A 115,343-nucleotide genomic window follows, 5' to 3' on the forward strand; every position below is an offset into this window, starting at 1 on the left:
GAGGGCCTACGGCATCGCGGTGGACCTGCTGGACGCCGTGCGCGCGGCAAACATCCGCGACCGAAAGCTGCGAGATGAAGCGCTGCGGGCCGCGAAGTCCACGTGCCTGAACGTGGCCGAAGGCGCCGGGCGCTTCACGCGAGCAGACAAGGCGCGGGCGTACACCGTTGCCCGGGGCGAGCTGGTGGAGGCGGTCGCCGCGGTGGAGATTGCGGCGCGCGTTGGGGAAGCGCGGGCCGAGGGCGTGGCGCCCGTCGTGAAGCTGGGCAATCTGCTGTACGCCATGCTCACCCGGCTCATCGTGTGAGCCGTTCCGCTCATCGTGTGAGCCGTTCCGCTCATCGTGTGAGCCGTCGAGCGCGGCCAACGGGCACGGGCAAGGGCAGGGGCAGGGGCAGGGGAAAGGGCAGGCGCACGAGCCGCGGACACGGGCAAGCGCACGAGCCGCGGGCACGAGCCACGCGCACGAGCCGCGGGCACGAGCCACGCGCACGAGCCGCGGGCAAGGGCAAGCGCACGAGCGACGCGCGCGAGCAGGAGCACGCGGGCGAGCTCAGGTTGGAGAGCGGGGCGCGCGAGCTCGCAGTTGGAGGGACGTCAAGCGCTCAGCTTGGAGAAGGGACCCTGGATGGCGACGGTGAGGCCATCGTGCTGGATGTTGGCGAACAGCGTGTGGGCGTCGGGGGAGAGACACACGCCGGCGAACTCGGTGCTGCTCATGGCGTTGCGCGCGATGTCGTACACCTTGCCGGCGGGGGTGATGCCGCGCAGGAACTGATCGCCGCTGCCGTCTTCTGCCAGGAGCACGTCGCCCCAGGGGGCGACGGTGATGTTGTCGGGGCAGTCGAGGCGGCTCGTGTCCGTGGCTTCGGCCAGGAGCGAGAGGGTGGCGGCGGCGGGATCGAGCACGAAGATCTGGCCGGCGTGCTTCCGACCGCCGGTGGTGGAGCACACGAACACGCGCCCCTTGTGAAAGGCGATGCCCTCGCCGCGGCGGATGCGGGCGGCGCCGTGCTCTCGGGCTTGGGCCCGGACGGAGTCCTTCTTAGGCGTGGCTTCCGGCACGTCGACCCAGCCGATCTTCACCGGTTTGCCGATCTTCATCTCGCTCGCGGTGTCGAAGCGCGGGCTGCCCGGTACCTTCAGCGCCTGCAGCTTGCCCTCGAAGGGGTTCCTCGGATCCTTCGGCACGAAGCGGTACAGGCAGGAGTCCCCCCGGTCTTCCGTGAGGTAGGCCACGTGGGACTTGGGATCGATGGCGACGGCTTCGTGATTGAAGCGGCCATAGCCATCGATGCGCTTCGGAGCGCGCACGCTGGTGGCGTCCTTGGGACACAGGAACACGAAACCGTGGCCGTCCTCCACGGTCTCCTCGCACGAGAGCCAACCCCAAGGGCTCGGGCCACCGGCGCAGTTGCGGATGGTGCCCGTGAGCACGAGGTTCTGCGAGAGGACGTCGAGGCTCTTGGCGCTGAGCACGATGCGGGTGACGCCGCCGTGGGCGCTCGCGTCGTACGCTTCTTTGGGTGGAGCCTGGCCTTCGTGCAGGGCGCCCAGGCGCCGCACGTGGCCGATCTCGTGGTTGCGCATCAACACCAGCGTGCCCTTGGGGCCGGTGAAGCACGCCATGCCGTCCGCCAGCGCGGGCACGCGGTAGCCGTCGCTCATGGCATCTCCCGCGCGGCTCAGCACGCGGTAGGAAAAGCCGGGCGGCAAGTCGAGGATGCCTCTCGGATCCGCGCGCAACGAGGGCGGCAGCTTGCCCCGTGGGCGAAACAGCCACGGCATCGGCAGCGCCAGGGCCGCGGCCGTCGCGCCGCCCACCTTGAGCACGGTCCGGCGATCCACGGCGCGCAGTTTGGCGCGCGAAGCGGTCTCGGTCAAAGCCCGACCAGGCTCAACGAGGTCACCACGCCGCCCATCACGCGACTATCGCCACACAGGAGCGCGGCGGAGCGCGTCGGAGCGTCGCCCACTGCGAGCAGGTGTCCCGGTGTCGAGGGGAAGAAGCTGAGCGTCTTCGCTTGGAAGCCAGGACAGGCCGCGCCATCGAGTTGCCACACACGAAGCGTGCGGCGCGCGTCGGCGCTGAGCTCGAACAGGGAAGTGGTGCCTTCCGCGGCCGCCGGCACCACGGCTCCGTCGACCATCAGCGGGGTGGCGTGACGAACCGCGAGCAACCATCCACCGTCGCTGGTCGTCGACACGCCGAGGACCTGCGTTTGCTGCGTCGCGAAGCCGGGCTCCATCAGCGGCCGAGAGAGCGTGACACGTCCGGCGGCATCGAGCGCCACGACCTGAATCTCGAATCGATAGCCACCGGCGATGATCTGATCGCCCGTCACCACGGCCACCACACCGCCGCTGTCGAGCACGCGCAGGGCGCCCCACTGGGGATAGCTAGCCGGCATCAGCGGCAGCGCGGTGTCTCGGCACGGGCTGTTCGCGGCACAACGGCGGAGCCGGGGCGTTCCATCCTTGCTCTTCCACAGCCGGAAAAGCTCGCCCTTCGCGTCGACGCTGGTCACTCGACCGAGCAGGATCCCGGGCGTCGTCAGATCCACGACGTAGGACTCCCGAGCGGCACCGTCGGCGGTCACGTGCACGACGTGAGTCTGGGCATCGCGGATCGTGAGCCAAGCGCCGTTCCCTCCGTCCGCATGGATGCTGCATCCGAACATGGAGCCTCCGGCATGGACGCCTGGACGATTCGAATCGTCCAACAGCCGTGAGAGGTTCTTGGCCCATAGCGCCTTGCCGTCGAGGTCGTAGGCTGCGACAAAACCTGTCTCGGATTCGAAGCCGGTGTCTTGGCCTGGCACCTTGGGAGGGGGGATGTTCGGCAACCGTACGCCACCGGCGTCGAAGCCGTTGGCGTGCGTACCCACGACGAAGAGACGATCGCCGATCACGCGCACGTCGTGGACCAGGTTGTGCCACTGGCTGCCGAAGGCGTGGGACCAGCGTGGAGCGCCGTTCGCGTCGAAGGAGGCGAGCACCATCTGCTCGAACCCGCGGGCAGGGTGCTTTTCGCCCGCGAGCTCGAAGGCCATGTAGGAGCCTCCGCCCACGTACACGTTGCCCGCGTCGTCGGCCGCGGCGGCGGACAGCTCGCAGGGGCGAACGCGCGAGGTCGTCGCCACGCAGGCGCGCGTCCACGCGCTCCGCCAGCTGCCGAGGGCGGGCGCGGGGGTGGGCGGCGCGCTGGCGGGCACTTCCGCCAACACCGCGGGCGCCTGGGCGGGTGGGGGCCGCGCCGCGTGCTGTGTCGTGCAGCCTGCGGCGAGCCCCGCGCAAATCATTGACGCTCCTCGCATCTCCGGTTTCCTACGCTCTGCCCCGCGCGGCTCTCCCCCGGCGCTTCCGCGGCGGACCGACAAACCCAATCAGCTGGGCAGGGGCTTGTCGCGCAGGTGCCAGGCGGTGCGCATGGCCATGGTCATGATGGAGAGCTGCGGGTTCACGCCGAGGCTCGTGGGCAGCACGCTGCCGTCGGCTACGTAGAGCTCTTTCAGATCCCAGCTCTCGCCGTGAGGATCCACGACGGAGCTCTTGGGTGACGTTCCCATGCGACAGGTGCCGAGGGGATGCTGGGAGCTGGCTTCGAGCTGGCTACCTTTCACGTGATCGAGATCCAGACCGGCGAGCTGATCCGCCTGGATGCCGCCGAGCCCCAAGATGGGGAGGAACACCTCGCGGGCGCCGGCGGCGAAGTAGATCTCCGCCATGCGTCGCATCAAGGTCGGCACCACGGCGCGATCGCGCGCCGACATGCGGTAGGTCATCACCGGCTTGCCCAGCACGCGGCTGATGCGCCCGCCCGCGTCGTCGTGGATCATACCGCCGAAAATGGCCAGATTCGGCACCGTTGCCGCGCGCGCAGCATGGGCGCGGCCGACGCCCGGCATGGTGGCGGCGAGCACGCCGGGCGGCACGAACAGCCCGACCATGGTGATGCGATCGCGCTCGAAGGCGTCGCTGTAGGCGCTCTGTAGCGAGCCCTTCCAACCTTCCACCGGCTCGTCGAAGCGCGCCATCACGCGGAAGCCCGGATGCAACGTGAGGTTCTTGCCGACCTGACCCGAACGCACGCCGATGCCGTTGTCCATCAACAGCAAGGCGGAAGCGTAGGAGCCCGCCGCCACGACCACTCGCCGCGCGTGCACCACGACCCGCCCGGCGGGTTTGCGACGCGGCCCTTGCAAGAAGCGCCCGGCGACACCGACGGCGCGGCCGCCCTTGTGCAGGATTCGCTCGACGCGGCAGTCCGACACCAGCTCCGCTCCCGCTGCCAGGGCACGGGGCAGGTAGGTGATGTCCACGCTCATCTTGGCACCGTGGGGGCAGCCGAAATTGCAGCGCCCGCAGCCGTTGCAGCCCTTGGTGTTGCGGCGCAGCGGTTTGGTCTCGACTCCGAGGCGATCGGCGCCTTCCAGAAACAGCTGCGTGGAGCGCGACCGCATGTGGGCCGGGACCTCTTCCACGTGCACGTCTCGCTCCACCGCCCGGTGGCAGGCCTCCATCTTCTCTTCCGTGAGGTCCGTGAGGCCGTGATCTTTCGCCCACTCCTCGAGCACCGGGCCCGGAATGCGGAAGCACACGCCGCCCGTGAGCACCGACGAACCGCCCACGCACTGGCCCATCATCACGTTGATCATGGGCGTGTCGCCTTGGCCGATCGCGAACGTCAGCCCGCCGTCGCGCCACAGGTGGCGCATGCTCTCGGAGGGTCGCATCTTGCCGTAGCGCTCGGGCGGGTAGTGGCCGCCTTCTTCCAGCACCACCACGCGCTGCCCGGCTTCAGCCAGCTGACAGGCGACCACGGCGCCGCCGGCACCGGAGCCAATCACCACCACGTCGGTGTCGAGGGTCAGATCCCCGTCGTGGTCGCGTCCATGCAAGATGCTCATGAGCGCTCTCCGCCGGCGAGCAAGCATTGCCCGTCGAAGCCGATCTGCGCAGCGGCGTCGGGGTGCTCGTAGTAGATGACGCACAAGAACGCCTTCACCGCGACCACCGGCGCGCCCAAGCTCCCGTGCTCCAGCTGCGCCAGCGCCCGCACGCGCTCGGAAACCGGCAGCTTGCCGAGGCTCGTGAAGCGGAGAATGGACAGCGGCGCCAGCACGCCGAGGGCGAACAGCGCGAGGCGCAGCACCCACAGCGTGCGCGCTCCGGAGCGCGCCAAGAAGTCCTCACACTCGAGCGCGAGCCAGTCGAGACGTTCCTTCGGTGGCGGACCCTCGTCCGTGACGAAGATCGCTTCTGCCACGTTGCGAAGTGCGACGACCATCTTGGGCGGAACGATGGGCGTACCGCCTTCGTCCCGAAGCGGTACTACGCTGCTTCGATCGCTGTCGTTCATGCGGCGGGCCGAAGCCTCTCACAGCGCGCATCTCTGCCACAAGCGCCGTGCGGGGGTGGCGGTTGCTCGGCCTCGGGCCTACGCATATACTGCGCGCCCCCTGAGGGGTCCCACGTCAGGTTGGGGATTTTTTTCGCGCGTTCGAGGGGTGGAAGCTCACCACACGAAAGGACAAGAACGAGATGGACTTCGTCGTACCGCCGCTACCGTATTCCAAGGATGCTCTCGAGCCCGTGATGAAGCAGGAGACGCTCGAGTTTCACTACGAGAAGCATCACAAGGGCTACATGAACAAGCTGAAGGCCGCCCTCGAGGGCAAGCCGGAAGCGCAGAAGAGCTTGGAAGAGGTGATCAAGAGCTCCTCCGGTGGCGTGTTCAACAACGCCGCGCAGGTTTGGAACCACAGCTTCTTCTGGGACGGCATGAAGCCGGGCGGCGGTGGTGCTCCTCCCGCGGGGGACGTGGCGGATCTCATCACGCGCGACTTCGGCGGCTGGGACAAGTTCCGCGAAGAGTGGATCAAGGTCGGCGCCGGGCGTTTCGGCTCCGGCTACGTCTGGCTCGTCCTCGACGGCGGCAAGGCCAAGGTGATGGACACGCCGAACGCGGAGACGCCGCTGACCACGCCGATGAAGCCGCTGCTCACCACCGACGTGTGGGAGCACGCCTACTACTTGGACCACCGCAACAACCGCAACGCGTTCCTCGAGATCTACTGTGACAAGCTCATCAACTGGGAGTTCGTCGCCAAGAACCTCAAGGGCTGAGCCCCGAGCGCAACAAGCGAAAACGCCCCTACCGAGGAATCGGCGGGGGCGTTTCTTCATTTGGGTTTCTCGCGGCGCGATACCCGTCAGTTTCCGTCCGTGCTCACCGGCAGAATGGGCGCCCAGATCAGTCGATCCAGCATGGCGTCGTCGACCATCATGCCGCGGTCGCTGAAGAACAGCGCGTTGTGATCGTCCCCTTCGCGCTGCTCCGCGACGAAGATGATGCCTTGGCCCTGCTCGTTGTAGCCGAGCTGCACGATGGCGTTCTTCAACCAGCGACCGCCGCCGTCGAACTCGATGGCGTCGGGAAGGGTGTAGAAACCTTCCGGCGGAAGCGACTTGAGCGTCTTGGCCCAGGTGGGCGAGCGCAGCGGGGTCGTGGGCTCCCCCCAGAACCAACGGTTGTTGCGGTTCTGACCGGGGCGCACGACGAACTTCACGCCGCCGTTCTGCGGTTGCCCCAGGTACACGAGCACTCCCGCGGGGAACGCTTCCTCGTGGCCCGGATAGGGTTGGGTAGTGCGATACAGTCCCGGATCGGGAAGGTCGATCATCTCGGCTCCAAAAAAGGGTTGATAGGCGAGGCGCGCAATCTAACGCATCATCGGTCCAAGACAACCCGAGATCTTCCCAAGAGCGCGGACCTAACGTAGACAGTCAACGTGCGCCCTCGAACGTCGATCGCCGTTTCCATCGTGATGCTGTGCGCCGGCTGTAACGCACCAGGCCATTCCGGGGGAGGCAAGCTGCCGCCGGTGGAGCGCCCCACGGGGCCCATGCCGCTGGATGCGGCGCAAAGCTACGTGTTGGCGTTGGTGAACCACGATCGCGCCGAGCAGGGCCTCGAGCCGGTGGAGCTGGACGACGTCGCGTCCAAGACCGCGGAGCGGCACGTGCGCGACATGGTCGCCCACGGCTTCACCGCCCACTGGGGCACGGACGGCTCCGTCCCGGAGCAGCGCTACACCGAAGCGGGCGGCACGGACTTCGTGCAGGAGAACGCCGCCTGCTTCTTCGACGGCGAGACGCGCCAGGTGGAGCCCAATCCCACCTTCGAAGCAGTGCAGCTCGAGCAGATCGAAGCCGCCTTCATGGCGGAGGTGCCGCCCAACGACGGTCACCGCAAGAACATCCTGAAGCCCGTCCACAAGCTGCTCGGCGTCGGTCTCGCCAAGCCGGTGGGCGTGAGCCAGCCGTGCATGTCCCAGGAGTTCGTGGACGACTACGGCGACTACGAGGCGCTGCCGGCGACGGCGAAGCCCGGGCAGAAGATCACCGTCGCCGGAGCCGTGCAGGATCCAGTGGAGTTTGGCGGCGTGGGCCTCTCCAAGATCGATCCGCAGGCGCCCATCAGCGCGGCCAAGCTCAACAGCACCAACGTGTACAACGTCCCCGAGCCCTACGTGATGTTCTTTCCGGCGGGCTACAAGACGCCCAAGCCCGTCACGGTGAACGGCAAGGACTTCTCCATCACCGTGCCCCTCGATCGAGGGCCGGGTCGCTACGGCGTGAGCGTGTGGGGCCGCTACCCCGGCAGCGACCCGTTGGTGATGATCAGCCTTCGCATCATCACCGTGAAATGACCTGAAAACCCGGGGCTCGGGGCCATGTCTTGACGCCAGCTTCTAAAAGTAGGAAGTGCCACTTACTACTTCCATGAATGCGGGGCCCGAATTGGTGAAGATGGCGGTGCTGGCGAAGCGCAGCGGCGTTCCGGCGGCCACCATCAAGCACTACCTGCGGGAAGGCCTGATCCCGGGGCCTGTACGTCGCACTGCGCGCAACATGGCCTACTACGACGCGGGGGTGGTCGAGCGCATCGTGACCATCAAGCGACTGCAGCGTGATCACTTCCTACCCCTGAACGTGATCCGCGAGGTGCTCGACGGAACCCGCGCTGTCTCCAGTGACGGCGCGGCGGCCCTCGCCATTGCTCGCGTGCTGCGGAAGAAGTCGAACGGCGAGGACACGCGAACGCGCGCGGAGCTGCTCGCCGCGGGCGTGCGCGCGGAAGATCTGTCGTGGCTCGAGGGCATCGGCCTGGTCAACGCCGAGGGTGAGGGGGACGAGGCACGCTACGGCGGAGACGATCTCGCGATCCTTCGGGTGCTGGGCGCCGCGCGGCGTGCCGGCATCGCCGCGGAGATGCTGCCGGTGGAGGTGCTCGAGCCCTACGCTCGCGCGATCCGAGAGTTGGTGCGCGCGGAGCTGGCACTGTTTCGCGACGGCGTGCTGCCGCGGGCGGGACAGAACGTGGAAGAGCTGACGGAAGTGGCGACGCTCTTGAGTGAGCAGCTGGTGGTGCTGTTGCGCCGAAAGCTGCTGCTCCCGACCTTGGCCGAGCTCGCCGCGGCGTCCCCGCGCCGAGCCAACAAACGATCGAACTCCAGGAGCAAGAAATGAAGCAGTGGGTGGGCATTTTCCCGGTGATCCTCGCGGTGGCCTGTGGCGGATCCTCGGACGACGCGAGCCCCGGCGGCGGAGGGACGTCGAGCGGAGGCGCGGCGGGCAATGCGAGCGGCGGCGCGGCGGGCAATGCGAGCGGCGGCGCAGCGGGGGGAGGAGGCGCAGCCGGCAACGCGAGCGGCGGCGCGGCGGGGGGTGGAGGCGCGGCGGGGAGCGCGAGCGGCGGAGCGGCGGGCAGTGGAGGTGCGGCGTCGGATCCCACGACGCCGGGTCCCCTCGCCATCAAGAGCTACGACGGCACGGCCAGCGTGAGCACGACGGGGCACAGCTTTGCCGTGCGCTGCTACTACCCGACGAGCGGCGGACCGTACCCTGTGGTGTTGGTCGCTCACGGCTTCCAGCTGCCCCCAGCGCAGTACGCCAAGACAACTGAGCACCTCGCCGGCTACGGCCACGTGGCGTGCACGGTGGACTACCCCGCAGGCTTCACTGCGGACCATTTGGCGGGCGCACAGGATCTCTCGGGCGCGCTGGACTTCGTGCTCGCTGCTTCTGCGGCCAGCGGCAATCCGCTCTCGGGCCTGGTGGACCCCAGCGAGGTCGGCATGATGGGGCATTCCCTGGGCGGGAAGCTGAGCGTGCTTGCGGCCAGCTTGGACTCCCGCGTGGGCGCCGTGCTGGGGCTCGATCCGGTGGACACTTCTACTCTGTGCAGCCCGGCGAAATGTCCGGATGCGAGCGACAAGCTGCCGCTGCCGATCCCCACGGCGTTTCTCGGGGAGACCTTGGACGCGACGGCGGGCCTCGGCGGCCAGGCCTGCGCGCCCAAGGCCGACAATTTCGAGACCTTCTACGCCAAGGCCAGCTCCCCGAGCATCCAGGTGACCCTGGAGGGCGCGAACCACATGAGCTTCTTGGACGATCCTTCGAGCTGCGGGCTGACCTGCAGCTTCTGCAAGCAAGCGACCATGGCGCAGGCCACCGCGCTCGGCATCACCCGCGGCTATGCCGTGAGCTTCTTCGAGCGGTACCTGAAAGGCCGCGTCGAGTACGACACTTGGCTCACGGGCGCGGAGGCCCAGAAGAAGTGGGTGGCCACGAGCCAGATCCAGCTCGTGAGCAAGTGACGGTCACCAGCGCCCCTGCACTTGCTTCATGAAGTCGTAGGGGTAACCGAGCTCGAAGTCGCTCGCCTCTTCCAGATTCTTCAGCTGGGCCTGGGACAAGCTCACCTCCGCCGCGCGCAAGTTCTCCTGCACCTGGCGCACGGAGCGCGCGCCGAAGATCACGCTCGTGACCTGGGGCTGGTGCAAGAGCCACGCGAGCGCTACCGCGGCCGGCGGGGCGTCGAGCTCCTGGGCCACGCTCTCGACCGCGGACAGGATCTGCCAGTTTCGCGGCTTGTCGAAGCGCTGGTAGCGCTCCTTCCATTTGGCCAGGCGCGTGCCTTCCGGCGCCTTTTGGTCCTTTTGGTACTTGCCCGTGAGGAATCCGCCGGCGAGCGGGGACCACGGCAAGATACCGAGACCGTACTCGCGACAGGTGGGTACCAGCTCGCGCTCGAGATCGCGGACCACCAAGCTGTACTGCGCCTGGAGCGAGACGAAGCGTTCCAGGTGCTGGGTCTTGCTGATCCACTGCGATGCGGTGAGGCGATAGGCGGCGTAGTTGCTGGCGCCCACGTAGAGCACCTTGCCCTGGCGCACCAGATCGTCCAGCGCTCTCAGCGTCTCTTCTTCGGGCGTGTCCATGTCTTGCATGTGGATTTGATACAGGTCGATGCGGTCCGTCTGGAGTCGCTTCAGGCTGGCTTCGGCCGCGCGCAGGATGCGATGGCGCGCGGCTCCGGTGCCGTTGGGCCCCTCTGCCATGCGAAAGCGGAACTTGGTGGCGAGCACCGTTTCGTCCCGACGGCCGTGCTTGTCGAACCAGGCCCCGACGATGCGCTCGCTGAGGCCTTCTTGGCCGTACACGTCCGCGGTGTCGATGAAGTTGATTCCAGCGTCCAACGCGGCGTTCATGATGTCGAAGGACGTCTGATCGTCACAGCCGACCTCGTGCATGAACGAGCTCTCGTCGGCGCGGCCGAAGGTCATCGCGCCCAAACACAGCTTGGAAACCTTGAGGCCGCTCGCGCCCAATGAACGATATTCCATCGTCTTCTCCTCGCTCCTACCCCTCGGCGCCTATGTCTTGGGGGCGAGGGCGCCGGCGTCAAGGCGGTGAAGGTTGATTCCTCGCCCCACCCGGGCTTGCCTCCGGGGCTCGCGCTCGAAGATGTCGTCGGCGATTGGTCAGGTGGTAGCGGAGCGATGGGAGCTCCTGGAGGTGATCGGCCGCGGCGGCCACTCGCGCATCTTCCGTGCGCGCGATCTCAGCGGTGGCCCCGAGGTCGCCGTGAAGATGCTGCACGAGAGCGTGGCCGGTAATCAGGAGCTCACCGTGCGCATGGTGCGGGAGTACCGCGCAATGGAGACCCTGGCGGGAACCGCCGCGGTGCGCGTGATGGGTCTGACCACCAGCTCGGAAGGCGCCATGTGCCTGGTGATGGAGCTCTTGCGCGGTGCGGACTTGGACGATCATCTCGCTTCCCTGGAGGCTCAGAACGCGCGCTTGGAGCTGTCTCGCCTGATCGAGCTGCTGGACCCCATCGTTGCGACGCTGGAGCTGGCGCACCAGCACGAGATCGTCCATCGCGATCTGAAGCCCGGGAACATCTTCGTGGTGGGCGCGGCGCAGGGTGGGGGAGTACGCCTGCTCGACTTCGGCCTCGCCAAGGTGAAGTCGGAGAAGCCCCTCACTCGGGAAGACATGATCATCGGCTCCCCGAGCTACATCGCGCCCGAGGTGTGGAAGGGCAACGCTTCGGCCTTGGATCACCGCATGGACGTGTACTCCTTGGGCGCCATCGTGTTCCGCGCCCTTGCCGGCCGCGTCCCCTTCGAGGCCGACACCATCCGCGCCAAGATCGAGCTGTGTACCACCGCGGAGCGGCCGAGCTTGCTCGCCCTGCGGCCGGAGCTGCCCCCGGAAGTGGACCGTTGGGTGGCGCAGGCGCTGGCCGTGGAGCCCGAGCGCCGTTTCTTTCGCATCCGCGGCATGTGGAACGCGTTCCGCCATGCCGTGGGCAGACCCGACTAAAGGAGCAAGAAATGGCCGTGAAGAAGAAGAAGGCGCCCGCGAAGCCCGCAAAGAAGAAGGCGCCGGCAAAGAAGAAAGCCCCCGCGAAGAAGAAGGCTCCCGCCAAGACGAAGGCTCCCGCCAAGACGGCGGCGCCCGCGAGGAAGGGCGCCGCCGCGGCGGGTAGCAAGGCGCCGGCCTTTCGCTTGATGGACCAGCACGGCGCCACGGTCACCTCTGCGGAGCTTTCGGGCAAACCCTACGTGCTTTACTTCTACCCCAAGGACGACACCCCCGGCTGTACCAAGGAGGCGTGTGATTTTCGCGACTCCGAGAAAGCCATTGCCCGAGCAGGAGTGCGCGTCCTTGGCGTGAGCCCGGATTCCGTCGCCAGTCACGACAAGTTTGCCAAGAAGTACAAGATCCCCTTCACGCTGCTCAGCGATTCATCCCGGGATCTGGCGAAGGCCTACGGTAGTTGGATCAAGAAGCGGCTCTACGGTCGCGAGTACATGGGTATCGAGCGCAGCACTTTCCTGGTGGGCAAGCAGGGCAAGATCCTGCGCGCTTGGCGTGGGGTGAAGGTGCCGGGCCACGTCGCCTCCGTGCTCGAGGCGATCGCCGAAGAGAAGTGACGGCGCCGCTGGTCTCGGTGCTGCTGCCGGCCTTCGACGCCGGCGCCACCATCGAGCTGTCTCTGCGCAGCATCCAGCGCCAAACCCACGCATCCTGGGAGTGCATCGTCGTCGACGATGGCTCCCGGGATGGGACGGCGGCCATCGCGCGGGGCCTCGGGGACCCGCGCATCCGAGTGCTTTCGCTGCCCCACGGCGGCATCGTCCGCGCCCTCACCGCCGGGCTCGCCGAGTGCCGCGGGGCGTTCGTGGCGCGCATGGATGCCGACGACGTCGCGCACCGCATGCGCCTCGAGCTCTCGCTTCGCGCGCTGGATCAGCATCCGAGCTGGGTGGCGGTGGGCAGCCACGTGCGCATGTTTCCGCGCGGCAGCTTGAAGGGCGGACTCTACGCGTACGAAGCGTGGCTGAACTCCATGCAAGACGCGAGCGACGTGCGCCGCGAGCGATTTGTCGAGTGTCCCATCGCGCACCCCACGCTCGTGATCCGCCGCGACGTGCTCGGGCGCTACGGCTACCGCAGCGCGGGGTGGGCGGAGGACTACGATCTGTTCCTGCGCCTCTTGGAGGACGGCCACTCCCTCGGAGTGGTGCCCCGCCGGCTCCTTGGCTGGCGCGATGGGCTCACGCGCCTCAGTCGCACCAGCGTCGAGTGCAGCATGGACCGCATGGTGGCTTGCAAGGCGGCTTTCCTTGCCGCGGGGTTTCTTCAGAACAGCGAACGCTACGTGCTGTGGGGCTACGGCGACACGGGCAAGAAGCTCGCGCGAGCCCTCACCGAGCACGACCGGCGCCCCGTCGCCATCGTGGAGCTCCACCCGGGCCGTATCGGCCAGCGCATCGCGGGGGCGCCGGTGATCCCGCCCTCCGAGCTGCCAAAGATCGGCCGCCATCCGATCTTGGCCAGTGTTGCCGGCCCCGGACCGCGAAGCGAGATCCGTGCCGCCCTCCGTGAGATGGGTTTCCAGGAGGATCGCGACTTCCTGTGCTGCGCCTGATTTTTTTTTGAACCCCGCAGCGGTAGAGAGGTCAAATGTTCCGCATGCGACCCGCCTTGATCCTGCTGTTGCTCGCGTCGCTCACGCTCTTCGGTTGTGACAAGAGCAAGGAAATCAGCCTCGCCAAGGCGAAAGAGCACGTGGAGGCGCTGGCCAAAGCCGCGACTCAAGACGTGGCGGAGGTGAAGAACGGCTTGCCCGCCGGCGCGAAGTACTTGGTTCCGCTGTACCAGAAGGAGCAGAAACCGGCGGACGACCTCAGCGCCGTGCGCGAGGCGCTCGATCGCGCGCGCGGCAAGGTGCAAGACCTGCGGGTGGCCAAGAGCACGTTCTTCGCCCTGGTCGCCGACGACGGCACCGTGCTTCGGAACGACCAAGAGCAAGATCGCATGGCCGGGAAGAACGCCTTCAAGGCTTTCCCGGAGCTGAAGCAAGCCCTGTCGGGGAAGTACCTGGAGACGCGGGGATCCATGCTGGAGGCGGCAGGCGTGAACGGACCGGATGGGCAGTGGATCGCGGCGGCGCCGGTGGTGGTCGACGGCAAGACGCGGGGGCTCTACGTCAGCGGCTGGTCCTGGTCGTCCTACGCCTATCGCCTGGAGACCGCCGCCCGAGGCCAAGCCAAGAGCGAGGTCATGAACGCCGGCAGCAAGAAGGAGCCGCTGCTCTACGTGTACGTGGTGGTGGACGACGCCGCCTACGGCGCGCCGGTTTCGCCGGAGGTCAACGCCAAGGCGATCCTCGCGGAAAAGCCGCTGGAGCATGCCCAGGGCGATGCAGTGTTCGCCAAGACGGTGGACATCACCGGTCGCGATTTCGGCTTGGCGGTGAAGCGCGTCCCCGCTCTCGGCAAGGACGTGGCCATTGCCGTCCTGCGCAGCGAAACCTGACTCACTCTTCTTCTTCCGCCGAACGCCGCTTCTTCTTTTTCTTTTGTTTGCGCGGCGCGAAAGGGAGCGGTTCGTCGGCGCCCGTCCGCCCGAAGCGGTGCAGCCCGTAGATCACCATCACCAGCCCGACGAGCGTCACCCACGCTCCAACGGAGGCATTGCCCGAGGCGGACAGCGCAATGCCGATCAACGTGAGGGTCGCCGCCAGGGCAATGGTGTTGCGCGGCCGTCGCTCCGTGGCGGCGCTCACGGCCATTGCTCGGCGTGCGCGCGGACCAAGAAGTCTCGCACGTCGCGCGCCAGCTTGCGCTCCGCCGTGATGGTCGTGGCTTCGTGCTCGGTGCCCACCTGGTCGTCGTAGGTGTACTCGGTGTCGTGCAGCACCAGGATCTTGGCGTCGGTGTCGTCGCCCGTTCCGCTCACCAGTTGCAGCGCGTCACCCATGGACGGGTCTCGTCGTGGCAGCGCGCTGCCGAGGGTCTGGCGCTCGTTCGCCGTGATGTAGGCGACGCCGTACTTGTGGTTCGCCGAGCCCACGTCCAGCTCCAGCGTCTTGCCCGCCTCGAGCTCGACGCTGCGGCCCGGGACGGGCTGGTCGTGCTCGTCGTGAAAGGCGCGGATGATGATCTGCACGGCACGCCGCTCGTCCAGCGGGCGGGTGGGATTCGCGGTCTTGGGCGGAGGGCCGCCGCAGCCGGCGACCAGCAGCAGAAGCGGAGCGAAAAGCCAGGCGCGGCGCGGCATTCCATCGAACTTGCGGCTCATTGGTCGCAAAAGGTAGCCAACTGCCCGCGGTTTCGCTAGCTCTCCGGTGCGATGCCGGCTTTCGAGCCCCGAGCCCTGCCTCTGACGCTGTGCCTGTTGGCACTGGCGAGCGGTTGCGCCGGCTCCAGGATGCCGGATCCCCGCGCCGCCGCGGAGCGCTGGAACGAAGCCGCGCAGCGCGGAGACGCGGACGCGATGTACGCAATGCTCAGTGAGGAAGCCCAGCGAACCTACGGCAAGAAGGGCACCGCCGCGCTGGTGAAGGACTCCAAGAAGGAGATCGCCGACAGCGCCGAGGCCGTGGCCAACGAGCGCGCCAGTGTCCGGGCCGTCGCCATGCTGCGCTTTGCAGACGGCGAAATCGCCGAGCTCGAGCTCTCGGACGGCCGCTTTCGGGTGAGCGCCGCCGGCACCTTGCCCACCGGGGCACGCACGCCCACGGAAGCGCTGGCGGAGCTCCGGCGCGCCCTCGCCCGGCGCAGCTACTCCGGGTTGATGCGAGTGCTCAGCGAGGAGACCAAGAGCTCTCTCGAGAACGACATGAGCTCGCTGGTGGACGGCTTGGAAGAGCCGGAGACTCTCGACGTCAAGGTCACTGGGGACCGCGCCGTGGTGACGGTTCCGGGCGGGCACGCCGTACGCCTCAAGCGCGAGGCGGGCGTGTGGCGCGTCGAGGATTTCGACTGATCGGAGCGGCTGCGTGAGCCTCAGTCGTCGTCATGCGCTCGCCTTGCTCGCCACCTCGCTGGTGACCGCAAGGAAGGCGAGCGCGTTCGGACAAGCGGGGGCGTTCTCGCCCCGGCTGCTCACCACCGGAGCCAAGGCGCTCACCGCCCCGCGCGACACCGCGCCGGAGCGGTGGGCTTGGGAGCTCGTGCGGCGCACCAGCGCGCCCGCGCGGCTGAACGACAAGTCCGTCGCGGCCGACAGTCCGGAGCTGTTCCGCGAGCCCTTCGTGCTGTGGGCCGGCAGCGGAGATTTCCCGTCCCTCAGCGCTCCGGAGAAGCGCGGCCTCGAGCGCTTCATCAAGCTGGGGGGCGTGATCGTGGTGGACGACTCCGACCCTGGCGGCGGGGCGTTCGGCAAGGCGGCGAAGCGGGAGCTCGCCCGGGTGCTACCCGCGACGCCGCCCATCAAGCTCGACGCCTCCCACGTCATCTACAAGACCTACTACATCATTGACCGGCCCGTGGGGCGCGTCCTCGGCCCGCCCGCGCTCTCGGCCATCGTGCGGGGCAACACCGCGCAGGTGATCTTCTTGCAGCACGATCTGCTCGGCGCCTTGGCGCGCACTCGTGGCGGTTCCTGGTCCCTCGCGGTGGAGCCCGGCGGCAACGTGCAGCGCGAGCATGCCGTGCGCCTCGCGGTGAACCTCGCGATGTACGTGCTGTGCTCCGACTACAAGGACGACCAGGTGCACGCGCCTTGGCTCATGCGCCGTCGCGCGCGCCGCCGCCCATGAGCACGCGCTCCTGGGCCCTGAGCGACGATCTCTCGACCCCGTGGCTCGCGGTCGTCGCCGTCGCGGTGCTGCTCTCCATCGCGCTCTTGCTGCTCGAGCTTCGCAGCCGTGAGCGCTGGGGCGCGGCCATCGCGGCGACGGGCATCCTGGGCGCTCTGCTCTTGGCTCTCGCGGTGACTCGTCCGGTGAGAGTCGCGATGCGCGGCAGCATGGTCGGCCCACGGGTGGTGGTGCTGGTGGATCAATCCCGGCGTCTGCTCTTGCCCGGGTCCGGGGGCACCCGCCGGCAGGTCGCGCTCAAAGCCGTGGAGAGCATGAAGCAGCACTTCGAAGGCGCTCGCCTCGGGGTACTGGGTTTCGGCGAAGGTGAGCCCACGGTGCTGAGCGACGATCCCAAGGCTCCGTCGGCGCGGCTCACCACCGACAGCGACCTTTCCGGAGCCATTTCGAGCTTTCTCGAGTCGGGGGCGGAGCGGCCACAGGCGGTGGTGGTGGTCAGCGACGGTCGCCTGACGCGGCCGGGAGCGGGGGGCGATTTGCGGGCGGTGCAACGCGCCGTGGGCGCCCTCGGCGTGCCGCTCAACACCGTGCGCGTCAGCGAGCAGAGCCCGGAGGACGCCAGCATCCGCGCCGTGCGCGCCGCCGGTGCCGCGGTTGCCCACCAACCCTTGAGTCTGACCATCGAGGTCGGCTGCGCCGGTGGGCTCGAGTGTGGTCGCATCCCGGTGCGCGTGCGCGAGCTGCGTCACGGCTCCGAGCCCGCGCTGCTCGCCAGCGGCGTGGCCGAGGTGAAGGACGGCAGCGCCACGGTAGAGCTCTCGATCACCCTCGAGCGCGCCGGGTCCCGCGTGGTGGAAGTCGAAATCGACGCGCCGAACGGTGACACCATCCCGGAGAATGGCCGCCGCATCCTCACCTTTTCGGTGGCGCGAGAGCGTTTGCGCTTGCTCCACGTCGCCGGGCGCCCCACCTACGACGTGCGTGCGCTTCGCATGTGGCTCAAGAGCGACGAGTCCGTGGATTTGGTCGCGTTCTTCATCTTGCGGACCAACAGCGACGACCCCGGAACCGACGACGACTCCGAGCTGGCGCTGATCCCGTTCCCGGTGGACGAGCTGTTCACCGAGCACTTGCCCAGCTTCGATGCCGTGGTGTTGCAGGACATCGACGCCATCACCTACAAGCTGGCGCAGCACCTGCCGGCCCTGGCGCGCTACGTGGAGAGCGGAGGCGGCCTGATCATGGTGGGCGGGCCGTCGTCCTTCGCCGGCGGCAACTACGCTGGCACCGCCCTCGACCGCGTGTTGCCGGTGGAGATGCCGGACAGCGAGCGGCCCTTCGATACCGCGGAGTTCGTCCCGAGCTACACGGACGCGGGACGCGTGGCCCCCGTGCTCGGGCCGCTCCGGGATTTGTTCGGCGACGAGCTGCCGAGCTTTCCCGGATCCAACACCTTGGGCAAGCCACGTCCGGGCGCGCTCACCTTGTGGCAGCACCCCACCCGGCGGGCCGACGGGCAACCGATGCCGCTCCTGGCTTTGGGAGAAGCGGGGGACGGTCGCACCATAGCCCTGGGTGTCGACGGCACCTTTCGTCTCACTTGGAGCGAGCTCGGCGCCAAGGCTGCAGGCCGCGGCTACGGAGCGCTGTGGGATGGGCTCCTCGGTTGGCTGATGCGCGATCCGCGCTACGAAGCCGCGCGCGTGGAGCTCACCCACGAGTGCATCTCGGGCGAGCCGACCACGTTGCGGGTCACTCCGCTGCCGGGCACCGAAGGCAAGGTGAAGGTCGTCCTGGAGAAGCTCGGGGAGACGGATCCGAAGCCCGTCGAGAAGACGGTCGACAAATCCAGCGATGGTCCCGTGCAGGTACCGCTCGGGGATCTCGCGCCCGGAGGCTACAGCGCGAAGGTCACGGTGGGCGCTTCACCCCCCGCACGGCACGACTTCGCCTGCGAGAAGGGCGGGGAAGCGTGGGCCGACTCGCGTCCGGATCCCGAGCGTCTGAAGCAAATCGCCGAGGCCACTGGCGGCAAGAGCGTGACGGCGGACGACGTGGCGGGATTGCCGCTGCCGGAGTCGACGCGCATCGCCGCCGAACGCCACGTGACGCCGGTGCTCCCGCCCTGGGTATGGACGCTGCTCGCCGCCCTCGCCCTGGGCGCGCACTGGTTCACCCGCCGCCGCGGAGGTCTCGCCTAGCTCGCACCGCCGCGCGCGAGCTCGCACCGGCACCGTCGTCCGGGTCCGTTCTCATGTCGGTCCGCCGCGGAACCACGCTCCACGCCCTTTCCGCGCCGGACCAACAAAATAAAGACACGGGCCGACGCCTTCAGCCAGAACGCGAACGAAATCGGAGCGCGAACGGTCGGCGACGCGAAGAGGGAGCGGACCAGCGAACAGGAGGCTCCGGCGTCTCAGAAGCGAACAGCGATTCAGAAGCGAACGGGTAGGGACCCGTTCACTGAGACATGAGGGAGAACCCGGCGAGGCCGGGCGCGTGCTTGATTGGGGATGGAAGAGTCGCGAGGCGTTGAAGGTCAGAGCGGTGTAGAAAAATCCCCGAGGGGATTCGCCGAAGGCGAATCGCCGAGCGCTCAATCGTAATACTCGTTGCCCAAGTGCGTGATCAGATCCTCGCCCATCATCCAACGCAGCGTGTTCTTGAGCTTCATGCTCTGGATGAATAGGTCGTGCTCCGGGTACAGCCTCTCGGCGACCATCGGGCTCTTGAAGTAGAACGAGAGCCACTCTTGCACGCCGCGGAAGCCCGCGCGCTTGGCGAGATCCATGAACAGCGCGAGGTCCAGCACGATGGGCGCGGCGAGGATCGAGTCGCGGCACAAGAAGTCGACCTTGATCTGCATCGGGTAACCGAGCCAACCGAAGATGTCGAGGTTGTCCCAGCCTTCCTTCGCGTCGCCGCGGGGCGGGTAATAGTTGATGCGAACCTTGTGGTACACGTTGCCGTAGAGGTCGGGGTACACGTCCGGTTGCAGCACGTGCTCGAGCACGCCGAGCTTGCTCACTTCCTTGGTCTTGAAGTTCTCCGGATCGTCGAGCACCTCGCCGTCCCGGTTGCCCAAGATGTTGGTGGAAAACCAGCCGGAAAGACCGATCATGCGCGCCTTGAGGCCGGGCGCGAGGATCGTCTTCATCAGCGTTTGCCCGGTCTTGAAGTCCTTGCCTGCGATGGGCGTGTTGGTCTCCCGCGCCAGCTGCTGCGCGGCGGGGAAATCGAGGCTCAAGTTGGGAGCGCCGTTGGCGTAGGGCACGCCTTCTTTGAGGCAGGCCCAGGCGTAGAGCATCGAGCTCGAGATCTGCGAGTGGTTTTCGAGTAGGCCCTTCTCGAAGCTCGCGATGGTCTGGTGCACCTCGCTGGGCTCCACGTAGATCTCGGTGGAACCACACCACACGGCGACGGCGCGGCTGCAGCCCTTCTCCTTGATGGTATTGCGGATGTCCTCTCGGAGCGCTTCCACCATGTCGGCCTTGGTCTTACCGGTCTTGAGGTGGGTCCCGTGCAGACGCTTGACGTACTCCGGATAGAACACGGCCTTCATCGGACGCAGCTGACTGAGCTCGTCCTTGATGGCGTCGAGGTGGCGCGCCTCGAGCACCTTCGCGGTGCTGGCGGCCTCGTAAGCGTCGTCCGGAAACAGATCCCAACCGGCGAACTCGAGCTGGTCGAGCTCCGCCAGGGGAGCGAAGTCCTTGATCTTGGGGGCGCGGTTGTCCGTGCGCTTGCCCAAACGAATGGTGCCCATTTGCGTGAGTGAGCCGACGGGCTCACCCAGGCCTTTGCGCGCCAGCATGCAGCCCGCGACGAAGGTCGTGGCGACGGCGCCCAGTCCGGGCAACAAGACGGCGAGCTTGCCGTCGGTCTTTTGAAGTTGTTGGGGCTGCTTCATGGCGGCGGTGAGTAGCAAGGCGCGTGCCCGTATGCAATCGTCCGCCGTCATGAAAGCGACGACCCTCGCGGTGATCCTGGTTGCCGGTATCGGCTCACGGCTGCGGCCGCTCACGGACGATCGGCCCAAGGCGCTGGTGCCCGTCGGCCCGGAAACGATCCTGGGACGCGCGCTGCGCCTGCTCGCGGAGCATGGTGTCGAGAGCGTGGTGTTGGCTACGGGCTACCGTGAAGACGCAGTAAAGTCAGCGCTAGAAGGCGCACCCGTGTCCGCGGTCTACTGTTTGAACGAACGCTACGACAGCACGCAAAACGCGGTGTCCCTCGCGCTGTGTCGTGATGCCATCGGCGGGCGCGCGTTCTTCAAGCTCGACGGCGACGTGATCTTCCGAAAAAGCGTGCTCGATCGCCTCGAAGCGTCGACGGCGGACATCGCCGTCGCGGTGGATCGGCAACGTCCGTTGGACGCCGAGGCAATGAAGGTCGCGCTCGCGGATGACGAACGCATCGCACGCTTCGGCAAGGGCATTGCCATCTCCGAGTCGGCGGGGGAAACCATCGGAATCGAACGCATTGCCGAGGCCGCCGTGACGCCTTTGTTCGACGCTCTCGTCGCGGCGATGAACGCCGGGCGAACCGATCTGTATTACGAGGACGTGTATGGGGAGTTGCTCGGAACGCTGTCCGCCGAAGCGGTCGACGTGGGCGACCTGCCCTGGACGGAAGTGGATGACGCGGCGGATCTCGAGCGCGCGAAAGCGATGGTCAGCGCCGAGCGCTGAGCGGCGCTTGCCACGATCCAAAGGTCACGGTGTTGCTCGTCCGCACGCCTGGGTCCTTTCGTTTACGCAGGCCGCGAACTGCCAAGTCCGAGCAACCTCGGGCAGACACTCGAGAGGTGCGAACGCACTGACGCACCTCGGCGCTGGCACCCGGCTTGCTCTTCTGGAGGCCGCAGAGGTCGATCAGTAGGAGAGAGCAATCGGGTAGAGCTCGTAAGACGGCGTGACGGCTCGGGTTCCCGGGCATCCGGGAGCACTGGTAGGCACTTCGGCCTTTCGGCCGGCGGTCGTCTCACGACTGTTGCTCCATCGCCACAGTGTGGTGTAGGAGCGACACCCACCAATCGCGTAACCATTCAAAAGAAAAAAGAATTTGTTGGGTTAACGCGATGCGTGGTATCCACGCGCCCTCTTCGAAGCTTGGGATGAAAGCGAGACGAGATGAAGGCTGAACGACGAGTCACCCGCGCCGTGGTGTTGGCTGCGGGCACCGGATCCCGATTGGGCAACGGAGCTGCGCCCACGCCGAAGCCGCTCCGCCCGGTTTTCGGTGTGCCGCTTCTCGTCCGGGTGCTGCGAACGCTGCAGGAAGCCGGCATCCAGCAGGCCGTGGTCGTGGTGGGACACCGCGGGGACGAGATCCGACGGGTGCTGACCAGTGAGCCCAGCCTGGGACTCGAGATCGCGTTCGTGGACAACGACCGTTACCTCGACAAGAACGGCGTGTCGCTCTTGGCCGCGGCGCAGTGGGTGGATCGCGAATGCATCCTCACCATGGCGGATCACCTGTACTCGCCCGAGCTGGTGCGGCGGCTGCTGTCGGCGGATCTGACCGCCGGCACCTGCGCCCTGGGCGTCGACTTCGACATCGAGCGGTGCTTCGACATCGACGACGCCACCAAGGTGCGTTTGTCGCAAGGTCGCATCACGGACATCGAAAAGGAGCTCTCGGAGTACGACGCCATCGACACCGGCGTGTTCCGCATCGGCCCGGAGCTGATTCGCGAGCTGGCCGTGCTCGATGCACGAGACGGGGACTGCTCGCTGTCGGACGGTGTGCGGGCGTTGGCGGCGCGCGGCAAGTTCGTCGGCGTGGACGTGGGGGACGTGCGTTGGATCGACGTGGACACTCCGGCGGCGCTCGAGCGTGCGGAGGCCATGCTTCGGGTGTTCGGGGATGCCCTGGGCGACGAGCCCGGCGCGGGCGTGCCCCAGGTGGTGGATCCCGAGGCCATGGAGATGTTCGCGCCCAGCTGGGTGCGCGCGGTAAAGCCCTACAACGAGGACCATTTCGCCATCGCGGACCGCGGGGACGTGGTGCGGATGATGAGCAACGAGAGCCCCTTCGCGCCGAGCGAGCGGGTTCTCGCGGCCATCCTGGACGCCGCGCGGAACGGCCACCTGTACCCCAGCGGCGGGCCCGCGCTGCGCAAGAAGCTGGCGGACCGTGAGGGCTTCAGCGACGAGAACGTGATCCTCGGCGCGGGCTCGACGGAGCTCATCGACGTCGTCATCCGTACCTTCGTGGGTGCTGGCGAAGAGGTGCTGCTGTCGGTTCCCACCTTCAGCATGTACGAGGCGCGCACGCGCACCGTGGGCGGCATTCCGGTCCTGGTTCCCATGACCGAAGACCACGACCACGACATGTTGGGCCTGCTGCGCGCCGTGACGGAGCGCACCAAGGTCATCTTCCTGTGCACGCCGAACAACCCCACCGGCAATCGAGTGCCGGAAGCGGATCTCCGCCGCATCCTGCGCCTGGGCCTGCCCACGGTGATCGACGAGGCGTACTTCGAGCTCGGGTCGAGTGAGTCCTACGCGTACCTGCTCAAGGAGTTCCCCAACGCGATCGTGCTGCGGACCTTCTCCAAGGCCTTTGGGCTCGCGGGGCTGCGGCTCGGTTACGCCTTCGCGCACGCCGCGCTCATCCGCCTGCTGTCCCGCGTGAAGGTGCCGTGGAACGTGCCGGCCATCACGCTGGCCGCCGCGAGCGCTGCGCTGGACGACGTGGCCGAGCAGGAGTCTCGGCTCTCCGAGCTGCGCACGGCGCGGGCCGAGCTGGCCATCGGCTTGTCCCGGATCCCCGGCGTCGTGGCGCTGCCGAGCGACGGAAACTTCATCCTGGTGGACGTGTCGGGCACTCGCATGAGCGCCGACGACATCGTGCGGCTGATCTTGGCCCAGGGGATCCTGATTCGGTCCCTGGCCTCCCACCACGCGAACAAGACCTACGTGCGCGTGACGGTGGGAACACGCGAGCAGAACCGTCGCTGCGTGGCTGCCTTCGAACGCGCCGTCAGCCGTGTTCCTGCGCGCGAGGTGGGCGTGCCCGCCTACGCCATGGGCAGCGACGCGGAGTGAGCTGAGAAATGGCGTCGACCCTGGCCTCCGGTAGCGAAACCGACGGTGCCCGGGCTAGGGTCTCGGACGTGGGTTTCTGGGCTGGGTACTGGAAGAGCCTCAAGCCTCTCGCGGTCGAGGAGCCCATCGACGTGTGGGTGCACCGGCCCCTGGCCTACCTGCTGGCCCGCGCCCTGCTGCCCACGCCCGTATCGCCGAACCTGGTCACGATGATCTCCATCGTGTTCGGGCTCGTCGGCGGCGTGTCCCTGTTCTCGAGCTTCGCGTGGCACATGCAGGTGGGCGGCGCCGCGATCTTCCTGTCCGCCATCTTCGACTGCGCGGACGGCCAGCTGGCTCGCATGCGCGGCACGTCCAGCGTGTTCGGTCGCATGCTCGACGGCGCAGCGGATCTGGTCGTGAGCGTGGCCGCCGTGGGCGGGGGCATCTGGGTGATCTGGTCGAAGTTCCACGAGCCCCTGTGGCTCGGAGTAGCGGTGTTGGGGGTGTGCGCGGCGACCGCCGTCACCGGCTCGTTCCACACCGGGATGTACGACCACTACAAGAACGTGTACCTGCGCTTCACGAGCCCTACGTTCAAAGAGGGCGAAGACTACGAGGCTGCCCTCGAGCGCTATCGCGCGAACAAGGAGAAGCGCGGAGTCTTCGCCAAGCTGGCTTGGCCGATCTACCTCTTCTACGTGAAGAGCCAGGCGGACTACGTTCACGGCTTCGATCCCAATACCAGCGCGCGCCTGAATCTGTTTCCGGCCTACTCCGAGGAGAATGCCGCCATCTACGAGAAGCACGCGGGTCGACTCATGCGTGTGTGGCGCAGCTGGTTCGGCTTCGGCTCGTTGGTGTTCGGCATCGCGCTGTTCTCCGCGCTGAATCTGCTGGAGTGGTACATGGTGGTGCGGCTGGTGGTCTTGAACGGTGTGTTCTACGGCTACCTCCGCCCCCGCCAGCGTCGCGCTTCCGCGGCGGCTTTCGGCGAAATGGGCCTACGGCTGCCGGATCAGGGCTGACGCTTTCGTCGTGCTAGGCTCGGAGCCGTGCGCGTTCGACTAGCGGTCACCCTCGGCTTTCTGCTCGCGTCCACCAGCGCGAGTGCTTTCGTCTGGCCCAACGCCGCCGAGCGCGTCGAGAAGCAGCTCAAGGCGAGCGACGTCGGTGCCCGCCGCAAGGCCGCGCAGCGCCTCGGCCAGTTGCCGGAGTCCGTGGCCCGACGGCTGGTGCTGGTGGCGCTCGAGGATCCCGACGCCGAGGTTCGCCTGGCCGCGGCGGGCGTCGCGTTGGAGCTCGGGGTCGCCGGAGCGGGGGAGCGAGTGATCTCCTGGCTCAGTGATCCTGACCGCCGCGTGAGGCTGTCGGCGGCGGAGCTCTTGATCCGCGCTCCGGAGAAGCGCGCCGTAGGCGCGCTCGGACGCGCGCTGTCGGATCCCGACGGCGGCGTGCGCGCTGCGGCCGCGGAGGCGCTCGGCGCATCGCAAGAAGCGGGCGCGACGATGCCCCTGCTCGGGCACTTGGACGACACCTCGCCGGCGGTGCGGCGCGCAGTGGTGAGCGCTTTGGCGCGCCTGGGGGACGCCCGCGCGGTGGTGCCGCTGATCGGGAAGATCCAAGACAGCCGACCGAACGTGCGGCGCGCCGTGGCGGTGGCGCTGGGCGAGCTCGGAGATCGCCGAGCCAGCAGCGCGCTGCTGTTGGCCCTGCGGGACCCCGACGAAATCGTGCGCGTGGGGGCGCTCGAGGCTTTGGGGCGTCTCGCGGATCCCCAGGCGACGCTGGCCGTCAGCGCATTGGTCGAGGACGACCCGCGTTCCCCGGTGCGCGCCGCTGCGCTGGATGCGCTCGCGCGCATCGCCACGCCGGAAGCCCTGGACGTGGTGATCGCAGCGCTGGCGTCGGACGACGACGGCAGTGGCAAGGGAGCAGCGCGCCGCGCACTGTCGGGCATGGGAGCGAAGGCCGTACCTCGTCTGGAGAAGTGCCTCGCGGGGCAGCCCGCGCCCGCCGTGGCGGACGGTTGCGCCTTGGCCCTTGGCGACATCGGCGACCGCGTGGCGGTGACGGCCCTGGTGGGGGCGCTGCGCCGCGGCGTGGTGCGTCCCCGCGCAGCGCTCGCTGCCCTGGGCTCCATCGGCGATCCCGCGAGCTTGCCAACGGTGCTCGAGCACCTCGAGGATCCGGACCCGCTCGTGCGCGTGGACGCCATCGACGCGAGCGCTGCGCTGTTGGATCCTCAGAAACCCGACGGACGCGCCGTCGAGCCGATAGCTCGCGCTCTAGACAAGGCGCGCAGGCACGCCGGCGAGAGCGTCGCACTGATCCGACTCTTGGGGCAGACGGGCTCGACGCGAGCCGCGAAGGTGCTCGCGCCGCTGGCGGAAGCGGCGGACGCAGAACGACTGCGCGTCGCCGCGCTGGAAGCCTTGGGCGAAATCCAGGGCGCGAAGATGGACGCGGTGATGCTCGAGGCACTGGACGCGGACGAGCCACAGGTGCGCCTCGCGGCGGCCGTGGCGCTCCGGCGTACCGCTTCGGGCAAGAGCTCGCGAGCGATCTTGGATCGACTGGAGGAAGCCGCGGAGCAGGACCGCGGGGCTCTGGCGCTGGCGCTCTCCGGCGCCATGGCCCACGACGAGATCCCCGCAGACGTGGAGCGCGTGCAGAAGCTGGTGCTCGCGAGTCGCGGCGGGCAGCGCGACGCGCTGCTGGAGGCGTTCGCTCGCGCGCCCGGCGAAAAGACTTTCGCGCGTCTCGTTCGCTTCGCGAAGGAAGAGGCCGGCGTGGAAGATCGCGCCAAGCTCGCCGAGGCCGTGGCCGGCCGGAAGGACGCGCGCCCGCTTCTCGCCAGCCTCGCCAAGGACGTGGATGGGGCCGTGCGGGCCAACGCCATCTGGTCGCTGGGCGTGGTCGGGCAGGGGAGCGACGAAGCGCTCTTGGTTCACGCCCTCGGCGACCGGGACGTCGCGGTGGCTGCCAACGCCGCCGCGGCCCTGGGTCGCGTCGCGCGTCGCTCCAAGCTTCACGCGGAAAAGGCGCTGTGCCCGCGGCTCACCGATCCGCGCGCCGCGGTGCGTGCCAGTGCGCTGGACGGCCTCGCGCTGGCCAAGGTGCGCTGCGCAAAGGCACCAGAGCGAGGTCTGCTGGAGGCCGATCGCTCCGAGCTGGTGCGTGCCCGGGCGGCACGCTTGGTGGCACGGGTGCCAAGTGGTCAGCCCGAGAAGGACCACGCTTTGCTCGAGCGCTGCGCGGCGGAGGACCATTCCGGTGTCGTCGCTGCAGCTTGCGCTCGGGAAGTGGAGCCATTGCCGAAAGGTAGCGAGCCGATCAGCGTCGTCGTCGTTCCGCTGGGCGAGGCTGACGCAGTACCGCGTGCGCCCTTTGCTCTGGTGCTGTCGGACGGCAGCACGCGCTACGGTTTGACCGACCGCCGCGGTCAGGTGTTCGAGATCGCGGCGCCGCGCGGTGAGGTTTCCCTCTCCGTCCCGGCGCCGCTCCTGCGTTGACTCAGCCTCCTGCGGCGCAGCGCATGGCGCACTGCAGATCGCCGGGCGCGCACCCGCACCCGCCGCTCTTCGGCTTGGTGGCGGGCTTGGTCGCAGGCTTGCTGGTGCCGCCGCTCGGCTTGCTGGTGCCGCCGCTCGGCTTGCTGGTGCCGCCGCTCGGCTTGCGCACCGCCGCAGCCGTCGCCTTGGGCTTGCCGCTCTCCGGTGCCTTGTCGGGCTCTTCTTCCGCGGTGCCGGTAGCGGGCGGCTTGGCCGCGACCGTCGCTTCCGGGGTGGGCGTCGGAGCGGGAGTGGGCGCAGGCGCGGCGGTCGGGGCGGCCGCGGTCGGTGCGGGGGGGGGTTCCTTGCCGCTGCTGGTGATGATGATCGCGGCCGCAATCACCACCGCCGCGAAGGCGATGCCGGCGAACACGAACATGCCCGTCTTGCTCTTCTGCTGCGGCATCGGCATGGCCGCGGCAGCGGCATCTGCTGCTGGGCTACCCAGCGGCGCGACGCCCAAAGGAGAAGCGATTCCGAGCGGAGAAGGCGCCAAAGGCGCGGCGGCAGGAGCCTCCGACGCGGCCGTCAGGGCCTTCAAGTCGATCAGGCCGGAGTCGTCCTTGGTTGCCGAACCGGATGATGACGACGACGCGGAAGGCGAGGCCGAAGGCATCGCCGCAGGCTTGGATGCCGTGGCGGGAGCGGAAGCCGTGAGCGCGCTGAGGGAGAACAGCACCGATGACTCGTTCCGGGCGCCGGTAGCGGCCGCAGCGGGCGCTGGGGCGGCTTCTTGTGGCGCGCTGGTCGTGACGTCCGACTCACTGCCGGCGGTGTCGAAGCCGCCGAACAGATCTGCCGTCGAGCCGCGACCACCACCAGGTGCAGTCGCTGCGCGTACGCCAGCCGCGGACGCTTCCCACGGCGAGCTCGCTTGTGGTGCGAAAGGCTGAGAGCCACCCGCGGCGAGAGCAGCAGCTGCCGCAGCGCTCACCGGCTCCTGCGGCTCTGGCGCGGGCGCTGGCTCCGATGGTGCTGGCGCCGGTGCCATGCTTCCAGACGCTGCGGCATGCAGCGCGTCCACGATCTCCGGCACCTCTCCAAGAGGCTGCCAGTCTGGCATTCCGTCGGCCCACACGAAGGTCTCGGCGGTCACCTGTCCGGCGTTGTACGCCTCGACCAGAGCAGCGAGCGGCATGGCGCGCTGATCGTTGTCGCCGAAGTCCACCGAGTACTCACCACCTGCTGCGGCGGGCGCGGCAGCACTTGCCGCGGCTGCGCTCGGATCGCTCGTGGCTGGAGCGTCGGCTTGCGAAGGCATGGACGCGTCCGCCGCGTACACGTTCGGCGGGTCGACCTTGCCGTCGATGACGATCGTCGTGCTGCACTTGCGGCAGCGGATCTTCGCGAGGCGGTTCTGAACCTTTTCGTCGGCAATCGAGTACTTAGCCGCACACGAAGGGCAGGAGATCTTCACAGTTCGGCCTTCCTGGTCGGCCCCCAAGCAGTTGCTCCGGGGCAGTCACGAGAGTGATTTTTCATATATTACCAAGAGATACGCTTGCGTTCACATTTCGGTCTAAGAGTCGAGCAAGTCCGGGGGTTTTATCATCCCCCGGGCCGGTCCACCACGCTCCAAACTCGGCGACGGAAAGGTGAGCGAGGTGCTGCTCGAAGTCCGACCCGCCCACCACGGTGGACCTTGGGATCGAAAGGCCTGGGTCCGGATCCTCCTGTCGGTCCGCCGCGGAACCTCGCGGCCGTTTCGCCCTCTCCGGCCTCGACGAAAAATTCCTCCGACAGCAGCCGACGCGGGTGCACTTCCGGCAACGCTTGCGTGAAAGGACCGTGCACTCAGAGAAATTCCGGGTAAAGTGCCGCATCTCGACGGCCGGGCCCGCCGGCCGAGCCGCAAGCATCAAAAGGGAGCTGCCATGGTCGACCTTCAGTCCGCCCCGTCCCACGACAAGCCGTCCCTCGACGACGCGCTCTTCCCCGAGCTCACGAAGAAGAAGCAGTCCGCGGACAGTCCGTTTCGGCCACCCGCATCGGGTCCCGTTTCGACACGCAGGGTCGCACCACCTCCTTCGCGCCGCGCAGCGCCGCCCGCTCCTCCCAGTGTGCAGCGTCCGCCCGTGCTGAAAAGCGCACCGCCGCCTCCGCCCAGCTTGCCGCGTCCGTCCGGACTGAAAAGCGCGCCGCCACCTCCGCCCAGCTTGCGGGGACCGGTGTCCACCGTGAAGGTGAAGGCGCCGCCCGAGCCCGAGCTGCTCGACGCGGCCATCGTAGAAGACGACGAAGCGGAGACCATCGACGCCCGCGAGGTCAGCGACGACGCGGAGACGCTCGACGCGCGCGAGGTGAGCGACGAGGCCGAGACCCTCGACGCGCGCGAGGTGAGCGACGACGCCGAGACGATCGACGACACGGAAGTCGCCGACGCGCTGCCGAGCGCGATCGACAACGCGAAAGTCTCCGAAGACGACAAGACGCCGACCGGTAGCTCCCTCGACGCCCTCGTCAAAGAGAAGAAGCCGATCGTGCCCATGTACGACGAGGATCTGGACGACAGCCCGACGGTCGCGCTCTCGTCGCCGATGTCCTCGCCCGTGCCGTCCCTCGGCGCGCTGTCGAGCCGTGTGCCCGCGCCGCCGCCGGCCAGCCGCTCCGTGGCACCGCCGAGCCGCGCGCCGATGAGCCGTCCCTTGGCGCCGCCGCCGAGCCGCGTGCCCGCGCCGCCGCCGAGCGCCGTGCGCTTGCCGCCCATCGCTTCGCCGCCGCCCTCGCGGACGTCGTCGCCGAGTCTTTCGGCACCCGCGTTGAGCGTGCCGGTCCCGCCCAAGCCGATGGTGCTGAACGCCGATGCGTCGTCGAGCGCGCGACTGAGCAGCATCCCTCCCGTGGCGGAATCCGTGCTGCCGCCGCCCCCGCGGCGTTCGAAGCTCCCGATGTTCGCAGTGGCGGCCGCCGCGCTGGCGTTCATCGGTGCCGGCGTGGTGGTCGGCGGCAAGGCCCTCGGCTTCGGTGGCGCCAACACCGGCACCGTCGTGGTCACCGCGGCCGGACCCGGGGGCAAGGCCGTAGATGGAGTGAAGGTGTTCGCGGACGGCGCGGTCAAGTGCTCGACGTCGCCGTGTCGCATCGAGGGGCTCACCGCGGGTGCACACTTCATCCACGCCGAGGCGCCGGGCTACGAGGCGACGGCCGCTCGCGCGGTGTCGGTTGAGCGCGGTAACGAAGCCGTGCTCAACATCGACTTGGCCCCCAAGGCATCGGCGCCGAGCGCGGCCGAGGCGTCGAGCGACAAGGCCGCCCCCGAGAAGGCCGCCCCGGAAAAGGCTGCCGACGACGAGGTCTCCACCACCAGCTTGGACAAGCTGGCGCCTGCGGAGAAGAAGACCGCTCAGGCGCCTGCGGCCAAGGCGGCCGTGCAGAAGCCGGGCGCGGTGAAGGCGAGCGCGGCGGACAAGAGCGATGCGACCAAGCCCGAGCCCGCGGCTCAGGCGAAGCTCAACATCAACTCCATTCCGCGCGCCAACGTCGTGCTCGATGGTCGTCCGTTGGGCATGACCCCGCAGATGGGCGTGTCCGTCAGCCCAGGCAGCCACACGGTGGTGTTCGTCCACCCCGAGCTCGGTCGCAAGGTGGCCTCCACCAGCGTCAAGGCCGGCGGCACCAGCAGCGTGGGCGTTCGCTTCGAGTAGAAGCGCGCAAAGTTTGTGTGCCCTTTGGAGCCCCCGCCCTTCGGGACGGGGGCTCAGTACATTTTTGCGCCGTCTGGTGGTTGCGCTCGCCCGCGTGACGGGACACCAATGGGGGCATGAAGAGCGCGCGAGACTTTTTCAAGCCGATGGCCGTGGGCGCCCCGAAACCGCTGACGGAGATCCCGTTTCGGCCGTCGCGCATGATCCACTTCTTCGATCCGAGCAACGCGAAGATGGTCGCGAAGGTGCCGGACATCGCCAAGAAGGTCGACGTCTTGCTCGGCAATCTCGAGGACGGCGTTCAGAGCGACAAGAAGATCGACGCGCGGGAAGGTTTGTCCAAGCTCGGCCGCGAGATCGACTTCGGCGAGACGCAGCTGTGGACGCGGGTGAACGCCCTCAACAGCCCCTGGTTCCTCGACGACGTGGTGCGCTTGGTGGCCGAGATCGGCGACAAGCTGGACGTGGTGATGGTGCCGAAGGTGGAAGGCCCTTGGGACATCCACTTCGTGGATCAGTTGCTGGCGCAGCTGGAGGCCAAGCACGGGTTGAAGAAGCCGCTGCTGGTGCACGCGATCCTGGAGACGGCCAGTGGCGTGAATCACGTGGAAGAGATCGCCGCAGCCAGCCCACGCATGCAGGGGCTGAGCTTGGGACCAGCGGACCTGGCGGCCTCGCGGCGCATGAAGACGACGCGCGTGGGCGGCGGGCACCCGGGTTACCTGGTCCGCGCGGATCCGGACGCCGGCGCGCCGGACGCGCCGCGGGCCACCGCACAGCAAGACCTCTGGCACTACACGCTGGCGCGCATGGTGGACGCGTGCACCGCGAACGGCATCTTGCCCTACTACGGCCCGTTCGGTGACATCGCTGACACCGTGGCGTGCGAGGATCAGTTCCGTAATGCGTTCCTGATGGGCTGCGTGGGCGCGTGGTCGCTCCACCCGGTGCAGATCGAGATCGCCAAGCGCGTGTACAGCCCGCCTCCGGACGAGGTGAAGTGGGCCCAGCGCGTGGTCGAGGCCATGGGAGACGGCAGCGGTGCGGTGATGGTCGACGGCAAGATGCAGGACGACGCCACCTACAAGCAGTGCAAGGTGATGCTCGAAATGGCCGCGCTGATCGCACAGCGAGACCCCGAGATGCGACAGAAGTACGGAATGTGACGCACGCTTCCGTGCGTGCACGCGCGGCGTCGACGCGGAGTTCGCGCCGGGGTTCGCGCCGGACCAACAAAGGAAGGCAGGCGGAGGGTCTTGGAGCGCTCGCCAGGGTGGGCGCGAGCGTTCAGTCGCCTTGGGCGTAGAGCGCGATGCTGAGCGCGTCCAGGCGCTCCGCCAAGGCGTCGTTGCTGCCGCCGTCGCATGTCATGGCGGTTTCGAGCTCGCGTTTCGCGTCCGCCAGCGCGCCGCGAGCGAGGAGCTTGTCGGCGCGCTGGGCGGCGAGCTTCGCGCCGGCAGAGCGGCATAGCTCATGGAGCGGCGCGACCCGCTCCACGCTACCCGGAGGCGGCGTGCTCTTCCGCAGCATGAGGCGTAGCTCGCCGCGGCGGAGGCCCATGTCGTAGCGTATCCTGAGCTCGGGATCCGTGAGCACGCGCACGGCTTCTGCGCCTCGCTGAAAGATGCGCGTCACGCGCGCGAGGGTCTCGCGGTCGGAGTCGAGGTGGCGATCCGGATGAAACGCGAGGGAGAAGCGATGGAAGGCCTGGCGGACGGCGTCGTTGTCCGCGAGCTCCAAGACGCCTAGGAGCTCGTAGTAGCTCGAGTCGTCGAGCACGTCCTCCCACTCCGCGATCCGCGCGCGGTCGTCGTCCCCCGCCACGGACGTCAGCCTCCCATGGCGAAGAGCGCGACCTCGAGGGCGTCCAGGCGTTCGCGAAGCTCCTGGGTGGCGAAGCCGTCGAACTCGATGGCGCGCTCGATCTCGAGCTTGGCTCCGGCCAGGTCGCCTTCGTCGATCAGCAGCGTGGCCTTCTTGGCGCACGCCTTGGCCCCCGCGCTCTTGCACAGCTCCACCAGCGGGCGCACCGGTGCCGGGATCGAGGCATGACGTGGGATCTCCGCTTGCGGCATTCGGAGCTGGCCCTTCTCGAGACCCATGTCGTAGCGGAGGCGCAGGTCTGCATTGCTGAGCACGCGATACGCCTCCGCGCCGCGCTGAAACACCCGGTGAAGTCGCGGCTCGACGTCTTGGTCGAGGCCTTGGTGCATGTCCGGGTGGAAGGCGAGGGCGAACTGGCGGAACGCCACGCGGATCGTTTCACCGTCGGCGATGGGCAAGAGCCCGAGGATCTCGTAGTAGCTCGAGTCGTCGAGGACGTCATCCCACTCGACGATGCGATCGATGTCCGAAGCGTCGGTCATCCGACCACGTTGTGGCCGGCGTGTCGCGCGGCCATCGCCGCCACGTCGCTCGCTTGCGGTACCGCGACCAGGCGCACGCGGGTGACGGCTTGCTGACCGGTCATGGTGTCGCGGGCGCGGACGTTGAGGATCCCGTCGGTGTCGAGGGCGAAGGTCACGGCGATGTTGACCTGCCCTCGGGGAGCCGGGCGCAAGCCGCCGAGCTCGACCTCGCCCAACAGGGTGTTCTGCGAGAAGTGGTTGCTCTCCCCTTGGCTGACGCGAACCCGGACGGCGGTCTGGTTGTCCGCGGCAGTGACGAAGGAGCGCGTTTCCTCGCAGGGCACCGGGGTGTTGCGCACGATGATCGCGTCGCAATAGCCGCCCACGGTCTCCACCACCAGCGACAGCGGCGTCACGTCCACGAGCAGCGGTGCTTGTGGGCCGGGCGCCGCGGCGGGATGGGGTGCTGCGGCGGGCTCGGCCGTTTCCCAAGGGGCGGGACCCAGGTCGGGGAGCAGCGGTGCCGGGGCAGGCACCGGGACCGGCACCGCAGGCGCTTGTGGCGCGGCGGCGGCGGCCATGGGCGAGGGCGGCAGGGGCGCGGCGGGCTCCGGCACGGCCGGCATCGGCGCCGTGCCGAAACCACCGAGCTGCATGGTGCCGAACTTCGGCGCGGGCGCAGCGCCGGGGGACTGCGCGGTGTTGTCTTCCATCTCCGGCACGTCGGGGATCGGCAACATGTGCTCGTCCACGACGGAACCGGTGCGGCGCTTGTTGCCTCCGGTGACTTGCGTGACTTCGTCCGTGGACGCCGGGGAAGCGAGCGAGCGGATTTGCGCCGTGCTCGGTCCGCGGGCGACCACGCTGCCGTCGTCCAGGAGCTCGCTCTCGTCGAGCTCGTACACGGCGACGCTGTCGTCGGTCGTCTGCTTCGCCTTCTCGGCGGCCGCGCGCGCGCTGGTCAGCGTGCTCATCACCGGTCGATCGCCCTCGACCTGTGGATGACGGCTGCTGAAGCGCGCCAGCGACTCGGCGACGTCGTGGCGCTCCGCCGTGGCGTCGTCGATCGACGGCGTGCTGGCGAAGTTGTTGGGCTTGGTGAACTCATCGGCGTCGGCGCTGTCGTCGCTGCCCACGATGGGCAACGGCACGCCGGCGTCCGCCACGCTCGGGAGCCGTTGGCGGACGGAGGGCGCGCTCTTGCGCGCGGCCTCGCGCTGGGCGCGCGCCGCGGCTTCCGAGGCGCTGGTCAGAGTGGTGTCCGGCGCGGATGCCATCCTCCGGCGCGCTTCCTGGGCCGCGGGACCGAGGCCTGGCCCGGTGGGGATGCGGCCGCGGGCACCGAGCCCGGCGACGGTTTCTGGCGCCCCCGGAATGCCCGGCGAAGTGCGGGGTCGCGAAGAGCGGTCCTGCGTGTGCGGCGATGGCTGGCTCACCGCGCCCCCCGGGGGCTGCACCACGAGGGGGCGCCGCGGCGCCGCCAGGGTCGCTTCTTCCGGAGAGATGCCCGGAGACGTGGGGATGCGAGGACGACCGCCGTAGGGCTCGGTGTTCGGCTCCCACGGGCGGCTGGGACGCTCGCCCGGAGGAAGCGTACGCGGTCGTCCCGGCGGGCGTGATCCGCGGGACGCGGGCTTCGGCGGCGCCGGGATGTCGCCGCGCCGTCGTTCTGCGCCGGTCAGCGCCGCGGCCTGGATCGCGGCGCCGATGGCCACGACCTCGTCGGGGCTGATGTGACCGAGCACCGGGCGCCGGAAGAAGTCCTCCACGCGATCGCGCACCAGCGGGATGCGCGTGGAGCCGCCCACCAGCAGCACCTGGTCGAAGTCGTCGGGCTTGAGCCGCGCGATGCCGAGCGCCTCGCGACACACGTCGAAGGTCTGCTCCGCGATGGGCCCTGCCAGGGCCTCGAGCTCGCCTCGGGACATGGAAAACTCGAGGTTCAGCGGCTGCCCACCCTTGCCGTGGGCGACCTCGGGAACCGTGATGGTGACCGTGGGCTCCGCCGACAGGCGCATCTTCACGACTTCCGCCGAAGCGCGGAGGCGCTCGAAGGCTTGCTTGTCGGTGCGCGGATCGTAGCGGTGGGTCGCCAGGAAGGCATCCGCCATGCGCTCGGCGACGGCGAGATCGATGTCGTCGCCACCGAGGAAGGTGTTGCCGGCAGTGGCGAGCACCTCGAAGACGTTCTCCGACAGATCGAGCAGCGTGATGTCGAAGGTGCCGCCGCCGAAGTCGTAGACCGCGATGCGTTCGTTGGCCGCCTTGCCGTAGCCATACGCCAGCGCCGCCGCCGTCGGCTCGTTCAAGATGCGCAGCACCTCGAGCCCCGCGACGCGTCCCGCGACCTTGGTGGCGGCGCGCTGCAGGTCGTTGAAGTTCGCCGGCACGGTGATCACCGCGCGCTCCACGCTTTCGCCCAAGGCCGCTTCCGCGATGGCCTTGGCGCGGCGGAGCACGAAGGCGCTGATCTCGGGCAGCGTATAGGTCTCGTTGCGCGCCACCACCAGCGTTGCCTGGCCGGGCCCTTCGCGCATCTCGAACGGGAAGCGCTCGCGGGCGCGGCGCACTTCTTCGGAATCCCAGCTACGACCGATGAGTCGCTTGATGGAGTAGATGGTGTTGCTGGCGTCCACCATGCGGCGCTCCTTCGCCGCGCGGCCCACCAACACGTTGCCGCTCGGGTGGAAGGAGACGACCGACGGCAACAGGCGCTCGCCGCCGTCGTCGGCAAGGGCCGCCGCTTGACCGTCCTTGACCACCGCCACGACCGTGTTGGTCGTGCCCAGGTCGATACCGACTACCGCTCCCATTGCGATTCGCCCCTCATGCCGAGCTCTCGATGGCGATGCTGCCGCCGCTGTCGTTCGAAGTCATGCTGTGCTCGATGTCCTCGATGGCCCGATCGTACCAGTGGCCGACCTGTGACTCGAAGGGCCACATCCAGCCGTAGTCCGCGCTGGTGAAGCGTCGCAGGATTTCCCTCCGCAACTGCGGGCTCCTGGCGGCGTCCAGACCCTTGAGCTCCGCCGTGGCCCGCAGGGTTTCGGTGTACGCTTCCCACTCGATGCGTGCTCGACCATAGGCGAGCCCGAGGGGGAAGTAGGGGATGAGATACAAGAACGTCATCAGCGGGAGGCCCCAGCGCCGCCGCTGACGCAGATGCACCCGCTCGTGTCGCAGAGTGATGACTCGCTCGAGGTCCGGTGTCTCGTCCCAGCCCTCGGGCACGTACAGGGTGGTGCCGATGACCGTGTGGTAGTGGCTGACGTACTCCCGCATTCGCCCCAGCGTCAGCACGCGTAGCGCGACGTCGATCGCCCGGCTGAGGCTGTCGCCGCTCTTGTGCACGATGCGAAAGGTGGGAAATTCTTCCCGTATTTCCTGGATGAGGGGCTCCAGCACCGGCGCTCATCTTAGCACCCACGCCCTTGGCTTCAGATTCCATACCCGCTGGTAGGTCCGAGTTCATTCGAGACCCAGCTGGTCACCCTCCTCCAAGGCGCGGCCGTTGGCCAAGTCCCGAGCATCGAGCTCCCGGCGACCCTCGAGCTGAGCGCGCTGGATCTCGAGGGTGCCGTCGCCACAGGCCACCAGGATCCGCTCCTTGCCCCAGATGGTGATGCGGCCCGGCGGGCCCGCTGCGGGCAGGTCCGAGACCTCGGTCCGGGTCAGGCGCAAGCGCTTGCCGCGCACGAAGCAGAAGGCCCCGGGCCGGGGACAGAGACCCCGCACCCGGTTCTTGAGGGCCGCGGCTCTGCCATCGAAGTCCAGAAGGCAGTGTTCTCGGGTGAGCGGCGGGGCGTGGGTGGCGCGGGCGGCGTCCTGGGGGACTGGCTGGAGCTCGCCGCTCACCGCGCGGGGGAGATCCTCGCGCACGACCACCGCCGCCAGCTCGGCGATGCGCTCGCTGAGCTCCCCGGCGGTCTCGTCTGCTCCGATGCTCAAGGAACGACTGAAAAAGACGGGCCCGGTATCGAGCCCTACGTCCATTTGCATCAGCGAGATGCCGGTCTCGCTCTCGCCCTCCATGATCGCCCAGTTGATGGGGGCTGCGCCGCGGTAGCGGGGCAAGAGTGAAGCGTGGAGGTTGATGCAGCCGTGTTTCGGGGCTTCGAGCACGGCCTCCGGCAAGATCCGGCCGTAGGCGAGCACCACCGCGACGTCCACGCGCCGCTCCAACAACCATTCGTGGAGGTTGCCGGTCTTGACCTTGACCGGTTGGTGGACCTCCACACCCAGCTCGAGGGCTACGGACTTGACCGGCGGGGGGGTGAGCACCAAGCCTCTCCCGCTCCGCCGATCGGGTTGGCAAACCACCCCCACCAGCTCGCTGCTGTCCGCCAAGGCGCGGAGCGCTGGGACCGAAAGGGCCGGCGTCCCAAAGAAAACGGTACGCATGAGGCCAGGCTTGTACTTCGGCTGGGTCCCCGCGCAAAGGTCGTGCCAGGGGAGTGGACGAATCCGGGGGCGGTGCTTAGCTTGACCCGCGTGCCCGTTCGTCGGAAAAGCCGAGGGCCGGTTTCCCCCGGGTTTTTCGCGTCGGCGAAGAGGAAAAAAGAATGAGTGAAAAGAAGAAGTCGCAGCCTGCCACCCAGACGCCCTCGAGTGAGGACGACATCAAGTTCGGGGACGAGCTGGCCGTCTTGCCGATTCGCAACGCCGTGCTGTTCCCGGGGGCAGTGGCTCCCTTCGACGTGGGGCGCGAGAAGTCGGTGGCTCTGGTGGAGGACGTCCACAACCTGCCATCGCCCGTCATCGCGATTTTCGCCCAGCGAGACCCCTCGACCGACGACCCGGGGCCGGATGACCTCTACCCCGTGGGCTGCGCGGCGCGGGTGCTGAAGGCACTCAAGCACAGCTCGGGCAACTACTCGCTGATCCTCCAAGGCCTGACTCGCATTCGCATGGACGAGATGACGTCCAGCGCGCCCTACCTCAAGGCGAAGGTGACGCGCGTGGAGGGCGCACCGGTGGAGGACGTGGAGGCCGAGGCCTTGGCCATGAGCCTTCGGGACGTCGCCAAGCAGGTCATCCAGCTGATGCCCGAGCTGCCTCGGGAGGCCGGTTCGCTGATCGACTCGATCCAAGCGCCGGGCGCGCTGGCGGATCTGGTGGCTGCCAACCTGGACGCCCCCGTGGAGGAAAAGGCCCAGCTGATCGAGACGGTGGATGTGAAGGAGCGCATTCGCAAGGTGCTCCGCCTGCTCACCCGCCAGCTGGAGATCCTCAAGATGCGTGAGCGCATCAACTCCCAGATCAAGGAGGAGATGGGCAAGAACCAGCGCGAGTACGTGCTGCGGCAGCAGCTCAAGGCGATCAAGGAAGAGCTGGGCGAGGACGAAGGCGACCAGGGCGACCTCGATGGTCTCGAGGAGCGCTTGGCCAAGGCCAACCTGCCGAGCGAGGCAGACAGCGTCGCGAAGAAGCAGCTCAAGCGCCTGCGCTCCATGCAGGTGGGCAGCGCGGAGTACACCGTGGTGCGCACCTACCTGGACTGGATCCTCGATCTTCCGTGGACGAACTCCACGGAGGACAACATGGACATCGCCGAGGTGCGGCGCGTGCTCGACGAGGACCACTACGGCCTCGACAAGGTCAAGAAGCGCATCGTCGAGTACCTCGCCGTCCGCAAGCTGAAGAAGGACAAGAAGGGTCCGATCCTGTGTCTGCTCGGGCCGCCCGGCGTGGGCAAGACCAGCCTGGGGCGCAGCATCGCGCGGTCCCTGGGGCGTAAGTTCGTGCGCATCAGCCTTGGTGGCGTGCACGACGAGGCGGCCATCCGTGGCCACCGCCGCACTTACGTGGGCGCGCTGCCGGGTCAGATCATCCAAGGCATGAAGAAGGCGGGCACCATCAACCCGGTCTTCATGATGGACGAGGTCGACAAGATCGGTCACGACTTCCGCGGCGATCCGAGCGCTGCGCTCCTGGAGGTGTTGGACCCGGAGCAGAACAACACGTTCGCCGACCACTACCTGGAGATCCCCTACGATCTGTCCAACGTGATGTTCGTGGCGACCGCCAACATCGCCGATCCGATCCCGCCGCCACTTCGGGACCGCATGGAGATCCTCGAAATCCCCGGCTACACCCGGCGTGAGAAGCTCGCCATCGCGCGCCAGCATCTGATCCCGAAGCAGCTGGAAGAGCACGGGCTCACGGAGGAGCAGCTCGCAATCACCGACGAGGCCGTGGAAGAGATCATCGAGCATTACACGCGCGAAGCCGGCGTGCGCTCTCTGGAGCGGCAGATCGCCAGCGTGATTCGCGGTGTGGCGGTGAAGGTCGCCGAAGGCGACAACACCCCGCGCAAGGTGAAGACCGAGGACGACCTGCGCGAGTTCCTCGGCGCCACCAAGTACACCAGCGAGGTGGCGGAGCGTACGGAGGAGACGGGTGTGGCCACCGGCCTGGCGTGGACCAGCGTGGGTGGAGAGATCCTGTTCATCGAAGCCACGCGCATGTTCGGCACCGGCAAGCTGCAGCTCACCGGACAGCTGGGCGACGTCATGAAGGAGAGCGCCCATGCGGCGCTGTCCTACGTGCGGACCAACGCCGAGAAGTACGGCATCCCCAAGGACTTCCTGGAGAAGAGCGACATCCACATCCACATTCCTGCGGGCGCCATGCCCAAGGACGGTCCCAGCGCCGGTATCACCATGTTCACGGCGCTGGTTTCGCTGCTCACCGGGATCCGCGTGCGGCACGACGTCGCCATGACCGGCGAGATTTCGCTCCGTGGTCGCGTGCTTCCCATCGGCGGGCTGAAGGAGAAGACCCTCGCGGCCCATCGGGCGGGCATCAAGCGCGTGATCATTCCGGATCGGAACAAGGCCGACCTGGAAGAGGTGCCCAAGGAAGTGACGAACGAGCTCGAGTTCGTCCACGTCAGCAAGCTCGACGAGGTGCTGGAAGCGGCCCTCGAGAGCGTTCCGCAGCCGTCGCAGGCGTACCTTGCGGCTCAGCAAGAAGCCGCGGCGGCGGGGGCGACGACCAGCAGCAACTGAGTCGCCGTCTTCTCAACGAGGCGACCGTGGTTCACGGTCGCCTCGTGACATTTTGTGCGCAAGGCTTGCCGCCGTCGCGGCAGCGTGCGCGTGAATCGCGAAGGAAAGACTTGTCGCCACGGAGATTCGCCCTGTGGCACGGAGGTTGCTCCCGCGCGTCGCTTACGTACTTTCGAACGAGGAGGACGCCATGCGTGTGCGGACTTTGATCGCAGCTTCGGTCGTGATCGTCGCCGTTTTGGGTTGCAGCTCGGGAGGAAGCTCCGGAGGCAACAACGGCAGCTGCCCGAACGTCGCAGGTGAGTGGAGCATCTCGGGAAACTGCTCGGATACATCGTGTTCCATCTCCCAGAGCGGCTGCAACATCACGGTGACCTGCTCACCCAGCGGAGACACGAACTCCGGGTCCGTGACCAGCAGCTCCATTTCGTTCGGTGCTTGCAGCGGTTCTCTGACCTCAAGCGGAGCGACGGGCACGTGCTCCGATACCTCCGGGACCTGCAACTGGTCGGCGTCGTGCAGCAGCGGGTCGTGCCTCAACTCCGGCACCGGTGGCGGTGGAGGCGGTGGCGGCGGTGGCGGCATCGACTGCAACACGGCGTGCAATCAGATCCTGCAGTGCTGTAGCCTGGACATGAGCAGCTGCTTGCAGGGGTGCCAGCAGCAGGGAGGCAGCGCAGCGTGCCAAGCCTGTTTCTCGTCTTCGGGCTGCGGAACCCTCGCACCGTGTCTGGTGCAGAACTGCGGTATACCCGCGTCCTACTGCGGCGCCTAACGGCGGAGCGCTGCCTCCCAGTCCCCGAGGCTTCGAAGCAGCGGCTCCTTGTCGAGCCCCATCATCTGTTGGTAGCGACCCAGCGCGTCGTCGGAAAGGCGCCACGGAGCTGCGAGCTCGAAGACGTAGCTCGGCATGCGACACATCATGCAAGGGCGCTCCACCCACAGGGCGCCCTGCACCCGATAAGCAGAGAACTCGAAGCCGATGCGGTTTCCCGAGCCGAGATCTTGGGCTCCGTGCTGAGCGGCGAACGCGGCGAGCGCGGGATCCCTCTGCGGTCCGGAGTGCCAGCGCAGCACTGCGAGCTCGCCGCTTGCGCCGCACTCCCCTTGCCCACGCTCGGGGATCCCGCGCGCCACGATGTCATGGAGCTCCTGGGCTACCCCCTGGCAATTGCCCGGGAGATCCGGGAGGGGCGCGGCCGGCGGAGCTTTTGGGAGCTGGGCTTCCGCCGTGGTGGGCGCGCTCCGGGGCGGCGGGGCGACGGTCACGGGAGCGACAGGGGGCGGCGGGGCGGGGGAGCAAGCCGCCAAGCACAGCGCCCCGAGCAAGCGCCGCATCAGCCCCCCGCCTCCCACAAGCGAATGCCCCCCATCATGCCCTTGACGTTGTCGAAGCGGATCACGTTGTCGGGCAGCTTTTCGGTGAGCTTCTTCACGTTGCCGCCGCCGAGATGCAGCCGGTCGTAATTGAAGATGGGTTCTAGCTGCGCGAGCATGCGCATCACGCGCTTGGTCCACTTCTTCTTGCCGATGCGATCGAGCTGGGCCTCGCCCACGCGTTCTTCGTAGGTGTCGCCCTTGCGGAAGGGGTGGTGGCCGAGCTCCAGGTTGGGAACCAGCCGGCCGTCCACGTACAGGCCGGATCCGAGCCCGGTGCCCAGGGTGAGCACGAGCTCGACGCCCGTGCCCTGGATCACGCCGTAGCCCTGGAGGTCCGCGTCGTTGATCACGCGCGTGGGCCGCCCCGTGAGCTCGGCGATCTCGGTCTGCAGGGATTGGCCTTCCCAGAGCTCGGTCCCCAGGTTCGGTGCCGTGCGCACCACGCCGTGCGCGACCACCCCTGGGAAGCCCACCGACACGCGGTCGAACGGCTTGTGTGCCGCGATCATCACGGAAAGCGTGTGCAATAGCGCCTTCGGTGTCGTCGGGTGCGGAGTCTTCTCCCGCATGCGCTCGGTGACGGGTTGTCCATCTGCGTCGAGCACCAGCATCTTGGTTCCCGTACCGCCGATGTCGATGGAAAGAGTGCGGAGTCCCATGGCTCTATCTTCTACCAGGCCGACAATTGCCGGGGTACCATGCTTCGCTATGCAAAATGCGTGGTGGTGGGTCGGATTGCTTTGTCTGGCGTGTTCCAAGAGAGAGAGCCCTGCGACGACGGCGAGCGCTGAGCCCATCCAAAGCGCGGCCCCCAAGCTCGCGCCCAGTGCCCGGGTTGAAAGGCCGCCGTCGCCGTTTCGGCTGGTCAAGGAGTTCCCGAGCGGAAAGTTCTTTCCCGTGGGCAGTGCCGCGATCCTGTGTGAGACGCCTTGCGTCTTCAAGAAGGGACCGCCCCCGAAGGTGTGGCTCATCGAGGGTGACAAGGTCGAAGAGAAGCCCGAGCTCTGGCCCGGGCACGCCTACCAGCAGTACCTCCCGACCCTGAAGGAGGAAGGCGAGGGGAGCGCTCCGGTGCTCTACGACGGAGAGTACCCGGACAAGCTCTACGCCGTCGGCGTGTCCGGCTCTCGTGTGTGGGGCGGCTTGCCGACCGTGAAGTTCGTGAAGAAGTACTGGGCGGAGTCGCGGAACGGGGTCGTGCGGGGTTCGCACAGCACCGACCGAGGCTTGCCGCCAAGAGAGTACGACGATGCTTTGGTCACGGCGCCGGTCACATACACGCCGGAGGTGCGGTTCTTCTTCGGCGCCGGCGGGCCGACGATCGTGCTCGACAGCCACGCCTTTCACGAGTGGGACGGCAAGGCATGGACGAAGAAGACCGCGCCTTGGAACGAAACTCCCGAAGGCGCGCGGCTTGCCGATGGTCGTACCCTGGTGACGACGGAGGCCGCGGCGTACCTGGTCGATAAGCAGGGGGAAGTAGCGCCGGTCGAGCTGCCGAAGGGAGCGTCCGAGCTTCGTCGGTACGAGATCGGTGGCAAGCTGTGGCTCACGTCGGAGGAAAAGGGCGTGTCGGTGTATCGAAGCGAGCTACGCACCTTCGACGAGCCCAAGCGCAAGGCCGCGGCGTCCAAGCCCAAGGAGCCGGTGGAGGGTGGCGCGAACCAACCTTCACAAGCTCCTTTTACCGACGCGTGTCCCACGCCCTTCGTGGTTCTGGCGACGCCGCCGAGCATCGATAGTCCGGTGCCGACGCTGGCCAAGGGCCTCCAGGGTCACACCGAGCTGTCCGCAGCGCTCTCCTTCGTGGCCTACAAGTTGGGTGCGCAGCCCTACTTCGGCGCGCAGGCCAAGGACGAGGCGTCCGCGAGGAAGCTGATTGATGTGATCAAGTCGGCGATCCCCGGGATCCGACCGCAGCTGGTGTGTATGGATGCCCTGTCGCACATCCCGGATCCCTACGATCCGCCAGCGGGGATTCGCCGCGTTTGGTTGCACCTGGGCTCCGGAGTCGAGCTGCGGCTCAGATGAAGCGGGTGGGTCTGCTGTTGATCGCGGTGACCGGCGCGGCACTGGGCAAGAGCCCGGTGCCGCTCCCCCGGCCGGCGCCCCAGCTCCGCGCGGACACCCCGGCGGCGGCAGCTCGCCGCAACAAGGCCTGCGAGACGTGCCACCCGGACATCGCCAAGGAGTGGCGCTCGTCGCGTCATCGGGCCGCACGAAACAACGCCGAGTACCGAGCGGCCCTCGCCCGCGAGCCGGGTTCGGCGCGCGGTTTCTGCAACGCGTGCCACGCACCGGAAGGCGCTGCGGACCTCGGAGTCGGATGCGTCACGTGTCATGTGCCGTTGGGCCCCGTGCTGGCGGCCCCAGGCACCGGCCGTGCGCCCCACGCTCTGCTGCGGACCGCCCAGATGCAAGACGGTGACGCCTGCGCGTCCTGTCACGAGTTCTCCTTCCCTGCGCCCAACGGCGGATCGCAAATGCAGCGCACCATGACCGAGCACCGCGTGGCGGCGGGCGCGAAGCTCGGCTGCAACGGTTGCCACATGCCGCTCGTGGGCAGCGGCAAGGCTCGCCATAGGAGCCACGTGTTTGCGGGCGGCCATGACCCGGCGCTGGTGCGGAGCGCGCTTTCCGTCAAGGCGACGCGGCCGAGCGCCGGGCGCGTCGAGATCCGCTTGACGCCGAAGAACGTGACCCACGCAGTGCCCACGGGGGACCTGTTCCGTCGCATCGCCGTCAAGGTCACGCTGCCCGACGGTCGGGTGCGGGCGCGCTATTTCTCACGGCGTTTTCGCGATGCTCTGCCGCTACGCCAAGAGGTGAGCGACGACAGGCCTTACCGCGGGACGACGCTGGTCGCGCTGGAAGTTCCGGAGACGGCCCCGGCCGTGCGCTACAGCGTGGTCTACGAGCGGGTCGCCCATCCCCGCGGCGCCGAAGAGGACGCCGCCATCGACGGCGCGATCACCATTGCCGCGGGACGCTTGCCCAGACCCTGAATCAGCTGCTCCGCACGTCGCGACCTACCGCGTGGCGCAGGCGCACCTCGGCGACCCGAAGGCCGACGTTGGCGCTCAGCACACCGAGACGCGCCTGGAGCAGGTCGCTCTCGGCGTCGATCAGCTCCGTCGTGGTCGCACGGCCCACGCGGTAGAGATCCGTCGCTACCCGGTATGCTTCTTCCGCGGCCTTCACCGCGCGCGCCGACGTTTGCACCGCGACGCGGGACTTCTCTCGGTCGAGATAGGCGGCGATCACCTCTTGGCGGATGCCGTCGGACAGGGCGGAGCGCTGCGCCTCCACGCTGCGGGCGTTGGCCTCCAGCTCCTTCGTGCTGGCGGCGCCGCCGAACACCTCGTTCAGGGTCCAGGTGGCCGAGAGGCCGGCGGACCAGGTGGAGTCCCAGCGGTTGGTCGGCGGGAAGTAGCGCTGGTTCGGGTTGGCGTAAGTGATTTCGGCGAACGCGTCCAAGCGGGGCCATTTCCCCGCCGACGCTGCCGACGCACCGTGGTGCAGCGCGGAGCTCGACGCCTGCAGCGCCTTGAGCTCGAGGCGGCGACTGAGGGCCTCGTTCACCAGCTGGTCCACGTTGCCTTGAACGCCGCTCCGCGCGGGCGCCAGCACGTCCTCTCCGATCTGATGCTGCTGGGGCGTCTTTTCGCCCATCACGATGCCCAGGCGATCCTTCGATAGCTTCTCGAAGGTCTGCGCTTCCTTCACCGACAGTTCGGTGTTCGCCACCAGCGCTTCGAGACGCATCAAGTCCGCCTTGGAGATCGTACCCAGCGAGTACGCGGCTTCCGCGTCCTTCTTGCGCGCGCGAACCCGTTCGAGCGACTTCTCGGCCACCGACACCTGACCCTTGGCCAACACCCAGGTGTAGAACAGCGTCCGGGCGTCCGACTGCACCTTGAGGCGCTCCGCCTTGTGGGCGAGCTGGGCCGAGCGCTTGCCGGCCTTGGAGCCCGCGATGGCGCTGCTCAAGCGCGTGACGTAGTCCGAGATGGGGACGGCGAGCTGTGCGCTCAGGGCGTAGTTGTTCTGCAGGCTTTCGATGGAGAACGCCGCTGCGCCGACAGGCTGCCCCTGGGAATCCAGGACGCATTGTCCCACTCCGCCGGGACAAGCACCCACCGTCAGGAGCCCCGGGTTGCCCGCCCCCACCAGGGCGCCGCTGCCGAAGCCACTGCTCACCGGCGACAGCCGCGTGTAGGTGGCCTTGAGCGTGACCCGGGGGAAGAACTGCACCGCCGTCTGCGTGACCTTGGCCTCGGCGGCTTCCACTTCTGCCAGCTTGGCCCGCACCGTCGCGCTCGACGCCACCGTGCGGCGCGCCACCTGGTCGGCCGTGAGCCCGCCAGCAACGGGGGTCAGCACCTTCTCTGTTTCGTTGGTCTGGCTCGGAAGCTCGCGGACGACCGGCGGCGCGGTGGGCTCGGTCTGTTCGGCGGGCGCCTCAGGGGCCGGCTGAGCGGCGGCGAGGGCCGCCGTCGCGACGACCGATAGCGAAAGAAAAACGGATGATAGTCGGCGGAACGAGCTCATGCGTCATGGCTCCCGGTGGCAGGGGACGGGGACGGCGCTTGGGCACCGTCCACCAAAAGTCGGCTCGACACCCAGCGCACCAAGCGGCTGTGGGCGAGCCCGTCCATGTAGGTGTAGACGACCGGCACCACCACCAGCGTCAGCAAGGTGCTGGTGATCAGGCCGCCAATCACGCACACCGCCATCGGTGCGCGCGTTTCGCCACCCTCGCTCAAGGCCAACGCCACGGGCAGCATGCCGAAGATCATCGCGGCGGTGGTCATGGTGATGGGGCGAAGCCGAATGACGCCGGCGCGAGCCAGCGCCTCATTGCGCTCCACGCCTTCGGCGCGCAGCTGGTTTGCAAAGTCGACGAGAAGAATCGCGTTCTTGGTGACCAAGCCCATCAACATGATGATTCCGATCATCGAGAAGATGTTCAGGGTCATCCCGGAGATGAACAGCGCACCGAACGCGCCCACGACGGAAAGGGGCAGCGACAGCATGATGGTGATGGGCTGCACGAAGCTGTCGAACTGAGCGGCGAGGATCATGTACACGAGCACGATCGCCAAGATCAGCGCCAGGCCCATGTAGCCGAAGGACTCGATCATCACGTCCGCCATGCCCGCGTAGTCGTGGGTCAAATCCGACGGAATGACCTCGGCGGCCTTCTTGTCGACGATCTTGGTGGCCTCGCCCAAGGGCATGCCCTCGAGACCGGCCAACACGGTGATCTGGCGCTGGCGCGCCTGGCGCTCGATTTGGCTCGGTCCCTCGCCGTGATTCACCTTCACCACGCTGGCGAGGTCGACCATGGTTCCGGACACGGACCGCACTTGGATGTTGCTGAGAGAATCGACGTTCTCGCGCTGCGCCTCGGGGAGCTGAACGACGATGTCGTACACGTCCAAGCCGTCTTTCAGCTCACTCACGGCGTCGTCCGCCACCAGTGCGCGGATGGTCGACCCGACGGTGGCCACGGGCACGCCGAGGTCCGCCGCGCGCTCGCGGTCGATGCTGATGTCGACCTCGGGCTTTCCGCCGCGGTATGTGGTGTCGAGGTCCACGAAGCCGGGCACCTTCGCCAGCTCGTTCTTGAGCTTGTTCGACACCTTGACGAGCTCATCCATGTCGTCGCCACGAATGTTGAGCTGAATGGGTTGCTGCCGGAAACCGCTGTCACCACCCACGGCGCTGATCGCCGCGGCGGTGATGTTGGCGTTCTTCACCTTCGCGTAGCGAGCGCGCGCCCAGGCCATCAGGTCCTCCTGGCTGAAGCTGCGTTCGCTCGAGGGCGTCATCACCACCTGGATCTTGCCCTGGTTCACCTGACCCTGAGCGCCACCACCGATGGTGGTGAAGGTCAGGCGGACGCCGGGTGCGTGAGTGCGGATGTCCGCGGCGACCGCTTCGACCACCTTCTTGCTGGCTTCCAGCGAGGTGCCGGTCGGTAGCTCGACATTGAGGGAGAACTCCGCCCGGTCTTCCGGCGGCAAAAACTCGGACTTCACCTGGCTGACCAGCACGAAGGACGCGAACAGCGCGGCAGTAGCGGTGAGGATCACGATCCAACGGCGCTCGAGCGAGCCTCGAAGCAGGCGCCCATAGATGTCGTCGATGGACGTCAGCACCCGCTCCACGCCCCGGGCCAGAAAGTTCTTGGCTTCGTGGCTCGGCTTCAGAAAGCGAGACGCGAGCATGGGGGTAAGGGTGAAGGAGACCAGCATGCTCACGGCCACCGCGAAGCTGACGGTGAGGCCGAACTGATAGAAGAAGCGGCCGATGATGCCCTTCATGAAGGCCACCGGCACGAACACCGCCATGATGGAGGAGGTGGTCGCGAGCACGGCCAGGAAGATCTCCGCCGTCGCGTTGGAGGCCGCCGTCATGGGTGGCTCCCCAAGCTCGAGATGCCGGTGGATGTTCTCGATCACGACGATGGCATCGTCGATCAAGATGCCGATGGATAAGGACAACCCCAACATCGTCATGTTGTTGAAGGTGAAGCCCATCCAATCGATGAATGCGATGGTGGCGACCACGCTGGTGGGCAACGCGATCGCGCTGATCAACGTGGCGCGGAAGTCGTGGAGGAAGAACAGGATGATCGCGACGGCGAGGAACGCGCCGAACGCCAGGTCGAACTGCACGTCCGCGATGGAATGCTCGATGTAGACGGAGTTGTCCGTCGGAACCGAGAGCGAAGCTCCAGCCTTGTCCAGGCGCGGTCTCAGCTTCTCGAGCTCTTCGCGCACTCGTTTGGCGACCTCCACGGTGTTCGCGCCGCTCTGCTTGCGGATCACCAAGCTCACGGCGCTGGTGCCGTTGAGAAACGAAGCGGAGCTCGCGTCTTCGACGGTGTCCCGGACTTGGGCCACGTCGTGTAGGCGGATCAGCGTTCCGCCTGGGCTCGGGATGAGTAAATCCGAGATTTCCTTGACGTTCTTGACCTCGCCCTTGGTCTTCACGCTCAGCTCGCGGGCGCCGCGATCCACGCTGCCGCCGGGAATGTCGAGGTTCTGTGCGCGGATGGCGTTCGCCACGTCTTCCACCGTGAGCCCCAGCCCGCTGAGCTTGGCGGGATCCACCAGCACCTTGATCTGGCGCTCACGTCCACCCACCAAGTCCACGCCGCCAACGCCCGGCACGCGTTGCACGCGTTCCTTGACGACCTTGTCGGCCAAGTTGGTGAGCTCTCGCGGGCCGAGCTTCCCCGAAAGGGCGATGCCCATCACCGGGGCGGCCCCCACGTCGAACTTCTGGATCAGTGGCGGTTCCACCTGCTCCGGCAGCGTGGATTGGACCTCGCTCATCTTGTCGCGAATGTCCTGCATCGCCTGGTCGACGTTCACGGACAGCTCGAACTCGACGATGACCTGAGTGACGCTTTCCAGATTCACCGAGCGCAACGTCTTGATGCCGCTCAGCGTGTTGACCTTCTCTTCGATGGGGTCCGCGACCTTGCTCTCCATCGTTTCCGGATCGCCGCCCGGATAGACGACGGTCACCGTGACGATGGGGAACTCGACGTTCGGAAACAGATCGACGCCTACCTTGGGGTAGGACAGAATGCCGAACACGACGAGCGCCGCGATCAGCATCGCGGCGAACACGGGGCGGCGAATCGAGACGTCTGCGAGTCTCATGGCGAACCTTGTGCCGTCTTCGCGGACTCTGCCGGCGGGGCCTTGCCCTTGGGCTCGATCGTGATCTCCGCCAGCATGCCCGGCTTGAGCTTGCCGCTCGCGTTATCGAGCATCGCGACGACTTCCACCGTGCGCGTGCGCGGATCGACCGTGGGGTTGATGCGACGAATCGGCACCGAGAGGTCCAGGTCCACGGCCGGGAATCGAACGTGAACGTTCGTGCCTACGTTCAAGAACGACAGTGCACGCTCCGGGAGCTTGGCGCGAAGCTCGAGCTCGCTGACGTCCTGAACGATCAACACGATCGTCGGGGGCATCATCGTGACCGTCTCCCCGACGTTCTTCAGCTTGGCCGTGACCACGCCGCTGATGGGGGAGCGCACGCTCATGTCACCCGCCATCTTCTTGGACAGGTCGAGGGCGACTTCGGCCTGCTTTACCGAAGTCTTGGCGCCGTCGTAGCGCGACTTCGAAGCATCGTAGATGGCGGGCGCGACGGAGCCGCGGTCGTACAGCTCCTTGGTGCGCTTGAAGTCGAGCTCGGCGGCGCTGAGGTTGACTTTTGCCGCGGTGACCTGCGCCTTGGCCTGCTCCACGGCCAGGGATGCCTGCCGCGAGTCCAGGCGGAACAGGAACTGCCCCTTCTTCACGGCGTCGCCTTCGTCCACCGAAATGGCCGTGAGCACGCCGCTGGCCTTGGGTCCGAGCTGCGCCTCGTCCTTCGGCTGCAGCGTGCCGGTGCCGCGGAAGCCGTCGTCCTTGGCGCTCGGGCTGCCACTTGCCGCCGGCTCGCCGGTGGCTACCTCCGGGATGTCCGGCGTGGGCAGCGCGGAGCTGGTCGGGCTTGGCAGGCCGCCTTCCGCTTTGCTCTGCTTGCAGGCGGGAACGGCGAACAGCATCACGGTCGCGATGCACAGTGCTCGGGTCTTCATGAGTGCTGGGCTCCTCGGAGGAAGAGATCGAGAGCGATTTCGCAATCGTCCATCAGGCGGGTGCTGCGATCGGAACGCATCCAGCGAAACACCACGGCGTTGACGTTCCCCGCGAGCGACCCCGCCAAGATGGCAGCGGGTACGTCGCCGCGAAGCATGGATTGAGTCTGGGCTTCAGCCAGAGCGCTCTCCAGAATCTGCAGGTACTGCATGTACGCCGTTTCGTGGTGCTCACCGAGCACGCGGCCGATGTCCCCTTCGCTGACCACCCCCGCCTGAACGTACATCGCGAACAGCTCGCCGCGCTCCTCGATGTGGTCCATCGCGGAGCGGACGATCGCGAAGGCACGCTCCAGAGGACTGACGCTGGGGTCCACGACGTCGAGGGCGGCGAGGAATTCTGCGCGCCCGGCCTCCACCAACGAGGAGAAGACCTGCTCCTTGCTGTCGAAGTAGTTGTACAGCGTGCCGATGGAGACCCCCGCCTCGCGAGCGACATCGCTCATTTTGGCCTGGTGGTAGCCCGCACCCAGAAACGCACGTTCAGCGGCCTCCAAGATGGCCTCCCGGTAGGTCTCCGTGGCGAGCTGTCCGACCCGCTTCTTGACGCGGGCTCTTGCGGTCATGGTCCGTGTTTCCTGCGGTGAACCGTGGTTCACTTTATAGACTGACGGTTCATAGCTCGCCAAGCCCGTGCCCGTCAAGTCGCCGCGACGGAAAGTTTGGGCCGACCCCAAAGTCCGTCAACGCGCCGCACGTCCGTGGGAGAGTGCCGGCCGTCCCCGATTCCAACACCAGAATCCGTTGCCCTGAATTAGCGTTGTCTCGTCGTGAAGTGGACGCACGCAGCAGTGGTCGTCGTGGGGCTGCTCGGAGCGTGCTCGGAGCCGAGCCCAGCCCCTGCTCCTGCCCCGCCCGTCGCGCCCGCTCCAGCGGTGACCGTGGATGCAGCGACGGCCTGTCGCGGCCGCATTCAGGCTGCGCTGAAGGAGGCATCGCTGCCCGGCATCTCCGAGCTCGACGAGCATCGCGCCGAGGTGCTTGCCCGGTCGAAGGCCGAGCCCGTGGTGTTCACCCGCGAGCCCAGAGCGGACCAAGACGTCTCCCGCGAAGTGCAGATGTACCGGGACCAGTTGGCGAAGAGCCCGTCTCCCGGTTGGACGTTGCACCTGCTCTACAAGTACCTCCACAATCGCCCCGAGATCGCCCGAGCCGTGCTCTTGCGCGAGGGCTACCTCTACTCGGCCAATCCCGACCTTGCTGCCGCGATGGTGGACGCCGTGGAGCTCCACGATCTGTATCGGGAGCCGGAGCTGCGTATCCAGCGCGGCAGTGCGGTGCTCACGGCCAAGAAGGGCAAGGGGATCTACTACGACTACGTGGACGGCCCGGAGCGCGGCCGCCGCGCGCACATCCTGCTTTTCGACCGCGTGTGGCCGGCGGGTACGGATCCCGGGGCGCCGCTGCACGTGGATCTTCGGCCCTTGTCGCACGAGCGCGGATTCCAGCGCATGCGCATCAAGCACCTGTCCGCCGAGCACATGGTGGCGGATCTCCGCTACGGCGGCACTTGGGTCCCGTCGCTCTTGGACGTGAAAGGAACGCGGGTGTCCTTCGCCTGCGAGGCGCTGCCGGAAGGCGCTCGGGAGCGGGTCACTCAGGCGCGCGCCCTGGCCACCCGGCGCCAGCGCGCGGTCGCGAAGCAGCGTGCGGCGATGGTCACCATGGTGGAGGAAGCGCTCCCCTTCGACGAGCCCATCACCGAGGAAGGTCAGCAGGACGGCAACCTGAGGCCGGCGTGGAAGTGGGCGTACAGCCACGGGTGGGATGGCTACACCTTCAACGACGACTACTACCGCGTGTTCGATCTCCAGGGGCGACCCAAGGTGCCCCAGGTGTGCATCGACTTCATCACCGACACCTTGGAGCGCGCCAGCGGAACTTGGTGGGAGCCTCAGGACCGCGCCCGGGAGCGCAAGCTCGGCGGCGTCGATTTCGACAACATGGACATCGAAAACCGCCGCAGCGTGGACGTGTTCATTCGCTACGCGAAGGAGCACCCGGCGTGGTTCGACGTCTACGAGCTCGCGGACGAGGAACGCGTGCGTTTCTTCAATCGCCACGACTTCTTCGCCCACCTGGCCGCCAACGCGGACCGATACGCGCCGGGAGACATCGTCGCCATTCACGGGCCGCGCAGTGACGGCGAGATGCACTGGCATTCGTTCTACATCTACGATTCGGATCCGGTGACCGGCATGCCGCTGCTCACGGCGAGCAACGCGGGGCGCCCGCGCATCCGCTCTTGGGAAGGCGAGATGCGGGCGGCACCGCTCCGCAGCATTCGCGCCCGCATTCGCCTTCGGCTGGACTGGCTGGAGTCGATCCTGGGGCGGGACGACGTGGTGACCCAGGCCGGGCCCGCGCCGCTGATCTCCGCGCCGATCTGAGGGATTTCGGCTAATCTCGCCAACCGTGAAGCGTGCGGTCGTAGCGCTGGCGGCGGCAGTGGTGGCGTGTGCCCCGAGCGGGCGGGCGCCGGGGCGCTTCATGCCCTCGCCTCCGCCCGCGTCTCCCGAGCCGGATCCGGCGCCGCCTCCCCGTGCGGATGGGCGCTTGCCGGCCGGGGTGACACCCACGGCCTACGAGCTCGATCTGACCATCGATCCGAGTCAACCGACCTACATGGGGCGAGTGCGCATCGACGTACGCGTGGACGCGCCCACGCGGGCCATCGTGCTGCATGCCCGGGGGCCGCGGGTGCTGACGGCATCCGTCGATGACGGCGAGCGACAGTGGGTGACGGCTCGAACGCGCCCGCCCGCCCACGGCAAGGGTGACGACGAAGAGCTGGTGCTGGTGGCGAAGCGCGCCGTCCGGCGCGGCGCCGCCCGCATCGACATCCAGTTCGAAGCGCCGTTCTCCGAGGGTCTGAGCGGGATCTACAGAGTGAGCGAAGGCGGACGGGCGTACGCGTTTTCGCAAATGGAGCCCACGGACGCGCGTCGGGCATTTCCTTGTTTCGACGAGCCGGGATTCAAGACGCCGTTTGCCGTGAGCATCACCGTTCCGAGCGAAGACGTCGCCGTGTTCAATACGCCGGAGACGTCGCATCGCGAGAACACGACGAGCCAGCTCCAAACCTCCGTGTTCGCGGCGACCCGACCCCTCCCTACCTACCTGATTGCACTGGCCGTTGGCCCCTTGGAGGTGACCGAGGGCGCGCGCGAGCCGACGCCCGTGCGCGCCATCACCGCCGTCGGCAAGCAGAAGCTCGCCGGGCTCGCGCTGTCCACGGCCTCGGCGCAAGTGCAAGAGCTGTCGCGCTACTTCGGCGAGCCGTACCCGTATCCCAAGCTGGACTTGGTGGCGGTGCCGGAGTTCGGTGCCGGCGCCATGGAGAACGCAGGTCTCATCACCTTCCGCGAGGAGATCCTGCTCGTCGATCCCCAGCATGCGTCGGCGCACGCGCGGCGGCGCCTTGCCGGCGTGATGGCCCACGAGCTGTCGCATCAGTGGTTCGGTGATCTGGTCACCATGAAATGGTGGAACGACGTGTGGCTCAACGAAGGGCTCGCCACCTGGATGGAAGCCAAGGTGGTGGACGCGCTCTCCCCCGAGCTCGGCATCGCCCGCGAGGACGTCGTCGAAAAGAGCGAGGTGATGTCTCTCGACTCTCTGGCGTCCGCTCGGAAGATCCGTCAACCGGTGAAGAGCTCGAGCGACGCCCTGGAGGCTTTCGACGGCATCACCTACGACAAGGCCGCCGCCGTGCTGAAGATGGTGGAAGGTTGGGTGGGGAACGACGTGGTGCAACGCGGCATGCGGCGCTACGTGGCGGCTCATCGGGACGGGAATGCCTCGGCGGCGGATCTGTTTTCCGCCCTCGACGAAGCCAGCGGCCAGAACGTGGCGCAGGTGATGCAGAGCTTCGTGGATCAGACCGGCGTGCCCCTGGTTCGCATCGAGACACGCTGCGAGCAAGGCGCGCGGGTGGAGCTCGAGCAATCGGAGTACCGGCGCCCGGAGTCGGCGAAGCGCTGGACGTTGCCGGTGTGCGTGCGCCCCGACGGCGGTGCAGCCGTGTGCACCGTGATGAGCGACCGGCGCGCGACCCTGAGCCTGCCACGCTGTCCGCGCTTCCTGGTTCCGAACGCGGAGGCTCTGGGCTACTACCGGCCGCGCCTCTCGGCCGCGCTGCAAGGGGCGCTCCTCAAGCACCTGGCGCGGTTGTCCGAGCGGGAACGGATCGCGCTCTCGGGTGACAGCTGGGCGCTGGTGGAGAGCGGGCAGTCCGAGGTCAAGGACTACCTGGCGGTGGTGGCGGCGCTCGCCCCCGCGGCGGGGCGGCTGGAGTGGCAGGAGCTTTCGCGGACCCTCACGGAGCTCGACGGTCTCCTCGAAAGTCCGGAGCGGCGCGCTCGGCTCGGCGCGGCGGTGCGAAAATGGGCGGCGCCGGCGCTGCGGCGCGTGACCCTGCATGCCTCCGACAAGGACACGGACGAAACACGCACGCTGCGCGCGTTGCTCCTGGGGGTGCTCGTGGATCTGGCGCACGACCCCGCTGCAGAGCAGACCGTGGCGGCCCTCACCACGCGCTGGCTCGCGGATCCGAGCTCGGTCGAGCCCAGCCTGGCGGCGGCCGCGATCCCCCTCGCGGCGCGGCGCGGTGACGACAAGCTCTACGCCGCACTGCTCGCTCACATGAAGAGCGCTGGGACCCCGGAGCAGCGGTTGATGGCGCTGTCCGGGCTCACTGGCTTCTCCGAGCCCAGGCTGCTCGAGCGCACGCTCGGGATGACGCTGGATGGAACGCTGAAGCGCCAAGACCTGCGCTACGTGTTCCGGCCGCTGTTCGAGCGCCGGGGCGCGCGCGAGGTCGCCTACGGCTGGCTTCGCGCTCACTTCGACGAGCTGAAGAAGCGGCTTCCGGGTTTCATCCTCGGGCGCCTGGTGTGGGTGGTGGCAGGCCTGTGCGACGAGCAGCAGGTGCTGGACGGCGAAGCCTTCTTCCGACCGCGCCTCGCGCGCTTGGAGGGCGCCGACAAGCACCTGAGCCAGGCCGTGGAGCGCGGCCGCGTTTGCGCTGCATTTCGCGCCGAACGCCGCCAGAGCGCTCGCGACGCCCTCGATTCATCGTTGCCGTAGTCCGAACGCATTGTTGCGTTCCGGTGGGGTTTTACGCGCACGGCGGCGAGCGCAGGTTTGTCCTGCACTCAGGAGTGCAGAAAGGAACGATCATGGCGTGGGAACTGGACACTGCACACTCGGAGGTCGCCTTCGCGGTCAAGCACATGATGATCAGCACGGTGAAGGGAAAGTTCACCAGCTTTGCTGCGAGCGTCTCGTTGGATCCGAAGAACGTGACGGCCGCTTCCGTGGAAGCCTCGGTGGACATCGCGAGCATTCACACCGGTGAGGAGCAACGCGACGGGCACCTCAAGTCGGGAGATTTCTTCGACGCCGAGCAGCACCCGAAGATGACGTTCAAGAGCACCTCCGTGAAGCAGTCCGGCACGGACGTGACCATCGCGGGAGACCTCACCATCAAGGGCAGCACCAAGCCCGTGACGTTGAAGGGAACCATGGAGGGACCCGCCAAGGATCCCTGGGGCAACCAGCGGGTGGGCTTCAGCCTGGCGACGGAAATCGACCGCGAGGACTTTGGGCTGACTTGGAACCAGGTTCTCGAGACCGGCGGCGTGCTGGTGGGCAAGAAGGTGAAGATCTCCGTGGAGGCCGAGCTCATCGCCAAGTGACCGGCAACGGATGTAAGCTCCCGACCGTGGAAAAAGAACGAGTGAAGTTCCCCGTGCGCGTGGGCCTGCTCGGCTGCGGCACGGTCGGGGGCGGCGTCATCCGTCTGATCCAGGAGAACAGCGAGTACCTCGCATCCCGCGTGGGTGCGCCGTTGTCCATCACCCACGTCTTGGTCCGCGACGCGGTCAAGGATCGCGTGGCCGAGTGTCGGCGGGAGTGGATCACGACCGACCCCGAAGCCGTGCTGGGACAGGACGTCGACCTGGTGGTCGAGGTCATGGGCGGGGAGGAGCCGGCGCGGGGCTATCTGGAGCGTGCCATCAAGAGCGGCAAGAGCGTCGTCACCGCCAACAAGCTGCTCATCGCCAAGCACGGCCCCGAGCTGGTGGAGCACGCCATTTCCGCGGGCGTGGATCTGGCCTTCGAAGCCTCCGTGGGCGGTGGCATTCCCGTCATTCGCACGCTGCGCGAGGCGCTCACCAGCGATTGGGTGCAGAGCGTTCACGCCATCCTCAATGGCACCTGCAACTACATCCTGACGCGCATGCGCGACGGCGGCGTGAGCTTCGACGCGGCGCTGTCGGAAGCGCAGGAAAAAGGCTACGCCGAGGCCGACCCCACGCTGGACGTGGACGGTCACGACGCCGCGCAGAAGCTGGTGGTGACGAGCATGCTGGCCTTCGGCGCCAAGGTGGATGCCGCCGAGGTGCCCACGGAGGGCATCCGCGCCATCGATCAGCTCGATTTCCAGTTCGCCGAGCGCTTCGGCTACACCATCAAGCACCTGGCCATCGGGCGCGATCTGGGGGAGCGGGTCGAGCTCCGAGTGCACCCGACCTTGGTGCCCAAGACCAGTGTGCTGGCGAACATCGATGGCGTGCTGAACGGAGTGTTCATCGTCGGCCGCGCTCTCGGGCCCTGCCTATTGGTGGGGCGCGGGGCAGGGGACATGCCCACGGCGGTCAGCGTGGTCGCGGATCTGGTGGACGTCGCCCGCTCCAAGATCGAGGGCGAGCCGGGGCTCGCCACCCGCGGCATCCAACTGAAGGAGCGGCCGCTGCTGCCCCTCGAGGAGGTCGAGTCGCGCTACTACCTGCGCTTCGACGTAGAAGATACTCCCGGCGTGCTCGGCCACATCGCGACCGAGCTCGGCAAGGAAGGCATCAGCATCGAGCACATGGTGCAGGAGGGCCGCGCGGCCACCAGCAACAACGCCGTGCCGGTGCTGCTCGTCACCCACGCCTCCACGGAGGGCGCCGTGCGGCGAGCCGCGGCCGTGATCGGCGCCTCGTCGTTCATGCGCGGCCACCCGCGCTTGATCCGCATCGAGGACGTCTGAATGCCGGACCCCGCGCTGCCCCTCGGCGTGTTCGATTCCGGGCTGGGCGGCTTGACCGTGGTGCACGCGCTGCTCGAGGCACTGCCCGAAGAGCGCATCGTGTACCTGGGAGACACCGCGCGAGTGCCCTACGGCACGCGCTCGGCCGAGACCGTGATCCGCTACGCCAAGAGCTGCGCTCGCGTGCTCACGGATCGTGGCATCAAGGCGCTGGTGGTCGCCTGCAACACGGTGAGCGCCGTGGCTCTCGACGTTCTGCGAGCAGAGCTGGATTTGCCCGTGGTGGGTGTGGTCGTGCCCGGCGCCAGCGCGGCGGTCACCGCGGCCGAAGCCGCCGCACGTGAAAGCGCGGCTCCCGTGAAGGTCGGCGTGCTCGGCACCCAGGGCACCATCGGGTCCGGCGCCTATCCCCGCGCCGTGAGCCAGATCTCCACGCGTCTCGAGGTCGTCGGGCAGCCTGCGCCGTTGCTCGTCCCCTTGGTGGAAGAAGGCTGGCTCGAAGGTCAGGTTCCAGAGCTCGCCGTGGAGCGCTACGTCGCTCCGTTGATCGACGCCGGCGCCGGCGTCATCGTCCTCGGTTGCACGCACTACCCGCTGCTCAAAGCCACCATCGAGCGCGTCGCCGAGCGCGTCGCCGGCCACGCGGTGCCCGTGGTGGACAGCGCTCTGGCGACGGCCCACGCCGTGCTCGAGCTGGTGAACGAACGACGCATAGTGCCCGCGCCGCCGGGCCCCGAGCGAAGCCATGCCCAGCGCCTCGAGCTGCTGGTCACGGATCTCCCCAAGAGCTTCGCGACGGTCGCCTCCCGTTTCTTGGGCGAGGCGGTGGTCGACGTGCAGCAGATCGATCTGGGCTGACCTGACGAGGGTCATGTCGGTCCGCCGCGGTACCGCGCCGGGGCGGTCTCACGGTTCGGAGTTTGGGCCTGCAGGCTGTCGGGGATCAGTCAGAGGCCTGCCCTTGCCCACGAAGAGCTGCGCCCTCGGGCTATAACGCGGACGTTCGTTCGGGGCTCGCCCTGTGCCCATCAGGACCGCTCCGGCGCAAAGGACGGTGGGAGATGGCGCGAGAGAGACCCGAAGTGATGTTGACCCCCGAGCTTTGCAAGGGCTGCGGGCGCTGCGTGGAGGCGTGTCCGAAGCACGCCATCGCCCTCGGCAGCGAGATCAACCAAACCTCCGGATTGATCCCGGTCCACATCGATTACGAGACCTGCAACCACTGCGGGCTGTGCATCTCCGCGTGTCCCGAACCGTACGGTCTCGGTAACGAGGTCTACGAGCTCGAGGATCCAGAGAAGCTCTATGGCTCGATCAAGGAGCCGGCGCCGGAACCGACGGACATCCCCGGCGAGGCCATCGCGCTGCCCAAGGTGGAGCCGCTGCTGTTGAAGGGCAACTACGCCGCGGCCCTGGGCGCGATTCTCGCTGGCTGTCGTCACGTGTTCGGCTATCCGATCACGCCCAGTACCGAAGGTGCGGAGCTGATGGCGAAGCTCTTGCCCAAGCTCGGCGGCGTGTTCCTGCAAGCCGTCAGCGAGGTAGCGACGGTGAATCACATGTACGGCTGCGGCGGTGCCGGCTTGCCGACCATGACCTTCACCAGCTCGCCGGGCTTCTCCCTGATGTTGGAGGGGATTTCCTACATGATCGGCGCGGAGCTGCCCGGCGTGTTCGTGAACGTGATGCGCCCGGGTCCCGGCCTCGGGTACATCGGCCCCGAACAGTCCGACGTGAAGCTCGCCTGCCGCGGCCTGGGTCACGGCAACACCCACGCCATCGTGCTGGCGCCGACGTCCCCGCAGGAGATGCTCGATCTGACGATGCTGGCCTTCGAGCTCACCTTCAAATACCGAAACCCGGTGGTGGTCGCCGCAGACGGCTACCTCGGCCAGATCACGGGTCGCGTGCAGCTCCCCGACACCATGTACAAGCCCGGCTTGCCGAAGTGGGCGGTGTGGGGCGACGCCGCGCACAAGCGCAACCTGAACTCGTCGATCTTCCAGGACTGGGTGGATCTCGAGAAGCACAATGAGCACATCAGCGCGAAGTATCGTGAGATGCAGAAGCACGAGCAACGCGCCCTGACCTTCAAGGCGGAGGGCGCGAAGACCTTGGTGCTGGCCGCCAACACGCCGGCGCGCATGGCCAAGGCGGCGGTGGAGCAGCTGCGCCGCGACGGCCTGTCGGTGGGCTTGTTCCAGCCGGTGACGCTGTGGCCGTTTCCCATCGATGCGCTCCTGCCGTTGCTCGAGAACGCGGAGCAGCTCTTGGTGGTGGAGGCCAGCGACGGTCAGCTCGAAGACGAGCTGCGCTTGGCCCTGCACCACGCCGGGGTCCTGGGCGTGCCCATCCACCACTTGCGGCACATGGGCGGCATCTTGCCGGTCGACGAGGAAATCGAGCGGGAAGCCCGCAGCATCACGGAGGCGGCGTCATGACCACCGCGGCATTCTTCCAGCACTTCGATCGCCACGCCCATGGCAAGGGCCTCAAGGGTGCGACCACGCACTACTGCCCCGGCTGCGGGCACGGCTTGGCCCACAAGTACGTGGCGGAGGCCCTGAGCGAGCTGGGCGTGACGGACCGCACGGTGATGATCTCGCCGGTCGGCTGCGCCGTGTTCCTGTTCTACTACTTCGACACCGGCAACACGCAGGCGGCCCACGGCCGGGCGCCGGCGGTGGCCCTCGGCCACAAGATGGCGAACCCCGATTCCATCGTGGTGAGCTATCAGGGCGACGGTGATCTGGCGTCCATCGGTCTCGCGGAGATCATGCACGCCGCCCAGCTCGGCATTCCCATCACCATCGTGTTCGTCAACAACGCCATCTACGGGATGACGGGCGGGCAGATGGCGCCCACCACGCTGATGGGCCAGTGGTCGACCACCACGCCGGAAGGCCGCGGCCCGATGCAAGGGCCGCCCATGCGCGTCAGCGAGGTCATCGCCGAGCTCGACGGAGCCAGCTACGTGGAGCGCGTCGCGCTTTTCGACCAGAAGCATCGCAAGCGCGCCAAGCAGGCCATCAAGAAGGCCGTGCAACTGCAGGTGGAAGGCCGCGGCTTCGCTTTCGTGGAGGTGCTCTCGGAGTGCCCCACGCACTGGGGCATGACGTCGCTGGAGGCCGAAGCCCACGTGCGCGACGTGATGTCGAAGCAGTATCCCATCGGCGTGGTCAAGGACGAGACGCGGGAGCCCTGGTTCTTCCCGCCGAAGCCCGACTTCGATCCGGACAAGCTCTTGGAGGTGGTGGACGCGAGCCGCGTGAAGCCGCCCGCCTTCTGCGACAAGTTCCCGGAGCACATCGACCCGGTGGACGTGTCCTTGAAGCTCGCGGGAGCCGGTGGCGACGGCGCCCAGACGGCGGCCTATCTCATCACCCGCGCTGCCATCAACGAGGGCTTCGACGCCACCCACATCCCGAGCTACGGCCCGGAGTCCCGCGGCGGCACCAGCTACGCCGACGTGCACGTGGCCAAGCACGAGGTGCTCTCTCCGGGGGCGCCGTCCCCCCATGCGCTGGTCGCCTTCAACGCACCCAGCCTGGACAAGTTCGCCGGCACGGTGCGCTCCGGCGGCGTGGTGATCTACGACAGCAGCGTGATCACCGGGGAGCCCACGCTGCCCGCCGGCGTGAAGGCGTATCCCGTGCCCTGTGCGGAGATCGCCAACAGTCTCGGATCGCCCTTGGTGAAGAACGTGGTCGCCCTGGGCGCCCTCCAGCAGGCGACGGGCCTGCTCGCGGAGGAGTCGATTCTCACGGCGCTGCGCATGAGCCTGGCGGAGAAGGGCGCCCTCATTCCGGTGAACGAAGAAGCCTTCAGGTGGGGCGCCAAGGCGGTGAGAGAAGGCATCACGCATCTGACCTGAGGGCTCGCCGCGGTGTGACCGCGGCGGACCGACAAACCCTCTCTCCCGGCATGGGTGGTGAGGGCGGTTCTTGATAGACTCCCCCGCCATGAGGCGTCTTCCGCTGTTGGTTTGTCTTTCACTGGTGGGTTGTGGCGGCCCCGGTCTGCCCACCGGCAGCAAGCGCGAGTCCGGGCAGAGCACGCTGATGAGCCAGACCTACGCGGGCAAGAACCGCTGCGCTTCGGAGTCTCACGACCGCCCGTTCGTGATCGAGTGGGATGCCACGGACGTCTCCAGCTTCGAGGGGCGCGCGGCGAAGGACATCGTCTTCGTGCGCTATCAGGGCTGCGAGCTCGAGGTGCTCGATGGCTGCTCCGACGACTCCATTCCGGGCAAGTACGGCAGCTACGGTCCGCCGCAGTGGACCAGCGGCTCCGTGGAGAAGATGAACATCGAGAACGAAGCGGAGCTGTACGCCAATCTGCCCCTCGGCGCGGCGACCCTGGGTGGCCGGGTGCAAGCCGGAGAAACGTTCGCGATGGAGTACTTCGTGAGCGGCATCGAAACGGCGACTCGGGAGAAGATGTTTCGCGGCACCATTCGCGAGAACCCCGCGTGCGACAGCGCGACGCATTTCGTCTACGCCTACAACCTCGGCGCCTTCGAGCTGGAGTCCACGGACAGCTCCCGGCAGAGCGCGGGGGCCAGCGTCGCGGGCGTAGGGGCCGGCGGCGAACGGCGGACGCGGGGCAAGGCCGTGAAGAAGGGCGGCGAGCTGTCGAGCTGTCGCGGGAGCTCGGCGAAGGACGTGCACACCTGCCGGGTTCCGATCCGTCTCACGCTCAAGCCCATTTTGCCGGGCAACGATGCGGCCCCGCCGCCGCCGTCGCCGGAGCAAGTGTCGAAGGGCGAGGCCATGGACCAGGCCAACAAGCACCGCATGGCCGCCATGCAGAAGTTCCAGGCCAAGGACGGCGCCGGCTGCGTGGCGGAATTCGACGCGGCGGACCGCCTGGACCCCGATCCCACGCGCCGCTCCACGAACCCGGCGGTGGGACTGCAGACCCGCGCGCTGTGCGAGATGCTCGCGGGGCAGTGCGCCGTGGGCAAGCGCCACGCTCGCTTGGTCAAGGAGCAGAGCGGCGGCGGGCTGCCGCCGGAGCAAATGGATCAACTGGTGAGCGACCTGGCGGGGCAGTTCTGCACCGGCGACGCTGGGCTCGACGCCTGGGACAAGCTGGTGCGCGCCGACCGCCACCTGCGGGAGGCCGCGGCCAAGAACGACGGCGCGACGTGTGTGCGCGAAGCGGCGGCGTTGGACAAGGCGCTCAAAGCGGTGCCTGAGCCGGACCAGTATCGCAAGTACCAGAAGAGCAGCGCCGAGCACGCGCTGGCGCTGGCTCCGTCGTGCGCGGCCAAGGGCGGGCGCTGCGCCGATGCCCGGCGCCTGGCGAAGAAGTACTACCAGTCCATCGGCAACGCCGCCGGCGCTCAGGAGCCCGTGTTCTCACGCTCGTTCGACGCGCAGTACCCCGAGTGCAAGGGCAAGTGACTCAGCCGAGGGCCGCCCCGGGCTCGCTGGCGCACTGATACAGCACGGCCATGCGCACGGCCACGCCGGACTCCACCTGATTGAGCACCACGCTGCGGCTGCCGTCGGCGATCTCGTCGTTGATTTCCACGCCGCGGTTCAGTGGGCCGGGGTGCATCACGATGGCCTCGGGGTGGGCGAGGGCGAGGCGTGCGCGGTTCAGGCCGTACACGCGGGCGTACTCGCGATTCGACGGGATCATCGCGCCACCCAAGCGCTCCTTCTGGATGCGCAGCATCATCACCACGTCGGCCCCTTCCAGGGCGGGCTCGATGCGATCGAAGGCGCGGGCCCCGAGGCAGTCCGGCGGAAACGGCAGCAGCGTGCGCGGCCCGGCGAAGCGAACCTCGGCTCCGAGCAGCGAAAGCAAGAGCGCGTCCGAGCGTGCCACGCGGCTGTGCAAGATGTCGCCGCAGATGGCCACCGTGAGCCCTTCGATACGGCCCTTCGCCTTGCGGATGGTAAACGCGTCCAGGAGCGCCTGGGTCGGGTGCTCGTGCATGCCGTCGCCCGCGTTCACCACCGCGGCGCGGGTCTTGTCGGCGACGTAATGGGGCGCGCCCGACGCGGCGTGGCGGATGACCACGACGTCCGCGTGCATCGCGTCCAAGGTGGCCACCGTGTCCTTCAGCGTTTCGCCCTTGCTGGTGCTCGTGGACGAGCCCCCGAAGTTCACCACGTCCGCGGACAGCCGCTTGCCCGCCAGCTCGAAGGAGGTCCGCGTGCGGGTGGACGCCTCGAAGAACATGTTGATGATGGTCTTGCCGCGCAGGGTCGGGACCTTGCGCACCGGGCGGCGCGTCACCTCCAAGAAGGCCTCGGCGGTGTCCAAGAGACCGAGAGCACGAGTGCGATCCAGGTCGGAAATACTCAACAGGTGGCGAAGGCGCGGCTCGGTCATATGAAGCTCGGCGGTACGGAGCGGGCTCCGGTGGAGTGGACGATGGCGCGAAGCCCCAGGGCGTCGTCGAGCACGTCGACGCGATCTTCCGCTTCGAGGCTGACGGTGGCGACCACGTAGTCGGGTTGGATGGGGAGCTCGCGGCCCCCGCGATCGACCAGCGCGGCGAGCTCCACGCGCTTCGGGCGGCCGTAGTCCATGAGCGCGTCGATGGCCGCGCGCACCGTGCGACCCGTGAACACGACGTCGTCGACCAGGATGACGTGCTTGCCCTCCAGAGCGAAGGGGATCTCGCTGGGACCGATGCGAGGGTTCGGCAAGGCGGTGGCGGCGTCATCGCGGTACAGGGTGATGTCCACGGTGCCCATCGGCAGATCCCGGCCCTCGAGCTCCTTCACCCATCGGGCAATCTCGCGAGCGACCGGCACGCCGCCGCGGCGCACACCCACCAGCACCAAGTCGTCGGCCCCGGCGTGGCGTTCGACGATCTCACCCGCAAGGCGACGAAGGCCGCGCGTTGCGGCTTCGGCATCGAGCATCACGCGCATGGCGCTCGCGATCTAACATGGCTGCCCGGGGCGGCGCGCGGCGGGCTCGATTGCTCAATGATCATCGACAGTTGAGGTGCGGACGTCGCGTCCTGTTGCGCCGCGGCTTAGCGTGGCCCTGCATGCTCGAGCAGCTCGACCACCTGCTCTCTCACTTCGCGCTGTATCTGGGCGTGGCGGTCGAGGTGCTCGCGCTCGCGCTGGTGCCGCTGGTGTTGCTGCGACGCAAGGAGCCGTCGAGCACGTTTGCGTGGATCCTGACGCTGGTGTTCCTGCCGGGGCTCGGTGCCGCCTTGTTCCTGCTGCACGGTCGGGATCGCGTGCGCTGGCCCGCGCGGCGCAAGCGCGCAGCCGACGAGGTGCTGACGTCTCGGCTGGATCACGCACGACGCGAGACACGGGTGGACCCGAGCGGTGCCGTCGGCGAGCTCGACGAAGCCGAGCGCTGCATCTTCCGCGTGTGCGAAGGGCTCGGGCCGCTGGTGGAGGTGAGCCACGGCAATCGGGTCGAGCTGTACGAGAACGGCGGCGTTGCCCAGAACGCCATCAATGCCGCGATCGAGGGAGCCCAGGAGAGCGCTTTCGCGGAGTACTACCTGATCCGCGATGACGACACCGGCGCGCGCTTTCGGGAGCGCATGACCCAGGCCGCGGCTCGTGGCGTGGACGTGCGGCTCCTGATCGACGCCTACGGGTGCTTTTGGCTGCGCAAACGTTGGTTTCTTCCGCTGCGGCGAGCCAAGGCCAAGGTAGCGCAGTTCCTGCCGCTGAAGATGGCGCTCACGCTGCCGATGAACCTGCGAACGCACCGCAAGATCGTGGTCGTAGACGGTCGCGTGGCGTTCACCGGGGGGCTCAACGTGGGTGACGAGTACGTGCGCGAAACCGGCGGCAAGCCCGCCTGGCGTGACACCCACGTGCGTATCGAGGGGCCCGCCGTGGCTTCTCTCTCCAGTGTGTTCCTGCGCGATTGGCACTTCATGACGGGAAGCGAGGAGCTTCCGGAGCGTTTCTTCCCAGATACGGGCCAGCCCGGCGACGCCGTGGTGGCGGTGGTGCCCAGTGGGCCTGACGAAGGTCGCGAGGCGATCCATCGCGTCTTCTTCAGCGCCATCGTGGGCGCTCGGCGCCGAGTGTGGATCACCACGCCGTACTTCGTTCCGGACCGAGCGCTGCTGGTTGCCCTGGAGACCGCCGCCCGCCGCGGCGTGGAGGTGAAGCTCTTGCTCCCCGGGCACAGCAATCATCGGGTCACCCAACAGGCAGGGCGCAGCTACTTCACGGAGCTCCTGGAGTCGGGCGTGCAGGTGTTCGAGTACCTGCCCGGAATGATCCATTCCAAGACCATGCTGGTGGACGACGAGATCTCGCTGGTGGGCAGCGCCAACATGGACGTGCGCAGCTTCCGGCTGAACTTCGAGGTGCACACCCTGGTGCACGATCGCAGCTTGGCGCAGGAGCTTGAGGCGGCGTTCCTGCGCGATTGCGAGGCCTCCCGCGCCATCGAGCTCGATCGCTGGCGTCACCGCCCCTGGCTCGAACGGGTCGGCGAAGGCGCCGCGCGCCTCGTTTCTCCGATCCTTTGATGGGATTGTCGGTTCACCGCGAGTCTTCGCGGCCCGCCGGCGTGGTCCGAAAGTGTCGAACGCCCGTTCCGCCCCGCGCTGATAGCTTCGAGGACGGAGGTACTCATGAACGACCGGCTTGGCTTGGCTCGGAAGCTTCCGCTCGCCGCTGTGGCGCTTGGCGGACTGCTCGTGGTGGGACAGGCGCGCGCGGCAGGCCCGTACAGCCTGTACGTGACGGTTTCGGGCGCCGGCAACCACGACGGCTCGTCCCTCGCGAACGCCATGACCCTGGCAGAGGCCACGCAGGCGGCCGTCGCCGGGGACGTCGTCTTCGTGCAAAAGGGGCTGTACCAGCTGCCTCAGCTCACGACCTCCTTCAACCACTCCGGCACCGCCCAGAACCCCATCGTGTGGGAAGGCGAGATCTCGGACGCCGACCTCAGCTGGGAAGCCGAGAAGCCCAAGCCCACGCTCTCGAGCGATGGCTCGAACAGCACGGTGCTGGCGTCGGCCATCGCCGCGAACGGTCAGATCCACATCGGTGGCGACTACCAGACCTTTCGGAACATCGTGTTCCAGGAAGACGCGCCGGGGCGCGGGCTGGTCGAGATCACCGGCGATTTCGTGACGGTGGAGTCCTGCGCGTCGAAGTACCCGTCCAACGTCTCCAGCTCCTCGAACCATACCTGGATGGTGTACGGGCACGACGTCACGTTCCGCCAGTCGAGCTTCTACAACGGCTCGCGCACCATCCTGTGGGTGCGCAAGAGCGGTGCCGGTACCGCGGACAACTTCCTGATGGAGCAGTGCAAGCTGACGGGCGCCAACAACCACCCGCCGATTCAGATCATGCCCACCACGAACTCCTCCAGCGCGGAGACCATCAAGCACCCGATCGTTCGCAGCAGTGTGTTCATCGACAACCCCTACAGCGATGGCATCTACTCGCGCCAGAACGAGCAGGGCGCTTTCTACAACAACCTGTTCATTCGCTCGAGCACCCCCTACAGCGTGGATGTCCACACCGGCATCAACGCCGTCTGCGACACCTTGGGCAGCATCGTCGCCTACAACACGATCGTGGAGTCGGGCGGCAACATCATCTTCAATCGCGCGGAAAATCAGGTCTATTTCTTCAACAACCTGGTCTACCTCACGGCGGCGCCGTCGGGCCTGCCATACCGCTACGACAATCCCTTCGACGCTATCACCGGCCACAAGAACGACTACAACCTGTGGTACTCGACCAGCGGAAACATCGGGAGCATGAGCTGTGATCTCGGCTCCATGCCGTCGACCACGCTGGCCAACATCTTCTCCGCCTACGGTTTCGAAGAGCATTCGCTGATCCAGGTGGCTCCGGAGTTCGTGGACGCATCCTCCGACGACTACGCTCCGGCCAACGCGACTTCGAAGCAGGTCGGCGCCGCTCTGCCCATCACCAAGGCGGCCGGCTTCTGGATGGACATCACGGACGACTTCTACGGCAACGCGCGCGACGCCCAGAAGCCCACCATCGGCGCCATCGAGTACGGCTCCAGCCCGGGAGGCGCAGGCGGAACGGGCGGAACGGCGGGGGCCGCGGGCGCTGCCAGCGGTGGCGCCGCCGGCAGCGGCGCCGGCGGCGGCGCGGGACAGGGGAGCGGGGGCAGCGCGGGGCAGGCCACCGGCGGCACCGGCGGCGCTAGCGGTTCCGGCACCGGCGGCACCAGGCGGTAGCGCGGGTGGTGGCGGTTCCGGCACCGGCGGCAGCAGCAGCGCGAAGCCGAGCGAGGACGACGGTGGCTGCGGCTGCCGGGCTCCGGCGCGGGCTCCGAGCCGCCCCTCGGCGTAGCGCTCGCGCTCTCCGCCCTGGTGCTCTTCCGCAGGCGCCGCCGCTAGCGGATGCCGCGGGGCACGAGCACGCGCTCGGCAAGCCCCAGAAGGAAGTCCACCAGCAGCGCGAGCAGCGCTGCGGGACGGCGCCGGACAGGATCAGATCGATGTCGTTGAGCTGGAGACCAGTGACAATCGGGTCTCCGAGACCGCCGGCGCCAATGAAGGCTGCCAGCGTTGCGACGCCGATGCTGATCACGGTGGAGGTGCGAATGCCCGCCATGATCGTGCGCGTGGCCAGCGGCAGCTGCACGCGGAGCAACGTCTGCCGGTTCGTCAGACCCATGCCTCGAGCGGCCTCCAGCAGATCTGCGTCGACCTCCTTGATCCCGGTGAAGGTGTTGCGGAGGATCGGGAGAAGCGCGTAGAGGAACAATGCTGCGATGGCGGAGCGCGCGCCCAGCCCGAGCCCGGGGATCAGGATCATGAAGGCCAGGAGCGCGAGGCTCGGAACCGTCTGGATCACCCCCGCCGCGGCCATCACCGGTGTGGCCAAGACCTGCCGGCAGGTGAGCGAGATGCCGATGGGAACAGCGACCAGCACCGCCAGCAGTACGGCGATCGCCGTGAGCCACATGTGCTGGCCCGCGAGCTTCAGCGTCTGGCTGCGGCGCGACCACATGAAGGCGAGGAAACCGTGGCTGCGTTCCGAGTGAGCCACCGGCCGTGGCTTCGCGCCCTTCAGTAGGCCTTCCTGCTGCAGGAAGCCGCGGGCGACCTCGGCGAAGGAGCCACCCTCTTCTTCGACGCGATAGTTCAGCTTCCGCATCTTCTGGTCGTCGATTCGGAAGGCCAGGCGGTTCAAGAGCTCCCGGAGCTCCGGGTGGCGCTCGAGGGTGTCGGAGCGAACGATCGGTGCGCAGTCGTAGGGCGGGAAGAAGTGCCGGTCGTCCTGGAGAATGCGGATCGGGTAGCGCAGGAGCTTGCCGTCCGTGGTCCAGGTATCGACGAGGTCGATGCGGTGACTGCGAATCGCCTCGTAGGCCAGGCCGTGCTCCATTCCGGACATGTGGAAATGTGCAGGCCGTACGCCTTGCCAGCCAGCCCGGATAGCCGTCTTGTCGGTTGAGGGAATTCGTGACTGACGCCCGCGCGGAGCTCCTGCTCGTGGCTCTTCAGATCCGAGATGGTACGGATTCCGAGCTCCTTGGCGCGGCCTTCATCCATGGCCAGGGCATAGCTGTTGGAGAATCCGAAGGGGCGAAGCCAGGTGACGTCGAAGCGCTTCTCGAACTCGTCGGCGACGACCAGGTAGGCGCGCAGTGGGTCGCGCACGGGCTCGGCGATCTTCAGATGGATGCTCCAGCCGGTGCCGGTGTACTCAGGATAGGCGTCGATGTCGCCGTTCTGGAGGGCGGTGAACACCACGGTGGTGCCCCGAGGTTCACCTTGCGCTCCACTCGGATGTCGGAGTGCGCTTCGATGAGCTGCGCCATCATCTCCGCGAGCAGGCGGTTCTCGGTGAAGTTCTTGCTCCCGATCGCCATCGTCGACGTCGTCGCCGGCTGCCCCTCGGCGACGCCGCGGAGGAGCAGCACGCCGATCAGCGTGAGGAAGATCCACCAGCGGTGGGCCAGGACTCTAGGCATGCGGGCCCGCCAAGTGGCTCTGCAGGAATTGACGCACGAACTCGTTCGCCGGGCGCTGGCGGAAGTCCTCTTCCGTGCCGCTCTGCACGATGCTTCCCGCGTCCATGAGCACGACGCGATCGGCGAGCTTGAACGCCTCCGCCATGTCGTGGTGACGAGCACGATGGTCTTGTCCACTTGCTCTTCGAGCTGCAGGAACTCGTCGTGGAGCTGATCTCGCGTGATGGGATCGAGGGCGCCGAAAGGTTCGTCCATCAAGATGCACGGCGGGTCCAAGGCCAAGGCGCGCGCCACGCCCGCGTTGGCGTTGACCTCCGGAGAGGTCGCGAGGGAAGCGCGCGGCGTAGTCTTCCGGCAGCAGGTTCACGAGCCGCAAGAGCTCGTCCACGCGCTGCTTCGTCCTCTCCGCGGCCACCTTCGAGCGCGCACAGAAGACCGATGTTCTCGGCGACGCTCAGGTGCGAAACAGGCCACCGCGTTGGATCACGTAGCCGATGCTGCGGCGGAGGCGGATCACGTCCCACTGGGTGATGTCCTTGCCGTCGAACAGCACGCGACCGCTGGTCGGCTCGATCAGCCGATTGATGAGCTTCATGGTGGTGGTCTTGCCCGAGCCGCTGGTGCCGATCAGGGACACCGTCTCGCCGGCAGCGACGTCGAGGTCAGCCCGCTGACCGCCGCGACCTCCTTGCCCTCGAGGTCGACGAAGACCTTGGAAACGTCGAAGCTCGATCAAACCGAAGTCACCGCTGCAGCGCTCCGGTCGCGGTGATCATTCTGGCGCGTCCTTCCGGACGCATTCGTTCACGGAGTAGCCGCGGCTGTCGAGCCACTGCCGACGCAGCTGAAGGCCGGACAGAGAGAGAAGCTTGGGAATGTCCTCGCGGCGGAACTTGCGCGACGTGCCCACCTGCACGGCGTCTCCGGCGGCGAGCCGCACTTCCATGTCCAGCTTGCCGATGATGTACACGGCCTGGGGACCGTCGTGGCGAGCTTCATGTTCACGCAGCGGTTCTCGATGCCTTCGTAGGGCTCGTCTCGGTCGTAGGTGGATTCCTGCTCGAAGGCCGTCAAGTCGAAGTTGGCATCCAGCTCGTTGTTGATGCGCCGGAGCATGTTCATGAAGAAAGCGTGGTTCGCGTGCCCGGCTTCGTAGGCGCGACGCAGGATCTCTTCGTCCTTGTGCAGATCGATGCCGATCAGGAAGCGATCGTGCACCGTCATGCGCTCTCGCATCGACCGCAAGAACTCCACCGTATCGGCAAGGGTCTCGATGTTCCCCAGGGAGCCGCCGAAGAACAGGATCACTTTTCCGGCGGCGTCGGGGATGCTTTCGAGCACCTCGTCGAAGTGCCCATGGCGCGGCTCCACCGTTACCCGTCCGGGTAGGACTCCTCGATCTCCGCCTTGGTCGCGGACAGCGCGCCCTTGGAGAGGTCGATGGGCGTGTATGTGAGCCGGGTGCTCGCCCGCCCGCGCAAGGCGGCGTCGAACAGCAACTTGACCTTGCGGGCGGAGCCACAGCCGAGCTCGACGAACAGTCGTTCTCCGTCGACGATTTCCCGGCGCGAGAGCGTAGAATCTCCTCTTCGGCGTCCACCAGGTAGTAGTCGGGGCAGTCGATGTAGCGGTCGTACAGGCGCGAGCCCATCGAGTTCAGATGTGGCAGTGGTCGAGCCGCTTCACCCGAGAGGGGCTGGCCATCGCGCGGCGCACGGCGCTCTCGAACTCGCTCTCCGTTTCCGACAGCTGAGCGTCCTGCACTCGATAGCACCACACCCGAAACATCGCCTTCGGGTCCTTCTTGGGCAGGTACTGCTCGGGCTCGGTGAGGTGGACCTGCTGCCAGACGCCGTCCTTCTCGAGCGCCTCCATCCTCGAGCGCACCCCCATCGCGTCACTCTCGAAGAAGTCCGTGCGCATGGTGAACACGACTACGCCGCCGGGCTTCACGACGCGCGTGATCTCGTCGAGGGTATGCGCCGGAGCTTGGCCGAAGGAGAACACGCCCACCAGCACCGCGGCGGCGAAGTGACTGTTCGGAAGCGCGTCCAGAGGAAAGCCCAGGTCCGCCTGCACGACGTGCTGGTAGACGCCCTTGGCAGCGGCTTGCTCCAGCATCGCGTCCGAGAGATCGACGGCGGTCAAGTGGCCGAAGCCGCGCTTGGCGAGCTCGACGCCCGCAGCGCCCGTGCCTGCGCCAGCGTCCAGGACCGGCGAAACGTCCTTGAAAGGGACGAATTTCTCCACGATCTCTGCGGCGCGAACGTGGCCAAAGAAGCCGATGGCCTCGTGATCTTCGTCGTAGGTGGTGGCCCAGTCTCGGTACAGATCCCGCAACTGTGAGCGACTCTTCGCCTCATATGCGCGCTTCCAGATGCGCTCTCGGCGTGCGACGCCGTTGTTGGCCGAGGTGGATTGGGGCGGGGTGGAAGTCGTGTCCGGACTGGTCGAGCTCACTGTTCTCCGCGAAAAAGCACTGCGTCGCGCATGCGGGACGCGATTGAAAACGATGTCCGATCGTTTCAACGCATCCGCCCGTGCTGTCAAGGCGCTCTAGTTCAGCAGCTTGCCGTCGGGACCCCGGTCGTCGTCGTCCTTGCCGTCCCCTGGATCACCTTGAGACCCGAGCGCTGCACACGCTTCTTGCGCGCGTCGCGGTCGCGTGCGGCTTCGCGCTCGAGTGAGCGCAGCTTGAGCTTGAGCCAGAAGCGACGCGCGGGGCTGGGCGAGCCACCGAAGAGCCAGCCCGCGAGCATGCCGCCGAAGGAGAGACAAGCCCTGCTGCCGGCATCTCCAGCGTGATCACCATCAGCACGCTCATGGCCACCACGAACAGCACCAGGCCGCGGGAAGTGACCGGCAGCACGAAGAAGAGCTGCACGGTCTGGCCCTTGAAGCTCATGGCCCAGGCGATGGCGATGGCCTCGATCGCCGGCACGGAGGAAAACCAGTACTCGGGGATCAGCTTGGCGGCGACGGAAGCCGGCAAGATCTTTCCCATCAGCATCTGGAACAGATAGGCGACGGTGCTCGACAGGATCAGAAATCGGATCAGCTTCGGCCCACCCCACTTCTGCTCCAAGCTGGGCGTGAGGAAGTAGAAGCCGAGCAAGGCGAAGAAGATCGCGCCCACCCGCGGCTCGTGCATGAGCGGCGCGGTGAACAAGCGCCACACTTCGCCTTCGAGGATCTTGTCGGTGTTGCCACAGAAGAAGGCGAAGGCGGTCCGGGTGCGCCGCCCCAGTTCAGGCCCAGCGCGAAGGCCAGCCAGATGGCGAACAGCGTGATCATCACGCCCCACAGCGCCTTGCCGGGGCGGGGCAGCACGAAGGCCGGAGTCGGGTTCTCCCTCACGAGACAACTCGTAGCCGCAGCCGCGGCCTCCGCAACTCACTGGACGGCGGTGCAGCTGGCGTCGCGCACTACGCCCGGCATCGTCGTCGCGCTGCACAGCGCGATGGGCCCTGGGGATCCGTCGGTCTTGCGGGTGGTGACGGTGACGTCGTGGGCCGCGGCGGCGAGCCCGTCGAAGCGGAGATCCCGCCGCAAGGCACCGTCTTCTTGTCGCTGCCGTCCAAGAGGCCCGTGACTTCGCTGATGTCGCTGCAGCTGATGCCCAGCGTCGCGCTGACCACGGACGAGGGAACTCGGATGCTGGAGTCCTCCGTCAGCGGATCGCAACCGGCGTCCAGCGTCGCCCCGGCCTGCGCCTTGCGGAAACAGGTGGTGCCCCAACGCGGCGAGGACGCTCCGCTCTCGAAGGCGAACACCTCGAAGTCGTAGCTCTGATCGGGCGTCAGATCGCTGAAGGTGGCCGAGTCACCGCAGCCCGCGCTCTGTGTCGTAAGCGCGGCGCCCAGCAGGTGGGCATCGAAGTGCTCGACCATGCCGGCATCCGTGCCGCAGGTCAGATCCCCGAGGCCGTGCCGATACCCACGCGAATGGCGGTCGGCGTGTCGCTACCGGCGACGAGCTTGCCGCAGCCGTGCACGTAGCGGGTCAGGTAGTAGGCGGCGGTGACCGGACCTTCCGCCGGGGAGCCGGCGAGGTTCCTGCCACAGCTCGTGCTCCAGCGGGGGGACGTACTCACCGGTGCTGTCCCGCACCAGGGTGCGGCCGCCGGGCCCGAGGGCATGCACGTCGGTGCGATCGTACACGTCGACCTCGGCGTCGTAGCGATGGCCCGGGATCACGAAGCCGGTGGCGGCGGGCTGCAAGCACGACAGCGGGCGATAGGCGCCGCCGTCGCTGAGCACCGTGCTCGGCAACGCAAAGGATCCGCCGGCTCCTCGGCGGTGCCGAGGTCGAAGAACGTGACCACCATGCGTCGCGCTGCGCGGCGCGTCCGCGCACACCACCTCGCCCAGGAAATCCTGCGGGGCGACCGCCACCAGCGTCGGCGTCCGAGTCGGGCCTCGCCCCGGTGCTGCTGCACGCGGTGGTGGCCACGAGCAGGGCGGACAAGAGAAGAGTACGCAACGTGCCGGGTGTCCTAGCCCGAGCCGTGCTCCACGCAAAGCAGGATTTTGCAGGCTGGGCCAAAGGCCTATTCGATGGGCAGGTACACGCGTTCGTCGCCCATCGGCTCGTAGGCCACCAGCTGATCCGAGCGCAGCACGAAGCGAGCGGCCGCGGAGCCGGCTTCCAAGGTGGGCTCGGGAAAATCTCCGGGAGAGCAGCGGCGGCTGAGCACCACCGGCGGGCGCGACACCTCTACGGCGGCGGCGCCGTTGTGCCGCGCGTAGCGCACGCGCACGTTGAACGCCGACTCGGCGGTGCAGTCGAAACGCTCCCCGCTGCGTATCGTGAGCTTCTCCGCCACGCTCACGTGCTCCTCCGCCGTGGCCGAGCCGCTGTGCAGCCGGAGCGTGCTGGTCACGGTGCGCTCGAAGCGCTCGATGACATTGGGTGGCGGGCGGATGCCGCGCGACTGCTGCATCGCTTGCCAGGTGGTTCCCACCCGCAGCACTTCGTCCTCGGGGTCTCGTGGGCGACTTCCGGCGGCCGTTCGTTGGCGCGGCCTCCGCAGCCCGCGAGCACGAGAGACGCGAGCACGGTCGCGCGGGCGATCATTCCGTCGCGCCGTCCGTGGCCGCCTCGCTGCCACTGTCCTTCGGGGTGGAGGTATCCGGGGCGGCGTCCGGAACCTCGACGGGGACGGCCAGGAACTCGCACTCGGCGATCTTCTCCGGGTTCAGCACCACGTCGCACACCTTGGTGAGGGCGGTCTTGTCGCTCGGCTTGGGGTCGCAGCTCGAGAGCTCCGTCACGCCGTTCTTCGCGCAGCTGCCGGCGGCCTGGATCGAGCTCACGCAGCTCTTCACCTGCGGTGCCCCCGGCTGCTCGCCCTTCGCCAACCCGTGCAGGCACTGGTCGCGATAGAAGCGCTTGCACTGATCGACGTCGTCCACGATGCCGCAGAACTGCGCAGCTTCGCAGCGGGCTTCCTCGATGTCTCGGCATTCGTCCACGCCGACGGCGTCCGTGCGTGCAGCCGGCGGCATGGAAGACCAGGAACGAGTAGACGAAGGACGCAGCCAAGGCCGCCAGCGGTCGGGACACACCCATGGGGTGGCGCTACCATGCCGGCCCGAGGAGAGGCGAGTTTCTGGCGGCCTGCGCCGGTCTCTAAAGCGTGTTGACAGTTTCTGCCGACACCGCCCTTCTCGGGCGTCGGGCATAGGCCCTTCCTGCTTCGACGAGGGTAGTCTCACGGACCGGAGCGACGGTTCGCCAGAGCTTCCCTCTCCACAAGCGTTTTGCGTCTCCGCGTGCTTCGCGGCGACGGGAGGCCAAACCTCCAATTCATGCAGCCTACCAGAACCTGAACATATGTCAAGCATTAATCCCCGCCGAGGCAGGATTTCGTCGGCGATCCCAATCCAGAAACTGTCAACAGACTCTAGACTGCGCCGTGATGTCGCAGGCGATGATCTTGTGTGCGGGCCTGGGTACCCGCCTGCGGCCACTGACCGACGAGCTGCCCAAGCCCTTGGTGCCCGTGGGAGACCGCCCGCTCTTGGCGCACATCACCGCCCGGCTACGGTCCCAGGGCATCCATCAAGTGGTGCTGAACACGCACCATCTGCCGCGGGCTTTCGACAGTGTGTACGAGTGGTTGGACGTGGAAGTCAAAGTGGTGCACGAGCCCGAGATCCGGGGCACCGCGGGCGGCGTGGCGGGAGCCCGGCGCCACTTCTCCTCCGCTCCCGTGCTGGTCTGGAACGGTGACATCCTCGCTGATCCGCCGGTGGGTCGCTTGCTGGAAGGCGCCGCCCTCGGCGGTGCGTGCTTGGCCGTGGCGCCGCGCGGCCGCGGCGAAGGCACCGTGGGCCTCGACGCCGACGGCCACGTGGTGCGGGTGCGGGGTGAGCAGTTCGGAGACGAGGTGGCGGGGGGCGACTACCTGGGCATCGCCGCCCTTGGCGCTCGCACCCTGCGCGCGTTGCCGGACAAGGGCTGTCTCATCGGCGACGTGGTCCTGCCGGAGCTCCGCGCCGGCGGTGTAGTGCCCAGCGTGCGGGTCGCCGGGCGCTGGAGTGATCTCGGAGACGTGGCGAGCTACATGGAGGAAAACCAACGCTTTTTGGACGAGCGCGGGGTGGAGAGCTGGATCGCACCGCGCTCCACGGTGATGGACTCCGTGAGCCCCGAGCGCAGCATCGTGGGTCCCGGCGCCCACGTGTTCGGCTACGGCAAGCTCCGGCGGGTGGTGGTGTGGCCGGGCGCGGAAGTGCGCGCGCCCCTCGACAACGCCGTGGTCACCCGCTCCGGGCGTATCGTGCGCATCGCGTAGTTTCCGCGCCGTACCAACAAAAGAAGCCGAATCACTGCAGCTGGAGATTTTGTCGGGGCGGCGCGGTCACGGCTCGGCGAAGAGCTCGATGCTGCGCGTGGGCTCGCCGCTGACGCTGCCGCCGACGACGGCGACGTGACCGGTGGGCAAGGCGACGGCGATGCCGTTGCTCCGCGGCTCGCGCAGCGGCAGCTCTTGGGCAGAGCTTTCGCTCATCAAGTACGCCCGGGTGGCGCCCTGGGCCTGTCCGACGGCGAGGACGCTGCCGTTCGACAGGCTGAAGCCTTGCGCGGCGTCGAGGGCGACGGGCTCGGACCACGCCGCGGGCGCGCAGCTCGTGCCGCAGCCGAGATCCAGCGAAACGCTGTCCGCGGCTCCGCCGATGCGCACGACCGTGGTGGAGTCGAGGGCGGCGAGGGCGGCGCCTTCCGTCGCATCCGGGGGGAAGGCGAGGGGGACGAAGCTGTCGGCGCCGGCCGCGAGCAGCTCTGCCCCGGCCGCGGTGTCGCTGCCACCGACCACCACCAGCCCGCGCCCTTCCACCCAGCAGGCGGCGGCCCGCGTGCGCGGTGCCGTGAGGTGGATGGCCGTGAGCTCGCCCGTGGCGCTCACGCGCAGCACGACGTCGCTCTCTCCGGCGGCGCGCGTCGCGCCCACCACGTAGGCGCTGCCGTCGTCGGCGTCGACGGTGAGCCCGCCGGCGATCTGATCGAAGCCCGACAGCCCGCTCGGCGGCGTGACGTCGCCGCTCGAGCCGTCAGCCAGCTCGAACCAGATGGCGGCATCGTCGCCGACGGCCAGGCCCAGGGTGTCGTCGACGATGGCGAGGGAGCGGATCGAGCACGGGGGGCTCTTGCACCCCAGCGTGGGGCCGCCGACGGCGGACCAGCTGGCCAGATCGTAGCTGGCGGTCTCCACGGAGGCGCCGCTCTCGCCGCTCGCGACCAAGAGAAAGCGCCCCGACACCAACGCCGCTCGGGGGGCGCTGCCGGGCGCGACGCCGAGCTCGCCCCGAGCGCGGGAAAACGCGCCCGCCCGGGACACGAACAGGGGCAAAGTGTGGCCGGCGAAGCCGGGAGGATTGACCGGCAGTGAGCGGCCGCGGACGCGGACCACGCCGTCGTCGCTGGTGGCCGTGAGGGACAGCTCGCCAGCGTTGCCGAGGCCCAGGCTGAACTCGCTCACGGGCGCGTCGGCCTCGAGCATCAGGCTCGCGTCGCCGCCCGCGGCGATCTTCTCCACCCGCACGCGGGTGGGCGCCGGCGCTCTGGTCCAGGCGTCGTCGTCGGGTCCCTGGACGATCACCGCCTTGCCCGCGTCGATGGGCGTGGGGCTGCAAGCAGCAAGGGCAAGGGCGAAGGGAAGTACACCGCGCACGGCGCAGGCGTAGCGCCGCCCGCCCAGCGAGTCCACGCCGTGCTACACGGCCCGGGTGTTTGCCCGCGTGCTCGATGTGGCGCCGGACCCGCTGCGCTTGTGCCGCGCCTTGGGCGATCGTCCGGGCATCGCGCTCTTGTGGAGCGCGACGGGCGGAGCTTCGTATCTGGGCGCGGAGCCGCTCGCGGAGGCCGGCGCGCTCGACCCCGAGCCCAGCCTCGCCATCGCGCCCCTCGAGCAGGACTTCGGCCACGTGCCCCGCTGGGTGGGCGTGCTGCCCTACGAGGCACGCCGCAGCCTCGAACGCCGGGGCGATGCTGCGACAGATCCCAGGCCCGCGCCGCACGTGTCTTCCGTCCGCTGGTGTCGGTACGGCGCGATGGCCGAGATCGACGACCGGGGCGTGCGGGTCGTCGGAGACGACGCCGCGAGCGTGGCGCGGCTCGCGGCGGCGCTGGACGGCCCGCCGCGGGCCGTCGCCTCCCACATCGACCTTCTGGGTCCGACGGAGCCGGCGCGGCGGCACGAGGAGCGCATCCGGGCGGCCCTCGAGCTGATCGCGAAGGGTGAGCTCTACCAAGTGAATCTCGCTCGACGTTTTCGCTTTCGCGTCCAGGGACATCCCCTCGGCCAGCTCGAGCGCATGAGTCGACGAGCGCGCGCGCCCTATGCCGCCTGGCTCCGGCTCGGTGAGCTGGACGTCGTGAGCACGACCCCGGAGCTGTTGCTCCGTTTGTCCCCCGACCGGCGCCTGCTCACGTCGCCCATCAAAGGCACGCGCCCGCGGGGTGCGGACGCCCAGCGCGACCGCGCCCTCGCCGTCGAGCTCGAGGGAGATCCCAAAGAGCGCGCCGAGCTCGCCATGATCATCGACGTCGAGCGCAACGATCTCGGCCGCGTGGCCGTCAGCGGCTCGGTGCGTCTTCTGGGTCCGCCGCGGGTGGTCACGCATCCGTCCGTCCACCATCGCGTGGCCCACGTCTCGGCCCGCCTCCGGCCCGAGCTCGGGCGCCGGGAGCTGCTCGAGGCCATGCTGCCCAGCGGCAGCGTCACGGGCGCCCCGAAGATCCGCGCCATGGACGCCATCCGGGCGCTCGAGGCGGAACGTCGGGGGCTGTACACCGGCGGCTTCGGCGTGGTGCGTCACGACGGCGGCATGGAGCTTGGAATGGCCATCCGCACGTTGACGGTCGTGGACGGCGAAGGGCACTACTTCGCGGGCGGCGGCATCGTCGCGGACAGCGATCCGGCGCGGGAAGTGGAGGAGACGCTCTGGAAATCCGTGCAGCTCCTGGGCTCCGGTGAACGAGGCCAAAAACTGGTCTGAATCCTCCGGCTGGGGGTACCGAGGACATGGACCCTTTTGGGTCCACCGCTTTCTCTCAGGAGCCAGAGCCATGGATTCGGTGAACGTGCGCAACCTGGAACAGATCCAGGAGGAGGATCCCAAGCGGCGCTCGTCGCGACTGGGCACGCTCCTGCTCGCGTCCTTGGGCGGGGCTGCACTGGTGGTCGTGGGCGTGATGAGCTCCAAGCGGAGCGGTCCGCCGGCCACTTCGAAGGACGACCCCTTGGCGGCCCTGGTGGCCGCGTCCAAGAACGACGACCTGCCGCCGGAAAAGCTCGACGGTCGCGACGTCACCTTCCCCGGCATCCTGAGCGACAAGGACACGCCCACCACGGCCCTCGCGGCGGTGAAGGACGAGCGCGGTCGCCTCGTGAAGCAGGACGAGCTTTCGCTGCCCCCCGGCGCGCCGAGCACGCCGCCGCCGGCCACGGATCGCCTGCCGGTGGTGCCGCTGCCCGCGGGCACGCTGCTGTCGAGCACGCCCGTCACCACCGAGCCCAAGGACTCCCTGACGGAGATGGCGGCGGAGGCGTCCAAGGTGGAGCCGACGGACATCGCCCCAGCCGGCAGCGACGGCGGCTACCAGCTGCAGGTCGCGAGCTTCAAGGATGCAGCGGACGCCGACGCTTTCGTTCAGGATCTGCGCAAGCGGGGGCATCGCGCGTTTCGACAGGCGGCGTACGTGCCGAACCGGGGCCTGTGGCACCGCGTTCGCATCGGCCCCTTCAAGACCAAGTATCAGGCCATCCTGTACAAGAAGAAGTTCGAGAGCAGCGAGCGCGTGACGCCCTTCGTGGTCGACCCGAGTCGCGTGGAGCTGGACGAGAAGATCCGCGCCGCGAAGCTCGCCGCCCGCAAGCGCAAGTACGGCCGCGAGTAGCACGATTGACGCTCTCGGCGCGCGGCGCCAATGCTCCTGGCATGAAGAAGCTGGTGCGCTTCGGCGTGGCGATGGAGCAGGACTTGTTGGAGCGCTTCGACCGCATCGTGGAGAAGCGGGGCTACCAGAACCGCTCCGAAGCGCTTCGCGACCTGGTGCGGCGGGAGCTGGACCAAGACGCTTGGCAGCACGGCAAGCACACCGTCGCCACCATCACGCTGGTGTACGACCACCACGTGCGCGAGCTGACGGATCGCCTCACGGACATCCAGCACGACCACGGCGCGTACATCATCTCCACGCTCCACGTGCACCTGGATCACGACCACTGCATGGAGGTCATTGCCGCCAAGGGCCCGGCCCGGCAGATCAAGGCGATGGCGGAGCGGCTGATCGGCACCAAGGGCGTCCAGAGCGGGGACGTCGTGGCCGCCCGCCTGCCCAAGAGCTGAGAGCGCGTCAGCGTCGGCCCGGCGACTTGCGCGCCAGCTGCTGCTTCACCGCCTGCGCGACCGCGCCGGGGATGTTCTTGCTGCGGCTCAGCGAGCGCAGGTCCGCCTCTCGCAGGTGCGGGATCAGACGCGACGCGAAGGTGAACGGCGTGCGCGGGTTGCTCACCAGGTTCAGCTTGATCTGATAGTGCCGGACGAACTCGCGGTTCTTGGCGATCTCCCGGAGCACGTCGTCGCCCACGCTGCGGCTGGCGCTGATCCGGGCCGCTTCGTTCTCGCGCATCATTGGGCTCTTGACCGCAGCCACCGCGACCAGCCGATTCGGATCGCGGACCAGGAGCAGCCGCTCCGCCGCGGTGCCCAGCTGCGCACGGCGGATTTTCTGGGTCACCGTCATCTGCCCGATCTGGGCGTAGAGCGGCAGGAACTTGTCGCGCAGCTGCTCTTCGCCCTCGTCGTCGAGCTCGTGGGTGTCGTCGTCGTCGCTGTCCAGGTCCGTCCGAGCCGCGATGGTTTCGGTTTCCTGGAACAGCACGTCGTCGAAGGTGGGCTCCGGCGTGGCCTCCGGGATGAGCTCGTTCTTGATCGCCGCCGCGGCTTCCTTGAACGCGGGTATCTCCAGCTCGAGGCCGTTGCGCACGGCCAGCTCGATCAGCCGATCCGAGGTGGACATGCGCACGTTCTTGTTCATGTAGAGCTTCTCGATCACTCGAGGGTGCTCCAGCATGCGCTGCTCGTTGGTGGCGATCAGCTCGCCGATGCGCTCGTCCGCGCGCTCCGCCAGCACCACCAGCGCTTGGCCGGTGATGCGCGGCATGCGCAGGAGCTTCTCGACGACCTCGTGCTCCCGGCCGTAGCTCTCGGCCAGGCGCTCCGTGACGAAGCCGGGCAGGTCCGCCGACAGGGCACCGTTCATCAGCGGTGGCGGCAGCTTGGCTAGGGTGGCGCGGGCGGCTTCGGCGATCTTCGCGTCGGCCTCGCTCCCGAGCACCGCGATGACAGTGACGATGTCGCCCGGCTTGAGGCCCGGAATGATGCCCTTGGCCGCCATCATCTTGGCGGGCGCGGGGGCGGACGGGCCCAGGATCTTCTGCGCCGGACCCGGCAACGAGGAAATGTCGATGGGCGGGGAGTCAGCCATGGGAAGAGCCTGAGGTCAGCCTAGAGCTTCTGGTCGGACCCCAGCAAGACCGGGGCGTCGCGTCAAAGCGAAGTGGCCTGGTTGCGGCTGTGCCGGGGCCTTATTATGTTCGCTCGAAACCTTCGGCAGCGTGGTGCCTGCCGGCGAGGCGGGCCAGCACGGGTCGGAGAGCGAAGACAGGAGCGCGTTCATGGGTATCGTGGATTTCGTCAAGGGTGGCGTGCAGCGCATGATGATCGCGCGGCCGGACGACCAGAAAGACAAGGTCGTCTACAAGCACCCGGATCAGACGTTTCCGTTTTGGAGCCAACTCACCGTCGATTCCGACGAGGTCTGCTTGTTCTTCAAGGACGGGCAGTACGTGGGTGGCCTCGGTGCCGGTCGTCATACGTTGCAGACGCAGAACATTCCGTTCCTGAACTCGCTGATCGACAAGTTCACGGGCGGCAACGTCTTCATCAGCGAGCTGTACTTCGTCACCACTCGCCCGCTGTACAACCAAGGCTTCGGCGGCCCCATCGGATCGATGCGCGATCCGGAGCTCGACATCCGGGTGAACCCGCGAGTGTTCGGCACCTACTCCTACAAGGTCGCGGACCCGGTGAAGTTCGTCCTCGAGTTCGTGGGCCAGAGCGGCTCGGCGGATCCCGATCAGGCGATGCAGTGGGTGCGCGATCAGCTGGTGATGGGCCTGAAGTCCACGCTCACCCGCCTGATCAAGGCCGGCGACATGACCATGATGGACCTCGGCAGCTGCGGTCCCGACGTGGCGCGCGCCATCGTGGCGGACTGCCCGGACATGGCGAAGATCGGCGTCCAGGTCCTCGAGATCGCCAAGCTGAACATCAATCTGTCGGAGGAAGATCAGGCGCGGATCGACGAGTTCCAGGACCAGATCGTCCAAGCCAAGATCGACGCGCGCAAGGCCAAGATCGGCGTCTCCCAGGCCGAGGCGGAAGCGCAGCAGAAGCAGTATCAGCTGGATCAGGAATTCGCGAACCGCGCCCGCTACGTGAACCAGCTCGACGTGGGTCGCTACCAACAATACGCCCAGGCCGAGGCCATGATGGGTCTCGGCGAAGGGTTGGCGCAGGGCGGTGGCGAGGGCACGGCCGGCGCCGGCATGGCCGCCGGCATGGGTCTCGGCGCCGGCATGATGTACGGCGCCCGCGCCCCCGGACCAGGCTATCCGCCGCAAGGCTATCCGCCCCAGGGCTATCCACCGCCGGGCTATCCGCCGCAAGGTTATCCGCCGCCGGGCTACGGCTACCCTCCGCAGCAGGGCTACCCGCCCCAGGGTCAGCAGGGCTATCCGCCTCAGGGACAGCAGGGCGCGCCGCCCGGCTACGGTCCGCCCCCTGGTTATGGTCCGCCCCCTGGGTACGGTCCGCCTCCTGGGTACGGTCCGCCGCCGCAAGGCGCACCGCCGCAAGGCGCGCCGCCGCAAGGCGCGCCGCCGCAGGGCGCACCGCCGCAAGGTGCAGCGCCGCAAGGTGCAGCGCCGGGGGCGCCGCCGCCGGCCGCGGCCCCTCAGGGGAACAACTGCCCGAAGTGCGGCGCGCAGACGCCGCCCAACGGGAAGTTCTGCGCCGAGTGCGGCACTCAGCTCGGCGGTTGAACGCGTCCGAGTCGGGGCACGCACGTTTCGCGTGCCCCGATGCTGAGCTACGCTGACGGGGTTCGTGGCCAAGGAGACGCTCATCCAGTTCGACTCGCCGCGGCAGGCGTCGGTGTGCCCGAGCTGCGGCCAGCATTTCTCCGGCGACGCGCGCTTCTGTCCCTTCGACGGCGAGCCCTTGGGCGCGGACGCCGAGTGGGACCCGGACGAAGATCCGTTGCTCGGCGGCGTGGTGGACGGTCGCTATCAGGTCGAGCACGTGCTCGGGGAGGGCGGCATGGGTACCGTGTACGCGGTGCGCCACGTGACGCTGGGCCGTCGCTTCGCGCTCAAGGCCCTGCGCCGGGACCTGGCCCAGGACTCGGATCTTCCGCCGCGCTTCATCCAAGAGGCGAAGGCCGCTGCTGCCGTGAGCCACCCCAACGTGGTGCAGATCACGGATTTCGGCACCCTGCCGAGCGGGCAGCCCTATTTCGTGATGGAGCTCCTGGACGGCGTGCCCCTGAGCCGCGTGATCCGCGACGGGGGTCCCGTGCCCGTCCAGCGCGCGGTGGGCATCGCGGCTCAGGTCGCCCAGGCGCTCGCTGCCGCCCATGTGGCCGGCGTCGTGCATCGCGATCTGAAGCCGGACAACATCCAGGTGTCGCCCATGGGCGATCGCGATCTGGTCAAGGTGCTCGACTTCGGCTTGGCGAAGGTGGCGGGAGGTAGCCGCTTCACGCGGGCGGGCATGGTGTTCGGTACGCCCCACTACATGAGCCCGGAACAAGCCGCGGGGGAACCCAGCGACCATCGCGTGGACGTGTACGCGCTCGGCATCGTTCTGTACGAAATGCTCACGGGCAAGCTGCCCTTCGAAGCCGACACCTTCATGGGAGTGCTGACCAAGCACATCTACATGACGCCGTCGTTACCCAGCCAGGTGCTGGGGGACGCGCGCGTCCTGGGTCCTCTCGAAGCGGTCGTGATGCGCTGCCTGGAGAAGAAGCCCGACAAGCGCTTCGCCTCCATGGACGAGCTGCTCGCGGAGCTGGAAAGCGCTGCCGGTGCCCTGGGCTTCAGCGAGGCGCCGATCTCCGACGCGCCGACGTCGCGCCGCTCGGTTCCGGTGGTGTCGTCCCCGGCGCCGACGGTCATCGACTCCGTGCAGCTGCCGATCGTGAAGCGACGCTTTCCGCCCTGGGTCGTGGTCGGTGGCGTGCTGTTGCTGCTGGTGGTCGTGGCGGCGTTCGGCCTGGGCGGCCAGTCGTCCCCCGCCGGGGCGGCCAGTGCGTCCCCGGTGCCCTCGGCGCCGGACACCGCCACGCCGGCGGAGCCGATCGTTTCCGCGGCGGACCAACCCCCAGAATCCCCCCAGGTCGAGGTCTCGGCGTCGGCCCCGGCGCCGGCCCCCGAGCCCCCAAAGGCCGCGACGGGCGCGGCGGTCCCGGCTCCCCCGGCGCCTTCCCACTCCGACAAGCCCCCCGCCCAGAAGCCGCCGAAGAGCGGAACTTTCGGGGGAAGCGAGATCGTCGACCCCTGGGGCAAATGAGGCGTCCTGGCGTCGAGGCGCCGGGCTCGCTATAAGCACGGAGCCCGGAGCACGGCAGGGTACGAGGTGGCGAAACGACAGCTTTTACTGGTCGACGCTGATCCGCGCAGTGTGCGGGTCTTGGAGGTCAGCCTCAAGAAGGCGGGCTACAGCGTCACTACGGCATCCGACGGCGCGGATGCGTTGGCCAAGGTCGAGTACTCGACGCCCGACCTGATCCTGACCGACACCAAACTGCCGCGGCTGGACGGCTACGAGCTCGTGCGACGCCTCAAGGAGGAGAGCGAGTTCGGCAACATCCCGGTGGTGTTCCTCACCAGCCAGAAATCGATCGAGGACAAGATCCGCGGTCTCGAGCTGGGCGTGGAGGATTACCTCACCAAACCCATCTTCGTTCGCGAGCTGCTCGCGCGCGTGAACTTGCTCTTGGCGCGCCGCACGCAGGAGCGAATGGCCACCAGCATGCCGGTGAGCGCGCGAACGCGTCTCAGCGGATCGTTGGAAGACATGGGCGTGGTGGACTTGCTGCAGACCTTCGAGGTCAGCCGCAAGAGCGGTATCGCTCGCATCGGGGATGGTCATCGCGAAGCCATCGTGTACTTCCGCGACGGCAAGGTGGTGGACGCCGAGCTCGGTCGGCTGCGCGGGGAAGAAGCGGTGTACCGCGCGCTGATCTGGAGCAGCGGTAACTTCGAGGTCGAGTTCCGGCCGGTTTCGAACGACGACGTGATCCCGACCTCCACTCAGGGGCTGCTCATGGAGGGCATGCGCCGGGTGGACGAGTGGGGACGGCTGCTCGAGCAGCTGCCGCCGCTGGCCACGATCTTCGAGATCGATCACGAGCAGCTGGTCGCGCGCCTCAACGAGATCCCCGACGAGCTGAACGGCATCTTGCGCCTGTTCGACGGCCGCCGGACGCTGCTCGACGTGGTGGACGACTCGCCCTTCGAGGACCTGTCCACCCTCTCCACGGTGACCAAGCTGTTCTTCGAGGGGCTGCTCGTGATTCGGCCGGAGGGGGAGGGCGAGCACGACCACGACCACGACGAGGTCGTCCCCAGTGCCGAGGCCGAGGCACCACAGCGGCTGTCTCGGGCCGGGGAGTTCGACGTAGTGCCCGCGCGGCAGTCGATGGAAGTCGGCGAGGCGTCGGGCAGCTGGCGGCCACCAGCCCCGGACGTGGCCGTCGCCGAGAGCGGCATGGTGCACACGCTCCCCGGTGTGGAGAGCGAGCCGGAGCGCACCGCAGCGCGGGCCCCGGCGCGGGTGGTCGTGCCACCGCCGAAGCCGTCGCCACCGAAGCCCCCGCCCAAGCCGTCGCGAGAAGCGCGCGGTCTGGATTCCACGGAGCTCGGGCTGGGGCCCCCTCCGCCGCCCCCGCGGGTCCCGGCGAGCCTGGACAAGACGGAGATGGGCCTAGGGCCGGCAGCGAGCGTGGCCAAGCAGGAGGCCATGCCCAAGAGCACGCTGCCGGACACGCCCGACGCGCGTGCCGCGGTGGCCATTGCCAAGAGCGCGCTGGACGCATCGGCGCCCTCCACCGTGCGTGCCACACCCGACGCACGTTTGGGACCCGGCAAGGTGATCCCGTTCCCTGCATCCAAGAAAGACGACGAGGGGGTCGAACAGCAGGCGGCGGAAAAGCCGAAGCCTGTCGAGGAGACCGACGTGGCGAGAAAGCGGTCAGCCGCAAAGAAGAAGAAGAGGAAGAGCCAGCCGCCCAAGGCAGCGCAAGAGTCCGTGCGGGACTCGGCGGTGTCGTTGAAGGCGGAGCCGGAGGAGAAGGAAGAAGAGGCTCCCAAGAGCGATCGCGCGGTCGCCGAGGCAGCACCTCCGAGCTCCAAGAAGCCGACGGACAAGAAGCCCCACGACAAGACCAAGGGCGAGCACCACCACGACGAAGAGTGGCATCACGACTTCTTCACCGAGGGAGACGAAGGCCGCTACGAGGGCGGGCCGGCTCACGTGGAGCATCACGACGACTTCTCGGATCTGGACGTGGGGCGCACCTCTCGCGTCTCGATGACGCCGGAGCAGGAAGCGCGCCGCGCCCGGGCCACGCGCATCGTCGCCACGGTGATTGGCTTCGCCCTGGCCGTGGGTGGCGTCGCGCTGTTCAACAGCTGGCGCCACAAGAGCGCGACGCCGGAGCCGTCGGCGATGCCCACCATGCCGCCGGCGCCCACCGTGGCCAAGACGACAGCCGTGCCCACCGCCACGGCGACGGTCACCGCCACAGCGGAGCCGGAGCCTGCCGCGTCCGCCGAGCCGGAGCCTGCCGCGTCCGCCGAGCCGGAGCCCGCGGCGTCTGCCGAGCCCGTGGCCGAGAAACCCGAGCCCGTGGTCGAGAAACCCGCGCCCGTGGTCGACAAGCCCAAGCCGCCGGTGGTCCAGCCGAAGCCGGTGGCCGTGAAGCCCCCGCCGCCACCGCCCCCCACGGAGCCGCCGCCTCCGCCGCCACCGCCCGCCACGGGCGAAAAGCCGCCGACGGCCTCGTTCCCCACACCCTGACTGCCGAAATCTTGGGAGGGTGACGGCCCTTCCGTATGTTCCGACCATGGCGCGTTGGCCGTGGCTCGGGGCTCTGCTTTTTCTTTTGGGTTGTGGCGGCGCGGTAACCCCGCGGACGAAGCTCGTGGCGACGTCACCGGCGGTGCTGCCCGCGCCGCGGGTGCACCTGGCGCGGCTCACGCCGCCCGGCCCTGCTCGCCTCGGTGCCGGCGTGCGGCGGCTCAGCGCGGAGCCCGCGGCGCGGCGCTTCCGCGAGCCCGTGGTCGCGCCGGAGCACACCCGCGCGATCGTGCTCCTCTACCACGGCTTCGACGATGGCCGGGACAAGCTCAGCGTGAAGAGCTCGGCCTTCGAGCGGCAGCTCGGCTGGCTCGCGGACAATCACGTCGAGATCGTCTCCACCAGCGAGCTGCTCGACTATCTGGAAGGGCGGCGCTGGCTACCGGAGCGCGTGGCGGTGATCACCATCGATGACGGGCGCCGCAGCGTGTTCCGGCGCGCTTGGCCCATTCTCGCCCGCCACGGTGCGCGCTTCACCGTGGGGCTGCCCACCGGTGTGCTCTCGGATCCGAAGAACGCGCCGGTCATGAGCTGGTCCGAAGTGCGTCAGATGGTGGCGTCGGGCCTGTGCGAGGTCGCGAGCCATGGCCACATGCACCGCAGTCTGCCGAAGCTCGAGGGCAAGAAGCTGGCGGAGGAGCTCAACCTGTCGCGGCGCATCATCGAGCGGGAGACGGGGCGGCCGCCGGTGGCGTACTTCTATCCGCTGGGCGCGTTCGATCGCGGTGCCGCGCGGCAGGTGGAGCGCGCGGGCTATCGCGCCGCGTTTCGCGCCAGCGGCGCACCCGTGACCTTGGGCTCCGGCTCGCGCTTTTGGCTACCGCGGGCCAGCGTGGTGTACCGGCAGGGCGGCGTGATCGCGCAGTACTTCGACGACGCCTTCGCGGACGGCGCCGTTGCCCGCCGCGCACCGTGAGCCCGGGCAGCGGTGTGGCCGCGGCGGACCAACCCCCAGATCTCACCGCTTGCGGATGCGGGGATCCAAGAGCGCGTAGGACAGATCCACCAACAGGTTGGCCAGCACCACCACGGTGGAAAACAGGATCACGACGCCCATGATGACGGGGCCGTCGCGCTCGACGATGGCGTCCACGCTGAGCGCGCCGATGCCCGGCCAGCGGAAGATCTTCTCCGTGACGATGGCGCCGCCCACCAGCGTGCCCATGCTGAGGCCCACCACCGTGACCAACGGCATGAGGGCGTTGCGCAGGGCGTGCTTGAGCACCACGATCCACTCGCGCTGACCCTTGGCGCGGGCCGTCCGGATGTAGTCCTGCTTCAAGAGCGTGATCATCTCGTCGCGCACCAGGCGCGTGTAGTAGGCGGCGCCGAAGAGTCCCAGGGTGATCGCCGGCAGCAGGGCCGCGTGCACCTTCTCCGCGGCCGTTTGCCCGTAGCCATCGAGGGGAAACAGCATCAGCTCCCGCGCCATGAAGTGCTGCAGCAAGAGGCCCGTGAGGAAGGTGGGCGCGCTGATGCCAACCAAGGTGAGGGCGACGGTGCCCCAATCGAACACGGTATGGCGCCGCATGGCGGCGATCACACCGCCGACGGCGCCGATGGCCACTTGGATGGCGATGGCCAGGATGCCGACGAGCAGGGTGGGGGGCAGCGCCTTTCCGAGCAGCGCCACCACGGGCTTGCGCTTGAGGTAGCTCACGCCCAGGTCGATGCGGACGGGCCCGAGGGACAGCGAGGTGTCGTCCTTTTCGTCGCCCTTCCCGAAGCGCACCAGCCCGGACATGTACTTCCAGTAGCGGACGTGCACGGGGCGATCGAGGCCCAGCTGGGTGCGAATGCGAGCGACGTCCGCGGGGCGCGCTTGGGGCCCGGCGATGACCCGCGCCGGATCTTCGGGCAGCACGTTGTAGATCAAGAACGTCGCCGTCACGACGGCCCAGATGGTGAAGAGCGACCAACCCAATCGACGGAGCAGGTGCTGGATCACGGCAGCCTCCCGAGCGCTAGGGCCAGCGTGGTGCGTGGCGCGTGCTTGCAGCGGCGATCGAGCCCGGGCACGCCGTTCCAGCAGGGCGCATTTCCACGCGCGGTCTTCTGCTGCTCACGGTCGAACCACATGTTGCGCACGTACTGCGACAGCACCGGGTGCGGCCGGTAGCCGTGGACGTACGGCTGCCACAGCTCGAAGTAGCGGTACGAGTAGGCCGTGGCCCAGGGCGCGTCGTCCGCCACGATGGCTTCGGCCTCGCGGTACAGCTGCATGCGGCGAGCGCGATCCGAGGAGCGGCGTGCTTCCGTCAAGATGCGGTCCAGCTTGGGGTTCGAGTAGAACGCCGCGTTCTGGCTCTCTTCCTCCTGGATGGCGCTGGAAGAGAGGGTGGGCTCGAAGAACGTGCTCGGGTCGGGGAAGTCCGCGTGCCAGCCGGTGAAGCCGATCTGCACCGTGTTGCGGCGGCTGCTCTTGGCCAGGAACGTGGGGTAGCCCACCAGCTGGATGCGAATGTCGATGCCGATGTGAGCGAGCTGCTGCTTGTAGATCTCCGCCGCCTGCCCCGCGTAGGAGTCGATGATGGCGAGGTAGGGGATTTCCTTCGGGTAGCCGCCCTTGCCCGTCTTCGGATCGTACGGGTAGCCCGCGAGCTTCATCTCTTCCAGGGCGCGATCGTAGTCGAAGGCCTGGTGGGGATAGCCGGGCGTGGTGGGGATCAGCACCTCGGGCACGATCTTGCCGTGGCCCAGCACGTGGCCCGGGCGCACGGACGCCACCTGCTGCCGGTTGATGGCGAAGGATACGGCGCGACGGAAGTGGCGATTGTCGAACGGCGCCATCTCCGTGTTCATGAAGCTGCCGGCGGTGGTGAGGCTCTGCTCCCACTCGCCGCGGCCCTTCCACGCTGGGCTCGAGCGGTATAGCTGCGAGTCCGCCTCGGAGAACTCGCGCATGTAGTCGATGTCGCCCTGCTCGAATTTGAAGCGCTGGGTGAACGACTGCATGCTCAGGTACCACTCGATGGCGTCGAGGTAGGGCTTGCCCTTCTGCCAATAGCCGTCGTGGCGGACCAGGCGAATGACTTGGCCGTTCTCGTAGCGCTCCACCTTGAAGGGGCCCGCGCCGCACGGGTGGCTGGAGAAATGGCGGTCGTAGGTCTTGCCCGCGCTCTTGCACACGGGCGCCACGATGGGCAGCGCCATGATGTGCAGGAAGGTGGCGTCGGGCTCCGTGAGCTCGAAGCTCACCACGTACTTGCCCTCCACCTTCACACCGGAAAGCTCCTCCGCCTTGCCGTCGTGGTACGCCTTGTAGCCCACGATCCGCTCGTAGTAGCTGGGCACGGGGCAGGGGGTCTTCACGTGCAGCGAACGCTCGATGCTGCGCTTGACGTCGGCGGCGACCATCTCGCTGCCGTCGTGAAACAGCACGCCCTTTCGCAGCGTGAACACGTAGCGCTTGCCGTCCGGCGCTCGGTCGATGCTCTCCGCCAGCTCGGGGACGAGCTTGCCGTCCTGATCGTAGCTGACGAGGCGATCGTAGATCAGCGACTCGATGGCGGCGGACGCCGTGTCGAAGGCAGTGGCGGCGTCCAGTGAGCGCACGTCGGTGAAGAAGGCGGTGCGCAGGGTGCCGCCACGCTGCGGCGGGACGTCGCGATCCTCGCCGATGGGCGGCGCCACCTTCGCGTTGCACCCGAGGCACACGAGGCCCGCGGCCAAGAGCTCAATCTTCGTGCGGATCGAGCGCATCGCGCAGCCCTTCTCCCACGAGGTTGAAGCCCAGCACGGAGAGGAAGATCATCAACCCCGGCGCCACCACCAGGCGCGGCGCCACCGTGTAGTAGCGCTGGCCTTCCTGCAGCATGCGACCCCAGGTGGCCGTGGGGGGCGGCAGCCCCACCTGCAGGTACGACAGCACGCTCTCGGCGATGATCATCTGGGCCACGGACGCCGAGGCGATCACGATCAAAGGCCCAGCCACGTTGGGCAAGATGTGCCGCAGCAAGATGGACGGAGTGGATTGGCCCAGCGCTCGGGAGGCCACGATGAAGTCCAGGGATCGCACCTGGATGGCCTTGCTGCGGATGATGCGGGCGGTACCGAACCAGCTGGTGAAGCCGAGCACCATCAGGATGGTGGTGATGGTGGTGTCCCCGACCGCGGCGCCGATGGCCATGACCAAGAGCAAGTAGGGAAAGCTCAGGCCCACGTCGACGAGGCGCATCAAGAAGGTGTCCACGCCTTGGGCTCGGGTGCCCTCCGCATAGCCGCTCACGAGGCCTACCAGCGCGCCCACGACGATGGAGATGCCGGTGGCGAAGAACGCCACGAGCAGCGACACCTGGGCGCCGTGACACAGGCGGCTCAAGAGGTCACGCATCAGCTGGTCCACCCCGAGCCAGTGTGCGCTCGAGATGCCCACCAGCTGGCCGCTCGCGTTGCGGCCGTGGGCAAAGTCACTGATGTCCGGGTCATGGCCGGTGACAACGGGCCCCAAGACCGCGAACAGCACCAACAGCGCCACCAGCCCGAGCCCCGCGACGGCGCCGCGGTTCTTCTTGAATCGACGGAAGGCGCGGGGGTCGAACATGGGGCGGGGCCTTGTCTTACCCGTTTCCCCGGAGATCGAAAACCGGCCCGGCGGCCGTTCAGGCGAGGAAGCTCGAGATGGCCTGCGCAGTGCGCTCGGGCTGCTCTTCCTGGGGCGTGTGGCCCGCGTCCACCAGCTCGAAGCCGGCCCCGTGGATCTCCTTGGAGAGCCGCTGACCCAGGGCCGCCGGGACCAGCCGGTCCTGGCGGCCCCAGAGCACCAGGGTGGGGCTCCGGACGCGGCTGGTGCGTGCCACGATGTTGCGCGTGTCGCTGGTGGCGCGGAGCGTGGCCAGCGCGCTGCCCCGGGCCGCCGGTGAGTTGAACTGGTCGTAGTAGTAGTCGATGCGATCGAGAGCTTTTGTCGGGGCGCCGCGGGAAAGGAGCCGGGAGCGAAAGAACGTCCGGAAGCTCACGCGGTTGAACAGCTGCTTGAACACCAAGCCGCCCAGCAGCGGCAAGCCGGCGACCCGCTGCTCCAGCGTGAGGGGCGTCGCGTAGCAGGGCGTGTCGATCAACACCAGGCGCGACACGAGCTCCGCGTGGCGTGCCGCCAGCGTCAGTGCCACCGCCCCACCGAGGCCGTGGCCGACCAGGGCGGCGCGCCCGAGCCCGAGGCCGGCATACAGATCTGCGAGCGCTTCGGTGAAAGCATCCACCGTGTACGGAAAGCGACTGGGCGGCGGCTTCTCGCTCTCACCGAAACCCGGGAGGTCCGGGGCCACCACGTGATGGCTCTGGGCCAGGCTCTGCGCCGTTGCGTTCCAGGTGGAGTGGTCGAACAGCACGTCGTGGAGCAGCACCACGGGAGGCCCCTCGCCGCGCTCGCTGACTCGGACCCGCACGCCGCTGGCGACGATGTCCCGATACGCGACCTCGACCATGGCCGCGCAGCGTAGCCCGAAAGTCACGGCGTTCGTGTGCGCGTTCGTTTTTCGAAACGTTTCGGGCAACTACCGACCGACTCGAGCGAACTGGATGACATGGCGCTCCTCTTCACACGCCCCGCCCAGGTTCGCTACGAGCTGTCGGAACGTCTGGGCGCGGGCGGTTTCGCGGAAGCATGGCGCGCACAGCGCCAGAGCCCGATGCTGGACGACGAAGTGTGCCTGAAGATCCCGCGGCGCCCGCTGGATGCCGGACTGCGCAGGAACCTCTTGGAAGAAGCGCGGCTGCTCGCGCGCATCCGGCATCCCAACGTCGTGACGCTGCTCGACGCAGTGGAGGACGAAGCCGGCCGCGTGCTGCTGGTGCTCGAGCTGGTGCGCGGCGTGGACCTCGGAGTGCTGTGCTCCCGCGTGCGTGAGGGGCACCGCTACTCCGACGCCGTGGTGGCGCACGTGGGTGCCTGCTTGTGCCGCGCGCTCGCCGCGGCGAACGCCGCCGTTCCCGGCGGCATCGTTCATCGAGACGTGTCTCCCAGGAACGTGCTGGTGGGTATGGACGGCCAGGTCAAGCTCTCGGACTTCGGCATAGCTCGGGCGTTCGATCGGGAGAGCTGGACGGTGAAGGGACGCGTGAAGGGTAAGCTGATGTACCTCTCGCCGGAGCAGCTCCGGGGCGGCACCCTGGACGTGCGCAGCGATCTGTTCGCAGTGGGGATCGTGCTGCACGAGCTGGCCTCGGGGGTGCACCCCTTCTGGCGCGGGGACCGAACGGCCACCCTCGCGGCCATCGCGGAGGGGGACTGCCGGTTCTGCCTTTCGGGCGACCGGCCCTTGGCCCGGGTGCTCGCCCGCCTGCTCGCTCCCGAGCGAGAGGCGCGGCCCTGGGACGCGCGCGCGGCGCTCGCCCTGCTCGAGCCCATTGCTGACGCTCCCGTGGCGGAGCGGGTGCTGGCCGCGGAGGCTACGCGGCGGGGGCCGGGCCTGGTGCGCGCGCGTCCCAGGTTGGAGCTGGCCGTCGCTCAGCGGTAGGGGGCGCCGCCCTCCAGGCGCTCGGCCAGCGTGAAGCTGGCATCGACGAGCGTCGAGAGCGTGCGCGCGTCCGCCACCAGCCCGGGGCGCACCACCACCAGATCACCGTCTTCGACGCACGCGCTCGCCAGCGGCGGCAGCACCGCGCGCGCGTCCTCGTCGAGCAGCGCGCCCCGGGCCGCCACCCGAATGCGGGTGGCGACCTCGCTGCCGCGCACGGTGACGTCCGCCACGGCTCGCCGGCCCTTGCGAACGAAGATCGCGTTGAGCTCGTCGCTCTCCACCAGCGCACCGCTGACGCCGCGCCAAGCCTCGATGAGATTGCGCTTCCACACGGATGGGAACAGTCGCACCACGCTGGTGAGCGTGGCGCTCAGCTTCTGCAAGGTTTGCTGCGCTGCGTCGGCGTCGGAGCCCGGGCCATGGCCGTGCACGGACGCGTCCGACACGCTGAAAGTCCAGCTTGCCGGCGCGTCCTCCATGGCGCGGAAGGCCGCGCGGATCACGGTCTTGGCGAGAGTGGGGGACGCCGACGTCGCGGCGACTCGGCGCGACGTCTCCAGCATGTGGGCCAACGTGCGCGGAGCTTCGAGCTCATCGAAGCCGAGGAACAGCGGAATGCCGAGCGACGCGTTCAGCGCGACGTCCACCCAGCACAAGCAGCACGATCGCGAGCGTCGTGCAATCCGGTACGTGCGCACAGTGTGGGATGGAGTGCGAGAATGACATGTAGTTCCATGTGGGTATGGACGACCCTTCATCTCCATGGACAATGCAACAGATATGACAATTAATGTCTCACTGGTGACCGGGTTCAGCGTCCATGGAGCCCCGATAACAATCGCCGAAATTTTTGGTGCGAAAGTCTTTTGGGCGATCCACTGAGTAGAATATATTCGCTCGCGTTCCGAGGCACTGCTCGGGGAAGCCAATGACCGCCATCGACGAAGCCACACTGAGCCGGATCGAGAAGGACCACGCAGCGGGTCTGACCTCCGTGGAGATCCTCGACGTGTTCGCTCAGCACGGCATCGCCCTCAGCGAAGCGACGCTTCGCAAGTACGTTCAGCTCGGCCTCCTGCCGCGCAGCGTGCGCGTCGGGCGCAAGGGCAAGCACCAAGGCTCGCAGGGCATCTACCCCGTGAGCGTGGTTCGTCAGATCTTGCGCATCAAGCAGATGATGGCGGAGAGCTACACCATCGAGCAGATCCAGCGGGAGTTCCTGTTCATGCGAGCGGACCTCCAACAGCTGGAGCAGACCCTCACCAGCATCTTCGACAAGTTGGACGAGATGCTGAAGCAGCGCCGGCGAGAGGCCACGGCTCAGGTCGTGGCTCGCGAGGTTCGCGATGCGCGGGCGCTCAGCAAGGACTTGCTCACCCGCTTGGTGAGCATCGAGGATCGACTCGCTTCGCGCGCGAAGATCGAGCGCGTGGCGGCATCATGATTGAAAGGTTCGTGAGCTTGACTTGGTCGCACTGCCAGTGAGGGGCAGCTCCTGACGGACGGCGGGTTCGTCGTCAGGATGGTCCGGCAGCAGCGACGCATCGTGCGAAATCAGGCGGTACCAGGCGTGATCGGGACGGGCTCCCGGCCGCGGCAGGGATCGTGCGTGTGCGAGACACAGCGGAAGCGAAGAGGATCGGGAGGCAGCGCATGGATTCGAAGAGGCTCGACGGCACGGCGACTTTGCCCGCGGAAGAACAGGTGCTCGAGACGGAAGGTGCCACGGCACTGCAGCCGGACGACGCCGAAACCATCACCCGGGAGCAGCGCCGCTCGCGTCGCAAGCGCGACGTGCGGGCGCGCACCATCAGCGTCAAGCGCATGACCAAGCGCGAGCTGGAGATCGGTCGTCTTCTGTATCCGGAAACGGACTACTGGAAGCCGCGCTCGCGTGCGGAATGCCTGGACGGCCCGCGTCCCTGTCCGTTCGTGTCCTGCAAGCACCACCTCTACATCGACGTCTCGCCGCGCACCGGTGCCATCAAGCTCAATTTCCCGGACCTCGAGGTCTGGGAAATGGGTGAGACCTGCGCGCTGGACGTTGCGGACCGCGGTGGAACGACTCTCGAGGACGTAGGAGCGATCATGAATCTGACGCGCGAGCGCATTCGCCAGGTGGAGGTCAAGGCCTTGGCCAAGCTGGAGGCCCTGCGCGACATGATGGCGCTTCGCGATTACGTGGACGAAGGTCCGGTGGGCAAGCGGCGCCTGCCGCAGCTGTCGAAGTCGGACTTGGCCGAGGGCGCCACCGAGGACGACGAGCAGGATGACGATTTCGAGGAGAACGACGATTTCGAGATGGAGCAGCTCGACGCCTGAGCCAAGGCGAAGAGCCGTACGGAAACGCCGCGCTTGTGCGCGGCGTTTCTGCATTTCAGCCTCGAAGTAGCTCGACTGTCCTCAAGAAGCTGCCCCCGAGGATCTTCTGGATGGTGTCCGGGTCGTGGCCGTCGCGGAGCAGTATGTCCACCAGCTTGGGCAGCTCGAGGCAGGTGAGCATGTCTCTCGGGGGGCTGATGGCCCCGTCCCAGTCGCTGCCCAGGGCGGCGTGGTCCGCGCCCACGGTCTTCACGATGTGACCCAGGTGCCGAGCGATGCTCTCGGCCTTGCCGCCGAAGTAGGGGTCGCCCAGAAAGCTCGACTGGTACATGACGCCGATGGTGCCGCCGCTGTCGGCGACGGCCTTCAGCTGGTCGTCGTCCAGGTTGCGCCAGTGCTCGAAGACGCCGGAAACGCCGGTGTGTGTCACGATCAGCGGCTTGTCCTTGTCGTGGATCTCCACCGCGTCCCAGAAGCCGCGTTTGCTGATGTGGGCCAGGTCCACGAAGATCCGCTTCTCGTTCAAGCGCCGCACGTAGTCGCGTCCGCGATCCGTGAGGCCGCTGTCCGCCCCCGCCTTGAGCGGCGAGCTGGTGACGCCCAGGCTGGAGGACGACAGATGCACCAGCGTGATGCGCAGCACCACGTCGTCCTCGATCAGATCGAGGGAGTCCGGCGAGGCGTCGAGGGCGTTGCCCCCCTGAATGCCGATGAACGCCGCGTGCTTGCTCGCGGCGCGCGCCTCGCGGTACTCGCGGACGTTGCGCACCACGGAAAACTGCTCGGACACGCCGTCGAAAATACGGCGCAGGCGCCGGAGGTTCTCCACGAAGGCGCGCTCGCGCCCCTTGGCGCTACGCGAGGGATTGGTGGTGATGATCCAGGTCGCACCCGTCAGTCCGGCCTCCAGGATGCGAGGGAAGTCGACCTGGCTGTAGGCCACGCCCGATAGCAGCCCGTGGCCGTGGCGACGGGTCAGGTCGTAGCCGAAGATGCGGGTCCAGATGAAGGAGTCGACGTGCAGATCGAGGACGTCGCTCGCCAGGTAGAGCTCCACGGCCTCCTTCGAGATGCCGAGCTCCTGGGCCCAGGCTCCGGGATCGCTCCGGTGGTCGACGAAGTCGAGGCGTGTCATCGGGCCAGGCTGGGCGTGCCGGCCCGAGAACGCAATCAGATCCCGCGGGGAACGCGGTCCAGGTCGATCTCGCCCAGGGCGTAGCGGATGAGCGCGCTGCGGTTGGCCTTGGTCAAGCCGCGGGCCTTCAGCTCGTCCACCATCTGGTCGAGGCGATGCAGGTCGTCCATGTACATGGAGATGCAGATCACCTTGTAGTGGGTGGGCTTGTCGGCGCCGCGCTTGGTCTTTCGCGCCGCGGAAACGGGCCCCGGCCGGTCGTTGTAGAAGCTCGAGCTCAGCACGCCTTCGATCTCGTCACGATCCAAGACGCGAGCGGCTGCTTGGCGGAAATCGTCTCTGTCACTCACCCCACACCTCCTACACGGGCTGCCGGCATCTGGCCGATGGTGGAATCAATGAGCCGGTCGACGACGCGGACGTAGTCGGTGGCGGCGCTGGAGCCAGGCGCGTACTCGAGCAGCGTCTTGCCGCGCGCGGGCGCTTCCTTGACCTTGATGGCGAGGCGCACCGGCTCGAAGCAGCGCTCGCCGAAGTGCTCGCGGAGCGTGTCCAGGGCCTCGTGGCAAATCCGGGCGCGCGCGTCGAACAGCGTGGGCAACACGCCCCACAGCTTCACGGGGTGGGAGAGCAGCTTGTTGACGTGCTTGATGGTGCGCAGCACCTGCCGTACGCCCACCAACGAGAGATAGTCACAGGCGACGGGGCACAACACCGCGTCGGCGAGCACCAAGGCGTTCTGGTTCAGCAGCGACAGACTCGGTGAGCAATCCACGATCACGAAGTCGTACAGCTCCCGCGCGCGCTCCAGGCGCGACGCGAGCACGCGGTCGCGCTGCTTGCGTCCGGCGAGATAGAGCTCGGCGGCGGCCAGCGTCTCGTTGGAGGGCAACACGTCCAGCCCCGGGCGCACGGTGGTGACGGCCTGCTCGATGGACAGCCCCATCACCAGCACGTGGTAGAGGGAGCGCTCGGCTTTGAGCCCCAGAGACACGCCGACGTTGCCCTGGCCGTCGGTGTCGACCAACAGCACTCGAGCGCCGCGCTCGGCGAGGCCCGCCGCGATGGTGACGGCGGTGGTGGTCTTGCCCGTGCCGCCCTTGTGATTGAACACGGCGAGCACCCGCGGCGTATCCGAGGCCACCACGCGAGACCGGCTCGGAGGCGGGAGCATGGTGGCGTGCGTGGGATCCGGCACGATTTCGGCGGGGGGCAGCGTTTCGGTGGGGGGTGGCGCGGGACGAGTGTCGTTGGCTTCGTCTTCGACGAGGCGAAGCCCATGCCCCAGCACCTGCGCCCGGCAGTCGCTGCTGCAGGCGTAGTGCCGATGGCCTCCGGTGAAGATCACCTGAGAGGCGAGCTCCACCTGGAAGTCACGCCCGCATGCGTCGCAGCGCGCGTCGGTTGCGTGGCTCTGCTCCAGACAACGCTGGGAGCAGAAGTAGACGAAGGAGCGACCGTCGGCGTCGACGCGTTCCTCCATCTGGTAGCTGAAGTGAACGTCGAAGTCGGCGTGGCAGATGCTGCAGCTCTGGCTCGGCATGGGGGAGGGATGCCGCCTCACGGTTATCGAAGCGGTCCCCACCCGATGGCATGGCCCCGAAGAACGGGCCAAGTTTTCACGCCGGCTTCGGCCCGCGGGTCAGTGCCGGAAATGCCGTACGCCGGTGAGCACCATGGCGATGCCGGCGGCGTCCGCCGCGGCGATCACCGCGGCGTCGTTCTTGCTGCCGCCGGGCTGCGCCACCGCGGTGATGCCGGCCTTGGCGGCAGCCTCCAGGCCGTCCGGGAAGGGGAAGAAGGCGTCCGACGCCATCACGCTGCTCTTGGCCTGCTCGCCGGCCTTTTCCACGGCAATCTCCACGGCCTGCACCCGCGCCGTCTGGCCGCCACCGATGCCCACCGTCACGCTCACCCCGGCATCGTGGCGCCCGAGCACGATGGCATTGCTGCGCACGTGCTTCACGGCGCACCAGGAAAACTCCAGGGCGGCGAGCTCCGCCTCGGTCGGCGCGCGCTGGGTGGCGACCTTGCCGCCGCGCACCTCGCCGGGGCCGGTGGCGTCGCGCGACATGACGGCGAAGCCACCTCCGATACGCTTCATGACCAGCGCATCGTGATCGCGTCCCAGCCACTCTCCGGTGGAAAGCAGCCGGAGCGCCGACTTCTTGCGCAGCCGCTCGAGAGCGTCCTTGGCGAAGCTCGGCGCGATGATGCACTCGAGGAACGTCTCCGCCAGGAGCTCCGCCGTCGGCAGATCCACCTCGCGGTTCAGCGCCACGATGCCGCCGAAGGCGCTCATGGCGTCCGCCTCCCGCGCCGCGCGGTACGCCACGCTCAGCTCGTTCGCCTGGGCGATGCCGCAGGGGCTCGCGTGCTTGACCACCACCGCCGCCGGCGTGTCGAATTCGCGTACGGCGTCGAGGGCGGCTTCCACATCTACGAGGTTATTGAAGCTGAGCTCCTTGGCGCCGGTTCCGAGGCTTTCTGCCTGGGCCAGGGAGCCCGCCGGGGCGTTTCGATCGCGATAGAACGCGCCGCGTTGGTGTGGATTCTCGCCGTAGCGCAGGGCGTAGCCCTTCGAGAGCGGCAACGTGAGGCTCCGCGGCCAGCCGTCGCTCTCCCCGAGGCCCGTGAGCCAACCGCTGATCGCCGCGTCATATGCGGCCGTGTGGGCGAAGGCCTTCGCCGCCAAGCGCTGCCGCGTCTCGACGCTCACCTCACCGCCTTGCTCCAGCTCCTGCAGCACCAGCGCATAGTCTTCTGGATCACACACTACGGTCACCCGCGCGTGGTTCTTGGCTGCGGAGCGCAGCATGCTCGGGCCGCCGATGTCGATGTTCTCGATCAGCTCCGCCACAGTGGCCCCGGCCTTCGCCAGAGTTTGCTCGAAGGGGTACAGGTTGACCACGACGAGATCGATGTAGCGCGCGCCCAGGCGATCCAAGTCTGCGTCGTCGGTGCCCTCGCGTCCGAGCAGGCCGCCGTGCACCTTCGGGTGCAGCGTCTTCACGCGGCCGTCCATTACCTCGGGCGACCCGGTGTAGCTCTCGACGGTCTCCACCGGGATACCGGCGCCTCCCAGCGCCTTGTACGTGCCACCGGTGCTGAGCAGGGCGACATCGAGATGAACGAGGGCCTTCGCGAATTCCACGAGGCCGGTCTTGTCGGATACGGAAACCAGGGCGCGGCGGATCTTCATGGCAGTGGGTCGGCTATCCTCTGGCCCCGGCGTCGTCAACCGCCGCCGAAATCTCTGCACGCGCGGCATGTTTTCCCCGCCTTCTCAGGGGGACATGCTCTATCCTCCGCCGCCATGACGACGATGCGGGCCCTCCTGGGTCTCTCTTTCTTGTTGCTCGCCGCCTGTTCTTCTTCGGACGACTCCAGCAGCGGGCCGAGTGGGCCCTTCGAGCCCGCCGGCAACGGCCAGCCCATTGGCGAGGCGGAAGCCTGCGCTCAGGTGCGTGCCGCCGAGGACGCGCGCGGCGCCGAGCTGTCCTGTGGTCCTGTCACCCGGCCGGCGTGTCCGGGCTACATCAGCTCCGGCAACCCCGCGTGCTCTCAGTACGATCAGGGCACGGTGCAGGGCTGTGTGGACTACATCTCGACCATCAAGAGCTGCGCCACGCTCAAGACCAAGAGCTGCCTCGTGAAGGTGCTGCCGGGCACCGCGCCCAACGGCTGCCCGCCGCCCGTCGACGCGGGCACGGATTCCGGCGCCGATTCCGGCACCGATTCCGGCACCGATTCCGGCACCGATTCCGGCACCGATTCCGGCGTCGACGCGGGCGTGGACTCGGGTACCGACGCCGCCGTCAGCGACGCCGCCGGCGATTGAAGCATCATGTCGGGGCGGCGCGATCCCCGTCGCGTGCGCAAAGCTCGTCCCAGAATTCGGCGAGGTCCGCCGCCAGGGGCGACACCAGATCCAGGGGCTGTCCGGTCATCGCGTGGGCGAGCCGGTAACGGTGCGCGTGCAGGGCGTGGCGCGGCAGCTCCAGCCGCTCGCGATCTTCGTCCGTCAGCTCGCCATCCGCGGCGCGGGCCAAGAGTCGCTCGTCGGGGCCGTACAGTTTGTCCCCCACGATGGGCGTGCCCGTGGCCGCCAGGTGTAGGCGGATCTGGTGCTGCCGCCCAGTGAACAGCCGACACTCCACCAGCGCGTATCCGGCGCGGGTTTCCCGCACGTGGACCCCGGTTCGCGCGTCGAGCCCCTGGCCCGGCTCCGCCACGCGCATCTTCACGCGCAGGGAGTTTTCTGGATCCAGCTCCAGGGGAAGCTCGATGACGTCCACGCTCGGGACGCCCCAGGTGATGGCCAAGTAGATCTTGTCCACCGCTGGCACTGCGCTTCGGCGCGGCGTCGTCGCGCCGCTCCGTTCGCGCGCCATGTCCTGGGACACCGCGACGGAGCGATCTTCCAGTAGGCGCTTGAATGCCCGGTCCGCCTCTCGTGAGCGCCCCACCAACAAGAGACCGCTGGTCTCGCGGTCGATGCGATGCACCAGGGATAGAAACTCTCCCGGCCGTTGCACCTCGAGGCGCTTGATCACCGTGGCGTGGTGGTGGCGCGCCGTCGGGTGCACCGCTACGAGCGGCGGCTTGTCCACCACCAGGAGGTGCTCGTCCTCGTACAAGATGTCGATGGGGCCCAGGGCGTCGGGCTCGTCGAAGGGCGGACGCCACAGCACCACGCGGTCCTCCCCCTTGACGCGTTCGCTCGCCTTCAGGCGGCGTCCTTCGGGGGAATAGGCGCTGTTCTCCACGATGGCCCGAGCGCGCGTGCGACTGGTGTTGCGCAGCTGCGATTGCACGAACACGTCCACGCGCATGCCGGCCGCCTCCGGCGGGACGCGAAACACCCGCAGCGTGGCGTCGGCGTCCACCTCCGCGGGCCGCAGGATGTCCGGCTCTTCTTCCGCCCGATTCAGGGCTCGCCTCGCCCCGAGCGGATCTCGGTGCCCACGCCGCGATCCGTGAAGATCTCGAGCAAGAGCGCGTGCCGCAGCCGCCCGTCGATCACGTGCACCTTCTCCACGCCGTCCGCCACCGCGTCGAGGGCGCACTCCACCTTGGGGATCATCCCGCCGCGGATCACTTCCTTGGCGATCAGCTCGCGGGCTTCGGTGGAGCCCAGCGAGCGCAGCAAGCCGCCATCGGCGCTCTTCACGCCCTCCACGTCCGTCATCAGCATGAGCTTGGCGGCCCCCAGGGCTGCCGCGATGCGCCCCGCGGCCGTGTCCGCGTTCACGTTCAGGGCGCTGCCGTCGTCGTCCACGGCGATGGGCGCGATGACCGGAGTGAACCCACTGGCGAGGAGGTTCTGCACGATGGTGGGGTCCACTGCCTCCACCTGACCGACGCGGCCCAGGTCCACCAGCACCGGCGCGCCGTCCTCGTCCTTGGCGCTGACCTTGTCCAGGCGGCTGGCGCGCACGAAGTGGTCGTCCTTGCCGCTGAGACCCACGGCGCGGCCGCCGTGCTTGCAGATGAGCCCCACGATGTCCTGATTGACGCCGCCTCCCAGCACCATCTCCACCACGTTCATGGTTTCGTCGTCCGTGACGCGTAGCCCACCGGAGAACGACGAGCTGATGCCCATGCGGTCGAGGGTCTTGTTGATCTGCGGGCCGCCGCCGTGGACCACCACCACGTGAATGCCGACGTATCGGAGCAGACACACGTCGCGAGCGAAGCTTTCTTTCAGCGCGTCATCCACCATCGCGTGCCCGCCGTACTTCACGACGAACACCCGTTTGTGAAAGCGCCGGATGTAGGGCAGCGCCTCGTGGAGTACCTTGGCCTTCTCGATCAGCTCGTCCATTGCCGAGCGGAAGCTAGTGCTGCGTGCCAGAAGCCGCAATCGCATCCGAGGAGAAGTGCGGGGTGCCGACCTGCGGAGCGAGCGCACAAAGGGGCGGAGCCCCCGAGGAATGGCTGGGGCCGCGCCAGCAGTTAGCGTGAGGCGATGAACAGCGCCACGGCGCCGACCGCCACGAGCGCTAGCACGAGCAGCGGCAACGACAGCCGGAACGCGCGTCGCGGCGCTCCCGCGGCGAGGCGCTGTTCCAGCTCCTCCATGAAGCCCTGGTAGCGAGCACTCTGCACCCGTCCCATGTGCGTCGCCTCGCGCCCCATGCGCTTGGCGTAGGCGCGTCGCAGGCGCCCTTCTCGGCGAATGAGCGCAGCGGCTTCGGCAGCCTGCTTTCGCTCCGGCGCCTGCCACAGCTCGCGCTGCCGGTCGTAGCGGTCGCGCTGCTCGGGATTCGTGAGCACCTGGTAGGCGTGCTCCATCTCGTGCATCCGGTCCTGCAACCGGAGCACGCCGCTCCTGTGACGGAAGATGGCGCGGCGGCGATAGGCCCGGCGGATCTCGGCTTCCGTGGCCCGCGCGGACACGCCGAGCAGCTCGTAGTAGTCGATGACCCTCTGCACGATCCCCAAATCTACGCCGCCAGGTCCCCTCGGTCCAGCGCGTACTCTTACGGCTTTTTCGGAGCCAGGGTCTCGAGGCCGGCCTGCGGCGTGGGCTCGCCGACTATCGACCAACGTCCGACGAGCTTTCCGTCGGCCTGGGCGTCGTACAGCACGACCCCCGCGCCGCGCCCGCCAAAGCCCACCACGAAGGTGTCGCCCTTGCGCAAGCCGACGCCTTGCTGCAGCGACGTGCCGCTCCGCCACGTGACGTCGAACAGCTCCCCCCGCGGCTTGATGATCACCTTGCCGGAGTAGCCCTGGTTGCCGATGGGCGACCAGGCATCCGTGATCTCGTAGCTGCCATCCAGGTTGGGCGGTCCTTCCAACACTTCTCGACCGAGTAGGTCCCCGGTGCTGGAGGCCGCCCACTTGCCGGTGAGCTTACCGCCCTCGATGGCGTACACCGCCACGCCGTAGGCGGAGCCCTGTCCCCAGCCCACGCCCAGGACGTTCCCGCGCTGGATGGCGATGCCGCTGTAGGGCGGGTTCTTCACGATGCTCCAGTCGAGGGCGTAGAAATTCGTGGACTTGGTCGTGATCTCCACGCTGCCGCGGTAGCTCCCGACGCCGGCAGGCATGCGGCTCATCTCGATGACGTAGCTGCCCGCGACGTTCTTCTCCTGCGCGGTGGGTACCTCCACGGGCGCAGACGCCACTGCGGAGGGGGGCGCCGACGCGGAAGGAGCAGCCTTGGTCTTCGGCCGCGCGGCCACGACGGAGAAAATCCCGACGGCACCGACGGCGCCAATGAGCAACACCGCCCCCACGACCACGGCGCCGATGAGAAGTCCGTTGCCTTTCTTCACCGGCGGCGCCGTGATCGGCGCTCCGCTCACGGTGCTGGAGTAGCCGGGCATGGTAGGGCCCGGTCCCGTCGGCTGGCTGGGACCGGTGTTCGAGCTGGAGCGCAGGGTGGCGGAGTGGATGCCCTCGAAGCCGACGACGGCAAAGCTCTCGGGCGGCAAGAACGGCGCGCACTGAGAGAGCGCCTGGTACAGCTCCCGTGCCGATTGGAATCGCCGCGCCGGATCCTTCTCCAGGGCCCGCAGCACCACGGCTTCCAGAGACGGAGGGATGTCGCCGCGCACCATTCGCGGCGGCGGCGGTGCCATCTCCACGTGCTGCTTCAACAGATCGTAAAGCGTGTTGCCGTCGAAAGGGCGGCGCCCCGTGAGCGCTTCGTACAGGATCACGCCCACGGAGTAGATGTCGGAGCGTAGGTCCACGGGCTGACCCAGGGCTTGCTCCGGCGACATGTACTGCGGCGTGCCCATCAGCGCGCCGGTGCGTGTCTCCCCGGAGATGGCGGAGAGCTCCGGCTTGAGCTTTGCGATGCCGAAGTCGAGCACCTTGGCGTGGCCGCCAGCCGTGACGAACACGTTGTCGGGCTTCAGATCCCGGTGCACGATGCCGTGCGAGTGAGCGGCGCCGAGGGCCGCGAGCACTTCGCTCGACAAGTTCACGGCAAAGCCCAATGGCAGGGCTCCGTAGGTGCCGATCACACCGGACAGCGGTGCCCCCTCGAGGTGCTCCATCACGATGTACGGACGGCCGTCCGGCAGCGACGCCAGGTCCAGCACGTTCACGATGTTCTCGTGTCGGATCACGTTGACGGCGCGCGCCTCCGCGAAGAAGCGCTCCACCAAGGTGGTCGTCTGTACGCTCTCGGCGGAGAGCACCTTCACGGCGACGCGGCTGTGGATGTTCGGTTGTACGCCCAGGTACACGCGGCCCATGCCGCCCTGGCCGATCAGACGCGCGATGCGATAGCTGCCCACCGTCGTCCCGAGCAGCGCGTCCTCCGAGCTGGAGAGCGGAATCCCGTGCTCCGTGCAGAACCCCGGTCCCGCTGCGGAGTAGCCGCACTCCGGGCAGACGAACATGTCTTCTTGGTATCCTTCACGGTCGCCCCTGTCTAGCGGGCCGGGCCTGTGTTAGACGACGGCGCGATGGATGTACTCATGGTCAGCGCCGAAGTCGGCCCCTGGGTTCGCGAGACGGACGCAGCCGACGCCGTGGCGTCCCTGTCCAAGGCCCTCCGCCAGCTCGGCCACAACGTCACCGTGCTCGCTCCGCGGCACCCGGGCTTCGAGGCCGGCGGCTTGATGGCGGCCCGACGTCTCACGCCTCTGAGCCTGCCGGACGCCGCGGAAGTGACCGTGTTCGACGCGCAGCTTCCCTCCGGTGTCCAGCTCACGCTGTTCGACGCGCCCGTGCTGTTCGACCGCCCGGGGGTGTACGGCGAGGGCGGCAAGGAGTACCCGGACAACGCCAAGCGCTTCGGTCTGCTGTCGGTGGTGGCGGCGGCGCTGGTGCGCGCCCGGGGTCAGCAAGGTCAGGCCTTCGACATCGTGCATCTGCACGACGCTCCCGCGGCCCTGGTGCCCCTCGCGCTGCGGCGCATTCCGGGCCCGGCGCTGCCCACCGTGCTCACCATCCACGACGCCACACGCCAGGGCAGCTTTCCGCTCAAGGAAGCGGACGCCCTCGGCATCCCCAAGGACGTGGCGTCGGATGACTCCGTGCGCTTGAACAACAAGCTCAACGTGCTCAAGGCGGGGATGTCCTTCGCCGACGCCATCACCACCGTGAGCCCCCACTACGCCGAGGAGATGGCGACGGAAGCCCGCTCCGGGGCGCTCGCGGAGCTCGTGCGAGCGCTGAAGACACCGCTCGTGGGCGTGGCCAACGGCATCGACTACGGCGTGTTCAATCCGGCCACGGACGCCGCTCTGGACGCTCGCTACGACGCCGAGGATCCCGCCAACAAGGGGCGCGAAAAGACCGCCCTCCTGCGCCGCCTCGAGCTCGAGCTCGACGTGGAGCGGCCGCTGGTCGTGGCGGTGGCGGAGCTCGGCAAGGAGCAGGGCATGGACCTGGTCGCCGGCGCGCTGTCCACCTTGCTGAAGCAGGACCTGAGCCTGGTGGTGGCCGGCAGCGGCGCTGCCGGCATCGCCAAGCGTTTCGAGACCGCCCAGAGCAAGCACCGCGATCGCTTCCTGTGGCTCCCAGAGGTGGACAGCCAGATGTATCGCCGCCTACATGCCGCCGCGGACATCGCCATCGTCCCCGCACGCCACGCACCCTCCGCCGCTGGGCAGCTGGTCGCTGCACGCTACGGCGCCGTGCCGGTGGTCCACGCCAGCGGCGGTCTGGTCGACAGCGTGGTGGACGCCGACGCCAAGCTCACCACCGGTACCGGCTTCCTGTTCGACGACGACACCGTAGACGGCCTGGTCGGTGCCGTGGAGCGCGCCCTCGCCGCTTACCGCAGCCCGGCGTTCGCCAAGCTCCGCCGCCGCGTCATGCGTCTGGATCTGAGCTGGGATCGCCCGGCCCGCCGCTACTTGCAGATCTACCGCCAGACCATCGGCAGTACGGCTTAGCGCCCGCAACATCTTCCGCTCGCTTTCGCGCAGCAACGCGCTTTCGCTCGGTCTTCGTGTGCCAAGTGGCAGGCGCTGCGCGTGGTTCCGCGGCGCACCAACAAAAGAAGATCCAGACAGATGATGTCGGGGCGGCGCGAGCCCGTCGCGTCACGCGTGGTCGGCGAGGGTGCGTCGGGAGCGCGCGGGGCGGCGCGAGCCCGTCGCGTCACGCGTGGTCGGTGAGGATGAGAGCCCGGTTCAGCCAGGCTCCGCGCAGCACGATGAGGGCGACGAGGGTGAGCTGATGCACGACGGCGACGGTCGCGATGCGGCCCAGGCCGCCATGGGAGACGTCCACGCGGCCGACGATCCAAGCGGCGGTGAGCACGAACACGAGACTCCAGGCGCCCGGCGTGGCCCACGAGCTCAAGGTGGCGAACGGGCGGCGCGTGAGGGCGTTGATGGCGATACCGAGGGCTTCGAGAGCACGGGCGTCGCGGCGCACGATGGCGGCCCGAGCGAGATCGGCCAGCACACCGATGAGGGCGACCAGGAAAAATCCGAACAGCGCGATGCCGACGCCCCAAGCGTCGGCACTGCGAGGCGTCGTCGGATCCGCCACGGCCTCGCGCACCTGCACCGCCACGGTGAGCGTCACGAAGGAGAGCAGGGCCTGCACCAGGAGACAGAAACCCGCGACGAAGGTGAAGCGCGGCAGGCACGCAGCCGCGTCCCCAATCCATGCGCGGGTGGACAGCCGCTCGTCGCTGTCCAAGGACACGAAGAGCGCTGCCAACGGCAGCAGGCTCACCAGGCCCAGGACCACGAATAACCCCGGCGCGCTGCGCGCCAGCGCGTGGAGCTCCGGCAGGGTGAGCCGCACCAGCTCCGCGAGGTGGAGCCCGCCGTCTCGGAACAGAATGGCGTCGCCGTCGGGGTGGTCCGCCATTCCGCTGCCCACCACCAGCTGCCACAGGGGGAGAGCGAGCAGCAGCGAGAACAGCATGCGCACGGCCCACGACAGCGCCACGGCGCGCGGCCGCCGGAGCACCCGGAGCAAGCTGGAGGCGAGCTCCTTCATGGGCCGATGGCTCCCAAGAGCAGCGCGGCCCCGTAGCTCAGACGCTCCAGGGAGCGCGGCGCGATCCCGCCGTAGCGGCTCTTTTGATTGTTGCCGAGGTCGTCGTCGAGGGCGATGCGCAGGTCGGGATCGACGATGGCGGACACCACCGGCGAGGGGCCGGAGTAGTCGATGCGATGGAAGTCGCCGCGGCCGTCCCAGCGCCGACGTAGTCGTGTTCCATTGGCGAAGGCGAGCTCGACGTCCACTGGGAAGTGAAGGCTGCCGTGGCGGCGCACCAACACGCTGCTCTGCCACGAGCCCGAGGGCTCGCGCTGGGTGTCACCGTCGAGCTCGCCCTCCGGTGCTTCCGAGCGAATGGTCTCCACGCGGTCGACGAGGTAGTCGACGGACCCACGCTCGAAGAGGGCGAGCGACAGGTTGTCGGCGGCTTCGTTGCCGAGCACTTCACGCATCACCGCGATGAAGTGCCGTGGGCCGGGGTGCTGGAAGCGGTAGTAGCGGGAGTAACGCCCCAAGGCCCGCTCCAACTTGTCCGTCCCATACACGTTGCCCAGGGTGTGGAGCAGCGTTGCGGTCCGCGCGTAGACCAGACCGCCGATGGCCTCGAAGCTCGGAAAGCCGGCGGCCGGGAGGGCGATGGGATCGTCGTGGGCGAAGTGGGCGGCGGCGGCTCGGCCCACCGCCCACTGGCTCAGCCGGAGCCCGGGCCAGCGCACGGCGCTGCTCGAGCCGTACAGCGCGTCGAGTGTGGAGCCTTCCACGTAGCTGGTGAGCCCTTCGTCCAGAAATGGCCAGGCGTGCTCGTTGCTGCCCACCATGCTCTGGAACCACTGGTGGCCCAGCTCGTGGACAGTGACGCCTTCGATACCGCGTACGCCACTGTCGGCCGTGTACCACTCTCCGCCGGTCGTGATCAGTGTGGGGTACTCCATGCCTCCGGCGCTGGGAGCGCTCTCCGGCGGGTGCACCACCGTGAGGGTGGGGTAGGGGTAGCGCCCGTAGAGCTTGCTCATGCGCGGAAGCGCTCCCGCGAGAGCGGAGAACGTGGTGGCCGCGTTGTGCTCGTTTTGCGGGGGGATCAGCAGGATGACGCGAGTGCCGTCGATGTCTCGCGTGTGCTTCTCGAAGCCGTCCCAAGCGGTCCAAGCGAAATCGAGGACGTCCTTCGCTTCGAAGTCGATGGTTCGACGCCCGCCCTGCGTGCTGCTGCGGGTCTCCACGCCGCTGGCGCCCACGACCATGTCCGCGGGTACGTCGAGCTCGACGGAGTAGTCGCCGTAGTCTGCGTAGAACTCGCTCTGCGGGTGGAAGGCGAAGTGGGCCCAGGTTCCGTCGCGTTCGAGTCGCGCGATCTTCGGGAACCACTGCCCAACGAAGTGGAAGGAGCCGGCGAAGCCCGTGCGCTCCACGATGCTCGGCAGCTTGGCTTCGAACTTCATGTCGAAGTGGACCGTCGTGCCGGGCTCCACCGGCTCGGGCAGGGGCACCCGGATGTCCGTCTCGTCGAGGGGATCTCCCGGCGAATGCGTCGCGGCCTTGGGCCACAGGTCCACGTTCTCTTCGCGCAAGCGGAACGAAGTCACGCGCAGGTGCCCGTAGCTCGTGGCCCGCCGCCCGCTGCGCCCGGCCTGGAACGGCGAGCGCAGGTACAGCGTGCGGTTGTTCTTGAACGCGTTCAGGTACAGGTGCAGCCAGACTTCGTTCTGGCTCTCTCGGCTGGTGTTGGTCCAGGTCAGCGTTCCGGAGGCGGACACGACGTGGCTTTCTGCGTCCAGCCGGGCGCGGAGGGCGTAGGAAGCGATGGGCGTGGCGTGGGTGGGCAGCGAGGCGTCGGTGTCGTAGTTCGAGCCCACGGTCCGGGGCGGGGAGCCCGGTGCGGGAGACTGCTCTCGCGGGGCGGCACCCTCGGCGCGCGACAGACCGGGGACGGCGGCGGCCAGCCCCATGGCCACGAGACCCAAGGTCAGGTCACGGGCACCGCTCCGCGAAAGGCGTCTGCGCTCAGCCACGGGTAGCCGCTCTCTTGGCTCAGGCGGGCGGCTCGAGTCGGATGATCCGCTGCTCGAGGAGCGTGAACATGATCCTCAGCGCGTCCAACCGAGTCATTCCGCTCACGTCGAGGATCTCTTCGATGCTCGACGTCCCGTCGACCATCGACAGCAAGAAGCCTGCGCGGTGATCGAGAGAGAGCCAGCGGATCTGGTCGGGCGGGATCGCGACGATCACGATCTGTCCGAGGTCTCCCAGCCGCGCTGCGTACATTTGCGTGAGGACGTCCCGACAGCTGTCCGCGTAGCGCAGCGCCTCGGCGTCGTTGACGTCGGTCTCCAGCAGGCTCTCGGCGATCACCAGCGCGCCAGTGAAGTCGCCCATCGCGTAGCGGTCCTTCATCTCGCCGACGGCGGGATCCACTTCTGTCGGCGGCTGAGTCTCCGTCTCCGCCTCTGCCGGCGTTGGAGCGTTGGGAAGCGACGCGCTGCGGTCGAGCTCCAGATCCGGCAGCTCGCCCAGATCCAGCTCCAGATCGTCGGAGCTGGGCAGGGGCGCCGTGGGCGGCTCGCTGGGGAAGCCGGGCTCCGCGAAGGGCATTTCCAGGGAGGGGGGCTTGGCTCGCGGCGGCGGCGTGGCGCCGGTGGGCGTTTCGCGGTCGTGGAAGCTCGGAGTGGGGCGCGAAGAATCGGCTTGCGCCAAGAGCTCCCGCGCCATCTTGCTGGGAGGAACGTCCGGCACGACGGTGACGCGGTCCCCGAGGTCGTCTGCATCGTCGTCCGGCTGAGACAGCTCCACGCCCGAGACGAGATCGTCGTCGTCGTCCCAGCTCGCGTCGATCAAGTCCGTCTCGGGCACGATCGACTGCGGCGTTGCGCTTTCCCGGTCCTCCTGGCCCATTGCTCAGCTCGTGCTGCCGCCCCTTTGCTCAGGCTCGAGCCACGACGCCGCGGAACATGCGCTCCGTCCGAGCCAGCTGCTCGAGCTGCTCCTTGACGGCAGCGGCGTCCTTCTGCTCGATGGCCTGCCGCGTTCGGTCGACCACGCCTTGCGCCTTGGTGATGGCGTCCCTGCCGAAATCCGCAGTGCCCACCACGCGCTCGACGTCCGGAAAAAGACGCTCGATCTCCGCGATCATGGTCTCCGCTTCCTGCCGCGCCTTCTCGAACTCCTCGTCGGAGCGACGCTCCACCAGGTAGTCCTTGGCGCTGTCCATCATCTGCTTGATCTCGTCTTGAGTCAGTCCGCTGGTGGCCGTCACCTGAATGGACTGGGCCTGGCCGGTCTCGAGATCCTTCGCGTGTACGCTCACGATGCCGTCGGTGTTGATCTCGAAGGTGACCTCGATCTCCACGTGACCCTTGGGCGCGCGACGCAAACCCGTGAGGATGAACTCGCCGAGGAGCTCGTTCTCGTCGGCCTTCTTGCTCTCACCCTGCATCACCAGGATCTTCACCGCGGTCTGGTTGTCACGGCTGGTGGTGAAGATCTTGGTGCGGCTGGTGGGAACGGTGGTGTTCTGCGGGATCAGCTCTTCGAAGTAGCTGCCGAAGGTCATGATGCCGAGGGCGTGCGGCGTCACGTCCAGCAGGATCATCTCGTGCTTGTCTTCCACCAACGCCGCACCCTGAATGGCGGCACCAAGGGCCACCACTTCGTCGGGATGCACGCCCTTGTTCGGCTCGCGCTGGAAGAAGTCGCCCACGGCTTTCTGGATCGCCGGCATGCGCGTCATGCCGCCGACGAGGATCACGTCTTCTACTTCGTCGACGTCGAGCTTGGCGTCTTCCAACGCTTGGCGGCAGATGTCGACGGTGCGCTCGATCAGGTCTTCCGTCAGCTTTTCCAGCATCTCCCGGGACAGCGCCCGTTGCAGATGAAGGGCCTCGTTGCGGCCGGTGGAGATGATGAAGGGGAGGTTGATCTCCGTTTCTCGCACGCTCGAGAGCTCGCACTTGCCCTTCTCGGCGGCGTCCCGCAGACGCTGCAAGGCCATGCGATCTTGGCGCAGATCGATGTCGTGCTCCTCTTTGAAGCCCTCCACCAGCCAGTCGATGATGCGGGCGTCGAAGTCCTCACCGCCCAGAAAGGTGTCGCCCGTGGTGCTGATCACCTTGAACACGCCGTGGGCGCCGATCTCCAGGATGCTGATGTCGAAGGTGCCGCCGCCCAGATCGTACACGGCCACGGTGCGGTCCAGCTCCTTGCCGAAACCGTAGGCGAGGGAGGCCGCGGTGGGCTCGTTGATGATGCGGATGACGTCGAGCCCGGCAATCGCCCCGGCGTCCTTGGTGGCCTGGCGCTGGTTGTCGTTGAAGTACGCGGGTACCGTGACCACGGCCTTGCTGACGGGCTCGCCAAGATAGTCCTCCGCGATGATCTTCATCTCTTGCAGGACCATCGAGCTGATCTCCGGAACGGAGTAGGTCTTGTCGCGGAGCTTGATGCGGACGTCGCCGTGCGGCCCTTCCACGATGGCGTAGCTGGACGTCATGATCGCGTTCTTCACCTGCGGCGAATTCCACTTCCGGCCGATCAGGCGCTTCGCCGCGTACACGGTGTTCTCAGCGTTGGTGATCGCTTGCCGCTTCGCGATGTGACCCACCAACCGCTTTCCGGCCTCGGTCACCGCGACGATGCTGGGCGTGGTCTTGTACCCGCCGCGGTTGGGGATCACGACCGGCGTGTCGCCTTCCATCACGGCCACGCACGAGTTCGTCGTGCCGAGGTCGATTCCGATGACGCGCTCCATGTGTGCCCTTTCTCCGTTCTCTCGCTCGCGGCCCTCAGGCGTCGCCGCGCTTCAGGCGTTTTATCCAGTCTTTGATGCTATCATCGTCCGGCGCAAGCTGGCTGGCGCGCTCAAATTCGAGCAGGGCGCTCTCCTTCATGCCGGCATTCACGTAGATCTTGGCCAGGGTGCTCCGCGGTTCGGCTGCTTTCGAGGCCAAGCGGATGGCCTTCTTGGCGAGCTCGGCGGCATGGCGCAGATCGCCGTCGCCTTCCAGCAGGCAGGCCGCTGCCCGTTCCCACACGATGGCGCTCGGTTTGCCCCGCGCAGCACGTTCGTAGGAGGCCGCAGCCTCCAATGGGCGGCCGTTTCTCTCCTCATAGCGCGCTTGGTCGAGATAGCTGTCCGCCAGCTCGGTGTTGGCGCGCTGCTGCACTTCTTGGAGTCGGTCCGCGAGGCTCTGGTCGTCGGGAGCGAGGGACGCTGCGATACGCAGGGCGTTGGCCGCGTTCACCACGTTCCTTTCCTTCAGCGCGGCTTCCGCGGCGTCCACGTAGCGTTGGACCTGGTCACCGCGGGCCGTCACCAGACGTTGCTCGTAGCGTCGGCGGAGGTCTTCCGCGACGTGCTCCTGCACCTGCGCCTTGCTGGCGGGCGGCGCAGAGGGCGCCGGGGGCGCGGACGAGCGCTGTCCCGGCGGAATGGAGCCCCGGAGCTTTCGCGCCAGCGCCCGGCGTCGCGCTTCGGGATCCGCGGGGCGGGGCTCCGGCCGGTACGTCGCGCGCTCGGCGACGCGGGCCTCTTCCTCGATCCGCCGACGGATCTTCTCCAGCTCCTGTGCCTGGGAGCGCTCGTCGCCCAGCAGCTGCTCGAGGTCCCGATTCTTGGCCTGGGTGGCGAGGTAGGCGTCGTACTCTTCGCGGCTCTGCTTGCGCGTCAGCACGTCGTGGGCTTCGGTCAGGTGCTGAAAGATGCGATCCAGCTTGGGCTTGAAATTGCCTAGATTCTTGCCGAAGTAGCGATCCGGGTGCAGCACGCTGACCGCGCGAAAGTAGGCGTCCTTGATCTCCTTCTTGTCCGCCCCGGGTTCCACGCCGAGCACTTCGTAGTGGTTCGCCGAGTCGAGGCGATAGAAGCGATCGAGGATCATGCGTTTTCGAGGCAGCTCCAAATCCACGGCCTCGTCGAGCTCTGCGGGGTCATACAGGGCTGCGGCGGGATGTGACCATTCGGAGCCGTGAACCTCCGTGGTCTCGACGATTGGGCGCGCCAAGCGGCGGCCCGGTGGAACGGATGGGTGTTCCTCGGAGGGGGGAGGCGGTGTCGGGGGAGGTAGGGCGCCGTACTCGATCGCGCCGAGCTCTGCCAAGCGCGTGAGGGTTTCTTGAATCCGCCCTTGCTCCATCCCGGTAGCGGCGGCGATGTCGGCCTCGCTGGTGCGGCCATCGACCCGCGACAGGACAAACGCTTCCTCCGGCCCGATGGGCAGACCGCGCATGTCCACGCCTTCGACGGGACGAGGCGTTCGGGCATCTTCGTTGGAACTCACCGGCTGAACCGCCCCCCAGCTTGGGGACACTCGGCCGGGAATGTTAGCGTTTTCGGGTATTTTTGTGCAATGACCCGTTGAGGCTGGGCGGCGTCGAGAAGCGGCCGGACATCCACAGCCAATCCGCGGGGGACCGCAAAATTGCCGAGGAAACGGCATTGGTAACGCGTTGCGTTAGGTCCACCTCGTTCCCGGCGGACACTTCCTTCAGGACCAGGCGAAAGCGAGGCAGCGGGCCGTGGCTGGTGGTTCGTTCGAGGACGCCGACAATGACGGGCGCTCCGGTGCGGAGCGCGACCCGCTGGGGACCAATGGGCCAGTCCACCCGCTGGCCGCACAGTTCTGCGGGCTCCGACGCCACGCGCCCGCCGAGGTCCGGAAGGATGCCCACTGGTCGCCCTTGGCGCAGCGCGCGCAGCAGTCGCGCGGCGGCGCCGGGTCGTCCGCGGTGAATGACCTCGACGCCTCGTCCGATGCGATGGGCGTCGACGATGGGGTCGAGGCGTGCGTCGTAGCTTTCGCGAACGACCACCGCGGGGTCGAGGCCGAGCTCCGCCACCAGCGCAGCAACGGCTTCGAAGGGGCCGACATGGGCGCTTACGAATACGCACCCGCGCCCGCGGGAGAGCACACTCCGAAGCTCGCGTTCGGATTCCGGGTCGAACGCCACCAGCTCGCGAGCGGCGATCGACGGTCGACGCAGCAACAGGCAGAGCGCGAGGTTCTCTCCCGCACGCGTGTAGCAGCGAAGTGCCGTTGGCGTTTCACGCTGAAGTACCCGCGACAGATCGCGCGCCGTGGTCCGGCGCGTCGTTGGTGTGACCACGCCAGTGAGCCACCCCAGCGCTCCTCCCAGGGGCACCAGCACCCGGGGCGGCACACGATCCACGACGGCCAGGAGCGCTCGAACCAGCCACACGATCAGCGTGTTCTTCACCTGTTGGGGCGCGGTCCACTCGCCCCCTACGCGCCGATCCCGCGTCGTCAGCGCGTGCACGCGCATCGATCCTGGACCCGCTTCTCCGCCGCCTCCACCCGCTCTTCGGCCTGCTTGCAGCGCTGATCGGGGTCGTCCGGGCCGTTCAGCTCGCAGATGCGCTGACTGGACCGCCGCATCGACGCTAGCGCCTTGCACGCGGTGGTGCAGTCGTCCCCGGCGCTGTCGAGCTCCGTGGCAGCATTGGAGAGCGCCGTCTCGGCTTCCTCCACGGTACGCAGGGTGGGGCCCAGCGCGTCCGCCGGTGGCTCGGCGAATCCGCCGGTGCTGGTGCTGCCGCCCACCGGCGTCGGATACCCCTGCTGCTGGAACTGTCCCGGTTGCTGGTAGCCCGCGGGCTCGGCGCCTTGGCCATCTTCGGGGGAGCCGCTGGATGGAGCGTTGGCCGGCGGCGCGCTGCCACCGCACGCGGAGAGCAAGGCGGAAAGCAGAGCGCCGCCGAGCTTGCGTCTCACGGGCCAGCCTCCGTGGGCACGGCCTTCTTGATGACCTCCGCC

At 68.0% G+C, this 115,343-nt stretch carries 100 protein-coding genes and 3 pseudogenes (2 of these 103 cut by a window edge); 45 read left to right on the forward strand and 58 right to left on the reverse strand.

Features of this window, described 5'->3' with window-relative positions; translation table 11 throughout:
• Positions 1-307, forward strand: partial view of a four helix bundle protein gene (locus H6717_09140; protein MCB9577176.1) — the 3' portion only. The gene continues 47 nt to the left of window position 1, outside the view; the window shows 307 of its 354 coding nt (coding positions 48-354); its start codon lies beyond the left edge, outside the window; the stop codon is at positions 305-307.
• A gap of 290 nt (positions 308-597) precedes the next feature.
• Here the strand turns inward: H6717_09140 and H6717_09145 are convergent.
• From H6717_09145 to H6717_09160, 4 genes and pseudogenes are all read right to left on the reverse strand, one after another.
• Positions 598-1,854: pseudogene (locus H6717_09145) on the reverse strand (DUF839 domain-containing protein).
• A 26-nt stretch (positions 1,855-1,880) separates the two neighbouring features.
• The gene (locus H6717_09150) at positions 1,881-3,317 is read right to left on the reverse strand and encodes a hypothetical protein (protein MCB9577177.1); all 1,437 of its coding nucleotides are present in this window, start codon (positions 3,315-3,317) and stop codon (positions 1,881-1,883) included.
• 69 nt (positions 3,318-3,386) lie between these two features.
• Positions 3,387-4,910 (reverse strand): GMC family oxidoreductase, encoded by a 1,524-nt coding sequence (locus tag H6717_09155; protein MCB9577178.1) that lies wholly within the window; start codon positions 4,908-4,910, stop codon positions 3,387-3,389.
• Positions 4,907-5,362: a hypothetical protein gene (locus tag H6717_09160; protein MCB9577179.1), complete on the reverse strand. Its 456-nt coding sequence runs from the start codon at positions 5,360-5,362 to the stop codon at positions 4,907-4,909. Before H6717_09160 ends, H6717_09155 begins: the two co-directional genes overlap by 4 nt.
• Before the next feature lie 182 nt (positions 5,363-5,544).
• Here H6717_09160 and H6717_09165 point away from each other — a divergent pair, with 182 nt between their 5' ends.
• Complete coding sequence (locus H6717_09165) at positions 5,545-6,129, forward strand: superoxide dismutase (protein MCB9577180.1); 585 nt, start codon at positions 5,545-5,547, stop codon at positions 6,127-6,129.
• 86 nt (positions 6,130-6,215) lie between these two features.
• Here the strand turns inward: H6717_09165 and H6717_09170 are convergent, their stop codons facing one another.
• Positions 6,216-6,686, reverse strand: coding sequence for a hypothetical protein (locus H6717_09170; protein MCB9577181.1), 471 nt, complete (start codon positions 6,684-6,686; stop codon positions 6,216-6,218).
• 108 nt (positions 6,687-6,794) lie between these two features.
• Between H6717_09170 and H6717_09175 the strand changes: the two genes are divergently transcribed.
• The 3 genes from H6717_09175 to H6717_09185 all read left to right on the forward strand — a co-directional run bounded on the left by H6717_09175 (position 6,795) and on the right by H6717_09185 (position 9,665).
• Positions 6,795-7,715: a CAP domain-containing protein gene (locus tag H6717_09175; GenBank protein MCB9577182.1), complete on the forward strand. Its 921-nt coding sequence runs from the start codon at positions 6,795-6,797 to the stop codon at positions 7,713-7,715.
• Between the two features lie 73 nt (positions 7,716-7,788).
• Positions 7,789-8,535, forward strand: a complete 747-nt coding sequence (locus H6717_09180; protein MCB9577183.1) for a MerR family transcriptional regulator — start codon at positions 7,789-7,791, stop codon at positions 8,533-8,535.
• The gene (locus H6717_09185; protein MCB9577184.1) at positions 8,532-9,665 is read left to right on the forward strand and encodes a hypothetical protein; all 1,134 of its coding nucleotides are present in this window, start codon (positions 8,532-8,534) and stop codon (positions 9,663-9,665) included. Before H6717_09180 ends, H6717_09185 begins: the two co-directional genes overlap by 4 nt.
• 3 nt (positions 9,666-9,668) lie before the next feature.
• Here H6717_09185 and H6717_09190 read toward each other — a convergent pair whose 3' ends face one another.
• On the reverse strand, positions 9,669-10,694 hold the full coding sequence (locus H6717_09190; GenBank protein ID MCB9577185.1) for an aldo/keto reductase: 1,026 nt from the start codon (positions 10,692-10,694) through the stop codon (positions 9,669-9,671).
• Between the two features lie 121 nt (positions 10,695-10,815).
• Here H6717_09190 and H6717_09195 point away from each other — a divergent pair, with 121 nt between their 5' ends.
• From H6717_09195 to H6717_09210, 4 genes are read left to right on the forward strand one after another with little or no spacing between them, the layout of a single operon-like run.
• Positions 10,816-11,679, forward strand: a complete 864-nt coding sequence (locus tag H6717_09195; protein MCB9577186.1) for a serine/threonine protein kinase — start codon at positions 10,816-10,818, stop codon at positions 11,677-11,679.
• A gap of 11 nt (positions 11,680-11,690) precedes the next feature.
• Positions 11,691-12,293, forward strand: coding sequence for a thioredoxin-dependent thiol peroxidase (bcp, locus tag H6717_09200; GenBank protein MCB9577187.1), 603 nt, complete (start codon positions 11,691-11,693; stop codon positions 12,291-12,293).
• Entirely contained in the window at positions 12,290-13,291 is a 1,002-nt protein-coding gene (locus tag H6717_09205) for a glycosyltransferase (GenBank protein MCB9577188.1), read from the forward strand. The genes bcp and H6717_09205 overlap by 4 nt, the downstream gene beginning before the upstream one ends.
• A 35-nt stretch (positions 13,292-13,326) precedes the next feature.
• Positions 13,327-14,181: a hypothetical protein gene (locus H6717_09210; GenBank protein MCB9577189.1), complete on the forward strand. Its 855-nt coding sequence runs from the start codon at positions 13,327-13,329 to the stop codon at positions 14,179-14,181.
• Position 14,182: 1 nt separating this feature from the next.
• On the opposite strand, the gene H6717_09215 is transcribed toward H6717_09210, so the two are convergent.
• Both H6717_09215 and H6717_09220 read right to left on the reverse strand, forming a co-directional pair.
• Positions 14,183-14,437 (reverse strand): hypothetical protein, encoded by a 255-nt coding sequence (locus tag H6717_09215; protein ID MCB9577190.1) that lies wholly within the window; start codon positions 14,435-14,437, stop codon positions 14,183-14,185.
• Entirely contained in the window at positions 14,428-14,946 is a 519-nt protein-coding gene (locus tag H6717_09220; GenBank protein ID MCB9577191.1) for a hypothetical protein, read from the reverse strand. Before H6717_09220 ends, H6717_09215 begins: the two co-directional genes overlap by 10 nt.
• 51 nt (positions 14,947-14,997) lie before the next feature.
• On the opposite strand from H6717_09220, the gene H6717_09225 reads away from it, so the two are divergent.
• From H6717_09225 to H6717_09235, 3 genes are read left to right on the forward strand one after another with little or no spacing between them, the layout of a single operon-like run.
• Positions 14,998-15,633 carry a hypothetical protein gene (locus tag H6717_09225; GenBank protein ID MCB9577192.1) on the forward strand — a complete coding sequence of 212 codons (636 nt, stop codon included), beginning with the start codon at positions 14,998-15,000 and terminating at the stop codon, positions 15,631-15,633.
• 13 nt (positions 15,634-15,646) lie between these two features.
• Entirely contained in the window at positions 15,647-16,408 is a 762-nt protein-coding gene (locus H6717_09230; protein MCB9577193.1) for a DUF4159 domain-containing protein, read from the forward strand.
• The gene (locus tag H6717_09235; GenBank protein ID MCB9577194.1) at positions 16,405-18,609 is read left to right on the forward strand and encodes a hypothetical protein; all 2,205 of its coding nucleotides are present in this window, start codon (positions 16,405-16,407) and stop codon (positions 18,607-18,609) included. Before H6717_09230 ends, H6717_09235 begins: the two co-directional genes overlap by 4 nt.
• Before the next feature lie 395 nt (positions 18,610-19,004).
• Here the strand turns inward: H6717_09235 and H6717_09240 are convergent, their stop codons facing one another.
• Entirely contained in the window at positions 19,005-20,318 is a 1,314-nt protein-coding gene (locus H6717_09240; protein MCB9577195.1) for an inositol-3-phosphate synthase, read from the reverse strand.
• Between the two features lie 49 nt (positions 20,319-20,367).
• Between H6717_09240 and H6717_09245 the strand changes: the two genes are divergently transcribed.
• The 4 genes from H6717_09245 to H6717_09260 all read left to right on the forward strand — a co-directional run bounded on the left by H6717_09245 (position 20,368) and on the right by H6717_09260 (position 26,954).
• On the forward strand, positions 20,368-21,099 hold the full coding sequence (locus H6717_09245; protein ID MCB9577196.1) for a phosphocholine cytidylyltransferase family protein: 732 nt from the start codon (positions 20,368-20,370) through the stop codon (positions 21,097-21,099).
• Between the two features lie 441 nt (positions 21,100-21,540).
• The gene (gene hisC, locus H6717_09250) at positions 21,541-23,460 is read left to right on the forward strand and encodes a histidinol-phosphate transaminase (GenBank protein MCB9577197.1); all 1,920 of its coding nucleotides are present in this window, start codon (positions 21,541-21,543) and stop codon (positions 23,458-23,460) included.
• Between the two features lie 68 nt (positions 23,461-23,528).
• Entirely contained in the window at positions 23,529-24,467 is a 939-nt protein-coding gene (locus H6717_09255; GenBank protein ID MCB9577198.1) for a CDP-alcohol phosphatidyltransferase family protein, read from the forward strand.
• Positions 24,468-24,494: 27 nt separating this feature from the next.
• Complete coding sequence (locus H6717_09260) at positions 24,495-26,954, forward strand: HEAT repeat domain-containing protein (GenBank protein MCB9577199.1); 2,460 nt, start codon at positions 24,495-24,497, stop codon at positions 26,952-26,954.
• Between the two features lies 1 nt (position 26,955).
• Here the strand turns inward: H6717_09260 and H6717_09265 are convergent, their stop codons facing one another.
• Positions 26,956-28,410: a zinc-ribbon domain-containing protein gene (locus H6717_09265; GenBank protein ID MCB9577200.1), complete on the reverse strand. Its 1,455-nt coding sequence runs from the start codon at positions 28,408-28,410 to the stop codon at positions 26,956-26,958.
• Positions 28,411-28,867: 457 nt separating this feature from the next.
• Between H6717_09265 and H6717_09270 the strand changes: the two genes are divergently transcribed.
• Positions 28,868-30,637, forward strand: coding sequence for a hypothetical protein (locus tag H6717_09270; protein MCB9577201.1), 1,770 nt, complete (start codon positions 28,868-28,870; stop codon positions 30,635-30,637).
• A gap of 116 nt (positions 30,638-30,753) precedes the next feature.
• Entirely contained in the window at positions 30,754-31,803 is a 1,050-nt protein-coding gene (locus H6717_09275; protein MCB9577202.1) for a CoA ester lyase, read from the forward strand.
• Between the two features lie 121 nt (positions 31,804-31,924).
• Here the strand turns inward: H6717_09275 and H6717_09280 are convergent, their stop codons facing one another.
• The 5 genes from H6717_09280 to H6717_09300 form a co-directional block, all read right to left on the reverse strand.
• Positions 31,925-32,461, reverse strand: a complete 537-nt coding sequence (locus H6717_09280) for a J domain-containing protein (GenBank protein ID MCB9577203.1) — start codon at positions 32,459-32,461, stop codon at positions 31,925-31,927.
• Between the two features lie 5 nt (positions 32,462-32,466).
• Entirely contained in the window at positions 32,467-33,003 is a 537-nt protein-coding gene (locus H6717_09285; GenBank protein ID MCB9577204.1) for a J domain-containing protein, read from the reverse strand.
• Positions 33,000-35,798 carry an Hsp70 family protein gene (locus H6717_09290; GenBank protein MCB9577205.1) on the reverse strand — a complete coding sequence of 933 codons (2,799 nt, stop codon included), beginning with the start codon at positions 35,796-35,798 and terminating at the stop codon, positions 33,000-33,002. Before H6717_09290 ends, H6717_09285 begins: the two co-directional genes overlap by 4 nt.
• 13 nt (positions 35,799-35,811) lie before the next feature.
• A complete protein-coding gene (locus tag H6717_09295; GenBank protein MCB9577206.1) occupies positions 35,812-36,390 on the reverse strand; it encodes a hypothetical protein in 579 nt (192 codons plus the stop codon).
• 63 nt (positions 36,391-36,453) lie between these two features.
• Positions 36,454-37,386 (reverse strand): methionyl-tRNA formyltransferase, encoded by a 933-nt coding sequence (locus H6717_09300; GenBank protein ID MCB9577207.1) that lies wholly within the window; start codon positions 37,384-37,386, stop codon positions 36,454-36,456.
• A 161-nt stretch (positions 37,387-37,547) separates the two neighbouring features.
• On the opposite strand from H6717_09300, the gene lon reads away from it, so the two are divergent.
• Together lon and H6717_09310 are read left to right on the forward strand one after the other, a co-directional pair.
• A complete protein-coding gene (lon, locus tag H6717_09305) occupies positions 37,548-39,995 on the forward strand; it encodes an endopeptidase La (GenBank protein ID MCB9577208.1) in 2,448 nt (815 codons plus the stop codon).
• Between the two features lie 190 nt (positions 39,996-40,185).
• Entirely contained in the window at positions 40,186-40,770 is a 585-nt protein-coding gene (locus H6717_09310) for a hypothetical protein (GenBank protein ID MCB9577209.1), read from the forward strand.
• Here the strand turns inward: H6717_09310 and H6717_09315 are convergent.
• Both H6717_09315 and H6717_09320 read right to left on the reverse strand, forming a co-directional pair.
• On the reverse strand, positions 40,767-41,333 hold the full coding sequence (locus H6717_09315) for a hypothetical protein (GenBank protein MCB9577210.1): 567 nt from the start codon (positions 41,331-41,333) through the stop codon (positions 40,767-40,769). The genes H6717_09310 and H6717_09315 overlap by 4 nt on opposite strands.
• Entirely contained in the window at positions 41,333-42,034 is a 702-nt protein-coding gene (locus H6717_09320) for an ROK family protein (protein MCB9577211.1), read from the reverse strand. The genes H6717_09315 and H6717_09320 overlap by 1 nt, the downstream gene beginning before the upstream one ends.
• Before the next feature lie 238 nt (positions 42,035-42,272).
• Here H6717_09320 and H6717_09325 point away from each other — a divergent pair, with 238 nt between their 5' ends.
• Together H6717_09325 and H6717_09330 are read left to right on the forward strand one after the other, a co-directional pair.
• A complete protein-coding gene (locus H6717_09325) occupies positions 42,273-43,406 on the forward strand; it encodes a hypothetical protein (protein MCB9577212.1) in 1,134 nt (377 codons plus the stop codon).
• Complete coding sequence (locus H6717_09330) at positions 43,403-44,380, forward strand: hypothetical protein (GenBank protein ID MCB9577213.1); 978 nt, start codon at positions 43,403-43,405, stop codon at positions 44,378-44,380. Before H6717_09325 ends, H6717_09330 begins: the two co-directional genes overlap by 4 nt.
• A gap of 1 nt (position 44,381) precedes the next feature.
• Here the strand turns inward: H6717_09330 and H6717_09335 are convergent, their stop codons facing one another.
• From H6717_09335 to H6717_09350, 4 genes are read right to left on the reverse strand one after another with little or no spacing between them, the layout of a single operon-like run.
• On the reverse strand, positions 44,382-45,926 hold the full coding sequence (locus H6717_09335; GenBank protein ID MCB9577214.1) for a TolC family protein: 1,545 nt from the start codon (positions 45,924-45,926) through the stop codon (positions 44,382-44,384).
• The gene (locus tag H6717_09340; protein ID MCB9577215.1) at positions 45,923-49,054 is read right to left on the reverse strand and encodes an efflux RND transporter permease subunit; all 3,132 of its coding nucleotides are present in this window, start codon (positions 49,052-49,054) and stop codon (positions 45,923-45,925) included. The genes H6717_09335 and H6717_09340 overlap by 4 nt, the downstream gene beginning before the upstream one ends.
• Positions 49,051-49,986 carry an efflux RND transporter periplasmic adaptor subunit gene (locus H6717_09345; protein ID MCB9577216.1) on the reverse strand — a complete coding sequence of 312 codons (936 nt, stop codon included), beginning with the start codon at positions 49,984-49,986 and terminating at the stop codon, positions 49,051-49,053. Before H6717_09345 ends, H6717_09340 begins: the two co-directional genes overlap by 4 nt.
• Positions 49,983-50,612 (reverse strand): TetR/AcrR family transcriptional regulator, encoded by a 630-nt coding sequence (locus H6717_09350; protein MCB9577217.1) that lies wholly within the window; start codon positions 50,610-50,612, stop codon positions 49,983-49,985. Before H6717_09350 ends, H6717_09345 begins: the two co-directional genes overlap by 4 nt.
• A gap of 204 nt (positions 50,613-50,816) precedes the next feature.
• On the opposite strand from H6717_09350, the gene H6717_09355 reads away from it, so the two are divergent.
• The 8 genes from H6717_09355 to H6717_09390 all read left to right on the forward strand — a co-directional run bounded on the left by H6717_09355 (position 50,817) and on the right by H6717_09390 (position 62,493).
• Positions 50,817-52,436 (forward strand): hypothetical protein, encoded by a 1,620-nt coding sequence (locus tag H6717_09355; GenBank protein ID MCB9577218.1) that lies wholly within the window; start codon positions 50,817-50,819, stop codon positions 52,434-52,436.
• Between the two features lie 25 nt (positions 52,437-52,461).
• Entirely contained in the window at positions 52,462-55,134 is a 2,673-nt protein-coding gene (locus tag H6717_09360) for a M1 family metallopeptidase (protein ID MCB9577219.1), read from the forward strand.
• A gap of 92 nt (positions 55,135-55,226) precedes the next feature.
• A complete protein-coding gene (locus H6717_09365; protein ID MCB9577220.1) occupies positions 55,227-55,745 on the forward strand; it encodes a YceI family protein in 519 nt (172 codons plus the stop codon).
• Complete coding sequence (locus H6717_09370; GenBank protein ID MCB9577221.1) at positions 55,742-57,085, forward strand: homoserine dehydrogenase; 1,344 nt, start codon at positions 55,742-55,744, stop codon at positions 57,083-57,085. Before H6717_09365 ends, H6717_09370 begins: the two co-directional genes overlap by 4 nt.
• Positions 57,086-57,943, forward strand: a complete 858-nt coding sequence (locus H6717_09375; GenBank protein MCB9577222.1) for a glutamate racemase — start codon at positions 57,086-57,088, stop codon at positions 57,941-57,943.
• A 203-nt stretch (positions 57,944-58,146) separates the two neighbouring features.
• Positions 58,147-59,526 carry a 4Fe-4S binding protein gene (locus H6717_09380; protein MCB9577223.1) on the forward strand — a complete coding sequence of 460 codons (1,380 nt, stop codon included), beginning with the start codon at positions 58,147-58,149 and terminating at the stop codon, positions 59,524-59,526.
• Positions 59,523-60,959, forward strand: coding sequence for a 2-oxoacid:acceptor oxidoreductase family protein (locus H6717_09385; protein MCB9577224.1), 1,437 nt, complete (start codon positions 59,523-59,525; stop codon positions 60,957-60,959). Before H6717_09380 ends, H6717_09385 begins: the two co-directional genes overlap by 4 nt.
• An 88-nt stretch (positions 60,960-61,047) precedes the next feature.
• The gene (locus H6717_09390) at positions 61,048-62,493 is read left to right on the forward strand and encodes a hypothetical protein (GenBank protein MCB9577225.1); all 1,446 of its coding nucleotides are present in this window, start codon (positions 61,048-61,050) and stop codon (positions 62,491-62,493) included.
• A 1-nt stretch (position 62,494) separates the two neighbouring features.
• Here the strand turns inward: H6717_09390 and H6717_09395 are convergent, their stop codons facing one another.
• Together H6717_09395 and pyrR are read right to left on the reverse strand one after the other, a co-directional pair.
• Complete coding sequence (locus H6717_09395; GenBank protein ID MCB9577226.1) at positions 62,495-63,433, reverse strand: aspartate carbamoyltransferase catalytic subunit; 939 nt, start codon at positions 63,431-63,433, stop codon at positions 62,495-62,497.
• Positions 63,430-63,981, reverse strand: a complete 552-nt coding sequence (gene pyrR / locus H6717_09400; protein ID MCB9577227.1) for a bifunctional pyr operon transcriptional regulator/uracil phosphoribosyltransferase PyrR — start codon at positions 63,979-63,981, stop codon at positions 63,430-63,432. Before pyrR ends, H6717_09395 begins: the two co-directional genes overlap by 4 nt.
• Before the next feature lie 122 nt (positions 63,982-64,103).
• Between pyrR and cls the strand changes: the two genes are divergently transcribed.
• Both cls and H6717_09410 read left to right on the forward strand, forming a co-directional pair.
• Positions 64,104-65,567, forward strand: a complete 1,464-nt coding sequence (gene cls / locus H6717_09405; protein MCB9577228.1) for a cardiolipin synthase — start codon at positions 64,104-64,106, stop codon at positions 65,565-65,567.
• Positions 65,568-65,672: 105 nt separating this feature from the next.
• Positions 65,673-67,268 (forward strand): hypothetical protein, encoded by a 1,596-nt coding sequence (locus H6717_09410; protein MCB9577229.1) that lies wholly within the window; start codon positions 65,673-65,675, stop codon positions 67,266-67,268.
• Between the two features lie 158 nt (positions 67,269-67,426).
• On the opposite strand, the pseudogene H6717_09415 reads toward H6717_09410, so the two are convergent.
• The 12 genes and pseudogenes from H6717_09415 to H6717_09470 all read right to left on the reverse strand — a co-directional run bounded on the left by H6717_09415 (position 67,427) and on the right by H6717_09470 (position 74,520).
• Positions 67,427-68,046 (reverse strand): annotated as a pseudogene (locus H6717_09415) (ABC transporter permease).
• Between the two features lie 179 nt (positions 68,047-68,225).
• Positions 68,226-68,789, reverse strand: a complete 564-nt coding sequence (locus H6717_09420; protein ID MCB9577230.1) for a hypothetical protein — start codon at positions 68,787-68,789, stop codon at positions 68,226-68,228.
• On the reverse strand, positions 68,714-69,013 hold the full coding sequence (locus tag H6717_09425; GenBank protein MCB9577231.1) for a hypothetical protein: 300 nt from the start codon (positions 69,011-69,013) through the stop codon (positions 68,714-68,716). The genes H6717_09420 and H6717_09425 overlap by 76 nt, the downstream gene beginning before the upstream one ends.
• Positions 69,006-69,746: pseudogene (locus H6717_09430) on the reverse strand (ATP-binding cassette domain-containing protein). The gene H6717_09425 and the pseudogene H6717_09430 overlap by 8 nt, the downstream one beginning before the upstream one ends.
• 71 nt (positions 69,747-69,817) lie before the next feature.
• Positions 69,818-70,384: an L-histidine N(alpha)-methyltransferase gene (locus H6717_09435; GenBank protein ID MCB9577232.1), complete on the reverse strand. Its 567-nt coding sequence runs from the start codon at positions 70,382-70,384 to the stop codon at positions 69,818-69,820.
• Positions 70,385-70,386: 2 nt separating this feature from the next.
• Positions 70,387-70,632, reverse strand: coding sequence for an L-histidine N(alpha)-methyltransferase (locus H6717_09440; protein MCB9577233.1), 246 nt, complete (start codon positions 70,630-70,632; stop codon positions 70,387-70,389).
• A gap of 37 nt (positions 70,633-70,669) precedes the next feature.
• Positions 70,670-71,473 (reverse strand): class I SAM-dependent methyltransferase, encoded by an 804-nt coding sequence (locus H6717_09445; GenBank protein ID MCB9577234.1) that lies wholly within the window; start codon positions 71,471-71,473, stop codon positions 70,670-70,672.
• A 154-nt stretch (positions 71,474-71,627) separates the two neighbouring features.
• The gene (locus H6717_09450; GenBank protein MCB9577235.1) at positions 71,628-72,191 is read right to left on the reverse strand and encodes a hypothetical protein; all 564 of its coding nucleotides are present in this window, start codon (positions 72,189-72,191) and stop codon (positions 71,628-71,630) included.
• 247 nt (positions 72,192-72,438) lie between these two features.
• Complete coding sequence (locus H6717_09455; GenBank protein MCB9577236.1) at positions 72,439-72,903, reverse strand: hypothetical protein; 465 nt, start codon at positions 72,901-72,903, stop codon at positions 72,439-72,441.
• A 72-nt stretch (positions 72,904-72,975) separates the two neighbouring features.
• Positions 72,976-73,407, reverse strand: a complete 432-nt coding sequence (locus H6717_09460; GenBank protein ID MCB9577237.1) for a hypothetical protein — start codon at positions 73,405-73,407, stop codon at positions 72,976-72,978.
• A 155-nt stretch (positions 73,408-73,562) separates the two neighbouring features.
• Positions 73,563-73,985, reverse strand: a complete 423-nt coding sequence (locus H6717_09465) for a hypothetical protein (GenBank protein MCB9577238.1) — start codon at positions 73,983-73,985, stop codon at positions 73,563-73,565.
• 100 nt (positions 73,986-74,085) lie between these two features.
• Entirely contained in the window at positions 74,086-74,520 is a 435-nt protein-coding gene (locus H6717_09470; protein MCB9577239.1) for a hypothetical protein, read from the reverse strand.
• A gap of 413 nt (positions 74,521-74,933) precedes the next feature.
• On the opposite strand from H6717_09470, the gene H6717_09475 reads away from it, so the two are divergent.
• Complete coding sequence (locus tag H6717_09475) at positions 74,934-75,812, forward strand: NTP transferase domain-containing protein (protein ID MCB9577240.1); 879 nt, start codon at positions 74,934-74,936, stop codon at positions 75,810-75,812.
• Between the two features lie 66 nt (positions 75,813-75,878).
• Here the strand turns inward: H6717_09475 and H6717_09480 are convergent, their stop codons facing one another.
• Positions 75,879-77,225 carry a hypothetical protein gene (locus H6717_09480; protein ID MCB9577241.1) on the reverse strand — a complete coding sequence of 449 codons (1,347 nt, stop codon included), beginning with the start codon at positions 77,223-77,225 and terminating at the stop codon, positions 75,879-75,881.
• A 19-nt stretch (positions 77,226-77,244) separates the two neighbouring features.
• Between H6717_09480 and H6717_09485 the strand changes: the two genes are divergently transcribed.
• From H6717_09485 to nikR, 3 genes are all read left to right on the forward strand, one after another.
• On the forward strand, positions 77,245-78,516 hold the full coding sequence (locus tag H6717_09485) for an anthranilate synthase component I family protein (protein MCB9577242.1): 1,272 nt from the start codon (positions 77,245-77,247) through the stop codon (positions 78,514-78,516).
• A 70-nt stretch (positions 78,517-78,586) separates the two neighbouring features.
• A complete protein-coding gene (locus tag H6717_09490) occupies positions 78,587-79,417 on the forward strand; it encodes an SPOR domain-containing protein (GenBank protein MCB9577243.1) in 831 nt (276 codons plus the stop codon).
• A gap of 41 nt (positions 79,418-79,458) precedes the next feature.
• Positions 79,459-79,869: a nickel-responsive transcriptional regulator NikR gene (gene nikR / locus H6717_09495; protein MCB9577244.1), complete on the forward strand. Its 411-nt coding sequence runs from the start codon at positions 79,459-79,461 to the stop codon at positions 79,867-79,869.
• Positions 79,870-79,876: 7 nt separating this feature from the next.
• Here the strand turns inward: nikR and H6717_09500 are convergent, their stop codons facing one another.
• A complete protein-coding gene (locus tag H6717_09500) occupies positions 79,877-81,010 on the reverse strand; it encodes a hypothetical protein (GenBank protein ID MCB9577245.1) in 1,134 nt (377 codons plus the stop codon).
• A gap of 190 nt (positions 81,011-81,200) precedes the next feature.
• Here H6717_09500 and H6717_09505 point away from each other — a divergent pair, with 190 nt between their 5' ends.
• The 4 genes from H6717_09505 (at position 81,201) to H6717_09520 (ending at position 87,646) form a co-directional block, all read left to right on the forward strand.
• Positions 81,201-82,628 carry an SPFH domain-containing protein gene (locus H6717_09505; GenBank protein ID MCB9577246.1) on the forward strand — a complete coding sequence of 476 codons (1,428 nt, stop codon included), beginning with the start codon at positions 81,201-81,203 and terminating at the stop codon, positions 82,626-82,628.
• A 64-nt stretch (positions 82,629-82,692) separates the two neighbouring features.
• Positions 82,693-84,159, forward strand: coding sequence for a protein kinase (locus H6717_09510; GenBank protein ID MCB9577247.1), 1,467 nt, complete (start codon positions 82,693-82,695; stop codon positions 84,157-84,159).
• Between the two features lie 111 nt (positions 84,160-84,270).
• Positions 84,271-86,670, forward strand: coding sequence for a response regulator (locus tag H6717_09515; GenBank protein MCB9577248.1), 2,400 nt, complete (start codon positions 84,271-84,273; stop codon positions 86,668-86,670).
• A 46-nt stretch (positions 86,671-86,716) separates the two neighbouring features.
• Positions 86,717-87,646, forward strand: coding sequence for a polysaccharide deacetylase family protein (locus H6717_09520; GenBank protein ID MCB9577249.1), 930 nt, complete (start codon positions 86,717-86,719; stop codon positions 87,644-87,646).
• A gap of 42 nt (positions 87,647-87,688) precedes the next feature.
• Here the strand turns inward: H6717_09520 and H6717_09525 are convergent, their stop codons facing one another.
• Genes H6717_09525 through H6717_09540 form a run of 4 tightly spaced genes read right to left on the reverse strand, consistent with a single transcriptional unit; the run spans position 87,689 to position 92,117 of the window.
• Positions 87,689-88,678 (reverse strand): ABC transporter permease, encoded by a 990-nt coding sequence (locus tag H6717_09525; protein MCB9577250.1) that lies wholly within the window; start codon positions 88,676-88,678, stop codon positions 87,689-87,691.
• A complete protein-coding gene (locus tag H6717_09530) occupies positions 88,675-90,432 on the reverse strand; it encodes an ABC transporter substrate-binding protein (protein ID MCB9577251.1) in 1,758 nt (585 codons plus the stop codon). The genes H6717_09525 and H6717_09530 overlap by 4 nt, the downstream gene beginning before the upstream one ends.
• The gene (locus H6717_09535; protein MCB9577252.1) at positions 90,407-91,273 is read right to left on the reverse strand and encodes an ABC transporter permease; all 867 of its coding nucleotides are present in this window, start codon (positions 91,271-91,273) and stop codon (positions 90,407-90,409) included. Before H6717_09535 ends, H6717_09530 begins: the two co-directional genes overlap by 26 nt.
• Before the next feature lie 58 nt (positions 91,274-91,331).
• On the reverse strand, positions 91,332-92,117 hold the full coding sequence (locus H6717_09540) for an alpha/beta hydrolase (GenBank protein ID MCB9577253.1): 786 nt from the start codon (positions 92,115-92,117) through the stop codon (positions 91,332-91,334).
• Positions 92,118-92,255: 138 nt separating this feature from the next.
• Here H6717_09540 and H6717_09545 point away from each other — a divergent pair, with 138 nt between their 5' ends.
• Positions 92,256-93,188 carry a serine/threonine protein kinase gene (locus H6717_09545; protein ID MCB9577254.1) on the forward strand — a complete coding sequence of 311 codons (933 nt, stop codon included), beginning with the start codon at positions 92,256-92,258 and terminating at the stop codon, positions 93,186-93,188.
• On the opposite strand, the gene H6717_09550 is transcribed toward H6717_09545, so the two are convergent.
• Positions 93,179-93,838 (reverse strand): hypothetical protein, encoded by a 660-nt coding sequence (locus tag H6717_09550; protein ID MCB9577255.1) that lies wholly within the window; start codon positions 93,836-93,838, stop codon positions 93,179-93,181. The two genes, H6717_09545 and H6717_09550, sit on opposite strands and share 10 nt — an antisense overlap.
• A 281-nt stretch (positions 93,839-94,119) precedes the next feature.
• Here H6717_09550 and H6717_09555 point away from each other — a divergent pair, with 281 nt between their 5' ends.
• Both H6717_09555 and H6717_09560 read left to right on the forward strand, forming a co-directional pair.
• Positions 94,120-94,635 carry a hypothetical protein gene (locus H6717_09555; protein MCB9577256.1) on the forward strand — a complete coding sequence of 172 codons (516 nt, stop codon included), beginning with the start codon at positions 94,120-94,122 and terminating at the stop codon, positions 94,633-94,635.
• Between the two features lie 209 nt (positions 94,636-94,844).
• The gene (locus H6717_09560) at positions 94,845-95,513 is read left to right on the forward strand and encodes a hypothetical protein (protein ID MCB9577257.1); all 669 of its coding nucleotides are present in this window, start codon (positions 94,845-94,847) and stop codon (positions 95,511-95,513) included.
• Between the two features lie 55 nt (positions 95,514-95,568).
• On the opposite strand, the gene H6717_09565 is transcribed toward H6717_09560, so the two are convergent.
• The 4 genes from H6717_09565 to purH form a co-directional block, all read right to left on the reverse strand.
• Positions 95,569-96,648 (reverse strand): membrane dipeptidase, encoded by a 1,080-nt coding sequence (locus tag H6717_09565; protein ID MCB9577258.1) that lies wholly within the window; start codon positions 96,646-96,648, stop codon positions 95,569-95,571.
• 35 nt (positions 96,649-96,683) lie between these two features.
• Positions 96,684-96,998, reverse strand: coding sequence for a hypothetical protein (locus H6717_09570; protein MCB9577259.1), 315 nt, complete (start codon positions 96,996-96,998; stop codon positions 96,684-96,686).
• Positions 96,995-97,822, reverse strand: a complete 828-nt coding sequence (locus tag H6717_09575; protein MCB9577260.1) for a ParA family protein — start codon at positions 97,820-97,822, stop codon at positions 96,995-96,997. Before H6717_09575 ends, H6717_09570 begins: the two co-directional genes overlap by 4 nt.
• A gap of 468 nt (positions 97,823-98,290) precedes the next feature.
• On the reverse strand, positions 98,291-99,850 hold the full coding sequence (gene purH, locus H6717_09580; GenBank protein ID MCB9577261.1) for a bifunctional phosphoribosylaminoimidazolecarboxamide formyltransferase/IMP cyclohydrolase: 1,560 nt from the start codon (positions 99,848-99,850) through the stop codon (positions 98,291-98,293).
• A 114-nt stretch (positions 99,851-99,964) separates the two neighbouring features.
• On the opposite strand from purH, the gene H6717_09585 reads away from it, so the two are divergent.
• A complete protein-coding gene (locus tag H6717_09585) occupies positions 99,965-100,489 on the forward strand; it encodes a hypothetical protein (GenBank protein MCB9577262.1) in 525 nt (174 codons plus the stop codon).
• Positions 100,490-100,493: 4 nt separating this feature from the next.
• On the opposite strand, the gene H6717_09590 is transcribed toward H6717_09585, so the two are convergent.
• From H6717_09590 to H6717_09605, 4 genes are all read right to left on the reverse strand, one after another.
• Entirely contained in the window at positions 100,494-101,537 is a 1,044-nt protein-coding gene (locus H6717_09590; protein MCB9577263.1) for an RluA family pseudouridine synthase, read from the reverse strand.
• A 41-nt stretch (positions 101,538-101,578) separates the two neighbouring features.
• Entirely contained in the window at positions 101,579-102,475 is an 897-nt protein-coding gene (argB, locus tag H6717_09595; protein ID MCB9577264.1) for an acetylglutamate kinase, read from the reverse strand.
• 131 nt (positions 102,476-102,606) lie between these two features.
• On the reverse strand, positions 102,607-103,086 hold the full coding sequence (locus H6717_09600; GenBank protein MCB9577265.1) for a DnaJ domain-containing protein: 480 nt from the start codon (positions 103,084-103,086) through the stop codon (positions 102,607-102,609).
• A 47-nt stretch (positions 103,087-103,133) separates the two neighbouring features.
• Positions 103,134-105,011, reverse strand: coding sequence for a serine/threonine protein kinase (locus tag H6717_09605; protein MCB9577266.1), 1,878 nt, complete (start codon positions 105,009-105,011; stop codon positions 103,134-103,136).
• A gap of 78 nt (positions 105,012-105,089) precedes the next feature.
• Between H6717_09605 and H6717_09610 the strand changes: the two genes are divergently transcribed.
• Positions 105,090-106,514, forward strand: coding sequence for a glycogen synthase (locus H6717_09610; GenBank protein ID MCB9577267.1), 1,425 nt, complete (start codon positions 105,090-105,092; stop codon positions 106,512-106,514).
• Positions 106,515-106,722: 208 nt separating this feature from the next.
• Here the strand turns inward: H6717_09610 and H6717_09615 are convergent, their stop codons facing one another.
• The 8 genes from H6717_09615 to H6717_09650 form a co-directional block, all read right to left on the reverse strand.
• Positions 106,723-107,577: a hypothetical protein gene (locus tag H6717_09615; protein ID MCB9577268.1), complete on the reverse strand. Its 855-nt coding sequence runs from the start codon at positions 107,575-107,577 to the stop codon at positions 106,723-106,725.
• Entirely contained in the window at positions 107,574-109,589 is a 2,016-nt protein-coding gene (locus H6717_09620; protein ID MCB9577269.1) for a M1 family metallopeptidase, read from the reverse strand. Before H6717_09620 ends, H6717_09615 begins: the two co-directional genes overlap by 4 nt.
• Before the next feature lie 19 nt (positions 109,590-109,608).
• Positions 109,609-110,469 carry a hypothetical protein gene (locus tag H6717_09625; protein ID MCB9577270.1) on the reverse strand — a complete coding sequence of 287 codons (861 nt, stop codon included), beginning with the start codon at positions 110,467-110,469 and terminating at the stop codon, positions 109,609-109,611.
• 28 nt (positions 110,470-110,497) lie between these two features.
• Positions 110,498-112,321, reverse strand: coding sequence for a molecular chaperone DnaK (gene dnaK / locus H6717_09630; protein MCB9577271.1), 1,824 nt, complete (start codon positions 112,319-112,321; stop codon positions 110,498-110,500).
• A 34-nt stretch (positions 112,322-112,355) separates the two neighbouring features.
• Positions 112,356-113,798, reverse strand: a complete 1,443-nt coding sequence (locus H6717_09635; GenBank protein ID MCB9577272.1) for a DnaJ domain-containing protein — start codon at positions 113,796-113,798, stop codon at positions 112,356-112,358.
• A 94-nt stretch (positions 113,799-113,892) separates the two neighbouring features.
• Positions 113,893-114,846, reverse strand: coding sequence for a lysophospholipid acyltransferase family protein (locus H6717_09640; GenBank protein MCB9577273.1), 954 nt, complete (start codon positions 114,844-114,846; stop codon positions 113,893-113,895).
• Complete coding sequence (locus H6717_09645) at positions 114,834-115,301, reverse strand: hypothetical protein (protein MCB9577274.1); 468 nt, start codon at positions 115,299-115,301, stop codon at positions 114,834-114,836. Before H6717_09645 ends, H6717_09640 begins: the two co-directional genes overlap by 13 nt.
• Positions 115,298-115,343 carry the end of a hypothetical protein gene (locus H6717_09650; GenBank protein ID MCB9577275.1) on the reverse strand. Its footprint extends 527 nt past the window's final position, so the window shows 46 of its 573 coding nt (coding positions 528-573); its start codon lies off the right edge, out of view; the stop codon is at positions 115,298-115,300. Before H6717_09650 ends, H6717_09645 begins: the two co-directional genes overlap by 4 nt.

Source organism: Polyangiaceae bacterium (assembly GCA_020633235.1).
Classification (GTDB): domain Bacteria; phylum Myxococcota_A; class Polyangia; order Polyangiales; family Polyangiaceae; genus JACKEA01.

Excerpts from the sequence above, each read along its gene's own strand:
- H6717_09150 (MCB9577177.1), bottom strand. The coding sequence starts at position 3,317 with ATGCGAGGAGCGTCAATGATTTGCGCGGGGCTCGCCGCAGGCTGCACG.
- H6717_09155 (MCB9577178.1), bottom strand. The coding sequence starts at position 4,910 with ATGAGCATCTTGCATGGACGCGACCACGACGGGGATCTGACCCTCGAC.
- H6717_09160 (MCB9577179.1), bottom strand. The coding sequence starts at position 5,362 with ATGAACGACAGCGATCGAAGCAGCGTAGTACCGCTTCGGGACGAAGGC.
- H6717_09165 (MCB9577180.1), top strand. The coding sequence starts at position 5,545 with ATGGACTTCGTCGTACCGCCGCTACCGTATTCCAAGGATGCTCTCGAG.
- H6717_09170 (MCB9577181.1), bottom strand. The coding sequence starts at position 6,686 with ATGATCGACCTTCCCGATCCGGGACTGTATCGCACTACCCAACCCTAT.
- H6717_09180 (MCB9577183.1), top strand. The coding sequence starts at position 7,789 with ATGAATGCGGGGCCCGAATTGGTGAAGATGGCGGTGCTGGCGAAGCGC.
- H6717_09185 (MCB9577184.1), top strand. The coding sequence starts at position 8,532 with ATGAAGCAGTGGGTGGGCATTTTCCCGGTGATCCTCGCGGTGGCCTGT.
- H6717_09190 (MCB9577185.1), bottom strand. The coding sequence starts at position 10,694 with ATGGAATATCGTTCATTGGGCGCGAGCGGCCTCAAGGTTTCCAAGCTG.
- H6717_09195 (MCB9577186.1), top strand. The coding sequence starts at position 10,816 with ATGTCGTCGGCGATTGGTCAGGTGGTAGCGGAGCGATGGGAGCTCCTG.
- bcp (MCB9577187.1), top strand. The coding sequence starts at position 11,691 with ATGGCCGTGAAGAAGAAGAAGGCGCCCGCGAAGCCCGCAAAGAAGAAG.
- H6717_09210 (MCB9577189.1), top strand. The coding sequence starts at position 13,327 with ATGTTCCGCATGCGACCCGCCTTGATCCTGCTGTTGCTCGCGTCGCTC.
- H6717_09215 (MCB9577190.1), bottom strand. The coding sequence starts at position 14,437 with ATGGCCGTGAGCGCCGCCACGGAGCGACGGCCGCGCAACACCATTGCC.
- H6717_09220 (MCB9577191.1), bottom strand. The coding sequence starts at position 14,946 with ATGAGCCGCAAGTTCGATGGAATGCCGCGCCGCGCCTGGCTTTTCGCT.
- H6717_09225 (MCB9577192.1), top strand. The coding sequence starts at position 14,998 with ATGCCGGCTTTCGAGCCCCGAGCCCTGCCTCTGACGCTGTGCCTGTTG.
- H6717_09235 (MCB9577194.1), top strand. The coding sequence starts at position 16,405 with ATGAGCACGCGCTCCTGGGCCCTGAGCGACGATCTCTCGACCCCGTGG.
- H6717_09240 (MCB9577195.1), bottom strand. The coding sequence starts at position 20,318 with ATGAAGCAGCCCCAACAACTTCAAAAGACCGACGGCAAGCTCGCCGTC.
- H6717_09245 (MCB9577196.1), top strand. The coding sequence starts at position 20,368 with ATGAAAGCGACGACCCTCGCGGTGATCCTGGTTGCCGGTATCGGCTCA.
- hisC (MCB9577197.1), top strand. The coding sequence starts at position 21,541 with ATGAAGGCTGAACGACGAGTCACCCGCGCCGTGGTGTTGGCTGCGGGC.
- H6717_09270 (MCB9577201.1), top strand. The coding sequence starts at position 28,868 with ATGGTCGACCTTCAGTCCGCCCCGTCCCACGACAAGCCGTCCCTCGAC.
- H6717_09275 (MCB9577202.1), top strand. The coding sequence starts at position 30,754 with ATGAAGAGCGCGCGAGACTTTTTCAAGCCGATGGCCGTGGGCGCCCCG.
- H6717_09285 (MCB9577204.1), bottom strand. The coding sequence starts at position 33,003 with ATGACCGACGCTTCGGACATCGATCGCATCGTCGAGTGGGATGACGTC.
- H6717_09290 (MCB9577205.1), bottom strand. The coding sequence starts at position 35,798 with ATGGGAGCGGTAGTCGGTATCGACCTGGGCACGACCAACACGGTCGTG.
- H6717_09300 (MCB9577207.1), bottom strand. The coding sequence starts at position 37,386 with ATGCGTACCGTTTTCTTTGGGACGCCGGCCCTTTCGGTCCCAGCGCTC.
- lon (MCB9577208.1), top strand. The coding sequence starts at position 37,548 with ATGAGTGAAAAGAAGAAGTCGCAGCCTGCCACCCAGACGCCCTCGAGT.
- H6717_09310 (MCB9577209.1), top strand. The coding sequence starts at position 40,186 with ATGCGTGTGCGGACTTTGATCGCAGCTTCGGTCGTGATCGTCGCCGTT.
- H6717_09315 (MCB9577210.1), bottom strand. The coding sequence starts at position 41,333 with ATGCGGCGCTTGCTCGGGGCGCTGTGCTTGGCGGCTTGCTCCCCCGCC.
- H6717_09320 (MCB9577211.1), bottom strand. The coding sequence starts at position 42,034 with ATGGGACTCCGCACTCTTTCCATCGACATCGGCGGTACGGGAACCAAG.
- H6717_09330 (MCB9577213.1), top strand. The coding sequence starts at position 43,403 with ATGAAGCGGGTGGGTCTGCTGTTGATCGCGGTGACCGGCGCGGCACTG.
- H6717_09335 (MCB9577214.1), bottom strand. The coding sequence starts at position 45,926 with ATGAGCTCGTTCCGCCGACTATCATCCGTTTTTCTTTCGCTATCGGTC.
- H6717_09340 (MCB9577215.1), bottom strand. The coding sequence starts at position 49,054 with ATGAGACTCGCAGACGTCTCGATTCGCCGCCCCGTGTTCGCCGCGATG.
- H6717_09345 (MCB9577216.1), bottom strand. The coding sequence starts at position 49,986 with ATGAAGACCCGAGCACTGTGCATCGCGACCGTGATGCTGTTCGCCGTT.
- H6717_09350 (MCB9577217.1), bottom strand. The coding sequence starts at position 50,612 with ATGACCGCAAGAGCCCGCGTCAAGAAGCGGGTCGGACAGCTCGCCACG.
- H6717_09365 (MCB9577220.1), top strand. The coding sequence starts at position 55,227 with ATGGCGTGGGAACTGGACACTGCACACTCGGAGGTCGCCTTCGCGGTC.
- H6717_09375 (MCB9577222.1), top strand. The coding sequence starts at position 57,086 with ATGCCGGACCCCGCGCTGCCCCTCGGCGTGTTCGATTCCGGGCTGGGC.
- H6717_09380 (MCB9577223.1), top strand. The coding sequence starts at position 58,147 with ATGGCGCGAGAGAGACCCGAAGTGATGTTGACCCCCGAGCTTTGCAAG.
- H6717_09385 (MCB9577224.1), top strand. The coding sequence starts at position 59,523 with ATGACCACCGCGGCATTCTTCCAGCACTTCGATCGCCACGCCCATGGC.
- H6717_09390 (MCB9577225.1), top strand. The coding sequence starts at position 61,048 with ATGAGGCGTCTTCCGCTGTTGGTTTGTCTTTCACTGGTGGGTTGTGGC.
- H6717_09395 (MCB9577226.1), bottom strand. The coding sequence starts at position 63,433 with ATGACCGAGCCGCGCCTTCGCCACCTGTTGAGTATTTCCGACCTGGAT.
- pyrR (MCB9577227.1), bottom strand. The coding sequence starts at position 63,981 with ATGCGCGTGATGCTCGATGCCGAAGCCGCAACGCGCGGCCTTCGTCGC.
- cls (MCB9577228.1), top strand. The coding sequence starts at position 64,104 with ATGCTCGAGCAGCTCGACCACCTGCTCTCTCACTTCGCGCTGTATCTG.
- H6717_09410 (MCB9577229.1), top strand. The coding sequence starts at position 65,673 with ATGAACGACCGGCTTGGCTTGGCTCGGAAGCTTCCGCTCGCCGCTGTG.
- H6717_09425 (MCB9577231.1), bottom strand. The coding sequence starts at position 69,013 with ATGCCTAGAGTCCTGGCCCACCGCTGGTGGATCTTCCTCACGCTGATC.
- H6717_09455 (MCB9577236.1), bottom strand. The coding sequence starts at position 72,903 with ATGGTCGAGCACTTCGATGCCCACCTGCTGGGCGCCGCGCTTACGACA.
- H6717_09470 (MCB9577239.1), bottom strand. The coding sequence starts at position 74,520 with ATGCCGCCGGCTGCACGCACGGACGCCGTCGGCGTGGACGAATGCCGA.
- H6717_09475 (MCB9577240.1), top strand. The coding sequence starts at position 74,934 with ATGTCGCAGGCGATGATCTTGTGTGCGGGCCTGGGTACCCGCCTGCGG.
- H6717_09490 (MCB9577243.1), top strand. The coding sequence starts at position 78,587 with ATGGATTCGGTGAACGTGCGCAACCTGGAACAGATCCAGGAGGAGGAT.
- nikR (MCB9577244.1), top strand. The coding sequence starts at position 79,459 with ATGAAGAAGCTGGTGCGCTTCGGCGTGGCGATGGAGCAGGACTTGTTG.
- H6717_09500 (MCB9577245.1), bottom strand. The coding sequence starts at position 81,010 with ATGGCTGACTCCCCGCCCATCGACATTTCCTCGTTGCCGGGTCCGGCG.
- H6717_09505 (MCB9577246.1), top strand. The coding sequence starts at position 81,201 with ATGGGTATCGTGGATTTCGTCAAGGGTGGCGTGCAGCGCATGATGATC.
- H6717_09520 (MCB9577249.1), top strand. The coding sequence starts at position 86,717 with ATGGCGCGTTGGCCGTGGCTCGGGGCTCTGCTTTTTCTTTTGGGTTGT.
- H6717_09530 (MCB9577251.1), bottom strand. The coding sequence starts at position 90,432 with ATGCGCTCGATCCGCACGAAGATTGAGCTCTTGGCCGCGGGCCTCGTG.
- H6717_09535 (MCB9577252.1), bottom strand. The coding sequence starts at position 91,273 with ATGTTCGACCCCCGCGCCTTCCGTCGATTCAAGAAGAACCGCGGCGCC.
- H6717_09545 (MCB9577254.1), top strand. The coding sequence starts at position 92,256 with ATGGCGCTCCTCTTCACACGCCCCGCCCAGGTTCGCTACGAGCTGTCG.
- H6717_09555 (MCB9577256.1), top strand. The coding sequence starts at position 94,120 with ATGACCGCCATCGACGAAGCCACACTGAGCCGGATCGAGAAGGACCAC.
- H6717_09560 (MCB9577257.1), top strand. The coding sequence starts at position 94,845 with ATGGATTCGAAGAGGCTCGACGGCACGGCGACTTTGCCCGCGGAAGAA.
- H6717_09565 (MCB9577258.1), bottom strand. The coding sequence starts at position 96,648 with ATGACACGCCTCGACTTCGTCGACCACCGGAGCGATCCCGGAGCCTGG.
- H6717_09575 (MCB9577260.1), bottom strand. The coding sequence starts at position 97,822 with ATGCTCCCGCCTCCGAGCCGGTCTCGCGTGGTGGCCTCGGATACGCCG.
- purH (MCB9577261.1), bottom strand. The coding sequence starts at position 99,850 with ATGAAGATCCGCCGCGCCCTGGTTTCCGTATCCGACAAGACCGGCCTC.
- H6717_09585 (MCB9577262.1), top strand. The coding sequence starts at position 99,965 with ATGACGACGATGCGGGCCCTCCTGGGTCTCTCTTTCTTGTTGCTCGCC.
- argB (MCB9577264.1), bottom strand. The coding sequence starts at position 102,475 with ATGGACGAGCTGATCGAGAAGGCCAAGGTACTCCACGAGGCGCTGCCC.
- H6717_09605 (MCB9577266.1), bottom strand. The coding sequence starts at position 105,011 with ATGTTCGTCTGCCCGGAGTGCGGCTACTCCGCAGCGGGACCGGGGTTC.
- H6717_09610 (MCB9577267.1), top strand. The coding sequence starts at position 105,090 with ATGGTCAGCGCCGAAGTCGGCCCCTGGGTTCGCGAGACGGACGCAGCC.
- H6717_09615 (MCB9577268.1), bottom strand. The coding sequence starts at position 107,577 with ATGAAGGAGCTCGCCTCCAGCTTGCTCCGGGTGCTCCGGCGGCCGCGC.
- H6717_09625 (MCB9577270.1), bottom strand. The coding sequence starts at position 110,469 with ATGGGCCAGGAGGACCGGGAAAGCGCAACGCCGCAGTCGATCGTGCCC.
- dnaK (MCB9577271.1), bottom strand. The coding sequence starts at position 112,321 with ATGGAGCGCGTCATCGGAATCGACCTCGGCACGACGAACTCGTGCGTG.
- H6717_09635 (MCB9577272.1), bottom strand. The coding sequence starts at position 113,798 with ATGCGCGGTCTGCCCATCGGGCCGGAGGAAGCGTTTGTCCTGTCGCGG.